97 protein-coding genes and 1 pseudogene (1 of these 98 running past the window's edge) are annotated in these 115343 nt (G+C 73.1%); 47 read left to right on the plus strand and 51 right to left on the minus strand.

Annotated features, from left to right (window positions below; genetic code table 11):
• Both OC439_RS17185 and OC439_RS17190 read right to left on the minus strand, forming a co-directional pair.
• Positions 1–2099: nitrate- and nitrite sensing domain-containing protein (locus tag OC439_RS17185; RefSeq protein ID WP_262014310.1), on the minus strand; the 2099-nt coding region annotated here is incomplete at its 3' end.
• A gap of 121 nt (positions 2100–2220) precedes the next feature.
• Complete coding sequence (locus OC439_RS17190; protein ID WP_262014311.1) at positions 2221–3591, minus strand: FGGY family carbohydrate kinase; 1371 nt, start codon at positions 3589–3591, stop codon at positions 2221–2223.
• A 259-nt stretch (positions 3592–3850) separates the two neighbouring features.
• Between OC439_RS17190 and OC439_RS17195 the strand changes: the two genes are divergently transcribed.
• On the plus strand, positions 3851–5770 hold the full coding sequence (locus tag OC439_RS17195) for a chorismate-binding protein (RefSeq protein WP_262014312.1): 1920 nt from the start codon (positions 3851–3853) through the stop codon (positions 5768–5770).
• 66 nt (positions 5771–5836) lie between these two features.
• Here OC439_RS17195 and wrbA read toward each other — a convergent pair whose 3' ends face one another.
• On the minus strand, positions 5837–6454 hold the full coding sequence (wrbA, locus tag OC439_RS17200) for an NAD(P)H:quinone oxidoreductase (protein WP_120569050.1): 618 nt from the start codon (positions 6452–6454) through the stop codon (positions 5837–5839).
• 85 nt (positions 6455–6539) lie between these two features.
• On the opposite strand from wrbA, the gene OC439_RS17205 reads away from it, so the two are divergent.
• Together OC439_RS17205 and OC439_RS17210 are read left to right on the plus strand one after the other, a co-directional pair.
• On the plus strand, positions 6540–7031 hold the full coding sequence (locus OC439_RS17205; protein ID WP_262014313.1) for a GNAT family N-acetyltransferase: 492 nt from the start codon (positions 6540–6542) through the stop codon (positions 7029–7031).
• Positions 7032–7234: 203 nt separating this feature from the next.
• Complete coding sequence (locus tag OC439_RS17210) at positions 7235–8338, plus strand: winged helix DNA-binding domain-containing protein (protein WP_262014314.1); 1104 nt, start codon at positions 7235–7237, stop codon at positions 8336–8338.
• 230 nt (positions 8339–8568) lie between these two features.
• Here OC439_RS17210 and OC439_RS17215 read toward each other — a convergent pair whose 3' ends face one another.
• From OC439_RS17215 to OC439_RS17230, 4 genes are read right to left on the minus strand one after another with little or no spacing between them, the layout of a single operon-like run.
• The gene (locus OC439_RS17215) at positions 8569–9777 is read right to left on the minus strand and encodes an ABC transporter ATP-binding protein (RefSeq protein ID WP_262014315.1); all 1209 of its coding nucleotides are present in this window, start codon (positions 9775–9777) and stop codon (positions 8569–8571) included.
• Positions 9778–9786: 9 nt separating this feature from the next.
• Positions 9787–10623 (minus strand): carbohydrate ABC transporter permease, encoded by an 837-nt coding sequence (locus OC439_RS17220; protein ID WP_135241062.1) that lies wholly within the window; start codon positions 10621–10623, stop codon positions 9787–9789.
• Position 10624: 1 nt separating this feature from the next.
• Entirely contained in the window at positions 10625–11626 is a 1002-nt protein-coding gene (locus tag OC439_RS17225) for a carbohydrate ABC transporter permease (RefSeq protein WP_262014316.1), read from the minus strand.
• Positions 11623–12906, minus strand: coding sequence for an ABC transporter substrate-binding protein (locus OC439_RS17230; RefSeq protein WP_262014317.1), 1284 nt, complete (start codon positions 12904–12906; stop codon positions 11623–11625). The genes OC439_RS17225 and OC439_RS17230 overlap by 4 nt, the downstream gene beginning before the upstream one ends.
• 418 nt (positions 12907–13324) lie before the next feature.
• Here OC439_RS17230 and OC439_RS17235 point away from each other — a divergent pair, with 418 nt between their 5' ends.
• The 4 genes from OC439_RS17235 to OC439_RS17250 all read left to right on the plus strand — a co-directional run bounded on the left by OC439_RS17235 (position 13325) and on the right by OC439_RS17250 (position 14880).
• Positions 13325–13567: a ribbon-helix-helix protein, CopG family gene (locus OC439_RS17235; protein ID WP_262014318.1), complete on the plus strand. Its 243-nt coding sequence runs from the start codon at positions 13325–13327 to the stop codon at positions 13565–13567.
• Between the two features lie 205 nt (positions 13568–13772).
• Positions 13773–14204: a hypothetical protein gene (locus OC439_RS17240; RefSeq protein ID WP_262014319.1), complete on the plus strand. Its 432-nt coding sequence runs from the start codon at positions 13773–13775 to the stop codon at positions 14202–14204.
• A gap of 47 nt (positions 14205–14251) precedes the next feature.
• Positions 14252–14527, plus strand: a complete 276-nt coding sequence (locus OC439_RS17245) for a hypothetical protein (RefSeq protein WP_013287312.1) — start codon at positions 14252–14254, stop codon at positions 14525–14527.
• 71 nt (positions 14528–14598) lie between these two features.
• The gene (locus tag OC439_RS17250; RefSeq protein ID WP_262014320.1) at positions 14599–14880 is read left to right on the plus strand and encodes an SCO0607 family lipoprotein; all 282 of its coding nucleotides are present in this window, start codon (positions 14599–14601) and stop codon (positions 14878–14880) included.
• 12 nt (positions 14881–14892) lie between these two features.
• Here OC439_RS17250 and OC439_RS17255 read toward each other — a convergent pair whose 3' ends face one another.
• The 3 genes from OC439_RS17255 to OC439_RS17265 all read right to left on the minus strand — a co-directional run bounded on the left by OC439_RS17255 (position 14893) and on the right by OC439_RS17265 (position 17490).
• Complete coding sequence (locus OC439_RS17255; protein WP_262014321.1) at positions 14893–15594, minus strand: hypothetical protein; 702 nt, start codon at positions 15592–15594, stop codon at positions 14893–14895.
• Between the two features lie 389 nt (positions 15595–15983).
• Entirely contained in the window at positions 15984–16769 is a 786-nt protein-coding gene (locus OC439_RS17260; protein ID WP_262014322.1) for a DUF4184 family protein, read from the minus strand.
• A 22-nt stretch (positions 16770–16791) separates the two neighbouring features.
• Positions 16792–17490, minus strand: a complete 699-nt coding sequence (locus OC439_RS17265) for an HAD family hydrolase (protein WP_262014323.1) — start codon at positions 17488–17490, stop codon at positions 16792–16794.
• A 138-nt stretch (positions 17491–17628) separates the two neighbouring features.
• Here OC439_RS17265 and OC439_RS17270 point away from each other — a divergent pair, with 138 nt between their 5' ends.
• Positions 17629–18954: a hypothetical protein gene (locus OC439_RS17270; RefSeq protein ID WP_262014324.1), complete on the plus strand. Its 1326-nt coding sequence runs from the start codon at positions 17629–17631 to the stop codon at positions 18952–18954.
• A gap of 39 nt (positions 18955–18993) precedes the next feature.
• Here the strand turns inward: OC439_RS17270 and OC439_RS17275 are convergent, their stop codons facing one another.
• The gene (locus tag OC439_RS17275; protein WP_262014325.1) at positions 18994–21714 is read right to left on the minus strand and encodes an MGH1-like glycoside hydrolase domain-containing protein; all 2721 of its coding nucleotides are present in this window, start codon (positions 21712–21714) and stop codon (positions 18994–18996) included.
• A 42-nt stretch (positions 21715–21756) separates the two neighbouring features.
• Here OC439_RS17275 and OC439_RS17280 point away from each other — a divergent pair, with 42 nt between their 5' ends.
• The 4 genes and pseudogenes from OC439_RS17280 (at position 21757) to OC439_RS17295 (ending at position 28643) form a co-directional block, all read left to right on the plus strand.
• Positions 21757–23700: an amylo-alpha-1,6-glucosidase gene (locus tag OC439_RS17280; protein ID WP_262014326.1), complete on the plus strand. Its 1944-nt coding sequence runs from the start codon at positions 21757–21759 to the stop codon at positions 23698–23700.
• A 55-nt stretch (positions 23701–23755) separates the two neighbouring features.
• A pseudogene (locus OC439_RS17285) lies at positions 23756–25156 on the plus strand (glycosyltransferase family 4 protein).
• An 80-nt stretch (positions 25157–25236) separates the two neighbouring features.
• Positions 25237–27714, plus strand: coding sequence for a serine/threonine-protein kinase (locus OC439_RS17290; RefSeq protein WP_262014327.1), 2478 nt, complete (start codon positions 25237–25239; stop codon positions 27712–27714).
• Between the two features lie 119 nt (positions 27715–27833).
• The gene (locus OC439_RS17295) at positions 27834–28643 is read left to right on the plus strand and encodes a metal-dependent hydrolase (protein WP_262014328.1); all 810 of its coding nucleotides are present in this window, start codon (positions 27834–27836) and stop codon (positions 28641–28643) included.
• A gap of 1 nt (position 28644) precedes the next feature.
• On the opposite strand, the gene OC439_RS17300 is transcribed toward OC439_RS17295, so the two are convergent.
• On the minus strand, positions 28645–29130 hold the full coding sequence (locus tag OC439_RS17300; RefSeq protein ID WP_262014329.1) for a hypothetical protein: 486 nt from the start codon (positions 29128–29130) through the stop codon (positions 28645–28647).
• Between the two features lie 384 nt (positions 29131–29514).
• Between OC439_RS17300 and OC439_RS17305 the strand changes: the two genes are divergently transcribed.
• From OC439_RS17305 to OC439_RS17340, 8 genes are read left to right on the plus strand one after another with little or no spacing between them, the layout of a single operon-like run.
• Positions 29515–30561 (plus strand): LacI family DNA-binding transcriptional regulator, encoded by a 1047-nt coding sequence (locus tag OC439_RS17305; protein ID WP_262014330.1) that lies wholly within the window; start codon positions 29515–29517, stop codon positions 30559–30561.
• Between the two features lie 40 nt (positions 30562–30601).
• Positions 30602–32197 (plus strand): FAD-dependent oxidoreductase, encoded by a 1596-nt coding sequence (locus OC439_RS17310; RefSeq protein WP_262014331.1) that lies wholly within the window; start codon positions 30602–30604, stop codon positions 32195–32197.
• A 21-nt stretch (positions 32198–32218) separates the two neighbouring features.
• Complete coding sequence (locus OC439_RS17315; RefSeq protein WP_013475970.1) at positions 32219–33502, plus strand: ABC transporter substrate-binding protein; 1284 nt, start codon at positions 32219–32221, stop codon at positions 33500–33502.
• An 11-nt stretch (positions 33503–33513) separates the two neighbouring features.
• A complete protein-coding gene (locus OC439_RS17320; RefSeq protein ID WP_209962570.1) occupies positions 33514–34461 on the plus strand; it encodes a carbohydrate ABC transporter permease in 948 nt (315 codons plus the stop codon).
• Positions 34451–35293 carry a carbohydrate ABC transporter permease gene (locus tag OC439_RS17325; RefSeq protein WP_262014332.1) on the plus strand — a complete coding sequence of 281 codons (843 nt, stop codon included), beginning with the start codon at positions 34451–34453 and terminating at the stop codon, positions 35291–35293. The genes OC439_RS17320 and OC439_RS17325 overlap by 11 nt, the downstream gene beginning before the upstream one ends.
• Positions 35290–36210: an ROK family protein gene (locus tag OC439_RS17330; RefSeq protein WP_262014333.1), complete on the plus strand. Its 921-nt coding sequence runs from the start codon at positions 35290–35292 to the stop codon at positions 36208–36210. The genes OC439_RS17325 and OC439_RS17330 overlap by 4 nt, the downstream gene beginning before the upstream one ends.
• Complete coding sequence (locus OC439_RS17335; RefSeq protein WP_262014334.1) at positions 36207–36920, plus strand: N-acetylmannosamine-6-phosphate 2-epimerase; 714 nt, start codon at positions 36207–36209, stop codon at positions 36918–36920. Before OC439_RS17330 ends, OC439_RS17335 begins: the two co-directional genes overlap by 4 nt.
• Positions 36917–38560: a DUF4127 family protein gene (locus tag OC439_RS17340; RefSeq protein ID WP_262014335.1), complete on the plus strand. Its 1644-nt coding sequence runs from the start codon at positions 36917–36919 to the stop codon at positions 38558–38560. Before OC439_RS17335 ends, OC439_RS17340 begins: the two co-directional genes overlap by 4 nt.
• Before the next feature lie 36 nt (positions 38561–38596).
• Here the strand turns inward: OC439_RS17340 and OC439_RS17345 are convergent, their stop codons facing one another.
• The 9 genes from OC439_RS17345 to OC439_RS17385 all read right to left on the minus strand — a co-directional run bounded on the left by OC439_RS17345 (position 38597) and on the right by OC439_RS17385 (position 47385).
• A complete protein-coding gene (locus OC439_RS17345; RefSeq protein WP_262014336.1) occupies positions 38597–39313 on the minus strand; it encodes a VOC family protein in 717 nt (238 codons plus the stop codon).
• A 94-nt stretch (positions 39314–39407) separates the two neighbouring features.
• Entirely contained in the window at positions 39408–39740 is a 333-nt protein-coding gene (locus OC439_RS17350) for a TfoX/Sxy family protein (protein ID WP_262014337.1), read from the minus strand.
• Between the two features lie 40 nt (positions 39741–39780).
• Complete coding sequence (locus tag OC439_RS17355; protein ID WP_030500339.1) at positions 39781–40374, minus strand: NTP transferase domain-containing protein; 594 nt, start codon at positions 40372–40374, stop codon at positions 39781–39783.
• A gap of 140 nt (positions 40375–40514) precedes the next feature.
• Positions 40515–42188 carry a bifunctional 3'-5' exonuclease/DNA polymerase gene (locus OC439_RS17360; RefSeq protein WP_262014338.1) on the minus strand — a complete coding sequence of 558 codons (1674 nt, stop codon included), beginning with the start codon at positions 42186–42188 and terminating at the stop codon, positions 40515–40517.
• A 133-nt stretch (positions 42189–42321) separates the two neighbouring features.
• Positions 42322–43278, minus strand: coding sequence for a carbohydrate ABC transporter permease (locus tag OC439_RS17365; protein WP_013475962.1), 957 nt, complete (start codon positions 43276–43278; stop codon positions 42322–42324).
• A 13-nt stretch (positions 43279–43291) separates the two neighbouring features.
• Positions 43292–44233, minus strand: coding sequence for a carbohydrate ABC transporter permease (locus OC439_RS17370; RefSeq protein WP_120569017.1), 942 nt, complete (start codon positions 44231–44233; stop codon positions 43292–43294).
• 22 nt (positions 44234–44255) lie between these two features.
• Positions 44256–45668, minus strand: a complete 1413-nt coding sequence (gene ngcE, locus OC439_RS17375; RefSeq protein ID WP_262014339.1) for an N-acetylglucosamine/diacetylchitobiose ABC transporter substrate-binding protein — start codon at positions 45666–45668, stop codon at positions 44256–44258.
• A 23-nt stretch (positions 45669–45691) separates the two neighbouring features.
• Positions 45692–46441: an SIS domain-containing protein gene (locus OC439_RS17380; protein WP_120569015.1), complete on the minus strand. Its 750-nt coding sequence runs from the start codon at positions 46439–46441 to the stop codon at positions 45692–45694.
• A complete protein-coding gene (locus OC439_RS17385) occupies positions 46438–47385 on the minus strand; it encodes a MurR/RpiR family transcriptional regulator (protein WP_120569014.1) in 948 nt (315 codons plus the stop codon). Before OC439_RS17385 ends, OC439_RS17380 begins: the two co-directional genes overlap by 4 nt.
• Before the next feature lie 157 nt (positions 47386–47542).
• Here OC439_RS17385 and OC439_RS17390 point away from each other — a divergent pair, with 157 nt between their 5' ends.
• Positions 47543–48532 (plus strand): N-acetylglucosamine kinase, encoded by a 990-nt coding sequence (locus OC439_RS17390; RefSeq protein ID WP_262014340.1) that lies wholly within the window; start codon positions 47543–47545, stop codon positions 48530–48532.
• A gap of 148 nt (positions 48533–48680) precedes the next feature.
• Here OC439_RS17390 and OC439_RS17395 read toward each other — a convergent pair whose 3' ends face one another.
• From OC439_RS17395 to ngcE (OC439_RS17410), 4 genes are all read right to left on the minus strand, one after another.
• Complete coding sequence (locus tag OC439_RS17395) at positions 48681–49187, minus strand: hypothetical protein (protein ID WP_262014341.1); 507 nt, start codon at positions 49185–49187, stop codon at positions 48681–48683.
• Between the two features lie 85 nt (positions 49188–49272).
• Positions 49273–50178, minus strand: a complete 906-nt coding sequence (locus OC439_RS17400; protein WP_262014342.1) for a carbohydrate ABC transporter permease — start codon at positions 50176–50178, stop codon at positions 49273–49275.
• Positions 50175–51083 carry a carbohydrate ABC transporter permease gene (locus tag OC439_RS17405; RefSeq protein ID WP_013287344.1) on the minus strand — a complete coding sequence of 303 codons (909 nt, stop codon included), beginning with the start codon at positions 51081–51083 and terminating at the stop codon, positions 50175–50177. Before OC439_RS17405 ends, OC439_RS17400 begins: the two co-directional genes overlap by 4 nt.
• Positions 51083–52498 (minus strand): N-acetylglucosamine/diacetylchitobiose ABC transporter substrate-binding protein, encoded by a 1416-nt coding sequence (ngcE, locus tag OC439_RS17410; RefSeq protein WP_262014343.1) that lies wholly within the window; start codon positions 52496–52498, stop codon positions 51083–51085. The genes OC439_RS17405 and ngcE (OC439_RS17410) overlap by 1 nt, the downstream gene beginning before the upstream one ends.
• A gap of 163 nt (positions 52499–52661) precedes the next feature.
• On the opposite strand from ngcE (OC439_RS17410), the gene OC439_RS17415 reads away from it, so the two are divergent.
• On the plus strand, positions 52662–54062 hold the full coding sequence (locus tag OC439_RS17415; protein WP_262014344.1) for an acyltransferase family protein: 1401 nt from the start codon (positions 52662–52664) through the stop codon (positions 54060–54062).
• Positions 54063–54065: 3 nt separating this feature from the next.
• Here the strand turns inward: OC439_RS17415 and OC439_RS17420 are convergent, their stop codons facing one another.
• Entirely contained in the window at positions 54066–55361 is a 1296-nt protein-coding gene (locus tag OC439_RS17420; protein WP_262014345.1) for an aspartate aminotransferase family protein, read from the minus strand.
• A 117-nt stretch (positions 55362–55478) separates the two neighbouring features.
• Here OC439_RS17420 and OC439_RS17425 point away from each other — a divergent pair, with 117 nt between their 5' ends.
• Positions 55479–56441: a hypothetical protein gene (locus tag OC439_RS17425; RefSeq protein ID WP_315985941.1), complete on the plus strand. Its 963-nt coding sequence runs from the start codon at positions 55479–55481 to the stop codon at positions 56439–56441.
• Between the two features lie 57 nt (positions 56442–56498).
• Here OC439_RS17425 and OC439_RS17430 read toward each other — a convergent pair whose 3' ends face one another.
• Complete coding sequence (locus OC439_RS17430; protein ID WP_262014347.1) at positions 56499–57185, minus strand: Tat pathway signal sequence domain protein; 687 nt, start codon at positions 57183–57185, stop codon at positions 56499–56501.
• 349 nt (positions 57186–57534) lie between these two features.
• On the opposite strand from OC439_RS17430, the gene OC439_RS17435 reads away from it, so the two are divergent.
• The 3 genes from OC439_RS17435 to OC439_RS17445 all read left to right on the plus strand — a co-directional run bounded on the left by OC439_RS17435 (position 57535) and on the right by OC439_RS17445 (position 59695).
• A complete protein-coding gene (locus OC439_RS17435) occupies positions 57535–58290 on the plus strand; it encodes a TetR/AcrR family transcriptional regulator (RefSeq protein WP_262014348.1) in 756 nt (251 codons plus the stop codon).
• 183 nt (positions 58291–58473) lie between these two features.
• On the plus strand, positions 58474–59103 hold the full coding sequence (locus tag OC439_RS17440) for a DUF6230 family protein (protein WP_135241096.1): 630 nt from the start codon (positions 58474–58476) through the stop codon (positions 59101–59103).
• A gap of 1 nt (position 59104) precedes the next feature.
• On the plus strand, positions 59105–59695 hold the full coding sequence (locus OC439_RS17445; RefSeq protein WP_262014349.1) for a DUF6114 domain-containing protein: 591 nt from the start codon (positions 59105–59107) through the stop codon (positions 59693–59695).
• A gap of 1 nt (position 59696) precedes the next feature.
• Here the strand turns inward: OC439_RS17445 and murD are convergent, their stop codons facing one another.
• Complete coding sequence (gene murD / locus OC439_RS17450; RefSeq protein WP_262014350.1) at positions 59697–61043, minus strand: UDP-N-acetylmuramoyl-L-alanine--D-glutamate ligase; 1347 nt, start codon at positions 61041–61043, stop codon at positions 59697–59699.
• Between the two features lie 83 nt (positions 61044–61126).
• On the opposite strand from murD, the gene OC439_RS17455 reads away from it, so the two are divergent.
• Positions 61127–62476 (plus strand): hypothetical protein, encoded by a 1350-nt coding sequence (locus OC439_RS17455; protein ID WP_262014351.1) that lies wholly within the window; start codon positions 61127–61129, stop codon positions 62474–62476.
• A gap of 253 nt (positions 62477–62729) precedes the next feature.
• Here the strand turns inward: OC439_RS17455 and OC439_RS17460 are convergent, their stop codons facing one another.
• The 3 genes from OC439_RS17460 to OC439_RS17470 form a co-directional block, all read right to left on the minus strand.
• Positions 62730–64535, minus strand: a complete 1806-nt coding sequence (locus OC439_RS17460; RefSeq protein WP_262014352.1) for a PucR family transcriptional regulator — start codon at positions 64533–64535, stop codon at positions 62730–62732.
• A 99-nt stretch (positions 64536–64634) separates the two neighbouring features.
• Positions 64635–66086, minus strand: a complete 1452-nt coding sequence (gene argG / locus OC439_RS17465; RefSeq protein ID WP_030504283.1) for an argininosuccinate synthase — start codon at positions 66084–66086, stop codon at positions 64635–64637.
• Between the two features lie 57 nt (positions 66087–66143).
• Positions 66144–66956: a TrmH family RNA methyltransferase gene (locus tag OC439_RS17470; protein ID WP_262014428.1), complete on the minus strand. Its 813-nt coding sequence runs from the start codon at positions 66954–66956 to the stop codon at positions 66144–66146.
• A gap of 102 nt (positions 66957–67058) precedes the next feature.
• Between OC439_RS17470 and OC439_RS17475 the strand changes: the two genes are divergently transcribed.
• Entirely contained in the window at positions 67059–68891 is a 1833-nt protein-coding gene (locus tag OC439_RS17475; protein ID WP_262014353.1) for a thiamine pyrophosphate-requiring protein, read from the plus strand.
• A 4-nt stretch (positions 68892–68895) separates the two neighbouring features.
• Here the strand turns inward: OC439_RS17475 and OC439_RS17480 are convergent, their stop codons facing one another.
• Entirely contained in the window at positions 68896–69456 is a 561-nt protein-coding gene (locus OC439_RS17480; protein ID WP_262014354.1) for a dihydrofolate reductase family protein, read from the minus strand.
• A 121-nt stretch (positions 69457–69577) separates the two neighbouring features.
• On the opposite strand from OC439_RS17480, the gene OC439_RS17485 reads away from it, so the two are divergent.
• Complete coding sequence (locus OC439_RS17485) at positions 69578–70177, plus strand: thymidylate kinase (RefSeq protein ID WP_262014355.1); 600 nt, start codon at positions 69578–69580, stop codon at positions 70175–70177.
• A 9-nt stretch (positions 70178–70186) separates the two neighbouring features.
• Here the strand turns inward: OC439_RS17485 and OC439_RS17490 are convergent, their stop codons facing one another.
• The 4 genes from OC439_RS17490 to OC439_RS17505 all read right to left on the minus strand — a co-directional run bounded on the left by OC439_RS17490 (position 70187) and on the right by OC439_RS17505 (position 74997).
• Entirely contained in the window at positions 70187–72388 is a 2202-nt protein-coding gene (locus OC439_RS17490) for a transglycosylase domain-containing protein (protein ID WP_262014356.1), read from the minus strand.
• Positions 72389–72479: 91 nt separating this feature from the next.
• Positions 72480–73283: a hypothetical protein gene (locus OC439_RS17495; protein WP_262014357.1), complete on the minus strand. Its 804-nt coding sequence runs from the start codon at positions 73281–73283 to the stop codon at positions 72480–72482.
• A gap of 128 nt (positions 73284–73411) precedes the next feature.
• A complete protein-coding gene (locus OC439_RS17500) occupies positions 73412–74518 on the minus strand; it encodes an SPFH domain-containing protein (RefSeq protein WP_262014358.1) in 1107 nt (368 codons plus the stop codon).
• Positions 74519–74523: 5 nt separating this feature from the next.
• Complete coding sequence (locus OC439_RS17505; RefSeq protein WP_120568994.1) at positions 74524–74997, minus strand: NfeD family protein; 474 nt, start codon at positions 74995–74997, stop codon at positions 74524–74526.
• Between the two features lie 98 nt (positions 74998–75095).
• Between OC439_RS17505 and OC439_RS17510 the strand changes: the two genes are divergently transcribed.
• Positions 75096–76406: a serine hydrolase domain-containing protein gene (locus OC439_RS17510; protein ID WP_262014359.1), complete on the plus strand. Its 1311-nt coding sequence runs from the start codon at positions 75096–75098 to the stop codon at positions 76404–76406.
• 377 nt (positions 76407–76783) lie between these two features.
• Here OC439_RS17510 and OC439_RS17515 read toward each other — a convergent pair whose 3' ends face one another.
• A complete protein-coding gene (locus OC439_RS17515) occupies positions 76784–77596 on the minus strand; it encodes a DUF3097 domain-containing protein (RefSeq protein ID WP_262014360.1) in 813 nt (270 codons plus the stop codon).
• Positions 77597–77757: 161 nt separating this feature from the next.
• Between OC439_RS17515 and OC439_RS17520 the strand changes: the two genes are divergently transcribed.
• Positions 77758–78552, plus strand: coding sequence for a hypothetical protein (locus tag OC439_RS17520; protein ID WP_135241109.1), 795 nt, complete (start codon positions 77758–77760; stop codon positions 78550–78552).
• 138 nt (positions 78553–78690) lie between these two features.
• A complete protein-coding gene (locus tag OC439_RS17525) occupies positions 78691–79146 on the plus strand; it encodes a GNAT family N-acetyltransferase (protein WP_262014361.1) in 456 nt (151 codons plus the stop codon).
• A gap of 218 nt (positions 79147–79364) precedes the next feature.
• Here the strand turns inward: OC439_RS17525 and OC439_RS17535 are convergent, their stop codons facing one another.
• The 4 genes from OC439_RS17535 to fabG form a co-directional block, all read right to left on the minus strand.
• Positions 79365–80144 (minus strand): HAD-IIA family hydrolase, encoded by a 780-nt coding sequence (locus OC439_RS17535; RefSeq protein ID WP_262014362.1) that lies wholly within the window; start codon positions 80142–80144, stop codon positions 79365–79367.
• Positions 80145–80177: 33 nt separating this feature from the next.
• Positions 80178–81209 (minus strand): ferrochelatase, encoded by a 1032-nt coding sequence (locus OC439_RS17540; RefSeq protein ID WP_262014363.1) that lies wholly within the window; start codon positions 81207–81209, stop codon positions 80178–80180.
• 135 nt (positions 81210–81344) lie between these two features.
• The gene (fabI, locus tag OC439_RS17545) at positions 81345–82112 is read right to left on the minus strand and encodes an enoyl-ACP reductase FabI (protein ID WP_135241111.1); all 768 of its coding nucleotides are present in this window, start codon (positions 82110–82112) and stop codon (positions 81345–81347) included.
• 23 nt (positions 82113–82135) lie between these two features.
• Positions 82136–82840: a beta-ketoacyl-ACP reductase gene (gene fabG, locus OC439_RS17550; RefSeq protein WP_135241112.1), complete on the minus strand. Its 705-nt coding sequence runs from the start codon at positions 82838–82840 to the stop codon at positions 82136–82138.
• A 155-nt stretch (positions 82841–82995) separates the two neighbouring features.
• Here fabG and OC439_RS17555 point away from each other — a divergent pair, with 155 nt between their 5' ends.
• The 4 genes from OC439_RS17555 to OC439_RS17570 all read left to right on the plus strand — a co-directional run bounded on the left by OC439_RS17555 (position 82996) and on the right by OC439_RS17570 (position 87057).
• Complete coding sequence (locus OC439_RS17555; RefSeq protein ID WP_262014364.1) at positions 82996–84225, plus strand: sensor histidine kinase; 1230 nt, start codon at positions 82996–82998, stop codon at positions 84223–84225.
• Positions 84222–84884 (plus strand): response regulator, encoded by a 663-nt coding sequence (locus OC439_RS17560; protein ID WP_262014365.1) that lies wholly within the window; start codon positions 84222–84224, stop codon positions 84882–84884. Before OC439_RS17555 ends, OC439_RS17560 begins: the two co-directional genes overlap by 4 nt.
• A gap of 98 nt (positions 84885–84982) precedes the next feature.
• A complete protein-coding gene (locus tag OC439_RS17565; protein WP_262014366.1) occupies positions 84983–85870 on the plus strand; it encodes an alpha/beta hydrolase family protein in 888 nt (295 codons plus the stop codon).
• Positions 85867–87057, plus strand: a complete 1191-nt coding sequence (locus OC439_RS17570; RefSeq protein WP_262014367.1) for an acyltransferase — start codon at positions 85867–85869, stop codon at positions 87055–87057. Before OC439_RS17565 ends, OC439_RS17570 begins: the two co-directional genes overlap by 4 nt.
• 285 nt (positions 87058–87342) lie before the next feature.
• On the opposite strand, the gene OC439_RS17575 is transcribed toward OC439_RS17570, so the two are convergent.
• The 3 genes from OC439_RS17575 to OC439_RS17585 are packed head-to-tail and all read right to left on the minus strand — an operon-like array spanning position 87343 to position 90331.
• Entirely contained in the window at positions 87343–88293 is a 951-nt protein-coding gene (locus OC439_RS17575; RefSeq protein ID WP_013287373.1) for a VWA domain-containing protein, read from the minus strand.
• Entirely contained in the window at positions 88290–89246 is a 957-nt protein-coding gene (locus tag OC439_RS17580) for a DUF58 domain-containing protein (protein WP_262014368.1), read from the minus strand. Before OC439_RS17580 ends, OC439_RS17575 begins: the two co-directional genes overlap by 4 nt.
• Entirely contained in the window at positions 89225–90331 is a 1107-nt protein-coding gene (locus tag OC439_RS17585) for an AAA family ATPase (protein ID WP_262014369.1), read from the minus strand. The genes OC439_RS17580 and OC439_RS17585 overlap by 22 nt, the downstream gene beginning before the upstream one ends.
• Positions 90332–90585: 254 nt before the next feature.
• Here OC439_RS17585 and OC439_RS17590 point away from each other — a divergent pair, with 254 nt between their 5' ends.
• The 3 genes from OC439_RS17590 to OC439_RS17600 all read left to right on the plus strand — a co-directional run bounded on the left by OC439_RS17590 (position 90586) and on the right by OC439_RS17600 (position 93036).
• On the plus strand, positions 90586–90795 hold the full coding sequence (locus tag OC439_RS17590) for a hypothetical protein (RefSeq protein ID WP_120568985.1): 210 nt from the start codon (positions 90586–90588) through the stop codon (positions 90793–90795).
• 73 nt (positions 90796–90868) lie between these two features.
• Positions 90869–91396 carry a PH domain-containing protein gene (locus tag OC439_RS17595; protein WP_194803054.1) on the plus strand — a complete coding sequence of 176 codons (528 nt, stop codon included), beginning with the start codon at positions 90869–90871 and terminating at the stop codon, positions 91394–91396.
• A 275-nt stretch (positions 91397–91671) separates the two neighbouring features.
• Positions 91672–93036 carry a PH domain-containing protein gene (locus OC439_RS17600; protein WP_262014429.1) on the plus strand — a complete coding sequence of 455 codons (1365 nt, stop codon included), beginning with the start codon at positions 91672–91674 and terminating at the stop codon, positions 93034–93036.
• A gap of 90 nt (positions 93037–93126) precedes the next feature.
• Here OC439_RS17600 and OC439_RS17605 read toward each other — a convergent pair whose 3' ends face one another.
• Positions 93127–94197: a phosphatase PAP2 family protein gene (locus OC439_RS17605; RefSeq protein WP_262014370.1), complete on the minus strand. Its 1071-nt coding sequence runs from the start codon at positions 94195–94197 to the stop codon at positions 93127–93129.
• A gap of 115 nt (positions 94198–94312) precedes the next feature.
• On the opposite strand from OC439_RS17605, the gene OC439_RS17610 reads away from it, so the two are divergent.
• Entirely contained in the window at positions 94313–94717 is a 405-nt protein-coding gene (locus OC439_RS17610) for a thioesterase family protein (protein WP_013287380.1), read from the plus strand.
• Positions 94714–95541 carry an MBL fold metallo-hydrolase gene (locus OC439_RS17615; protein ID WP_262014371.1) on the plus strand — a complete coding sequence of 276 codons (828 nt, stop codon included), beginning with the start codon at positions 94714–94716 and terminating at the stop codon, positions 95539–95541. Before OC439_RS17610 ends, OC439_RS17615 begins: the two co-directional genes overlap by 4 nt.
• 13 nt (positions 95542–95554) lie before the next feature.
• On the opposite strand, the gene OC439_RS17620 is transcribed toward OC439_RS17615, so the two are convergent.
• Together OC439_RS17620 and OC439_RS17625 are read right to left on the minus strand one after the other, a co-directional pair.
• A complete protein-coding gene (locus OC439_RS17620; RefSeq protein ID WP_262014372.1) occupies positions 95555–96457 on the minus strand; it encodes an aminoglycoside phosphotransferase family protein in 903 nt (300 codons plus the stop codon).
• A 7-nt stretch (positions 96458–96464) separates the two neighbouring features.
• Entirely contained in the window at positions 96465–96965 is a 501-nt protein-coding gene (locus OC439_RS17625; RefSeq protein WP_262014373.1) for a MarR family winged helix-turn-helix transcriptional regulator, read from the minus strand.
• Between the two features lie 82 nt (positions 96966–97047).
• On the opposite strand from OC439_RS17625, the gene OC439_RS17630 reads away from it, so the two are divergent.
• Positions 97048–98274 (plus strand): multidrug effflux MFS transporter, encoded by a 1227-nt coding sequence (locus OC439_RS17630; RefSeq protein WP_262014374.1) that lies wholly within the window; start codon positions 97048–97050, stop codon positions 98272–98274.
• 16 nt (positions 98275–98290) lie between these two features.
• On the opposite strand, the gene OC439_RS17635 is transcribed toward OC439_RS17630, so the two are convergent.
• Positions 98291–99220 (minus strand): carbohydrate kinase family protein, encoded by a 930-nt coding sequence (locus tag OC439_RS17635; protein ID WP_262014375.1) that lies wholly within the window; start codon positions 99218–99220, stop codon positions 98291–98293.
• A gap of 329 nt (positions 99221–99549) precedes the next feature.
• On the opposite strand from OC439_RS17635, the gene OC439_RS17640 reads away from it, so the two are divergent.
• Positions 99550–100671 carry a lytic polysaccharide monooxygenase gene (locus OC439_RS17640; RefSeq protein WP_262014430.1) on the plus strand — a complete coding sequence of 374 codons (1122 nt, stop codon included), beginning with the start codon at positions 99550–99552 and terminating at the stop codon, positions 100669–100671.
• Positions 100672–100732: 61 nt separating this feature from the next.
• On the opposite strand, the gene asnB is transcribed toward OC439_RS17640, so the two are convergent.
• Positions 100733–102694, minus strand: a complete 1962-nt coding sequence (gene asnB, locus OC439_RS17645) for an asparagine synthase (glutamine-hydrolyzing) (RefSeq protein WP_041784229.1) — start codon at positions 102692–102694, stop codon at positions 100733–100735.
• Positions 102695–102807: 113 nt separating this feature from the next.
• Here asnB and OC439_RS17650 point away from each other — a divergent pair, with 113 nt between their 5' ends.
• The 3 genes from OC439_RS17650 to OC439_RS17660 all read left to right on the plus strand — a co-directional run bounded on the left by OC439_RS17650 (position 102808) and on the right by OC439_RS17660 (position 108484).
• Complete coding sequence (locus OC439_RS17650; protein WP_262014376.1) at positions 102808–104283, plus strand: aminopeptidase P family protein; 1476 nt, start codon at positions 102808–102810, stop codon at positions 104281–104283.
• 265 nt (positions 104284–104548) lie between these two features.
• A complete protein-coding gene (locus tag OC439_RS17655) occupies positions 104549–106288 on the plus strand; it encodes a hypothetical protein (RefSeq protein WP_262014377.1) in 1740 nt (579 codons plus the stop codon).
• A 291-nt stretch (positions 106289–106579) separates the two neighbouring features.
• Positions 106580–108484 (plus strand): hypothetical protein, encoded by a 1905-nt coding sequence (locus OC439_RS17660; protein ID WP_262014378.1) that lies wholly within the window; start codon positions 106580–106582, stop codon positions 108482–108484.
• A gap of 71 nt (positions 108485–108555) precedes the next feature.
• Here the strand turns inward: OC439_RS17660 and pulA are convergent, their stop codons facing one another.
• Positions 108556–114051: a pullulanase-type alpha-1,6-glucosidase gene (gene pulA, locus OC439_RS17665; protein ID WP_262014379.1), complete on the minus strand. Its 5496-nt coding sequence runs from the start codon at positions 114049–114051 to the stop codon at positions 108556–108558.
• 143 nt (positions 114052–114194) lie between these two features.
• Positions 114195–114887 (minus strand): cellulose-binding protein, encoded by a 693-nt coding sequence (locus OC439_RS17670; RefSeq protein ID WP_262014380.1) that lies wholly within the window; start codon positions 114885–114887, stop codon positions 114195–114197.
• 154 nt (positions 114888–115041) lie between these two features.
• Between OC439_RS17670 and OC439_RS17675 the strand changes: the two genes are divergently transcribed.
• Positions 115042–115343: the 5' portion of a GNAT family N-acetyltransferase gene (locus tag OC439_RS17675; RefSeq protein WP_262014381.1), read on the plus strand. The gene runs 298 nt beyond the window's last position; only the first 302 of its 600 coding nucleotides appear in the window; the start codon lies at positions 115042–115044; its stop codon lies beyond the right edge, outside the window.

A 115343-nucleotide genomic window follows, 5' to 3' on the forward strand; every position in this document is an offset into this window, starting at 1 on the left:
CAGCCGGCCACCGGCAGTTCGGCGGTGGCCGCGGCGAGCGCGCCGGACGCGGCGACCGGACCGGTGAGCATCTGCGGCTCCGGCCCGCGCACGAGCCGGCCCGGCGCCGGCTGGCCCGCCTCCGGCGCGGGCGCCTCGGCCAGCAGCTCGACCGGGATCCGCACCCGCGCCACCAGGCCCTCCCGGCCGGCGCTCAACCGCACCCGTACGCCGTGCCGGGCGCTGAGGTGGCTCACCACGAACAGGCCCATCCGCTCCGAGGCCGACACGTCGGCGGCCGGTGGCTCGGCGAGGACCGCGTTCGCCTCGGCCAGCGCCGACGGGCTCATGCCCAGCCCTTCGTCGACGATCTGCACGAGCGCGCCCCGGCCGTCCGGCTCGACCACCACCCGCACCGCGGTGTCCGGGCGGGAGAAGGCGGTGGCGTTCTCCAGCAGCTCCGCGAACAGGTGCACCAGGTTGCCGACCGCGTGCCCGACGACGTGCAGGTCGGTCCGGTTCTCGTGGCGTACCCGCTGGTACTGCTCGATCTCCGCGCTCGCGGCCAGCAGCACCGCGCCCAGGCCCACCGGACGGTTCCACCGCCGGGTCGACTCGGTGCCGGCGAGCACCAGCAGGCTCTCGTCGTTACGGCGCATGCGGGCGGCGAGGTGGTCGAGCTTGAACAGGTTCTCCAGCTGGTCCGGGTCGCTCTCCTCGCGTTCGAGGTCGTCGAGCAGCTCCAGCTGCCGCTCGACGAGCACCTGGCTGCGCCGGGCCAGGTTGACGAACATGGCGTTGACGTTGCGCCGCATCATCGCCTGCTCGACAGCGACGTCGACGGCGCTGCGGTGCACCGCCACGAACGCCTCCGCCAGCTCGCCGATCTCGTCCTGCGAGTCGATCACCGCGGGCGGTACGTCGATCGTGCCGATCGGCCGGTCCACAGTGCGCAGCCGTTGCAGTGTCAGCGGCAGGTCCACCTGAGCGATCCGCAGCGCCTGGCCGCGCAGCTGCCGCATGCCGCGCGCCACCGACCGGCCGACCAGCAGCGAGATCAGCACCGCGGACAGGAGCACCGTGGCGATCGCGCCGGCCACCAGCAGCGTGTCGCGCAGCTGGCGGGCGCTGGCGTCGTCGGCCTGGCGTACCGCGTCGGCGACGATGTCGCTCTCCAACTGGCGGAACAGTTCCTGCCGCTGCTCGCTGGCCGCCCACCACTGGGTCGCGTCGAGCAAGGCCGGCTTCGCGTCGCCGCCGCCGGGCAGCGTGCGCTCCTCCATCCGGGTGGCCGCGACGAACGCCGGGTCGACCGAGGTGCGGTCGTAGCGGCGGATCTGGTCGGCGGTCGCCGCGACCCGGAACGCGCCCAGCGCGGTGAGCTGCTGGGCCCGCAGGTCGCTGAGCGTCACCGGGTCGTCGGCCTCGTACCGGCCGGACCGGGCGGCCGCGTAGAGCTCCGCGCGGATGCGCGAGGAGAGCTCCTTGACCCGGGATATCTGCACGTACCGCAGCACCGCCTCGGTCAGCTCCTGCCGGCCGCTGCCGGGCGTCGGCTCGGCCAGCAGGTTCAGCAGCGCCGCGACGGACCTGTGGTAGTTGCTCAGCACGGTGTCGCTGGACAGCACGGCAGGCGCCACCGCCGCGCGGATGTTCACCACCTGGTCGTACGCCTCGAGTGCCTCGGAGTAGGAGACCCGCCAGGCGGCGTCGGCGTCGGCCAGCGGCGCGGCCGCGTCCCGCAGCTCGGCCACCGCGCGGTCGGTGGCCTCCTGAAGGGGCCGGAGCGCGGCCACAGCGGCGTCCCGGTCGGCGCCGGTGCCGGCGCGGCGCAGCGCGGCCAGTTCACCGGCGGTGCGGTCCCGCTCGTGCTGGAGCCGGTCCACCGCGGTGGAGATCTGCCGGCCGATCCCGACCTGCTCGGCGAAGGCGCTCAGCGTGGTGGTCTGCCCGACCAGGCCCCGGGTCTGGATGCCGGCCAGGACCAGGAACGCCAGCGACGGGATCACCAGCACCGTGGCGAGCTTGGTGCCCATCCGCCAGTCCCGCAGCCGGAACCCGGAACGCCGCCGGTGCGGCTGAGGGGCCGCGCCGCGAACCGGGTCGGGACCTGCGCCCACGGTTGCCTCCTCGTCCCGCCCCACCACGTCGGGGAGCGGAGTCCATCCAATCAGGCCGTCGGTCGGTGTCAACGGCCGCCCGGACGGCATGACCAGGACGGTCAGCGCCTCGGGTGGACGGTCACGCGTGCGAGGCGGCCTCGTCCGTCCGGCCGATCCCGGCGATCTCGTCCGCCTCCGCGACCCGGCCCAGCGCGATGAGCGCGGCGCCGGTCGCGCCGATCTCCGGGTTGCGTTGCCAGCAAACCCGGCGGGGCGCGAGCACCTCGAGGAACGCACCGCGCCACCACGGCGAGGCGGTCAGCGCCCCACCGCCGAGGACCACCTCCATCGGCTCGCCGATACCGGCCTCCAGCAGCGTCAGGTCGTCGGCGACCAGCCGGCACAGGCCGCTCATCAGCCCGGCCAGGATGTCGACCGCTGTGGTGCCGAAGCTCAGCCCGTGCAGCTCCCCCGAGCCCGCCGGGGCGGTGCCCGGTGGCCGGTCGCCGCCGAAGCGGGGATTGGCGCGCACCGAGGCGGCGGACCGGTCCAGCGCCATCTCCAGCTCGCGGCCCTCCGGCAGCCGCAGCTCGCGCGCCGCCCAGGCGAACAGGTTGCCGCCGCTGGAGTACGCCGCGCCGGTGACCACGTGGTTGTGGTCGACCCGGTACCGCCAGAGCTGCTCCGGCAGCGGCGGCGGCGCCGCGCCCGCCGGCACCGCCTGGATCATGCGGACCGCCGCCGAGGTGCCGACCGTCACCGCCGCGCGGGTCGGGTCGACGCAGCCCGAGCCGACGTTCGCGGCCGCGCCGTCGCCGACCGGCGGCGCCCACCGCGCGCCGGCCAGCTGCGGCCAGCGCCGCGCGTACGCCGCGTTCAGCCGGCCGTGCCAGCCGTCCGGGGCCAGCCGCAGCATCTGATCCGGACGTACGCCGGCCAGCTCGCACGCCTCCGGATCCCAGTCCAGGCGCCGCAGGTCGAGCAGCCCGGTGCCGGAGGCCAGCGAGATGGACATCGGCGCCTCGTCGAGCAGCGTGCCGAGCGCGTACTCGGTGAGCCCGGTGAAGCGGGCGGCCCCGTCGGCGCGCTCGCGCAGCCAGGGCAGCCGCACCGACCAGTAGCAGCGGTGCCACCACGTGCCGGTACGCCAGTGGAAGTCGTCCGGGTCGGCCGGCCCGGTCGCACCGGGAAGCGGCTCCGGCCGGGTGTCCAGCCAGGTCAGCACCGGCCCCGACGGTGTACCGTCGGCGGCCAGCGGCAGCACCGAGTGCCACTGCGCGGAGGTCGCCACGAGGTCGACGTCCCGCAGGTGCCCACCGGCGGCCAGCTCGTCCACGCACTCGATCAGGCACGCCAGGTAGGCCGGGCCGTCGAGCGTCCCGCTGCCGTCGTCGCCGGTGACCAGGGGCACCCGCCGCCGGGCCAGCGCGCCCGGGCGCGGCACCGCGTCCGCGTCGAGCACCAGGCCGCGCACCGAGGAGGTGCCCAGGTCCAGAGCGAGAATGTCCATCGCCGGTCAACCTACCCGGCGGGACCGGCGGCCACGCCAAGATCCGTACCCGGTGCCGCGCGATCGGGTTCCCCGGCTCCCGCCGGTCGCGTACAGTGACCGTCATGCCCGCGCACCTGTCCTGCTGGTGGCCCGCCGACCCGGCGGCCCATCCCCGCGCGTAGCTTCCCCACGCGGCCGCCCGACGAGGCGGCCGCCGGTCTCTCCCGGCATCCCGGGTCGCCTTCACCGGCGGCCACCGGCCCACCGAGGAGACCCGATGACCCGCCCGTCCGACCCGCTCGCCGCCGTCGCCGCCGGCCGCGACCCCGGCCCGTTCGCGCTCGTCCGCCGCGAGGGCACCGACCACGTCGACCTGTTCACCGGCCCGGTACGCACCGCCGGCCTGCTCGCCGACCTGCCGCTGCCCGAGCACGGCGCCGGTCCGCACACGCTGGCCCTGGTGCCGTTCCGGCAGGTCACCGAACGCGGATTCGAGTGCGTCGACGACGGGTTGCCGCTGGAGTTCCTGACGGTGCAGGAGCACCGGCGGATACCGCTGGCCGACCTGCTCGACGACCTGCCCGACGCCGAGGTACGCACCCGCGACGCCGGCTTCGACATCGCCGACGACGAGTACGCGGCGATCGTGGAACGCGTGCTTGCCGACGAGATCGGCCGGGGCGAGGGCGCGAACTTCGTCATCCACCGCACCATGCGCGCCACGGTGCAGGGCGACCCGCTGGCGGCGGGCCTGGCCGCGCTGCGCCGGCTGCTGCTGCGCGAGCGGGGCGCGTACTGGACGTTCCTGGTGCACACCGGCACCCGGATCCTGGTCGGCGCCAGCCCCGAGCGGCACGTCAGCGTCGCCGACGGACTGGTCGAGATGAACCCGATCAGCGGCACCTTCCGGCACCGGGGCGAGACCGTCGATCGGGCTGAGCTGCTGCGCTTCCTGCACGAGGAGAAGGAGGTGGAGGAGTTGTACATGGTGCTGGACGAGGAACTGAAGATGATGGCCGTGGTCGCCGAGCGCGGCGGCCAGGTGGTCGGGCCGTACCTTAAGGAGATGGCGCACCTGGCGCACACCGAGTACCTGCTGGCCGGGCGCTGCTCCCGGGACGTGCGCGACGTGCTGCGGGAGACCATGTTCGCGCCGACCGTCACCGGCAGCCCGATGGAGAACGCCTGCCGGGTGATCGCCCGGCACGAGCGCGCCGGCCGGCGCTACTACGCCGGGGTGCTCGCCCTGCTGGGCCGCGACGAGCAGGGCCGGCAGACGCTGGACGCGCCGATCCTGATCCGTACCGCCGAGATCTCACCCGAGGGCGCGCTGCGCGTGCCGGTCGGCGCCACGCTGGTCCGGCACTCCACCACCGCCGGGGAGGTCGCCGAGACGCACACCAAGGCCGCCGGGGTGCTTGCCGCGCTCGGCCTCGGCCCGGACGCGCCGCACTCGGCCACCGAACCGGCCGTCCGGTACGCCGACGACCCCGAGGTACGCGCCGCGCTGGCCGCCCGCAACGCCCCGCTGGCCCGGTTCTGGCTGGAGCAGCGGGAACCGGGGGCGCTCGCGCTACGAGGGCTGGCCGGGCGCCGGGCGCTGATCGTCGACGGCGAGGACACGTTCACCGGCATGCTGGCCCACCAGCTCGGCGCGCTGGGCCTGGCGGTGACCCGGCGGGACTGGCCGGAGCCGGGGCCGCTGGACGGCTACGACCTGGTGGTGGTCGGCCCCGGCCCGGGTGACCCGCGGGACGCGACCGCGCCGAAGATGGTGGCGCTGCGTGCGCTGCTGACCGAGCTGCTCGCGTCCGGCCGGCCGACGCTCGCGGTGTGCCTGGGCCACCAGTTGCTCGCCGGGCTGCTGGGCCTGCCGCTGCACCGCCGGGACGCGCCGTACCAGGGGTTGCCGCGGGACGTGCCGGTGTTCGGGACGACGCGGCGGGTCGGGTTCTACGCCAGCTTCACCGCCCGCGCCGCCGCCGACCGGGTCGCCGGACCGTACGGCCCGGTCGAGGTGTCCCGGGATCCGGCCGACGGCGCGGTGCACGCGCTGCGCGGCGCGGGCTTCGCCGGGGTGCAGTTCCACCCGGAGTCGGTGCTGAGCCAGGACGGCACGCGGGTCCTGGCGGACCTGCTCGGGCACCTGCTCGACCGGCCGGCGCTGAGCGCGCATGGAGCGGCCGATCGCGGGTAGGGCACTGGCGACCGGTGGTCCGGGCGGGTTCGAGAGCCCCCGCCCGGCCACCGGTCGCCAGTCGGGTCAGCCGGCCATGCCCCGCTTCAGCGCGGCGCCCATGAGCACGGCCCGCTTGGCGGTCAGCGCGGTGGCGGCCAGTGCCACGTGGTCCGGGGCGACCTCGCCGTTGTTGCTGGTGTGCGAGGCGCCGTACGGGTTGCCGGCGACGAACTGGCTCGGGTCGGTGTAGCCGGGGGTCACCACGATGCCGCCCCAGTGGTAGAAGACCGTGTACAGCGACAGCAGCGTCGCCTCCTGGCCGCCGTGCGACGTGGCGGTCGAGGTGAACCCGCTGTAGACCTTGTCGGCGAGCGCGCCGGCCGCCCAGAGCGGGCCGGTGGTGTCGATGAACTGCTTGAGCTGGGCGGCGATCATGCCGTACCGGGTCGGCGAACCCATGATGATCACGTCGGCCCAGGACAGGTCGTCCGGCTGCGCCTCCATCACGTCCTGGGTCTCCAGCCGGTGTGCCTGCCAGCCGGAGTTGGAGCGGATCGCCTCGTCGGGCGCCAGCTCACGTACCTTGCGCAGACGCACCTCGGCGCCGGCCTCCCCCGCCGCCTCGACAGCCGCCTGCGCCATCTGGTAGGTGATGCCGGTCGCGCTGTAATAGATCACCGCGACCTTGACCTGGCCATCCATCAGACGTTCCCTCCTCGTTTCGGGTCAGCTCCGGCGACTACCCGTTACTTGTTCCGTCAAACTCCGGGCGTGGCATGCTCTCCGGGTGGAGATCCGCACCGCCACGCCCGCCGACTGGCCGCTCATCTGGCCGTTCCTGCGCGAGATCGTCGCGGCCGGCGAGACGTACACCTGGCCCCGCGACGTCACGGAGGAGCAGGCCCGCAGGCTCTGGATGCCGCCGGCGCCGGCGCGGACGGTGGTCGCGGCGGCGCCGGACGGCGCGGTGCTCGGCTCGGCCAAGCTGGCGCCGAACCAGGGCGGTCCCGGCGACCACGTGGCGAACGCCTCGTTCATGGTCGCCCCGGCCGCCGCCGGGCGCGGCGTCGGCCGGGCGCTGGCGGCGTACGTGCTCGACGCGGCCCGGGCCGACGGCTACCGGGCCATGCAGTTCAACGCCGTGGTGGCGACGAACACCCGGGCCGTCGAGCTGTGGCGGTCGCTGGGCTTCGAGGTGATCGGCCGGGTGCCGGAGGGCTTCCGGCACCCCACCCGGGGGTACGTCGATCTGCTGGTCATGCACCGGCGCCTGGACTGAGCGTGGCTCAAGATTTGCGCAAGTTCCGCCGGCAATCGCTGTCCCGGTCCAGCTCACACGGGATGCTGATCGGACCGGCGCCGGCCGCAGCGGCCGCCCCCGCGCCGGGAACCTGAACGGGGGATCGCGCTGATGTCGGCAGCGCCGCCGGCGCAGCGCGATCAGGGGCCGCACTGTCGTACCCCGGGCCTACGCTGACGCCCGTGACCGTACGCCTCAACCGCGCCGAGGCGCTCGCGCTACGCATGACCGGCCTGCTGTTGCGCCCGCACCCCGCCGCCCGCCCGCGGGGCGTCGCCGACGTGGTCGAGTGGTTCGGCGCCATGCAGGCGCAGGACGCGGCGAGCGGGTTGTGGTCGCTCGGCGTACGCCTTCCCGGCGCCACCCAGGACGACGTCCGCGCGGCGCTGGAGCGGCGCGAGGCCCTGCGCACCTGGCCGATGCGCGGCACCGTGCATCTGGTCCCGGCACGCGACGCGCGGTGGATGCTGGACCTGACCGGGGTGCGGACGCTGGCCGGCATCGCCGGGCGGTGGCGGCAGCTCGGGCTGACCGTCGCCGACGGCGAACGGGCCGGCGAGGTGCTGGGTGCGGCGCTGGCCGGCGGTGGCCGGCTCTCCCGCGCCGCGTGCGTGGCGGCGCTGCGCGCCGCCGGGCTGGCCACCGACGGTCAGCGCGGCTACCACCTGCTCTGGTACGCCAGCCAGCGCGGCGTCACCTGCATCGCGCCGCACGTCGGCACCGAGCAGACGTTCGCCCTGCTCGACGAGTGGGCGCCCGAACCGCGCCGCCCGGAGCGCGACGAGGCGCTGGCGCTGCTGGCGCACCGCTACGTGCGCGGCCACGGCCCGGTGAGCCGGCACGAGCTGGCGCGGTGGACCGGCCTGACCGTCACCGACGCGACCCGGGCCATCACGCTTGCCGGTGATCTGCTCGCCCCGGTCGAGGTCGACGGCGAGCCCGCGGTGGTCGACGCCGCGCTGCTCGACGCGCCCCGCGCGCCGGTCGACGACCTGCACACGCTGCCCGGCTTCGACGAATACCTGCTCGGCTTCAAGGACCGCTCGCTGATGCTCGACCCGGCGCACGCCGCCGCTGTGGTCCCCGGCAACAACGGGGTGTTCCGGTCGACTGTGGTGCGGGGCGGGCGCGTGGCCGGCACCTGGACGCGGACGATCGGCGCGAAGGCGGTCACGGTGAAGGTGCAGCAGCTCGTGCCGTTCGACGCCGCGCTGCGCTCCCGGGTCGACGCCGCCCTGACCACGTACGCCCGCTTCCTGGGCCTGGAGCTGCGCCACTCCTGGTGAGCGGAGGGCTCCCGCCGTACCTCTCCTCTTCTTCTCTGGTGCTGCGCGGCTTCTCTCTTGCTCCCCCGCGCCCGTGTCGGGTGGAACGCCATGGGTGTCAAAACCGCGCCGAGGCACCCATGGCGTTCCACTCACCGGTTCGGCCGGGCGGCGAGGGAAGGGAGAGCAGAGCGTGGCAAGGCCGAAGGGCCGGCGGCGTGCACCACCGGCCCTTCGCACGCATCCAGGGATCAGTCGGCGAGCGCTCCGGCCGACCGGCCCTCGTGCAGCGTCAGGTTGCGGCCGCTGCCCGGGTCGAACAGGTGGATCTTCTCCAGGTTGAACCAGACCCGGCGCGACTCGCCCTCGCGTACCGGCGACTCCGCCGACAGCCGGGTGACCAGGTTCGACCCGGCGCCGGCGAAGTCCGCGGCACCCGTGTCGGCGGCCAGCTCCTCCAGCTCGGCGGCGGTGGCCCGCTCCCCCTCGACGGTGAAGTAGACGTACTTGTCCGAGCCCATCGACTCGACGATGTCCACAGGCGCCTCGAACTCCATGCCCCGGCGACGGGTCTCGTCGTCGATCAGCGCCGCGTCCTCGAAGTGCTCCGGGCGGATGCCCAGGATCAGCTCGCGGGGCGCGTCGCCGCCTTCCAGCTCGCGGCGGATCCGGTCGCCGACCGGCACGTCACCGAGCGCGGTCCGCAGCCGGCCGTCCTCCACGACGGCGTGCACGAAGTTCATCGAGGGCGAGCCGATGAAACCGGCGACGAACAGGTTGCGCGGGTGGTCGTACAGCTCCTGCGGCGGCCCGACCTGCTGCACCGCGCCGCCCCGCATGATGACCACCCGATCGCCGAGCGTCATCGCCTCGGTCTGGTCGTGGGTGACGTAGACGGTGGTGGTGCCGAGCTGCTTCTGCAGCCGCGACACCACGGTGCGCATCTGCACCCGCAGCTTGGCGTCCAGGTTCGACAGCGGCTCGTCCATCAGGAACGCCTTGGGCTGGCGGACGATCGCCCGGCCCATCGCCACCCGCTGCCGCTGGCCGCCGGACAGGTTGGCCGGCTTGCGGTCCAGCAGCGCGGTCAGCTCCAGCACCTTCGCCGCCTCGTCGACCTTCTGGTTGATGGTCTCCTTGTCCATCTTCGCCAGCCGCAGCGGGAACGCCATGTTCTCCCGCACCGTCATGTTCGGGTAGAGCGCGTACGACTGGAAGACCATCGCGATGTCGCGGTCCCGGGGTGCCTTGTCGTTGACCCGCTCGCCGCCGATGCGCAGCTCGCCGGAGCTGATGTCCTCCAGCCCGGCGATCATGTTGAGCGTGGTGGACTTCCCGCAGCCGGACGGGCCGACCAGGATGACGAACTCGCCGTCGGCGATCTCCAGGTCGACGTCCTGTACGGCGGTGGTCCCGTCCGGGAACCGCTTGCTCACCTTGTCCAGCACGATGTCGGCCATTGCTACCACCTATCCCTTGACTGCGCCGGAGGTCAGACCGGAGACGATGCGGCGCTGGAAGAAGAGCACGAACAGGATGATCGGCACGGTGATCACCACGGCGGCGGCGCAGATCGCCCCGGTGGGGTCCTCGAACTGCGACTCACCGGTGAAGAACTGCAGCGCCACCGGGACCGTGCGGGACCGCTCGGTCGAGGTGAGCGTGATCGCGAACAGGAAGTCGTTCCAGCAGAAGATGAAGACCAGGATGGCCGTGGTGAACACGCCGGGCGCGGCCAGCGGCGCGATCACCCGCCGGAACGCCTGCCCCTGGGTGGCGCCGTCCATCTTCGCCGCCTTCTCCAGGTCCCACGGGATCTGCTTGAAGAACGCCGACAGCGTGTAGATCGCCAGCGGCAGCGCGAACGTGATGTACGGCAGGATCAGTCCGGGCCAGGTGTCGAACAGCCCGAGCTGCCGCTCGATCTCGAACAGCGGCGACACCAGCGACACCTGCGGGAACATCGCGATCAGCAGGGAGACGCCGACCAGCAGCTTCTTGCCCGGGAAGTCGAGCCGGGAGATCGCGTACGCGGCCATCGTCCCGAGCACCACGGCGATCGCGGTGGCGATCAGCGCGATGCCGATGGAGTTGACCAGGGCGCGGACGAACTGGTCGGTGTCGAAGATGGTGCGGTAGTTGTCCAGCGTCCACTCGCGCGGCCAGAACTTGCCGTCGGTGAGCGTGGCCGGGGTCTTGAACGACAGCGAGGCGATCCAGAGCACGGGGACCAGCGCGAAGACGACGACCACGACGTCCAGCAGGCCCCAGCGCACCTTCGCCCGCGTGGTGGTTTCCACTGCCATGTCAGCGCCTCTCCCCATCGTCGCTGCCCGGGGCAGCGGTGCCGAACAGCTTCACGAACACGAAGGCGATGATCGCCACGGTGATGAAGATCAGCACCGACATCGTGGAGCCGATGCCGAGGTTCAGGCCCCGGATCAGGTTGTTGTAGGCGAGCATCGACACCGACGACGTCTCGTTGCCGCCGTTGGTGAGCACGAAGATGTTGTCGAAGACCCGGAACGCGTCGAGCGTGCGGAACAGCAGCGCGACCAGGATGGCCGGCTTCATCACCGGCAGCATCACCTTGGTGAACCGCTGCCAGGCCGTCGCGCCGTCGGTGGAGGCCGCCTTGAGCAGGTCCTCCGGCACCAGCGCCAGCCCGGCCATGAGCAGCAGCGCCATGAACGGGGTGGTCTTCCAGATCTCCGCCAGCATGATGATCGCCAGCGAGCTGGCCCGCTCGGTCAGCGGGGCGCTGCCGTCGAACAGGTTCGCCAGGTAGCCGGTGCCGGGCGTCCAGGCGTACCGCCAGGAGAACGCGGCGACCACAGTGACGATGCCGTACGGGATCAGCGCGGCGGTGCGGACGATGCCGCGGCCGACGAGCGTCCGGTGCATGATCAGCGCCAGGCCCATGCCGAGCACCAGCTCGACCGCGACGGTGACCACGGTGATCAGCGCGGTCACCCCGAACGCGGTCCACCAGAAGTCGTTCGTCAGCACGGTGACGTAGTTCTCCAGGCCGACGAACTGCCGCTCGTCGGGGAAGCGCAGGTCGAAGCGCTGCAGTGACAGCCAGACCGAGTACAGGATCGGGTACGCGGTGACCAGCACCATGACCAGCGCGGCCGGCGCGCACAGCAGCAGGCCGAGGCGCCGCTCGGCGCGCTTGTTGTCACTCAGCGGGGCGCGGGAGCCGCGCCGGGACCGCTGTTCCGGTACGGCGGCGTGCCGTCCGCCGGGCTGCTCAGCATCGGCCTCGGCGGCGGCCTGCGCGCCGGCCGGGGTGGCGTTCACGCTCATGGCAGAACCCCCTTGGACTCCAGCGCGTCGGAGATCGCCTTGCGCAGCTCGTCGGCGGTCTGCTCGGGCCGGATCGCCGACGGCGGCGACAGGATCGCCGACATCACCGTGGAGATGCTCTGGTAGGCAGGGGTCAGCGGGCGCACCGCCGGCTCCTTCAGCTCCTCCAGGATGGTCTCCTTCATCGGGTACGCCTCGGTCATCTCCGGGTCGTCGTAGACGGCCTCGATGGTCGGCGGCACACCGTCGTTGACGGCGGAGAACTTCTGGTTCTCGGCGTTGCGCAGGCAGCGTGCCACCTCGAACGCCTCCTCCGGGTGCTTCGAGTACGTGCTGACCGCCAGGTTGCCCCCGCCGATGGTGACCTTGCTGGGGGTGCCCGGGTCGATGCCCGGCACCCGGGCCCACTTGACGTTCTTCGCCAGGTCGGGGTTGGCCTCCTGGAGCGCCGGATAGACGAACGGCCAGTTCACCTGGAACGCGCCCTTGCCGGACTGGAACTCCAGCCGCACCGGGTCCTCCAGCGCGTTGCTGAACGACGGCGAGGTCACGCCCGACGTGGCGAACTTCTGGAGCTGGTCGAGCGCGCGGACCGCGCCGGCGTCCATCTCCGCCTTCTTGCCGTCGTCGCTGAGGATCTTGCCGCCGGCGCTCTCGGCGAGCGTGTTGTAGAGCACCACCAGGCCCTCGTACTGGGCGCCCATGGTCAGCACCTGGTACGGCTTACCCTGCTCCTTGAGCTGCTGGGCGGCCGAGATCATCTCGTCCCAGGTCTTCGGCGGCTGCGACACCAGGTCGGACCGGTACCAGAGCAGCTGCACGTTGGTGTTCTTGGGCGCGGCGTAGAGCTTGTCCTCGTACCGGGCGGTGTCCAGCGGGCCGGCCAGCGTGCCCTGCTCGACCTCGGCCTTGTCCTGGCCGGTCCACTCCCGGATCCACTTCGCGCTGGCGAACTCCTGGGTCCACGTGACGTCCAGGCCGAGCACGTCCATCCCGCTGTCCTGCGCGGCGAGCCGCCGCACCATCTGCACCCGCTGCTCGTCGGCCTCGCGTGGCAGCACCCGGTAGTCGATCCGGTACCGCCCCTGTGCCTGCGTGTTGCAGGTGTCGACGACCTTCTGCAGGTTCTGCTCCGGCGGGTAGTACAGGTTGATCGTGGGGACGCCGCCGTCGCCGCCGGATCCGCAGGCGGCCAGCGAGGCCACCAACGCCAGCGCGGCGGCTGCCGCCGCCGCGCGTCCGGCCGGCCGCCGTGCGGCCGTGTCGGGGACTGTCGTCATCACCCTCCCCCTCTCATCGGCGAAGAACCGGGGGGTGACCCGTGCCCCGGCGCACGGCGAGACGACCGGGGCATCGGCCCGATCGCCCGACGCCCCGGGCGTGTCGTGCGGCTGAACGTGCCCGACCTGCGACGGAGCGAAACATCACGGACATGTGACGGCGCCCGCGCGCCGCTCACCACCAGCGTTTTACGCGTTGTACGCTCTCCCTGTGCTGGAACGCGAGTACGCGTGGACCGACGCCGGCAAGGTGAGCGCCGCCCGCCACGACGTCTCTGAGCTGCGAACGGATCGGGAAGGTCGACAGCTACGGGATCCTGGCCGTTCGGCCGGCCACTCCCGATGAGGTCAAACAGTGGATGGAGGGAACGCGATGAGCGCTGACCGCGATCCGCGGACGATGAGCCGTGAGGAGTTGGTGGCCTACTTCGACCGGGGCGGCGACATCTCGGAGCTCCTGAGGGAAGCGGCCCGGGGACCTGATCTCGGACCCGCGCCTGCGCCGGAGAACGTGCCGATGGTGGTGACCGGCGTCAGACTTCCCTCGACGATCGTCCGGCGGCTCGACGAACTGGCCGGCAACGACAAGAGCGGGCGTTCCGGTCTGATCCGCAGGGCGATCGACGAATACCTGGCTCGGCACACCGGCGAGGCGGCCTGACGGCCGTCCCACTCAGTGAGCAGGGAGGCTACCCAGCGTCAGCCGGCTCGACTAGCGTTTCCCTAGCTCCGTAGCCGGCGCGTCGCCGTCGACGCCGATGCGCCTCCGGCCGTCCCCCATCGCCCGCCCGATCGGTTGGTTCTGACGGGAAGTGCCGTGCGCGCGTTCCCCGGTTGGGCAGGATTCCCCCCGAGGAGGTGCCGTCGTGCAGGACACCCGCGCTCTCGCCCTGACGTTCGAGGTGAACGGCCTGCCCCCGGTCAAGACCGAGGCCCTGTCCATCTTCGCCGCCGGGCACCGGCAGGCGACGAGGGTCCGCACCCTGCTCCAGGCCGCCTGCACGGCGGCCCAGCGCACCGGGTGGACCCCGCTGACCGGTCCGGTCGAGGTGGACCTGACCCTGCGCTGTCCCCCCGGGCACCGCACCTCCGACGCCAGCACGCTGCTGGGCGGCGTGTGCGCGGTGCTCCAGGACAAGAAGCGGGTCTCCTCCATCGGTCTCGCCCACCTCGGGGTGCTGGTCGACGTCGCGCTCTGGTCCGACGACCGGCAGATCCGCCGGCTGTCGTACGTCGAGGAGCCGGCGGAGGAGTTCTCGTATCTGGTCCGGGTGTCGGCCGTACCGACGATGGTTTGACCGACGTCCGCGGTGGGGTACCGCGGACGCCGACGAAGGGAGTGCCGATGTCGGAGCCACATGTCACGCTCGACCCGAGCGGGCTCGATCCGGTGCAGCAGAAGCTGCGCGGCCCGCTGGAGGATCAGCTGACGTCGGCCCTGCAGGCGGCCGCCGACCGGGTCCGCGCCGGCTACGCCGGCGAGCCGGTGGAGGACGTCTGCCGTCGGTTGCTCGACGAGACCCGCTCCGGCCTGCACCCGGACATCGCGGCCGGCTTCCAGCCGGACATGGACGAGTTCTGCCGGGTGGCGGTGGCGATCGTGCGGGGCGAGCTGACCTGAGCCCCGGGCTACCCCGGAATTGAGTACGCGTACCGATGGCGGGTCCGCCCGGGGCGGCGAGAATTCTCCCCGTGCGAACTCGAATCATGATCGTTCTTGCCGTGCTCGGACTGACCGGGCTGATGGCGACCACCGGTTGCTCCCTGCGGCAGAGCATCTGCGGCAGCGACGAGTACCCGGTGATCGCGGTCGGTCCGCAGGGCGGTAGTTCCTGCGTGCCGGACGGCCAGGAGCCGTCCCCGCCGTACGTGCGCTACCCGGAGGGCAAGGTGCCGAAGTACGTCGACGACGAGTGGGACGTCTACTGGCGCACCCACGGCATCGACGAGGACAACAGGGTCATCGACCGCTGACGCGGGCCCGCGTCAGCTTCGCCGGACGTCGACCGAGACGACGTGCGTGCCGTCCGGGCGGTCGGCCTCCCCCAGCCGCACCGGGAGCCGGCCGCCGTCGGGCGGTCGCAGGCCGAGCCCGAAGCTGAGGTGGCCCTCGTAGTCGCCGGCCACCGCCCATCCGCGCAGCGTCGGGAAGCGGATCGCCGCCGGTGGCAGGTCCGCCGTCCCGCCGCCGCGGGCGTCGTGCGCCTGGGCCGGGTCGAACCGCACCGACAGGTACGCGGTGCCGGGCAGCGTGACCGGTGCCCCGCGGCCCTCGGTCACCACCTGCGGCACGTAGGCGACCTCGTAGGACGGTGTGGGTCCGCGGAAGGCGAACGTGATCCGGCTGAACCCCTCCACCGGGTGGTCGCCGACGTCGATCGCCACCAGGACGGGCAGCGGTTCCCCGGGCGGCGGGGCGACCGGCACCCGTACCCGATGGGCCACCCGGACCGGGCCGCCGGGCACCGCCCAGCCCCAGGTGGCGTGCCATGACCCGGCGACCGGCTCGGCCTCGGTGGGCACCGGCGGGGGGGGCGTGGCCTCCGGCGTCCCGGTGGCGGCCGGCGCGGACGCCGCCGCGACCGTCGGGGTGGGCGCCGTGGACGCGCCGTCGTGGCCGGTCGCCGTGCAGGCCGCCGCGAGCAGCACGACCAGGCCGGCGAGCAGCGGTACGCGCTGAGGAGTCATGACTCAGTGTCGCTCCGTGACCGGCTCACGCACCAGAGGCGTCCCACCCGGAATCCGCCAGGCAGCAAATGGTGCCGGACGGGTCAGGACCGGGTCCGCAACTCCCCGGTCCTGACCCCGGCCGTCCGGTTCGGTAGCGGTCTGCGCCACAGGAACCCGGCAGGCGTGGCACGACGCCTTCCGCCGGGCTCCGCGCGGCGAGCCGGTATGCCCGCACTCAGCTCCACGGTGCTCTTACCACCGGACTCCGGTGCGCCCCCGTCTCACCCCGACGAGCCGTGGGCGCCGGCTCAGGTTAGGCGCGTCCGCGCAGGCCGGACAAGCGATGACCGGCGACCGCGCTTGTGATTGATGTCTATGCCGAATTGCGGCATGTCGGCGTAACGGGGTCAGCCGGTTTCGCGCTGTTCGACTTCGAGACGCGGACTGCGCCCGGCCTGCCGCGGCGGCACGGTCCGGGCCGCGACGGCCCCGGCGACGAGCGCCAGCGCGGCCACGTGCAGCGCCCGTACGCCCGCCGGGGCGGGGACGCCGGCGGCCGGCAGCGCGGGCAGCAGCAGCGCGCCGAGCCCGGTGACCGCCAGCGCCACCCGCCAGAACACGTTCGGGTTCGCCGCCGGCGCGGACGCGGGTACGCCGCCCGCCCGCAGGCCGCGGCGGGCCTCGTGCACGGCCAGGACGACCACCAGCAGTCCGCCGCCGAGGCCGGCGACCACGTCCGCGAACTGGAACCAGTAGACGCCGGTCAGCGCGCGGAAGTCGGCGACGCCGAGCAGCCGGGGCAGTCGCTCGCTGTGACTGAGCCGGTCCCACGCCACGTGACTGAACGCGCCGATCAGCGCCGAGCAGACGGTCACCTGCCAGGGGTGGCGCACCCGGGCCAGTGCCACGTACCAGGGCCAGCCGAACAACCGCTGCCCGGGCAGGTGCACCGCGATGCCGGCGACCACGCGGCGCACCACCCAGGCGTACACGAGGGCGACCGGCAGGCACCACCAGAGCAGTCCGCCGAGCGTGTGTGTCCGCAGGTTCAGGGCCAGCGGCGTGCCGGTGACCAGGTACCCGACGTCCGGCGCCACCGCGCCGGTGCACAGCGCCACCCCGTCGAACCAACCCGGCCGCCACCGTTTCAGCGGCAGCACCGGCGCCAGGTGCGACGGGAAGGTCAGCGGCACGTCCCGGACGTTACCGGCCCGCTCAGAAGTGATGGACCAGGTCGGGGAACGCGGCCAGCCGGATCACCCGCCGGTCGGACGGGTCCAGCTCGTCGTGCTCCAGGACCCAGGTGTTCTCGTTCGGGATGAAGACCGCGTTCATCCCGGCGGCCCGGGCGGGCAGGATGTCCGAGCGCGGTGAGTTGCCGATCATCCAGGCGGCGGCCGGGTCGAACGCGTGCTCGCGGGCCAGCCAGCGGTAGGTGTCCGCGTCCTTCTCCGGGACGATGTGCGCGGCCCGGAAGTGGTGCAGCAGCCCGCAGGCGTCCAGCTTGCGCTGCTGCTCCTCGCGCTCACCCTTGGTCAGCAGCAGCAGCTCGTGCCGGCCGGCCAGGTCGTCGAGCGTCTCGGCCACGCCCGGCATCAGCTCCACCTGGTGCCCGACCAGCGCCGCGGCGAGCTGCTCGATCTCGGCGCGCTCCCGCGCGGTGGCCGGACGCTCGCGCAGCTTCTCCAGGCACTCGCCGAGACTGCGCAGGAAGACCTTGCTGCCGTAGCCGTGCGCGACGGCGTTGGCGCGCTCGATGTCGTCGAGCACCGCGCGGATCCGGGCCCGGTCCAGCGTGGGGTGGTCCAGCCAGGTGAGGAAGTCGTCGATGACGCGCTCGAACAGGACGTTGTTCTCCCAGAGCGTGTCGTCGGCGTCGAAGACCAGCACGGCGGCGTCCCGGCGCGACGGCATCGCGTCCCCCTCCCCCTCGCGGACCTCGCACACCGTACTGCCCGGTCGCCGGACGGGCCACGCGGATTATCCGGTCGGCCGCCGGTTACCGGCGGCTACCCGACTGCGGAATCCCTGGTCCGACGGCATGCTTCGGCCATGACGATCTCACCCGATCATCCACCCGGACGACGGCGCCGGCGGCGCGCCGCCGTCGCGGTGGCCGCGACGCTCGCCGTCGCGGGCGCGGCGCTGCCGGGATCCCCGGCACTGGCCGTCAACGCCGCACACACCACAGTGGTCGGCACCAACCCGGTCGACTGGACGCCGCACGCGCTGGACGGCACCGTCCACCGCATCCTCCAGATCGGCAACCGCGTGTACGTCGCAGGCACGTTCACCAAGGTGCGCAACGCCGGCCAGACGGCTCAGCTGGCGATGCCCCGGCTGGTGGCGCTGGACGCGACCACCGGCCGGATCGACACCACGTTCCGGCCGCAGGTCAACGGCGCGGTCAAGGCGCTCGCCGCCGCGCCGGACGGCCGCTCGCTCTACATCGGCGGCGCGTTCACCACTGTCAACGGCACGGCGGCGTCCCGGCTGGCCCGGATCGACGCGGCCACCGGCGCCCGGGTCGCCGGTTTCACCACGCCGGCGCTGAACAACCAGGTGAACGACATGCGCCTGGTCGGCAACCGGCTGATCGTCGGCGGCGCGTTCCAGACCGTCGGCGGGGTGACCCGGCGCGCCCTGGCGGCGGTGCACGCCACCACCGGGGCGGCCGACGCGTCGGTCAACCTGAACCTGGCCGGTCCGCGCAAGACCACGTCCGGCGCCACCGCGCCGGTGAAGGTCGAGGCGCTGGACGTCTCCTCCGACGGCACCCGGCTGGTGTTCGCAGGCAACTTCAGCACGGTGGCGGGCGTGGCCCGGCACCAGCTCGCGGTGGCGAACCTGTCCGGCGCGGGCGCCACGCTCTCCGGCTGGGCCACCGACCGCTACCAGCCGCAGTGCGCGCGGTCGATGCCGTCGTACCTGCGCGGGGTGGACATCTCGCCGGACGGCGCCTGGTTCGCGGTGGTCACCACCGGCGCGGCCTTCCCGGGCACGCTCTGCGACACCGCGGCGCGGTTCGAGTTCGGTACGGCCACCGGCGGCAAGCAGCCGACCTGGGCCAACTACACCGGCGGCGACACGCTGCTGTCGGTGGCGGTGACCGGCGCGGCGGTCTACGTCGGCGGGCACCAGCGCTGGCTGGACAACCCGCAGGGCCGCAACTCGGCCGGTCCGGGCGCGGTGTCCCGGCCGGGCATCGGGGCGATCCACCCGACCACCGGCAAGGCGCTGCCGTGGAACCCGACGAAGGACCGCGGGGTGGGCACCGGCGAGCTGTACGCCACCGACCGGGGTCTGTGGGTCGGCAGCGACACGGTGACGGTGGCCGGGGAGTACCACGCCCGGCTGGCGTTCCTGCCGCTGCCGTGAGCGTGCGGGCGCGGCGGTACCCCCGCCGCGCCCCACGCGTCAGCGGCGCAGGGTGAGGATCAGGTCGGCGACCAGCGCGGTCCAGCCCGTCTGGTGCCAGGCGCCCAGGCCGGCGCCGTTGTCGCCGTGGAAGTACTCCGGGAAGCAGATCAGGTCGCGCCAGTCCGGGTGGGTCTGGAACAGCTGCGCGGCCCCGTAGATCGGCCGCCGTCCCCAGCCGTCGCGGGTGAACAGCGAGATCAGCCGCGCGGACAGGTCGTCGGCGATCTCGTCGAGGGTGCGCTTCACCCCGGACCGGGTCGGGTACTCGACCTGGAGGTCGTCGCCGAAGAACGCGGCGTAGTCGCGCAGCGCGCTGATCAGCAGGAAGTTCGTCGGCATCCAGATCGGGCCGCGCCAGTTGGAGTTGCCGCCGAACAGGCCGCTGGTCGACTCGGCCGGCTCGTAGCCGACGCTGAACTCCTGCCCGCCGAGCGTGACGGTGAACGGCTTGTCCAGATGGGCCCGGGACAGCGTGCGCAGCCCGTACTCGGAGAGGAACTCGTCGGTGTCGAGCATCCGGGCCAGCAGCCGCACCACCTGGTCCGGTGCGACCATCGACAGCAGCCGCTGCTGGCGGCCGTCCGGCCCGAGCCGGCGGGCGCCGATCACCTCCGCGTACTCCGGGCGGTTGGTGAGGAACCAGCGCAGCCGGGCGCCCAGCTCGGGCAGGCGGCGCATGGTCCGGGCGGTCAGCCGGGTGACCGCCGCGAGCGGCAGCAGCCCGACCACCGAGCGCACCTTCAGCGGCACCTTCGTCCCGTCGGCCAGCCGCAGCACGTCGTAGAAGAACGCGTCCTCGGCGTCCCAGAGCCCCTGGTGGTACGCCGCCGCGGCGATGTACGCGAAGTGCTCGAAGAACTTGGTGGCGGTGTCCACGTACGCGCGGTCGTGTTCGGCCAGCACGATCGCCATGTCGAGCAGGTTGAGCGCGTACATGGCCATCCAGCCGGTGCCGTCGGACTGCTCCAGCACGCCGGCCACCGGCAGCGCGGCCGAGCGGTCGAACGGGCCGACGTTGTCCAGCCCGAGGAAGCCGCCCTCGAAGACGTTGTTGCCGCCGGTGTCCTTGCGGTTGACCCACCAGGTGAAGTTGAGCAGCAGCTTGTGCATCACCCGGGCGAGGAACTCGTGGTCGCGGGAGCCGTCGATCTCGAAGACCTTCAGCGCCGCCCAGGCGTGCACCGGCGGGTTCACGTCCCCGAACGCCCACTCGTACGCCGGGATCTGCCCGTTGGGGTGCAGGTACCACTCGCGCAGCAGCAGGAGGATCTGCTCCTTGGCGAAGCCCGGGTCGACCCGGGCGATGGTGACGCAGTGGAAGGCGAGGTCCCAGGCGGCGTACCAGGGGTACTCCCACGGGTCCGGCATGGAGATCACGTCGAAGCTGTTCATGTGCCACCAGGCGCTGTTGCGCCCGTGCCGGCGGCCGGCCGGCGGCGGTGCGGAGCCGGGGTCGCCGGCGAGCCAGCGTTCGACGTCGAAGTGGTAGAACTGCTTGCCCCACATCAGCCCGGCGATGGCCTGGCGGGCCACCAGCGCCTCGTCGGCGGTGGCGGCGGCCGGGATGACGCTGTCGAAGAACCGGTTCGCCTCCGCCCGGCGCGCCCAGAGCACGGTGTCGAACCCGTCGCCCAGGTCGGCCGGGGCGGGCGGCGCGGCGACCGGCGGCGGCGCGGTACGGGTCAGCCGCAGCCGGATCTGCCGCTGCTCACCGGCCGGCACGTCGAGCACGTAGTGCAGCGCGCCCTTGGTGCCGGTGCGGTCCGGGTTGACGGTGGCGGCACCGGCCACGACGTGGTCGTTGATGCCGTCCTTCGGGTACGCCGACCGCCCCGGCAGCCCCCACAGCCGCTCGGCGTTCGTCTCGTTGTCGCACAGCAGCGGCACCGGGTCGCCGTCGCCCTCCAGCAGGAGCTGGCCGAGCACCCAGTGGTCACCGACGAGCCGGGCGCCGCCCCGCGCCCCGGCCTCCTCGCCGGTCAGCTTCGGCATCCGGTCCGTGCCGGGCAGGCCCCACGCCCAGGTGTTGCGGAACCACAGCGTGGGCAGCACGTGCAGCGTCGCGTCCTCCTCGCCCCGGTTCGCCACGGTGACCAGCACGCACATGTCCGTCGGTGACGCCTTGGCGTAGTCGACAGTCACCGCCCAGTACCTGTCGTCGTCGAAGATGCCGGTGTCCACCAGCTCGTACTCGGTGTCGTCCCGGCCGCGCAGCGCGTTCACCGCGACCAGCTCGTCGTACGGGAACGCGGCCTGCGGGTAGTGGTACCGCCAGCGCATGAAGGAGTGCGTCGGGGTGCTGTCGAGGTACCACCAGTACTCCTTGACGTCCTCCCCGTGGTTGCCGCCGTCGCCGCCGAGGCCGAACATCCGCTCCTTGAGGATCGGGTCGCGCCCGTTCCACAGCGCGAGGGCGAAGCAGAACGTCTGCCGGTCGTCGCAGACGCCGGCCATGCCGTCCTCGTTCCACCGGTACGCTCGGGACCGCGCGTGGTCGTGGGGGAAGTAGTCCCACGCCGTGCCGTGTTCGCTGTAGTCCTCCCGGACGGTCCCCCACGCCCGCTCGGACAGATAGGGGCCCCATGCGCGCCAGTCCTGCTCCCCGGCGTCGGCCTGGGCGAGCCGGTGCCGCTCGGGGTCGGGGGACGCGGAGGTCGACCGGTCGGTGATCACTGGCACATCTTCGACGCCACCGGGGTACTTCTCCACAGCGGCCATTGTCGCCGTGGCATGTCACACCTCGCTGCCGGTGGAGGAAAGTTGATCGACATCCGTTTCGGGCCGCGGGTCTGCGGCGAGCTGTCCGCCGCCGCCGCGCGGGAATGGCTGGTCACGGACGGGCGCGGCGGGTACGCCTTGGGCACCGTCGCCGGGCTGCGTACCCGCCGGTACCACGGGCTGCTCGTGGTGGCCGGTGACACGCCGGCGTCCCGCAAGGTGGGACTCGTGAGCCTCGACCCGGCGGTGACGCTGCCGTCCGGGCAGCAGGTCCGCCTCGGCGCGCACGAGTGGTCCTCGGGCGTGGTCGACCCGCGCGGCTTCGAGCTGCTGGAGCACTTCGACCTGGCCGACGGGGTGCCGCGCTGGCGGTGGCGCGTCGGCGACGTGGTGATCGAACGGGAGATCGCCATGACGTACGGCCGCTCCTGCGTGGCGGTGGTGCACCGGCTGATCTCCGGCGGCCCGGTGCGGCTGGACCTGGCGGCGGCCTGCACCTGGCGCGACGCGCACGGCGAGCGGCGCGCCGACGGTCCGGCGCCCCGGCTGGAACCGGCGGCCGGCGGCGCGGTGGTCGACGGCGCGTACCGCCTGGCCGGGCCGGACTGGACGCCGGAGGGGCAGTGGTGGCACGGAGTACGCCACCGCACGGAGGCCGAGCGCGGCCTGCACCCGGACGAGGACCTCTGGTACGCGGGCCGGTTCACCGGCGCGCTCGACGAGCCGGGCGCGACGGTGTCGGTGCTGGCCTGGGCGGACGACCTGGCCGAGGAGCCGCCACCGGCGACCGCCGTGGTCGAGGCGGCCCGGCGGCGCAGCCGGGCGGTGGTCGCGGCGGCGAAACCCGACGACGCGGTCGAGGCGACGCTCGCGCTCGCCGCCGACGCGTTCGTGGTACGCACCGCCACCGGCCCGGACGTGGTCGCCGGCTACCCCTGGTTCGGGGCCTGGTCGCGGGACACGATGATCTCCTACGAGGGCCTGTTCCTGTGCACGAACCGGGCCGACGAGGGCCGGGACCTGCTGCGGGCGTACGCGGCCACGCTGAACGAGGGCATGCTGGCGAACACCGCCGACACCGGCCGGGTCGAGTACAACACCGTCGACGCGACGCTGTGGTTCCTGCACGCGGTGCACCGGCACGTCACCGTCACCGGCGACACCGACCTGGGCGACGAGCTGCTGCCCGCGCTGCACGGCGTGGTCGAGGCGCACGTGGCGGGCACCCGGTACGGCATCGGCGTCGACCCGGCCGACGGGCTGCTGGCCCAGGGCGGCCCGCCGGACGTGGCGCTCACCTGGATGGACGCCCGGGTGTACGGGGTGCCGGTGACCCCGCGTACCGGCAAGCCGGTCGAGGTGAACGCGCTGTGGATCAACGGGCTGGCCGGGCTCGCCGAGCTGACCGAGCTGGCCGGACGCGACGCCGCCGCGCTGCACGCCCTGCACCACCGGGCCACCGCCGCGTTCCGGGAGCGCTTCCCCGCCCCGGCCGGCTGGCTGCACGACGTGGTGGACGCACCGGCGCCCGCGTACCCGCTGGGCGGGGCCGCGCACCACGACGACGACCTGCTGCGCCCCAACCAGCTGCTCGCCTGGTCGCTGCCGCACGCGCCGCTGGAGCCGGACGAGGCCGCGCTGCGCCGGATCACCGAGGCGCTGTTCACCCCGCTCGGGCCGCGCAGCCTCGCCCCGGACTCCCCCGGCTTCACCGGGCGGCACCGGGGCGGGCCCGCCGAGCGGGACTCCGCGTACCACCAGGGCACCGTCTGGCCGTGGCTGACCGGGCCGCTGCTGGACGCGTACCGCCGGGCCGGGCTGCCCACCGACGACCTGCTGGTGGGTCTGGTGGGCCACCTCGCCGAGGACGGCCTGGGGTCGGTGAGCGAGACCGCCGACGGCGCGGCGCCGCACGCGGCCACCGGCTGCCCGTTCCAGGCGTGGTCGGTGGCCGAGCTGCTGCGCGCGCGGCGGATGCGCCGGTAACGCGTTACAGACCGGCAACCGGCGCGTCGCCGCCGGTTATCGACCCCTGGGCAGGATGGGTGCCGACCCCACCGGACACCGCGGCGACGCCGCCGCCGGGGTGGGGACGCCACAACTCAAAGGGGGCCGCGTGTCAGCTGACGCCGAAGTGATCGACATCCAGCCCGCCCGGCGCCTGCGGGTGCTGCTGCTCTCCTGGGAGTACCCGCCGGTGCTCGTCGGTGGCCTCGGCCGCCACGTCCACGCGCTGTCAGTGGCGCTTGCGGCCGCCGGGCACGAGGTCACAGTCGTCACCCGCCACGCCGAGGGCGCTCCACTGGAGGAGTACGCCGACGGCGTGCGCGTCGTCCGCGCCGCCGAGGATCCGGTCCGGTTCCCGCTGGCCACCGGTTAGCTGCTGGCCTGGACGATGGCGTTCAACCACACGCTGACCCGGGCCGCGCTGCGCGCCGCCTCGTCCGGCACCTACGACGTCATCCACGCCCACGACTGGCTGGTCGCGCACACCGCCGTCACGCTGGCCGAGCACCTGGACGTGCCGCTGGTGACCACCATCCACGCCACCGAGGCGGGCCGGCACCAGGGCTGGCTGCCGGAGGAGATGAACCGCACCATCCACGGTGTCGAGCACTGGCTGAGCAACGCCTCCGGCCGGGTGATCGCCTGCTCCGGGTACATGCGCGACCAGGTGGCCCGGCTGTTCGGCGTACCGTCCGGGCGCATCGACGTGGTCGCCAACGGCGTCGACGACCGGGCCTGGCGTGCGCGGCCGCACGCGGTCGCCTCCGCCCGGGCACGCTTCGCCGCGGGCGGGCCGCTCGTCGGGTACGCCGGCCGCCTGGTCTACGAGAAGGGCGTGCAGCACCTGGTGCACGCCGTGCCGCACCTGGCGAGGCGGCACCCCGGCCTGCGGGTGGTGATCGCCGGAGACGGGCCGTACCGGGACGAGCTGGTCGATCAGGCGCGGCGGCTGCACCTCGGGGACACGGTCCGGTTCGCCGGCTTCATGGACGCCACTCAACTGCCCGCGGTGCTCGCCGCCACCGACGCCACGGTGATCCCCAGCCTCTACGAGCCGTTCGGCATGATCGCGCTGGAGGCGGCCGCCGCCGGAGCGCCGCTCGCTGTCGCACGTACCGGCGGGCTGGCGGAGATCGTCGAGCCCGGGGTCACCGGTGTGACGTTCCCGCACGGCGACCCGGACGCGCTGGCCGGAGCCGTCGACCGGCTGCTCGGCGACGAGGTGTTCGCCCGCCGGGTGGCGCGCAAGGCGCGCAGCATGGTCAGCCGGCGCTACACCTGGTCGGCGATCGCCGCCCGGACCGCCGCCGCCTACGCCACCGCCCGCCGCGACCACGACGCGTTCCAGGCCCGCCGGGCCACCACCCTGCTGGGCGGCGACCGGTCCCCGATCATCGTCCCGGAGGGGAACCTGCTCGCCGGCGCCGCAAGTTAGGGGCATGACGCACTGACATGCGATAGGTACCGTCCGATCCGTTGGCTATTGTGGACCACTGACCAGCGGTGAGGAGTGCGGTGCGGGAGGTAGTGATCGCGGGGCGGTACCGCCTGCTCGAACTGGTCGGCCGCGGCGGGATGGGCCAGGTCTGGCGGGCGCGCGACGAGGAGCTGCAGCGCGAGGTCGCGGTGAAGCAGGTCGTGCCGCCGAACTGGCTCGCCGAGAACGAGCAGGACGAGCTGCGCGCCCGTACGCTGCGCGAGGCACGGACGTCCGCGCGGCTCAACCACCCCAACGTGGTGCGGGTCTACGACGTGGTCCGGGTCCAGGGCGAACCCTGGCTGATCATGGAGTACGTCCCGTCGCGCTCGCTCCAGGAGATCATCGAGACCGACGGGCCGCTGCCGCCCGGCCGGGCCGCCGAGATCGGCCTGTCGGTGCTCGCCGCGCTGCGCGCCGCGCACGACGCCGGGGTGCTGCACCGGGACGTGAAGCCCGCGAACGTGCTGCTGGCCCGGGACGGGCGGGTGCTGCTCACCGACTTCGGGCTGGCCGTGTTCCAGGGCGGCGACGGCGCGATGACCCGGCCCGGCCTGGTCCTCGGCTCCCCTCAGTACGTGGCCCCGGAGCGGGCCGCCGACGGCGTGTCGAGCGTCGAGGCGGACATGTGGTCGCTCGGCGCCACGCTGCACGCCGCGGTGGAGGGCCGCTCCCCGTACGCCCGCAGCACCGCGATGGCCACGCTCGCCGCGCTCGCCACCCGGCCGCCCGACCCGGCCCCGCACGCCGGCCCGCTGGCGCCGGTGCTGACCGGGCTGCTGCGGCGCGATCCGCGTACCCGCCTGGGTCACCGCGAGACGGCCCGCCTGCTCGGCGTCGCCACGGTGTCGGAGGCCGACGCGGAAGCCGCCGGGTCGGCGGGCCGCGCCGGCGCCGCGCCGGCCGAGCGGCCGGCCGGCGGACGCGAGGCCGACGCGGCGGGTGACGAGCCGGGGAACCCGGCGGCCCCGGGCGGCATCTACCCGGACCTGATGCCACCGGCCGCCGCCGCCCGCGCGTGGAGCCGGGCGGCGAAGCGCAGCGAGTGGGCCCCGCCCGCCGAGGGCGATCGCGCGCCACCGAGCGGCGAGGCGGCCGACGCCGCCGGTCCGGCCGCCCGCGCGGACACCGGCGGTCCGGCGTCCCCGGCCGGCCGCTCGGGCGCGCTCGGGCGCACGGACGCGGCCGGTTCGTCGTCGCCGATCGGTCGTGCGGAGGGGAACCTCCGTCCGGACGCGAACGGCGGCTCGGGAGCGGTCGGCGGCTCGGGAGCGGTCGGAGGGGCCGTCGGAGGCACGGTCGGCAGCACGGGCGCGGCCGGCCCGGGCGGCGGTCCGCAGGCGGCCGGAGGCCCGAGGACGGTCGGTGGGCCCTCCGTGGCCGGCGGTCCGCCCGCCGCCGGTGGCTCGGCCGGGGGCGGCGGCTCGGGTGCGGTCGGCCGCGCGGCCGCTGTGGGCCGGGCGGCACCACCGACGAGCGCCCGGCCCGGTGAACCGGAACGCGGCCACGCGGCCGAACCGGAGCAGGCCGCGACCGCGGAGCCGTCCCGGGGCGGGCCCGCCCGCCCGGCCCCGATCAGCCTCGGCCCCACCGTCCTCACCAGCTTCGTCGACCCGGGCAGCCCGGGCGGCCCCGAGTCGGCGCCCCGCGCCGACGCCCTCAGCCCGGTGCACATCGTCGGCCCCGGCGCCGCGCCGGTCGCCAAGCCTCCACCGGTCGCCCACAGCGGGCCTGTCGACAGCGGCGCGGTTCACCCGGCCCCGCCCCGGCCCGCCGGTGTCCCCCGCCCCGCCGATCCCCCGCTCACCTCCGGCGACGGGAACCCGCTGCACCGCTGGGGACTCGTGCTGGGCGCCGTGCTGCTGGCGGTGGCGACCGGGGTGGGCACCGCGCTGGCGATCACCGGTGGCCGCGACGATCCGCCGCAGGCGGGCAGTTCCACCGAGGCCGTCGCCCGCCCGTGGGACCGTCCACCCGGGCCGGGCGCGCCGCCTCCGCCGTTCCCCTGCGTCCGGCCCGACGTGGCCGGTACGCCGGTCCGTAAGGGACCGCCACCGGACGACCCGCCGGTGACCGTTCCGGCCGGCTGGGTCTGGCCCGCCGACACCGGCGGATTCCGGATCGCCCTGCCCGCCGGCTGGCTGCAACTGCGCTCCGGCGACACCACCTGCTTCCAGGATCCGGAGACGCGGCGCATCCTGGGCGTCGAGCCGTACCCGGGCGGTGATCCGGTGGGCCGGCTGAAGTCGTCCGAGCGGGATCTCACCTCGGCCGGCCGGCTGCCGCACTACCAGAAGGTCCGGCTGGAGTCCGACGGCCCGGGCGCGGCGTGGGAGTGCCGCTGGACCGCGCCGTACGGGGAACGGATGCGCGCGTTGCGCGTGCTGCCCGGCGAGCGGGCCGGGTGGACGCTCGGCTGGACCACCTCCGACGCCGACTGGCCCGCCGCCTCGAAGCAGTTCGCAGTGATCCGCGCGAGCCTCGGCACGGTCCGGCCCACCCGTACCGCGGGCTGACGCGGCGCCGCGGGGACCGGTTCCCCAGTGGACCGTCCGGCTGATGCCCCGCTGTCACACGGGCTGACTACAGTGGCGTAGTTTTTGTGGATCAAGATCTTCGGGAAGGGCGAGCCGAGATGATGGGACCGTCCCACGCGCTCTCGGGCGCGGCGGTGTGGCTGACCGGCTCCTGGGCGATGGCCCAGTTCGCGGACTACCACCAGACACCGCTGGCCCTGGCGGTGGGCACCGCGGTCTGCGCCGGCGGAGCGCTCTTCCCCGACCTCGACCTGTCCGGGAAGGTCACCCGCAACCAGGGCGGCGCCACCGTGGCCCGCACCTTCGGCGTGGTCAGCCTCTTCGTCGCCGAGGTGATGGAGAAGATCTCGCTCGGCGTCTACTACGCGACCAAGCTGAGCAAGGACCCGCGCCGCAACAACGGGCACCGCACGCTGACCCACACCATCCCGTTCACCGTGCTCGTCGGCTGGGGCACCACCGCGCTGTGCGCCCACTACGGCAAGTGGGCGGTGGTCGGCATCCTCTTCTTCATGATCGGCCTGGCGCTGCGCGGGCTGTTCGACAAGTGGGCCGAGCGCGCCGGCTGGGTGGTGGTCACGCTGGTGTCCGCCGCCGCGGCCTGGTTCACGTTCGCCAACCTGCCCGGCGACCGGGGCTATCCGATGATCGGGCTCGCGGTCGGAGTGGGCTGTTTCGTGCACATCCTCGGCGACATGATCACCCGGGCCGGGGTGCCGATCCTGTGGCCCATCCCGATCAAACGCCGGATGTGGACGATGATCGGCCTGCCCAACAAGATCGCGCTGCGTACCGGCAGCAAGGCCGAGACGGTGGTGCTGCGCACCGCGATGACGATCCTGTCCGTCCTGGCCGCGGTCGGGCTGGTCGCCCCCTCGGTGCTGCAGCGCTTCGACATCCAGGTGTAGGTCAGCGCGCCTCGGCGCGTACCGGGCGGGCGGTGGCCGCCCGGGCCCGGATCAGCCGGGCGGTCCAGCCCACGCCGCGGGCGGTGAGCGCGTACGCCGCCGTCGGCGGGAGGGCCAGCAGCGCGGCGATCCCGGCCACCAGCGGCACCCGGGCGCCGGGCACGTCCGTGGCGACCGCCGTCGCGGCGGCGTACCCGGCGGCCAGCACGACCGCGACGAGCCCGGCGTACGCGAGCGCCGGACCGGCCCACCGCCGGCCCGCCGCCTCACCGAGTGCGACGGCCGGCGCGAACAGCAGCGGCAGCGCGGCCACGCCGAGCAGCGCCGCGATCAGCACCAGCAGCGGCCCGGCCAGCGGGCCGCCCGGGTCGGCACCGGTGACCAGCGCGTACGCCAGCAGGCCGAGGTAGCCGGCGACCGCCTCCGCGACGACGACGAGCCACGCCGCGACGGCTCCGGCGAGATGACGAGCGACAGTGGTGCCCACGTTGTCCCCTCCCCCGTGCGGACGGCGCCACGACCGTCCTATCGGCACGGTAGCGCCCGGGACGGCGGCAGGCAGAGGCCGCACCCGGCATCACTCTGGGTAGGGAAGAAGGCGTCGTCGATCGCCCGCGCAGACGATCGACGACACGCTAATGCGCATTAGCGCCGAGGTCCGCCTACTGTCGCGCGCCCGGTCGACCCTTGTCAAGATCCCCGCCGAAACGGGCCGCCGGCCGATGGCGGACGCGGTTGCTAATCCGCATTACATCAGGGGGTTCATCGAACGGAAATCTTCCGGCCACCCCTTGACAGGACGCCCGGAGAGCAGCCAGGCTCCATCCCGACCCGATCGCTAATACGCATTAGCGGAAGTGGAAGGACCGACGTGACCCCTCCCCCCAGGCGTGTCACCCAGCGTGACATCGCGCGCATGGCCGGCGTCAGCCAGGCGACCGTGTCGCTGGTGCTCAACAACCGCACCGACGCCGACGTCCGGATCGCGCCGGAGACACGGGACCGGGTGTTGCAGGTCATCGCCGAGACGGGATACGCCGCCGACCCGGCCGCCCGCCGCCTCGCCTCCGGGTTCAACCGGATCATCGGCGTCTTCACCTACGAACCGGCCTTCCCCAGCGGCAGCCGGGACTTCTTCCACCCGTTCCTGCTCGGCATCGAGGAGTACGCCGAACGGGTCGGCTGCGACCTGCTGCTGTTCACCAGCGCCCCGGTGGTGGACGGCCGGCGGCGCATCTTCCACCAGGACAACCGGCTGCGGCTGGCCGACGGCTGCATCCTGCTCGGCCGGGAGATCGACGGCGCGGAGCTGCTCCGGCTCAACCGCGACGGGTTCCCCTACGTCGCCGTCGGACGCCGCGACGACGCCGGCGGCCCGGTGCCCTACGTCGGCGCCGACTACGCCAGCGCGGTCCACCGGCTGGCCGAGCGGGCGGTGGAGCTGGGACACCGGCGGCTGACGTACGTGGGCATGGGCACCTCGGCCGAGTCCTCGCACGACCGGCGCAGCGGTTTCCACGCCGGCGCGACCGGCGCGGACAGCGCCCGCCAGATCACCGCGACGGCGGAGACCGCCGACGCCACAGTGGACGACCTGCGGGCCGACGGCAGCACCGTCGCCTTCGTGGAGGACTTCGCCACCGCCGTGGCGCTGGAGGCAGCCGCCCGCCGCAAGGGGCTCACGGTGCCCGGTGACCTGTCCGTCGTGACCCTCGGCGACCCGACAGTCCCGGTGCCCACCGACATCACGTTCACCGGGTTCCGCATCCCGCGCGAGGAGATGGGCCGCCAGGCCGTCGAGGTGCTGACCGGCGTCATCGACGGCAGCGCCGGCGGCCTCCAGCAACGGCTCCTGCCCTGCGAACTCGTCGAGGGCGACACCCTCGGCGTCCCTGGATCGGCGGCCGACCGGCGCTGACACGCCCGGCCGCGCAACTGGAAGGAAGCAAGTGGTACTAATGCGTGCGGACGTCCTCGTCGTCGGGGGCGGACTGGGCGGTGTCGCCGCGGCGCTGGCCGCGGCCCGTGCCGGCCGGTCCGTCATCCTGACCGAGGAGTTCGACTGGCTCGGCGGGCAGCTCACCAGCCAGGCGGTCCCGCCGGACGAGCACTCCTGGATCGAGCAGTTCGGCGCCACCGCGAGCTACCGGGAGTTGCGCGACGGCATCCGCGACTACTACCGCCGCCACTACCCGCTGACCGAGCGGTCCCGGGCGTGGACCGACCTGAACCCGGGCGCCGGCTGGGTGAGCCGGCTCTGCCACGAGCCCCGCGTCGCGGTCGCGGTCCTGGAGCAGATGCTCGCGCCGTACCGGGGGTCCGGGCGGCTGACGGTGCTGCAGCCGTACCGGCCGGTCGCGGCCGAGACCGACGGCGACCGGGTCACCGGCGTCACGCTCGCCCATCGGGACCGCGACGAGCGGATCGAGGTGGAGGCGCCGTACGTCCTGGACGCCACCGAGACCGGTGAGCTGCTGCCGCTGACCGGCACCGAGTATGTGACCGGGTTCGAGTCGCAGGCGCAGACCGGTGAGCCGAGCGCGCCCGCCGAGGCGCAGCCGCTGAACATGCAGGCGGTGTCGGTCTGCTTCGCGCTCGACCACGTCGACGGCGACCACACCATCGACCGCCCGGCGAACTACGACTTCTGGCGTGACTACAAGCCGGACTTCTGGGGCGACCGGCTGCTGTCCTGGCGGTCGCCGCACCCGCGCACGCTGGAGATCGTCGAGCGCAGCTTCACGCCCAACCCGGACGACGACCCGCTGGGCGTCAACGCCGACCAGCGGCTCAACCCGGGCGACGGCAACCTGTGGACGTTCCGGCGCATCGCGGCACGGCGCAACTTCGTCGACGGCGCGTACGGCAGCGACATCACGCTGGTCAACTGGCCGATGATCGACTACTTCGAGGGCCCGGTCATCGACGTGCCGAACGCGTCCTGGCACCTGTCCCAGGCGCGCGAGCTGTCGTACTCCGTCCTGTACTGGCTGCAGACCGAGGCGCCCCGCCCCGACGGCGGCACCGGCTACCCGGGGCTGCGGCTGCGCGGCGACGTGACCGGCAGCCCCGACGGGCTGGCGCAGGCGCCCTACATCCGGGAGTCGCGCCGCATCCGCGCCGAGTACACGGTGGTCGAGCAGGACCTCTCCCTGGCCGTACGCGGCGAGCACGGCGCGGTGAGCTACGCCGACTCGATCGGTGTCGGCATGTACCGCATCGACCTGCACCCGTCGACCGGTGGCGACAACTACATCGACGTCGGCTCCTGCCCGTTCGAGATCCCGCTCGGCGCGCTCATCCCGCAGCGGATGGAGAACCTGCTGCCGGCCGGCAAGAACATCGGTACCACGCACATCACCAACGGCAGCTACCGACTGCACCCGGTCGAGTGGAACGTCGGTGAGGTCGCCGGCCTGCTGGCCGACTTCTGCCTTGCGCGGGGCGAGTCCCCGCGCGCGGTCCGCGGCACCCCCCGCCTGCTGGCCGAATTCACGGACCGCATCTCGGCCGCCGGCGTGGAATGCCGCTGGCCGCAGATCGCGGGCTACTGAACCCCCGGTGAGGAGAAGAAAGTGAGATACGGAAGACTGTCCGGCCTGGTCGCGGCGACCATGACCGGTGTGCTCGCCCTGACCGCCTGCGGCGGTGGCGGCGACGCCAAGGACGACGGTCCGGCGAGCCTGCGGATGACCGTCTGGTCGGCGAACGAGGCGCACCTCAAGCTGTTCAACGAGATCGCCGACGAGTACCGCAAGAACAACCCGGACGTCGCGGAGATCAAGTTCGACCCGCTGCCGTTCGAGAACTACACCACGACGCTCACCACGCAGATCGCCGGCGGCAACGCGCCGGACCTCGCGTGGATCTTCGAGAACTCGGCACCGGACTTCGTCGCCTCCGGCGCGCTGAGCCCGCTCGACGACACGCTGAAGAAGGCCGACGGCTACCAGTACGACGACCTCTCCCCCGCCACGCTGAAGCTCTGGCGCAACGACGGGAAGCTCTTCGCGTACCCGTTCTCGACCTCGCCGTTCGGCGTGTTCGTCAACAACGACATGCTCAAGAAGGCCGGGCAGAAGACCCCGGCCGAGCTGATCGCGGCCGGGCAGTGGAACTGGGACACCGCGCTCGCCGCGGCCGGCGCCACCGCCGCGAAGTCGGGCAAGGCCGGGCTCGTGGTCCGCGACTTCGACTACAAGGGCTGGGACAACCTGGCCACGTTCTGGACCGGCTGGGGTGCCCAGGCGTGGAGCGAGGACGGCCGTAGCTGCGGGTTCAACAGCCCGGAGATGGTCGAGGCGATGACCACGCTGCACAAGGCGATCTTCACCGGCAAGGCGCTGCCCGGTCCGGGCACGACCGCCGACTTCTTCGCCGGTGACGCCGCCATGACCGTCACCCAGATCTCCCGCGCCTCGCTGCTGAAGGAGAACGGCTTCGACTGGGACCTGGTCCCGCTGCCGGCCGGCCCGAAGGGCCCGTACGCGGTGGTCGGCCAGGCCGGCATCGGCGTGATGAAGAAGAGCCCGCACGCCGAGCAGGCCGCCGACTTCCTGGCCTTCTTCACCAACCCCGCCAACTCGGCGAAGCTGGCCCAGTTCTTCCCGCCGCCGCGGCAGTCCCAGCTGACCGCCGAGACGCTTGCGAAGACGAACCCGAAGCTCAAGCCGGAGCAGTTGCAGAAGGTCGTCATCGACGGCATCACCAACGGCACTGTCAAGCCCAGCCACTCCGGGCAGGCCGAGCTGAGCCAGCAGGTGCGCGCCGCGCTCGACCCGCTGTGGAAGGCGGACGCGGACGTCAAGGGCGTACTCGACGGCGTCTGCTCCAAGATCCAGCCGCTGCTGGCGAAGTAGGGCCGAGGATCATGACCCAGACGGACACCAGGGTGGGCCCGGCTGCTGCCGGGCCCACCCCGGGCCGGGCCCGGCCGTTCTGGACCACCCGCCGCCGGGACCAGCTCACCGGATACCTGTTCATCACCCCGCAGCTGCTCGGCAGCGTGGTCTTCGTGATCCTGCCGCTGGTCCTCGTGGTCTGGTACAGCCTGCACGAGTGGAACGTGCTGGCCGGCAGCTTCGACTACATCGGCACCGACAACTACGCCGCGCTGGCCGACGACCCCAACCTGGGCCCGGTGCTGCGGTCGACCGGCCTGTTCTCGGTCGGCCTGGTCGTGTTCAACCTCGGCCTGGCGCTGCTGCTGGCCGTCCTGCTCAACCAGAAACTGCGCGGGACCATCGTCTTCCGCACCCTGTTCTTCTCCCCCGTGGTGGTCTCGCTGGTCGCGTGGACCATCGTCTGGGGCTTCCTGCTTCAGGACAACGGCGGCATCAACGGCCTGCTCGACACCATCGGCGTCGACGGCCCCAACTGGCTGCGCGGCGAGGGCACGGCGATGCTGTCGGTGATCGTCGTGCAGGTGTTCAAGAACGTCGGCCTGAACATGGTGCTGTTCCTGGCCGCCCTGCAGGGCGTGCCGGCCGAGCTGTACGAGGCCGCCGAGGTCGACGGCGCGAGCCGGCTGCGCCAGTTCTGGCGGATCACCGTGCCGCTGATCAGCCCGACGATCATGCTCACGTCGATCATCACGGTGGTCGGCTCGCTGCAGGTCTTCGCGCAGATCGCGGTGCTCACCCAGGGTGGGCCCGGCACCTCGACCACGGTGCTCGTCTACTACCTCTACCAGCAGGCCTTCCAGTTCCATCACTTCGGCTACGGCGCCACGCTGTCGATCCTGCTGTTCGTCATCGTGCTCGCGCTGACAGTGCTGCAGTGGCAGATGCGCAAGAGGTGGGTCTTCCATGAATCGTGACCTGTCCCGGCGGACCAAGCTGGTGCTCTACGGGGTGCTGATGGTCCTGGCCGTCCCGTTCGTGTTCCCCACCTGGTGGATGGTCACCTCGTCGCTGAAGCCGGTGGCGGACATCTTCTCCTTCCCGCCGCAGCTGCTGCCGACCGATCCGCGGCTGGACGCGTACCGGCGGGGGTTCGAGCTGCAGCCGTTCGGGCAGCAGTACCTGAACAGCCTCTACATCGCGCTGCTGGTCACCGTCGGCACGCTGGCCGTGGCGTCACTGGCCGGGTACGCGTTCGCGCGGATCCGGTTCCGGGGGCAGAACGTGCTGTTCCTGGTCGTCCTCGCGGGCCTGCTCATCCCGAGCGAGGTGACGATCGTGCCGCTGTTCCAGATGTTCTTCAAGCTCGACCTGATCGACACCCACTGGCCGCTGATCCTGGTGCCGATCTTCGGGGCGCCGAGCGTGCTGGCGACGTTCATCATGCGGCAGTTCTTCATCAGCCTCCCCGGTGAGCTGGAGGAGGCGGCGCGGGTCGACGGGCTGGGACGCTTCGCCACGTTCTGGAAGATCGCGCTGCCGCTGTCCCGGCCCGCGCTCGGCGCGGTGGCCATCTTCACGTTCCTGCACAGCTGGAACCTGTACCTGGAACCGATCGTGTTCCTCTCCTCGCCGGACAAGTTCACCCTGCCGCAGGCGCTCACCCAGTTCGTCGACGCGTACGGCGGCCCGATGTGGGACGTCCAGCTCGCGGCGGCGTCGATGACCGCGCTGCCGGTGCTGGCGGTGTTCGTCATCGCGCAGAAGCAGTTCGTCGAGGGCCTCGCGCACACCGGTCTGAAGGGATGACCGAGCCGGTCGTCGGGATCGACATCGGCGGCACCAAGACCGCCGCCGCCCTGGTCGGTCCCGGTGCGCGGGTGCTCGGCCGCCGCGAGGCGCCCACCCCCGCGCGCGGCGGGCCGGCAGCGGTGCTGGACACCGCCGCCGGCCTGGCCGCGGACCTGCTCGCCGCCGCCGGCCCCGGGCCGGTCGGGCTGGGCACCGCGGGCACCGTCGACCCGGCGACCGGCGCCATCCGGTACGCCACAGACAGCCTGCCCGGATGGGCCGGCACCCCGGTCGCCGACGAGCTGTCCGCGCGGCTGGGCCGGCCGGTGCGCGTCACCAACGACGTCGCCGCGGCGGCGCTCGGCGAGTGCTGGGCCGGAGCCGGAAGGGGCCGGGGGCACGTGCTGCTGGCCGCCGTCGGCACCGGGCTGGGCGGCGCGATCGTCAACGACGGGCGGGTCGAGGGCGGTGCCCGGGGCGCGGCCGGCCAGCTCGGGCACCTGCCGGCACCGGGTGCGCACCGGCTGCGCTGCGGCTGCGGCCGGTACGGGCACCTGGAGGCGATCGCCTCCGGCACCGGCCTGGCCGCCGCGTACGCGCTCACCGGCGGTGACCCGGTCACCGGCCGGGAGGTGGCGCGGCGCGCGGCGGCCGGCGACGCGACCGCCCGGCAGGTCGTCGACCGGGCCGGCGCCGCGCTCGGCGCGGCCCTGGCCGGACTGGTCGCCCTGCTCGACCCCGACGCGGTGGTGGTCGCCGGCGGCGCCGCCGCCACAGTGCTTCCCGCCGCCACGGCCGCCTACCGGGCGGAGCTACCCGGAGGCTGGGCGCACGTGCCGCTGCTTCCCGCGGCGCTGGGCGCCGACGCGGTGGTGGTCGGCGCCGCCCGGCTCGCCACCGCACCGATCCACCACGACGGAGGAACAAGCACGTGAGTGTCCTGGACGAACTCGCAGGCGGGCTGGTCGTGTCCTGCCAGCCCCTGCCCGACGACCCGGACGACCCGATGCGCGACCCGTACGTCCAGGCCCGCGTGGCGGCCGCCGTGGTGCGCGGCGGCGCGGTGGCGGTCCGGGTCAACGGCCCCGACGACGTGCGGGCGGTACGCGCCGCCGTCGACGTGCCGGTGATCGGGTTGTACAAGCACGGCACGCAGGGCGTCTTCATCACCCCGACCGCCGGGCACGCGCTCGAAGCGGCGCGGGCCGGGTCGCACGTCGTGGCGGTGGACGCCACCGACCGTCCCCGGCCCGACGGCCGGGCCTTCGCCGACACCGTCCGCGCGGTGCACGAGCAGACCGACGCGCTGGTCCTGGCCGACGTCGCCACTGTGGCCGAGGGCGTCGCCGCCGTCGAGGCCGGCGCGGACGCGGTCGCCACCACGCTGTCCGGCTACACGCCGGCCGGCCCACCGATCGACGGGCCCGACCTCGGGCTCGTGGCGCGACTCGCCGCGCTGCTGCCCGTACCGGTGATCGCCGAAGGGCGCTACCGGACCACGGAGCAGATCAGCCGGGCCTTCGAGGCGGGCGCCCACGCGGTGGTGATGGGCAACGCCGTCACCTCACCGCTGTGGATCACCCGCCGGCTGGTTCCGGCCACCCCCCGGGCGGCGAGCGCGCCGGAGAAAAGGGAGCATCGATGAAGAGAAGAACCCTTCTTGCGGCCACCGGCGCGGCCGGCCTGGCCACCGTCGCCCTCGGCGGCCCCGCCTTCGCCCGGCCCGCCGGCCGGCGACCGAGCGTGGCGCTGGTGCCGCTGGACGACCGGCCGGTCAACACGTACTGCGCCGAGATGACCGGTGCGAGCGCCGACGCCGAGGTGCTGCTGCCGCCGCGGAACCTGCTGGGCCGTTTCTTCACCCCCGGTGACGGCGCCGGCATCGCCCGCTGGCTCGACGGCACCGACGGCGTCGACGGGTACGTGATCTCGGTGAGCATGCTGGCGTACGGGGGCCTGATCGCCTCGCGTACCGCCGCACCGGCCCTGGCCGACGCGTTGCGCAACCTGGAGGCGATCCGGCGGCTGCGCGCACGCCGGTCCGACGCGGTGATCGAGGTGCACGACACGATCCAGCGGCTCGCCATCACCAGCACCGGCACCGACCTGGACAACTACCGTGACCTGCTGGTCCAGTGGGCCAAGCTGTACGACCAGGTGGTCAACCTGGGCCAGGAGTCGCTGCGCGGCCAGCTCGACGCCGTGCGGGCCCGCATCCCGGACGCCGTGGTCGAGGACTACCTGGCCGCGCGGGCACGCAACCACCAGGTCAACCGGCTGATGGTGGAGTGGGTCGCGGACGGGACGATCAGCCACCTGGTGCTCTCCGAGGACGACACCGCGCCGGTCGGCCTGGCCCGCGCCGAGCGGGTCGAGCTGGAGGCGCTGGTGGCGCGGCTCGGCGTCGGCGACCGGGTGGAGATCTTCCCCGGCGCCGACGAGGTCAACGCGCTGCTCGTCGCGCGGGTCGTCGCCGCCGGTGCCGCGCCCACCTACCGGGTGGAGTACGCGGGAGTGTCCGGCGAGGGCTGGACCGCCGCGCTGGAGGGCATCCCGTTCGCGGAGAACATCCGCCGGCACGTCACCTCGGTGGGCGGCCGGGTGGTGACCGGCGACGCGGACATCGTCCTCGCGGTGAACACCCCCTCGGCGGCGGCCGGGCAGCGGGCCGCGGACCTGGACGCGTTCGTCGGCCGCATCGGCGAACTGCTGGCCGCCGGCACCCCGGTGATCGTGGTGGACCCGCTGATCGTCAACAAGGGCGACCACGACCTGGTGTCCCGGATGGAAGCCCGCCTGGACCTGCCGGCGCTGCTGTCGTACTCGGGGTGGAACACCGGCGGCAACGCGCTCGGGCTGGCGCTCGCGCACGGCACCGCGCGGTGGGCGTACCTGCGCTCCTCCGGCAGCGGCTTCGGCGTGCCGGAGCTGCGTGGGCCGGCCCAGGCGCACGCCGAGTACCTGCTCTACCGGTTCGTCAAGGACGACCCGTGGAAGAACGTGGTGCAGGTCGAGGCGTACGCCCACGCCCGCGCGCAGGGCTGGGACCCGCTGGCGCTGACCGCCGAGCAGAAGCGCTACTTCGACGGCTGGGTACGCGACCGGCTGGTGCCGCTGACCGAGCGGTACTTCGCCGACCACTTCGCCGGGCACGAGCTGGTGCTCGGGGTACGCGGACGTAAGACGTTCACCGCGACGCTGGACCGGGTCACCGCGGTGCGGGTCGAGCTGCCGTGGGACCGGCTGTTCGAGGTCACGCTGGAGCCGAGCCTGCGGCTGCGCTGATCGGTGCGGGTGCGGTCCGCCGGGGCCGCACCCGCCTCAGCGGGGTGTCAGCAGGCAGAACTCGGTGCCGTCCGGGTCGGCCAGCACCACGTCGCCGGCGGTGTGTTTTCCCGTACCGGCCCGGGTCGCGCCGAGCGCCAGCAGCCGGTCGATCTCCGCGTCCCGGTCGCCGTCCGCGACCAGATCCAGGTGTACGCGGTCCCGCCCGCCGGCGTCCATCAGCGGCGGCCCGCTCCAGGTGACCTTCGCGCCCCCGCGCGGCGACTGGATCGCTGTCTCCTCGTCCTGGTCCCAGACCAGCGGCCAGCCCAGCGCCTCGCTCCAGAACAGGCCGGCCGCCCGGGTGCCGTCGCAGTTGACAGCGCCGAGCGGGCCGCAGCCGGCGAGGAAGTTGTTGCCCGCCTCGATCACGCAGAACTCGTTGCCCTCCGGGTCGGCGAGCACCACCTGGTCGTCGTCCGGCCCCTGGCCGATGTCGATGTGCCGCCCGCCCAGCGTCAGCGCCCGCTCGACGGTGTCCCGCTGGGCCTGCGGCGACGCGCTGGTCAGGTCGAAGTGGATCCGGTTCTGCACGGTCTTCGGCGCAGCGCTGGGCAGGAACCGGATGCGGAAGTCGCTGTGGGCGTCGCCGCCCAGCGCCACGCCCTCGCCCGGGTCGTCGAGGATCTCCCGGCCGAGCACGCCGGACCAGAACCGCGCGAGCCGCCGCGGGTCGCCCGCGTCGAGGCTGACCGCGTAGAGGTGAACCGCCATCCGCCCGTCTCCGATCCGCCGCCGCCGTCGGCAGCAGGTCAGGAGCGTAGGCCGGGCGGCCCGGGCGCGCAGCCGGATTTCCCCCGCTGGCGCGTCACTTCGCCGGGAGGGTGCGCGCGAAGCGGACGCCCCGCTCGACCCAGCGGGTCAGGTCCGGGTCGCGCTCGCAGACATCGGGCGACACGGTGACCCAGCCCCGCATCTCCCGGCCCCGCATGACTGTCGCCTCGGCGCCCGGCTCGGCCAGCGCGCGCTCGGCCTCGGCCGGGTCGACCCGGACCATCAGACCGCCCGCGCCGCGCACCACCACCGCCATGTTGCCGCGCAGCATCATCGCCAGGCCGCCGAACATGCGCCGCTCGGTGATGCCGGGCTCGCGCCCGAGACGTTCCCGTACCCGGTTCGCCAGGTCCTCGTCGTAGGCCATGACGGCATCGTGGCATCCGGGTCCGACAGCGCGGCGCGCCTCAGGCGCCGACCCGCTGTTCGGGGATGGACAGGCCGTAGAGCGCCATCAGCTCCGGACTGTCGATCCGGCTGCCGTCGGCCACCGAGTCGCACGCGATGTCGACGATCTGGTCCTTGTGCGCCAGCAGGTACGGCCGCGCCCCGACGTCGGCGCTGGCCAGGGTGGCGATGCCGGACCAGTGCCGGCGGCCGAACAGCATCGGGTAGCCGCGCAGGCCGTCGTAGGTGGCGCAGACCAGCACGTCCGGGTACGGCAGCGCGGTGACCCGGCGGACCGCCGCCGCGGTGAGCCCGGGCATGTCCACCGGCACCACGACGACCGCCTCGATGTCGTCGTCGGTGAGCGCGGCGAGCCCGGCCCGGATCGAGGAGCCCACCCCGGTGCCCCAGGCGCGGTTGACCACCACCGTGGCGCCGGTCAGGTCGGTGGTCTGCCGCACCTGCTCGGCCGCCGCACCCAGGACGACCACGACCTGTGCGCAGCCCGCCTCGGCCATCGTGTCGATCATCTGGCTGACCAGCGGCTTCTCGCCCTGGTGCAGCAGCGCTTCGGGTCCGCCGATGCGGCGGCCGCCACCGGCGGCGATGATCATTGCAGCGATCCGGTTCAGCGGTGCCCCCTCGATCAGGGGACGGACCGGGCACAGCCGCCCGGTCCGTCCCGTCGTACGCACACCGGGCCCAACGAGCGCAGCCGGGAGCGGGTAGCGGGGCAAAACGGAAAATTGCGTGGCTATGCCGCGTCCGCGTAGCAGTCCACTGAAGACAGGTCGAGCGGAAACCGGACCGGGGTGTCGCCGAACAGCAGCCGGGTGGCCCGCGCGCCGGCGGCGGTGACCGCCTCGGCGACCACCGCCGCCTGCCCGGCCGGGCAGTGCACCACCACCTCGTCGTGCTGGAAGAAGACCAGCTCCGCCTCCGTCCCGGCCAGCTCGGTGCGCAACGTGGCCAGCAGCGTGGAGGCCCACTCGGCGGCGGTGGCCTGGATGACGAAGTTGCGGGTGAAGCGCCCCCGCGACCGGGCCGCCCGGGCCGACGGGCTGTGCGGATCGGCCCCGCCCTCCGGCAACGGCTCCTCCCCCTCGGCGAACCCCGCCGAGCCGGGCGGGCAGGTACGCCCCAGCCACGACCGGACCAGCCCGCCCGCCTCACCGGTCCGGGCTGCCGCCTCGACGTGGCCGAACGCGGTCGGGTAGTTCTTCCGCAGCACCGCCAGCGCCGGCACCGCCGCCCCGCCGGTCTGCCCGTACATCGCCCCGAGCAGGGCCACCTTGGCCTTCGCCCGGTCACCGGCGAACGCGTCCCGGGCCAGCGCGGCGTACAGGTCACCGGCACCACCCGCCGCTGCCAGCCGCTCGTCGCCGGACACCGCCGCGAGCACCCGCGGTTCGAGCTGGCCCGCGTCGGCCACCACGAACGTCCAGCCCGGGTCCGCCACCACCGCCCGCCGGATCACCTTCGGGATCTGCAACGCCCCGCCGCCCCGGGTCGCCCACCGGCCGGACACCACGCCGCCTGGCACGTACTCCGGGTGGAACCGCCCACCGGACACCCAGGCGTCGCGCCAGGCCCAGCCGTGCGCCGTCCAGATCCGGTACAGCTCCTTGTATTCCAGGACCAGCGGCGCCGCCGGGTGCTCCACCCCGCGCAGCACCCAGGCGCGCGTGTTCGGCAGGTCCACGCCCGCGCGGGCGAACGCCCGCAACAGCTCCGCGGGCGAGTCGGCGTGCACCTGGCGTACGCCGAACGCGTCAGCGATCCGGGCCTGCAACTCGGCCAGCCGGCGCGGCGGCCCACCGACCGGGGACGGCTCGCCGAGCAAATCGGCCAGGATCGCGTCGTGCACGTCGGCGCGCCACGGCAGGCCGGACGCGCCCATCTCGGCGGCCACCAGCGCGCCCGCCGACTCGGCGGCCACCAGCAGCCGGAACCGGCCGGGGTGGGTCGTCGCGGCGATCCGGGCGAGCTGGTCGGCGTACACCCGGGTCAACGCCGTGATGCCCGGACCGGGCGGGCCCGACGGCGGCTCGAAGAGCGCGGCCTGGGCGTGGCCCGGCGGCTCCGGCGGGCGGGGCGCCGGGTCCGGCGGGACCGGCGCGCCGGTGACCCGGGCCCAGGCGGCGGGTAGCGCGCGGGGCTCACCCCAGCGGCCCGCGTGCCCGAGCAGGAGCGCCTCGGTCAGCTCGACGTCGTGGCAGCGGTCGAGGCGCACCCCGGCGCGCAGCAGCGCCGGGTAGACGCCCGTCCAGGCGGCCCAGATCCAGCGGGGGTGCCCGGCCGCCTCCCGGGCGGCCACGGCGGCGGCCAGGTCGGTGACCTCCTCCGCCGGGCCGGACGGGGTGCCGTCGGCGTGCAGCGGTTGCAGCACGCCGCCGCCCCGCTCGTCCGCCACCACCGCCACCAGCACGGACGCATTCTGCCCCCTCCCCCTGACACGCTCCGCGTGTAAGGAAGGGCCCCCTCTTAACGCCTGCGGTAGAGGAAGGGCCCCTTGTTAACGCCGAGCGTTAACAAGGGGCCCTTCCTTGCACCCCGGAGGGTTACTTGCCGACGCCGGCCGTCAGACCGGACTGCACCTGGCGCTGGAAGACGATGTACACGATCAGCACCGGCAGCATCGCCATGGTCACCCCGGCGAACAGTCCGCTCCAGTCGGACTTGTAGCCCTGGTTGACCGACAGCTCGATCAGCCCCTGGGCGATCACCTGGTTCTTCGGCTCGCCGGACACCGACTGCATGAGCAGCGTCGGCAGGTACCACTGGTTCCACTGGCCGAGCACGTTGAAGATGCCGATGCTGATCAGGCCCGGCTTGGCCATCGGCAGCATCACGCTGAAGAACGTGCGGGTGTGCGAAGCCCCGTCGACCTGGGCCGCCTCGGCGATCGAGTCGGGCAGCGTCCGGAAGAACGAGTGCATGAAGAAGATCGTGAACGACAGCGACCAGGCCACGTAGACCAGGATCAGCATGAGGTGCTTGTTCGGGCCGAGCAGCGGGAGGCTCACCCCGGTGTTGTAGACGCCCTTGAACAGCGGCACCGCGGCCAGGTAGATCGGCAGCGTCAGCCCGGACAGGAACATCCAGTAGATCAGCCGGTTGCCGCGGAACTCGTAGCGCGCCAGGGCGTACGCGGCCATCGAACCCAGCAGCATCGTCAGCGTCACGCTGAACACCAGAACGAGCAGCGTGTTGAGGAAGAAGCTGTCGATCCCGGCGGTCCAGGCGCGGGCGAAGTTGTCCCACTGCAGGGCGTCGGGGATCAGCGACAGCGGCTCGCGGATCACCTCGGAGTCGGTCTTGAGCGCCGACATCACCACCCACAGCAGCGGGTAGACCACCATGATCGCCCAGACCGCGAGGAACAGGTGCGAGAAGCCGTTGAAGATCCGGCCGCCGAAGCCGTTGCCGACGTCCTTCGCCCGCCGGTCCGCGGGCGGCCGGTCCGGCGGTGCCGTGTCGGACCGGGCCGGGCCGGAGGTGTGGGTCACAGTGCTCATCGTCCAGACCTCCTCAGTACTCGATCCGCTCACGGCGGGTGATCCTCAGCTGGAGCGCGGCCAGCAGGATGGTGAAGATGGCCAGCGCGACGGCGATCGCGCAGGCGTAACCGAACTGGCCCTTCTGGAAGGCGTTGAACTGGATCACCGAGGCGAAGATCTCGCTGGCGTGGTTCGGCCCGCCCTGGCTCGGCGTCATCACGAACACCAGCGCGTACATGTCCAGCGCGATGAAGCCCAGATAGACCCAGGCGACCGAGATGCTGTCCCGCAGCAGCGGCAGGGTCACCTTGAAGAACGTGTGGAACCGGCCCGCGCCGTCGAGGATCGCCGCCTCGTAGATGTCCTTCGGGATCGACTGCATCGCGGCGGAGAACAGCACCATGTAGAAACCGGCGCCGCTCCACACCGCGATGAACAGCAGCCACCAGAGCACCGCCGGCACGCCGAGGAACGGCTCCGGGTCGGCGGTGAAGGCGATCGGGTTGTCCGCGTCGACCAGCCCGATCTTGATGAGCAGGCCGTTGATCAGGCCCTGCCCGTCGGTGCGGTAGATCTGCTGCCACATGACGGCGATGACCACCAGCGACAGCACCTGCGGGAAGAAGAAGATGACCTTGTAGATCCCGGAGCCGAACACTCCACGGATGCCGGCCCTGTCCTCGCGTCCGCCCACGTTGAGCAGGAACGCGAGGAACAGGGCCAGCGCGATCGTGAACAGCGGCACGGTGACCAGGAAGAACACGTTGTGCCAGAACGCCTTCCGGATCAGCTCGTCGGAGAACAGCCGGACGTAGTTGTCCAGCCCGACGAAGCGCTGGGAATCGGAGTACCCGCCCCAGTCGGTCAGCGAGTATCCCGCCGCCTGGGCGAACGGCCACACCACGTAGAACAGGTACAGCGCGACGGGCAGGGCCAGGAAGCCCGTGACGAAACGCGCGACTCCGTGCCGCATTGGACTCACTTCCTCGCGGTGATCAGGCGGTGCGGGTCTGCTTCTTGATCGACGAGTCCTTGGCGACCTTGTCGGCGGCCGCCTGCATCTTGTCGACGAACTGCTGCGCGGTCAGGCGGCCGGCCATCAACTCCTCGGAGAGGTTCTGGCTCTCCTTGTCCAGGTCGGCGTAGAAGTCCGGGAACTTCACCGAGATCAGGTCCGAGCTGCCGTTCTTCATCAGCGAGTTCGCCGACGCCAGCGCGGTGTCCTGGACGTTGTCGCCGGAGCCCTTGGTGGAGGCCAGCGACTTGGTCAGCTCGGCGAACTTCGCCGAACCGGCCTTGGAGAGGATGGCCCGCAGGAACTCCTTCGCGGCCTCCTTGTTCGGCGCCTTGCTCGGCACCACGAAGCCCTCGCCGGAGGAGGCGAAGACGTCCTTGGCGGCCTTGTCCCCGCTCTTGCTCCAGTAGTCGGAGATGGTCATCTCGAAGCCCGGCGGGATGGTCGCGGCCATCTCGTTCTTCAGCCAGGTGCCGACCTGGATGAAGGCCGCCTTGCCGTCCAGGAACGCCTGCTGCGACTGGGTGTGGTCGAGCTTGCCCGGCAGCAGCAGCTTGTCCTTGACCAGCTTCTCCCACGGCTCCAGCGCCGCGACGATGCCGTCGGCCTTCCAGGCGCCGTCCTTCAGGTTGTCGATGTCGACGACTGCCTGCTTGCCGACGGCCTTCCAGATGCTGGCGAACAGCGCCCAGCGCGGGTAGTAGCCGTGCACCGCGTCGTGCACGTACGGCGCCATGCCCTTGGCCTTGATCTTCGGCGCGAGCGCGAAGAACTCGTCCCAGGTGGTCGGCGCCGTCCAGCCCTCCTTGGAGAACAGGGCCGCGTTGTACCAGTTGCCCCACACCGTGTACGCCACGTTCACGACGTAGAACTTGCCGTTCTGCGTACCGTCGGCGACCGTGCCGGGCAGCAGGCTGTCGGCCACCGTCCCCTCGCTGTCCCAGGCCGGCGCGGTGAGCAGGTCGTCCAGCGGCTCGATCGCGCCCTCGTTGATCAGCGTGCTGCGGTCCATCATGTCGGCGCCCGAGTTCATCACCAGGTCGCTGGGCTGCGTCGCCATCTTGGGCTGCTCTTCGGTCTTGATCTTCTGGGTCGAAGACATGTTGACCGTGACGTTCGCGTGCTTGGCGTTGAAGATGACCTTGTCTTCCTTGGCCCACTGGTCGCCCAGGCCACCGTTGAAGACGACCACCTTGACCGCGCTGCCGTCCTTGACACCGAACGGGTTGTCCTTGCTCTTGGCCGCGCCGCCGCCGTCGGACTTGCTCGGCTCGCTGCCGGCGCACGCGCTCAGCAGACCCGCCGCCGGTACGGCCAGCAGACCGGCCGCCGCGGCGCGCCGCAGCAGGGTCCGACGGCTGACGTCGCCGAACTTCTCGGGGGAAACCGACATCTTGTCTCTCCTTGTGGGTCGGGTCAGGCGGTCCGCCGGAGACGCCCGGCGTACCGCGACTCGAGGGCGAGGTTGTGCTCGTCCCCACCGGGGACGTTGGCGGAGAGGTAGACAGGGGGTACCTCTCCGGCCTGGTGGAACCGTCGTACGACCTCCGCGGTCAGCAGCTGCGCCAGCAGCGCCGCGGTGACCGAGGAGACCGCACAGACCGCGCCGCCGCCCTCGAGCGGCAGCAGTGCGTCGCCGTACGGTGCGCCGTTGTCCAGCACGACGTCGGCGAGGTCGGCGAGCCGGTGCCCGGAGGGGTGCCGAGGAGCTACCCGGGCGGTGTGCTCGACCGAGGTGACAGCGATCAACGGGTGGCCGCCGCGCTTGACGAGCGTCGCCAGCTCGACCACCGAGCCGTTGATGCCGGACTGCGAGGCGACCACGAACACGTCCCCCGGCTGCGGTGCCGCCAGGGCGTAGAGCTGGTGCGCCACGGCCGGGTCGCGTTCCAGCTTCGGGTCGGCGAGCACGTCGCGGGGCGCGTCGCCGTGCAGCACGAGGTCGTGCAGGGAGAGCCGGTTGGCGGGGACCAGCCCGCCGGCCCGGGCGACCAGTTCGGCGGCGAACGCCTCCGAGTGGCCGGCGCCGAACGCCTGGAGGACGCCGCCGGCGCGCAGCCCGGAGGCGATCAGGTCGGCTGCCCGGTCCACCGCCACGGCCTGGCTGTCCACCAGCCGGTCGAGCACCGGGCGCACCGCGTCGGCGTACCTCTGGGCACTGATCATGAGAGGGCCCCCTTCGCGGCCTTGTGCCCGTCGACGGCCTGGGCGGTACGCCGGAAGGCCGCGTGGGCGCGGTCGTGGGTGCGCTGCGCCACCGCGATGTAGAGCAGGTCGAGCACGACGAGCTGCGGGTGCCGGGCGGAGAGCGCGTCCGGCCGGAACGTGGTGGCCTGGCTGGCCGTGACCAGCACGATGTCGGCCAGCTCGGCCAGCGGCGAGCGGGGGAAGCCGGTGAGGGCGACGGTGGTGGCACCGCGGCTGCCGGCCTCGGCGAGCAGCTCGATCGTCTCCCGGGTCTGCCCGGTGTGCGAGATGCCGAGCGCGACGTCCCCGGCCCCGAGCAGCGCGGCGCTGGCGAGTCCCTCGTGCACGTCGCTCCAGGCCCACGCGGCGACGCCGATGCGGTGCAGGCTGAACTGCATCTCCTCGCCGACGAGCGCGCTGCCGCTGGCCCCGAAGATGTTCACCCGGCTGGCCCCGGCGATGGCGACCGCCGCGCGTTCCACCTCGGCCAGGTCGAGCAGCGCGGCGGTGTCGTGCATGGCCCGCGTGTCGGCGGCCATGATCTGGTCGAGCACCCGGGACAGCGGGTCGCCGGGCTGGATCTCCCGTCCGATGTCGACGGTCCAGCCGGCCGAGCGGGCCCGGCCGGTCTCGGCGGCGATGCCGAGCCGCAGGTCCGCGTACCCCTCGAAGCCCATCGCCCGGCAGAAACGGGTGATGGTCGCCGGTGACGTGCCGCTGCGCTCGGCCAGCTCGACGATGGTGGCCCGGGCGGCCGCCTCCGGGTCACTGAGCACGTGCTCGGCGACCCGGCGCAGCGCCCCGGTCAGCTCCCCCGTGCCGGCCCGGACCCGGGCCAGCACCCCGTCGGCACCCAGCCGGTCGGCCGGACCGGCATCGACCACCGCGGTCGCCGCGGAAGTCTCCACCTCGTGCTCGGCCATCGGCGGGCGCCTTTCGGAAAAGAGTGTTAACTGTTAGTGGTAAAAGTTCTTACTGAAGGCCCCTCCGTGTCAAGGGCGTGGGTGAAGTTTTCAAACTGTTACCTGCCGCGCCGGCGCGATCTTGCGCCCGGAGACGCGGCCGACCAGCATGGGGACCATGTCGGACACCGTCGTGGTCGGCCTCGACGTCGGGGGCACCTCCACCCGCGCCACGGCGCTGAGCCTCGACGGCACCCGCCTGGGCGCCGGCCGCGCCGGCGGTGGCAACCCCACCAGCCACGGTGCCGACCGGGCCGCCGCCGAGCTGCTCGCCGCCCTGCGCGCGGCGCTCGCCGACATCGACCCCCTTCGGGTACGCGCCGGCGTCATCGGCCTCGCGGGGGCCGGCCGCCTCCTGGCCGACCCGCACGGCCGGGACGCGTTCGACCGGGCGTGGGCCGAGGCGGGGCTACGGTGCCCGTACGCCGTGCACGGCGACGCCCTTGTCGCCTACGCCTCCGGCACCGCCGCCCCGGACGGCACCGTGCTCGTCGCCGGCACCGGCGCCATCGCGGCCCAGGTACGCGACCTGCGGCTGGACCGGACCGCCGACGGCCACGGCTGGCTGCTCGGCGACGCGGGCTCCGGATTCTGGCTCGGCCGCGAGGCGGTCCGCCGGCTGCTGACCGACCTGGACCGCGCGGACACCCCAGGTGAGCTGGCCCGGCAGGTGCTGGCCGAGTTGACCGGCACGACCGTTGTGGACGCTCAGCCGCGCGCGACGGCCGGAGCCGTGGTGCAGGCGGTGACCCGGCGGCCGCCCGTGGAACTGGCCCGGCTCGCGCCGCTCGTGGTGTCGTCGGCCCGCGACGGGGAGCCGGCAGCGGTCGCGCTGATCGCCGAGGCCGCGGCGCTGCTGGCGGAGAGCGTCTCCCGGATCCGCCCACCGGGCGCGGCCGATCCGGTGGTGCTCGGCGGCGGGTTGCTCACCGGCGACACCCCGCTGGCCGGCGCGGTACGCGCGGAACTCGCCGAGCGGTGGCCGGACGCGCCGCTGCACAGCGCCGGGGACGGTGCGGCCGCCGCGGCCTGGCTGGCAGCCCGCGACCTGCCCGAGGTGACCGACCCGGCGGCACTGCACACCCGCCTGGTGCCCCCGCCCGCCTGACCCGCCCGCCCTGCCGCGCTGCGCCCCGCCGCGCCGCGGCGGCGGCCGTTGGGTGGAACGCCATGGGTGTCAAAACGCCGGTTCGACACCCATGACGTTCCACTCGCGGCTTCCGGCAGTTCTCGGCGTGAGCCGGCACTCGTGCTGATCAGTATCGGTCTTGCGAGCCGGGCTGAGCCTGGTGCCAGCCCTGCGGGGCGGGCTGACCCGGGTGCCCCTGCGGCGCGGCGCCGTACGGTGCGGGCTGCCCCGGGGCGGGCGGGAACGCCGGGCCGGGCTGACCGTGCCCCGCCCCCGGATACATGCCGGGCTGCTGCTGGCCACCCGGGTACTGCGGCCCGCCCGGGTACTGCTGCGCGCCCGGGTACTGCTGGCCGCCCGCGTACTGCTGCGCCGCGGCCTGCTCGCGGGCCTCCTTGCGCGCCTTGACCGCGCGCACGATCAGCAGGATCGGCAGCACGAAGACGTAGAAGAAGAGCCGGTAGCTGTCACCGTCGAAGAGGAACAGCAGGTAGAAGCCGTACCCGAAGAAGGCCAGGCCGATCACCACGTTGAGGATCCGGGAGCCGGTCCCCTGTTCCTTGACGACCGCGCCGACGACGACCATCGCGATGCCGCCGAGCATCAGCAACAGTGTGTAGAGGAGGAAGAACATGAGATTCCTGTCGATAGATGAGCGTGCCGGCCCACCCTAGGTCAGCTCGATGTTCTCCACTGCCCCGTTGCCTGTGGCAACCACCTCACTTGAGCTGCCCGGCGGTCAGTCCGGACTGGACCTGGCGCTGGAACGCCACGTACACCACGAGCACCGGGAGCACCGCGATGGTCAGGCCGGCGAACAACTGGGCGTAGTCGCCGGCGTAGCCCTGGCTCACCGCGAGCGAACTCAGTCCCTGGGCGAGCATCCGGTTCTGCCCGTCGCCGGGCAGCAGCACCTGGGGCAGCAGGAACTGGTTCCAGTGGCTGAGGAAGTTGAAGATCCCGACACTGATCAATCCCGGTCGCGCCATCGGCAGCATCACCCGGAAGAACAGCCGGAAGTGCCCGCATCCGTCGATCAGCGCGGCCTCCGCCACCGAGGTCGGCAGCGTCCGGAAGAACGCGGTCAGGAAGAACACGGTGAACGGCAGCGAGTACGCGGTGTAGACCAGGATCAGGCCGGGCCAGGTGCCGAGCATGCCGACGCTGCGGACCACGAAGAACAGCGGCACCAGCGCCAGGAAGACCGGGAACATCATGCCGCCGACGAACAGGTAGTAGACGACCTCCCGGCCGCGGAACTCGTAGCGCGCGAAGACGTACGCGGCGGTGGCGCCGAGCAGCATGGTCAGGCTCAGCGAGCCGGCCACCACGACCAGGCTGTTGAAGAAGAAGCGGCCGATGTGGGCGGTGGTCCAGGCGCGCGTCCAGTTGTCGAAGCGCAGCGCCTCGGGCAGCCCCCACGGCTCGGCGACGATCTCGCCGTTGGTCTTGAGCGAGCTGAGCACCATCCAGGCCAGCGGCAGGATCGTCATGGCCGCCCAGAGCAGCAGGAAGCCGTGCGAGAAGACGTTCGCGACGCCCAGCTCGCGGCGCGGCGGCCGGTCGGCGGGGGCCGTCGCGCGGGTCGTCTCGGCGGCCGGGGCGCCGGTGTTCACGGTGGTCACGAGTACTCGATCCGATCACGCCGGGCGGTGCGCAGCGCCAGCACCGCCACCGAGAGGGTCAGGAAGAACATCGCCACGCCGATCGCCGAGGCGTACCCGAACTTGTTCTCGCTGCCGAACGACGTGTCGTACATCCGCAGCCCGATCACGTCGGAGGAGAAGTTCGGCCCGCCGTTCGTCATGAGCTGGACCAGGATGAAGCCGTCCAGCGCGGCGATGGCGAGGTAGATCCAGGCCACCTGGATGGTGTCCCAGAGCAGCGGAATGGTGATCTTCCGCAGCATCGTGGTGCGGGACGCGCCGTCGAGCAGCACCGCCTCGTAGATGTCACGCGGGATGGCCTGCATGGCGGCGCCGAAGAGCACGACGTAGAAGCCGACGTTGCTCCACACCATCACCGCCAGCACGCACCAGAACGCGAAGCGCGGGTCGCCGAGCCAGGCCGGGGTGGCCAGCCCGACGGCGCGCAGGGCGCCGTTGAGCAGGCCACTCGTCGGACTGTAGATCTCCTTCCAGAGCAGCGCGATGATCACCACCGAGAGCACCTGGGGGAAGAAGTAGACGAGCCGGTAGACCGAGGTGCCGCGCACCCCGGTCACACCGGCCCGGCCCTTGCGGCCGCCCATCGTGAGCATGCTGGCGAAGAACAGGCCCAGCCCGATCGTCACCACCGGCACCACGGCGAGCAGGATCGCGTTGTTCTTCAACGCGTTCCACACGTACCCGTCGTGCAGCAGCGTGCGGAAGTTCGCCATGCCGACCGGGTCGGCCTGCGCGGAGTAGCCCATCCAGTCGGTGGTGGAGATCTGAAAAGCCTGGAGGTACGGCGACAGCACGAAGATGCCGTACAACGCCAGTGGTGGCAGGAGGAACGTGAGGATCAGGGGGAGGCGGCCCTGTCGCATCACGCGGACCGCTTGTACTTCTTGACCGAGCTGTCTCCGGCGATCGAGTCGGCGCCCTTCTGGCACTGGTCGAGGAACTCGGCCGGCGAGATCCGGCCGCTGAAGAACTCGCCGCAGGCCGCGTCGACCAGGTTGCGCTCCAGCTTGCGGTAGTAGTTGTTGTAGACCCAGTTGAAGCCGTTGGACCCGGACGCGTCGAGCGCCTTGACCACGGTGCTGAGCCCGTACGGCAGGTCGATGCCCTCGGTCGCACCGGCGACGACGGGCAGGCTGGCGACCTTCCGGGTGAAGTCCTGCGCGCCCTTGCGGGACAGCATGGTGCGGAAGTACTCCAGGCCGCCCGCGACGTTGCGCGCCTTGGCCGGCACCATGAACGGCTCACCGGCGGTGCCGCGGATCGCCTCGTACGGCAGCTTGTCGCCGCTGCCCAGGCTCGGCGTCGGCGCGACCGTCATGTTGAACCCGGCCGGCGTGACGTCCTTCTGCTCGCTCTCCAGCCAGGAGCCGCAGGAGATGAACGCGGCCTTGCCCTGGCACCATGCGGTCTGCGACTGCTTGTGGTCCAGGCCCGGGGAACCGTCGAGGATGAACTTGTCCTTGACGATCTGGTGCCAGGCGTCGGCGGCGGTCTTCATCGCGTCCGACTTCCAGGCGTTCGGCTCCAGGTTGTCGATCGCCAGCGCCACGGACGGGCCGCCGAGCTTGATCGCGGTGGAGATCAGCGGCCAGCTCATGTAGCGGGGGTGCACACCGGCGTACGTCCAGGGGGCGATACCGGCGGCCTTGATCCGGCGGCAGAGCGCGATGTGGTCGTCCCAGGTCTTGGCGTCCTCCCAGCCGCGGTCGGCGAACAGCTTGGTGGAGTGCCAGATGCCGTACACCGTGTAGGTGTAGTTGAGCACCAGGAACCGGCCGTCGTAGGAGCCGACCTCGACGGTGCCGGGCAGCAGCGTGTCCTTGACCGTCTTGCCGGGCGTGTCGAGGCTCGGCGCGGCGAGCAGCTCGCCCAGGTCGGCGAGCGCGTTCTGGGAGACCAGGCCGTTGAAGTCGATCTGACCGGCGCCGGAGTTGTTCACCACGTCGGGCGGGCTGCCGTCGACGAAGCGGGGCTGGAGCGTCTTGCTGATCTCCGCGGTGGCCGAGTGCTTGATCTCCGCCTTCGGGTACCGCTCCTTGTACATGGCCTCGTGGGCCTTGGCGTAGTCCTCCCCGAACCCGCCGTTGAAGATCACCACCTCGAGTGGGGCGTCCTCGGCCACGCCGAGCGGGTTCTGCTCGCTCTTGGTGCCCTTGTACGCGGCCTTGTCGCCCTCGTCGCCCCCGCCCGACGTGGCGCAGCCGGCGAGCAGCCCGGCGGCGGGGGTGGCCAGCAGCCCGGCGGCGGCGCTACGCCGTAGGATCTCACGCCTGTTCATCGCATCTCCTCGGTCCGGGTACGCGCGGTGAGCACCCTGTCGCTTGTCTTCACAAGACGCATTTCCAATGAAGAATTTCTACGACAGTGCGACGGGGACCACAAGACCTCTCGACCGATCCGTTATCCGTACCGGTCGGGCCCGGCTGGCCTAGCCTGACCCCATGCGCCGCCTGCGGCAGCTCGCGCAACGCACGCCGCCGGGGCGGGAGCGCTACATCGACCTGCTCCGGGCGCTGGCCATCACCATGGTCGTGCTCGGCCACTGGGGCGTCACGGTCATCGGGTACGACCACGGCCGCCCCGCCGGCCACTCCGCGCTGGGGGATCTGCGCTGGGCCTGGCCGCTCACCTGGGTGGCCCAGGTGATGCCGGTGTTCTTCCTGGTCGGCGGCTACGCCAACGCCGCCTCGCTGGCCGCCCGCCGGCGCCGGGGCGGGTCGGCGGCCGGGTGGCTGGTCGACCGCAGCGCCCGGCTGATCCGCCCCACCACCGTGTTGCTGCTGGTCCTGGCGGCGGGAGCGGGGATCGCCACGCTGCGCGGAGCCGACCCGGCGCAGGTGCGCACAGTGGTCTGGTTCGCCACCATCCCGCTGTGGTTCCTGGTCGCCTACGTCGCGGTGGTGGCGCTGACCCCGCCGATGTACGCGCTGCACCGCCGGTTCGGGCTCGCCGTGCCGACGGCGCTCGTGGTCCTCGTGGCGCTCGGCGACCTCGGCCGGCTCCTCGGCCCGGCCGCGCTCGCCGACGGCAACTACCTGTTCGGCTGGCTGGCCGTCCATCAGGTCGGGTTCGCCTGGTACGACGCCGCCCAGGCGGACACCCGTCAGCCCGCCGGCGCGGCCGGCGCCGGGACCCGGGGCCTGTTCCGCCGTCGGCTGCCGCTGTCCCGCCGGGCGGGCGTGCTCCTGCTCGGCGGCGGCCTGGTCGCGCTGGTGCTGCTCACGGTGGCCGGGCCCTACCCGGTGGCGATGCTCCACGTACCGGGCGAGCGGCTGGACAACGCGGCGCCGCCGAGCCTGGCGCTGATGGCCGCGGCAGTCGCCCAGCTCGGCCTGATCCTGCTGCTGCGACGCCCGGCCGGGCGCTGGCTGCGCCGGTCCGGCCCCTGGCAGGCGGTGCTCGCCGTAAACGCGGTGGTGCTCACGCTGTTCCTCTGGCACCTGACCGCCGCGGTGCTGCTCGTCGGCCTGCTGGACGCGCTCGGCGTGCTGCCCACTCCCCCGGTCGGCTCGGCGGCCTGGTGGGCGTGGCGCGTACCGTGGCTGCTCGCGCTGGCCGCGGTGCTGACCGTGCTGGTCGCCGTCTTCGGTTCGGTGGAGGCACGCACCCGCCGCCCGGCGGCGACCGGGCCGGCCGGGGCGGGTGGCCGGCGGCTGCGCGCCGGTCTGGCCGTCGCCGGGTACGCGGGCGTGCTCGTCGGCCTGCTGCTGAACAGCCTCGCGCCCGAGGCGGCGCCGGAGCCGCTGGGCCTGCCCGCCCCGGCACTGGTGGCGTACCTGGCCGGGGCGGGTCTGCTGCGGCTGCTCAGGTCCGGACCGGCGGGACGGCGCCAGCCGGGTTGACGGTCACGCCTCGATCGAGGCGCGGATGGCCTCGACCATGATCGCCAGGCCCTCCCGGGCCTCGTCCTCGGTGAGCGTCAGCGGCGGCCCCATCCGGATCACGTTGCCGTACAGGCCGCCCTTGCCCACGAGCAGGCCGCCGGCCCGGCACGCCTCGAAGACGCGTGTGGTCAGCGCCGCGTCCGGCTCGACCGTGCCCGGGTGGACGAACTCGACGGCGAGCATCAGGCCCTTGCCGCGTACCTCGGCCACCTGGTCCAGCCCGGCGACGGCCGCGCGCAGGCCGTCGCCCAGGATCGCGCCGACCCGGGCGGCGTTGCCCTGGAGGTCGTGGTCGAGCAGGTAGTCGAGCACCGCGTTGCCGGCGGCGGTGGAGACCGGGTTGCCGCCGAACGTGGAGAAGCTGATCGCCGGCACCGACTCCAGCACCTCGGCCCGGCCGACCACCCCGGCGAGCGCGAACCCGTTGCCGATGCCCTTGGCGAAGGTGAGCAGGTCCGGCGTCACGCCGTGCGCCTGGTAGCCCCAGAAGTGCTCGCCGGTACGGCCCCACCCGGTCTGCACCTCGTCGCTGATCAGCAGGATGCCGTGCTCGTCGAGCACCTTCTTCCAGGCGGCGAAGAGCCCGTCCGGGCCGTGCACGAAGCCGCCGACGCCCTGGACAGGCTCGGCGATCAGGCAGGCCACGTCGCCCGCGGTCTGGGTGGCGAGCACCTCGCGCAGATCCTCGACCGCCGCGTCGACCCGGTCGGCGGCGTCGAGCCGGGCCAGCAGACCGCGCAGCCGCTCCCCGGAGTGCAGCCAGGCCACCTGCAACGGGTTGAGCGAGCTGGCCGACCAGCCTCGGTTGCCGGTGACGCCCATCGTCGCGTACGACCGGCCGTGGTAGCTGTTGCGCACCGCGAGGATCTGGTGCGAGCGCCGGTGGTTGGTGGCGACCAGCAGCGCTGCCTCGTTCGCCTCGGTGCCGGAGTTGGTGAAGAAGACGCGGGCGTCCGGGATGCCGGAGAGCCGGGCGATCTTCTCGGCCAGCTCGACCTGCTGCCGGATCAGGTAGAGCGTCGAGGTGTGCACGAGCCCGGTCCGTAGCTGCCGTTCGACCGCCTCCCGGATCTCCGGGATGTCGTGGCCGACCATCGTGGTCAGCACCCCGCCGAAGAAGTCCAGATAGGTCCGGCCGGCCGCGTCGGTGACCCGGCGCCCGGAGCCGGCGACGAGTTCCAGCGGTTCGGCGTAGTAGAGCGGCATCCAGGACGGGAGCACGGCCCGGTGCCGGGCCAGCAGGTCGTCGGAGGTCATCGGCGCACCCTTCAGCGGAGGTGGATCCCCGCACGTTCCCACCACGACCGGGGCCGGGACAACCGGCACTGTGCGAGTCGGCCCGCCGGTAGCATCCGCCGGGTGCGGACGGATCAGGTGACGTTGCCGGGCGGCGCGGCGGGGACGACGCGGGCACAACTGCTCGACGGGGTCCGGTCCTGGGTGGAGTCGGCGCCGGTGCGGCAGCTCGTGGCGCACTTCGGCGGCGACTGGCCCGACGGCGACCTGGCGGCCGTGCTGGCCGGGCTGGACGCGTTCTCCGCCCGCCGCTGGGACTTCCGGCAGGGACGGGAACGCCCGGACGCCCGGGAACCGGCGTTCGACCCGGCCACCGCCGGACTGGTGCTGAGCGCCGCCGCCACGCTGGGCCTGGTCCGCGCCGCCGCGCCGGCCCGATCCGGGTACGCGCACCTGCTGGTGCTCGGCGGGCTGGCGCACGCCTGCCTGCGGCGCACCGCGTACGCGGCGATGCTGGCCCGGACGGCGGCCGAGGTGACCGGCGAGGTGGCCGTGCTCGGCAGCTTCCGGCCGCTGTCGGCGGCCGAGTCCCGCACGCTCGACGCCGCCGGCCTGTCCGGCTGCGTCACCGAGGTGGACGTCCTCGACGCCGGGGTACGGCTGGCGTTCGGAGTGGACGCGCCGGACGACGAGCGCGGCGAGCCGGCCGGTCATCCGCACCGGGCCTGGTCCTCGCGCACCTACCGGCCGGCCGGGCTGCCCCCGGTACGGGTGCTCGCCGCGCCGTCGAGCGAACCGGACCGGCGTCGCGCGCACACCGCCGACACGCAGCGGTTCTGGGCCGAGCACGTGCGGTTGCGCGCGGACGACCCGGTGCTGATGGTGACCGCCCCGATCTACGTGCCGTTCCAGCACTGCGACGCGCTGCGGACGCTCGCCGTGCCGTACGGGTGCGGCATCGAGACGGTCGGTGTGGACCCGGCCGCGCGCGCCGCTGTCGCCGTACCGGAGCCGACCCTGACGCCGGGCCGCTACCTCCAGGAGATCCGGTCGGCGCTGCGGTCGATGCGCGCGCTGCACGCGACGCTGACGGCGGGCTGAACCGGCGTCCGGGCCGGTGCCCGGCGAACCGCCGCGCACCGGCCCGAGAGCCGGGTGTCAGTTGACGTAGACCGCCGGGCTGCCGGTCTTGCTGGTGTCCTTCACCGGCGAGTACGAGGCGGTGAAGTACGCGGTGCCGAAGCACAGCGACGGCCCGGAGAACTTGGTCAGGACCTGGTTGGTGAAGCTGATCGAGTTGGTGCCGTTGGACGCCGTACCGGTCAGCGTGTTCGTGCTGGTCCGGTAGACGCAGGTGATCGCGCCGAGCAGCGAGTTGAGCACGACGGTGCTCTGGATCGGCGCCGCCGCCGTGCCGGAGATGGTGACCACGCCCGCGCTGGTCACCGACGTGGTGTAGGGCAGGTTGTTGACGGTGACGCTCTGCACGCCGGTGGTGCCGAAGACGTTCGTGGTGCAGCTGGAGAACGACTGCGCGGTGAGGCTCTCGGTCGCGGTGCCGGGTGCGGTCGGGTTGGTCAGCACCTTGGCGCTGAAGCTGGACGCGGCGCACTTGACGCCGGTGCTGCCGCTGGTCGAGGAGTAGAACGTGGCGTTGGTGCCGCTACGCAGGCTGGCCTGGATGACGTCGCCCACCGACACGGCGGTGCCGGCGACGGTCGGGTAGGTCAGCACGGCGCTGGCGAGCGAGGTGGTGGGTGCGGCGGTGGCGGGGGCGGCGCCGACCAGACCGGTCAGCAGCGCCAGGGCGGCGAGGCCCGCGCCGATGCGTCCGTACCTGGGCATGGTTGTTCCTTCCGGCGGTGGGACAGGAAACGGTGCCGGCGGCGTCCGGGGTGGACGGAGCCGGTGGGCGCGGCGGCCGGGACCGGGCCGTCGCGGGTGGTGGTGCGCCGTTGCGGCCTCAGCGGGCCGGGCGGCGTGGCGCAGTGCGGCGTCGCCGCGTCACCTGGGTCTCTCCGGTCTTGGGGGGACGGGTCCGCGCGGCGATAATGGCAGCCATCCGGCCCTCCTTCGACGCGTTCGGGTGACCGATCGGGAGAGATCACCAGCGGTGACGAGACGTGAACTGAGCGTGTCGAAAGTTATAAACCCCGGAGGGTCGTAAAGTCAACGCATCAAGAAAGGTCGATGAGTGACAGTCCCGAGCCCGCCGTCGCCGGCGCCCGTGCCCCTGCCGGGCGCCCGCCACGGCCGCGACCCGGACCGCGCCATCAAGCGCGGCCCGCGCCGCGTGCCGGCCGAGGAGGTCGCGGCGACCCAGCGCGACCGCCTCTTCGACGGCCTGGTCCGGGAGGTCGCCAGCCGGGGGTACGACAACGCCCGGGTCAGCGACATCTGCCACGCCGCCGGAGTCACCCGGCCCGCGTTCTACGCGCTGTTCAGCGGCAAGCAGGACGCGTTCCTGGCCGCGTACCGGCACGGCATCGCGGTGGTGTCGCACCTGATGGAGGACGCCTACCGCGACGCCGGCCCGGACTGGCCGCAGGCCGCCCGGGCGGCGCTGCGCACGCTGCTCGACGTGCTGGCGAGCGTGCCCGCCTTCGCCCGGATGGCGCTGGTCGAGGTGGACGCGGCCGGACCGGACGCCCGCCGGGAGCGCGACGCGCTGCTGAGCAGCTTCCGCCGGTTCTTCGCCGGCGCCGGGCCGGATCCGGCCGGCGTGGACCGGGACGCGCTGCTGTCCATAGTGGTCGGCGGCATCCACGCCACCATCCGTGAGCGGGTGGCGCAGGGGCGGGCCGACGAGCTGCCGTCGCTGCTGCCGGCGCTCACGTACGCGGCGACCGCGCCGTTCCTCGGCCCACGAGAGGCGGGCCGCGTCGCGCGGGCGGCGGGGACGGACGACGGCCCGGCCGCCACCGCGCCCTGCGCACCCGGCCAGCCCTGACCGGTCGGAAACCGCAGCGGTTTTTCACTTTGGCCGCTTTTGGCAAATGCCGCCCAACGATCTGCTACAGGCAGTTGACCGCCCCTTTACTCAGCGGTAACTTCGGCCTGCGCCCCTCGGCGCGCACATCCTGCGAAGCCAATTCACATCGTCGCAGATGAATTGATCTCGAAAGGGGCCGGCATGTCGGAGCAGATCGATCAGGTCGAGACCGATCAACCGCGGAGCGGCGTACGCTGGCGCCGGTTCGCCGTCACGTTCGGCGCCGTGGCGGCCGGCGCGGCCGGCATGGTGGTGCTGACCGCGCAGGGTGTGCTCGGCGCGCAGTTCGCCATCTCGGGCATGCCGTTCACGGTCACCGCCGACAAACTGGAGGGCACCGGGTTCGAGCAGTTCGCCACGCTCGACCAGATGATCCCGGACAGCCCCAACCAGGGCGACACCGGCGGCCAGGTGCTCGTGATCGTCTCGGCGATCGACAAGGCCGAGCTGACCAATCTCTGCCAGAGCATCAACCTGGGCGGGACCAACCTGCGGATCACCGCCGGCAATTCCGGCAAGCCCGTCTCCGCCCGCACGCTCGTGGTCGACGGCGACGAGATCGCCGGTAACGCCTCCTTCAAGAACATCGACGTCGGGCAGGACGCCAGCACCGTCGACAAGGTCCCCGGGGTCAAGGGCAACCCGGGCGTGTTCGCCCAGCAGGCCGACACCGTGACCATCACCAACCTGCGGCAGAACAACTACGCCACCACCGCCGCCGTCTTCACGCTGCCCAACCTGCGCATGGGCTTCAGCTCCGAAGGGTGCTGAGGTGAGCGCGGGACAGCACTCGGCGCCCGCCGCCGGCGTCCGGACACGCTGGCGGCGCTGGCGCCGGGCGCGGCCGTTCACCGCCGGGCTGCTCATTGCGCTCGGCGGCGCGGAGATGCTCGTGACACTGCGGGCGCCGCTCGGGGTGCTGCTGCACGTCGGGCCGCAGGGACTGGCCGCGTACCTGGTCCCCCTGATCCTGGTGATCTGCGGCGTGCTGCTGATCACCACGCCGCAGCAACGCGTCTTCTACGCGGTGGTCTCCCTGGTGCTGGGGCTGGTCTCCTGGCTCACCTCGAACCTGGGCGGGTTCCTGATCGGCATGCTGCTCGCGCTCGTCGGCGGGGCGCTCGCGTTCGCCTGGACGCCGGTCAAGCGGCGGGCTCCCCGCGCCGGCCCGGCCGCGACACCCGCCGACGCGACACCCGCCGAGGCGACGTCCGCCGACACGACGCTCGCTGGTGCGACGTCGGCCGGCACGGCGCCCGGGCCGCGCGAGCCGGTGGACGGCTCGGCGCCCACCGAGTCGCTCGACGCGCTCCTGTCGGCCGAGCCGGGACCGCCCCGGCACACGCGGGCGGAGCGCGGCTGACTCAGCGGGCGGTGTCCGCCACCGCCTGCGCGAACACCTCGGAGCGGTGCTCGAAGTTGCGGAACCGGCCGTAGCTCGGCGCCGCCGGGGACAGCAGCACCACCCCGCCGGCCGGGGTCAGCTTGCGGGACAGCCCGACGGCGGCGACCAGGTCGTCGGCCAGCTCGGTACGCACCGACGGCAGTCCGGACAGCGCCTCCACGATGCGGGGGCCGCTGTCCGGCACGCCGATCACGGTGATCTCCCGATCGGCCAGGTGCGCGCGCAGCGGGCTGTAGTCCAGCCCCCGGTCGGCGCCGCCGACGATCACCGTCAACGGCCGTCCCTCGTACGCGTCGATCGCGTGCATGGCCGCGTACGGGCTGGTGGCGAGCGTGTCGTCGACGAACGTGAGCCCGGACGGGTCGGCGATCTCGGTGAGCCGGTGCGCCAGGCCCTGGAACTCGGCGACCGCCACGGCGAGGCTGTCCTTGCGCGCCACCAGGTCGACGCCGAGCGCGTCAAGCACGGCGAGCGCGACGCAGAGGTTGCCCTCGTTGTGCCGCCCGACCAGCGGCAGCACGGCGCGCGGGAACAGCGGCGTGTCCCGCAGGTGGAACCACCGGGTGCCGTCCGGCCCGCTGGCGACGTGCGTGGTGTCCGGCGAGCCGGCGCGTACCGCCGCCCGGTCGCCCAGCTCCGCCGCCAGCCGCGGGTCGGCGCCGTTTACTACGACGGCGTGCGGGCCGTGCGCGATCAGGTTCAGCTTGTCCCGGTAGTACTCCCGCTCGCCGCCGTGCGCGTCCAGGTGCTCCGGGAACAGCGCGGTCACCACCGCCACGCGCGGCGAGTCGGTCAGGTCGGAGCACTGGTAGCTGGACAGCTCCAGCACGTACAGCTCCGCCTCGGGCAGGTCCAGCAGCGGCACCCCGATGTTGCCGCCGAACACGTTCGGCCGGTCCATCGCGGTGAGCAGGTGACTGATCAGGCTGGACGTGGTGCTCTTGCCCTTGCTGCCGGTCACCCCGACGGTCCGGTCCGCGTGGTCGGCCATCCACAGCGCGCTGCCCTGCGTGACCGGCACGGACCGGCGGCGCAGCTCCACCATCCACGGGTGGGTGTTCGGCACACCCGGCGAGCGGACCACCACGTCGGCGGCGGCCAGGCGCTCGAAGCCCTCCTCGCCGGTGACGAGCGGCGCGGCGGCGGCCAGCGGGCCGTCCCAGGGCAGCGTGAGGAAGTTGGCGCTGTCGTCGACGACGACCAGGCCGGCCGGCCCGTGCGCGGCGATCGCGGTCACCGCGGCCCGGCCCTCGCGGCCGGCGCCCCAGACGGCGACATGACGTCCGCGCAGATCAGACAGGCGCACGGGCTCTCCTCGGACTCGGTCGACGGCGGGCAGGGTCCGGCCCAGCCGGACACGGACGGACGAACCAGGGCCTAGTATGGCGTGTGCCCAACGAGCAGCTGCGGCGGATGGACGCCTTCACCTTCCCGTCCTACTCGATCGACTTCGCCACCGGCGAGGTCCTGTTCGACTACGCCCTGACCGGTCCCGACGGCGAGCAGCGGTTCACCGAGGTGATCACGCTTCCGCTGCCGGCCGAGCCGGTCGCCGACGCCACAGCTGCCACCCTGTCCCGGGTGCTGGAGCTGCTGCACGTGGTCGCCGGTGTCAGCTACTACAAGGCCGCCGCGCCGCCCCGGCTGGTGCTGCCCGCGCCGCTGGGCGCCGCCGCCGTCGAGCTGGTCACCGCCGTCTACACCAAGGGCCTCGCCGAGTACGCGTACCGCAACGAGCTGCCGCACGTGCTGGAACTGCGTCCCGAGGTGCCGTCCGGCACCGTGGACCCGGCGGTGCCGGTGGACAACTCCGACCGTCGTCCGCTGTCGGCTGTCGGCGGCGGCAAGGACTCCATCGTCACGCTGGAGGCGCTGCGACGCGCCGGCCTCGACCCGGTGCCGTTCTCGGTCAACCCGAACCACGTGATCGTGTCGGTGAACGAGGCGTCGGACCTGGTGCCGCTGGCCGCCCGGCGGCGGCTCGACCCGGTGCTGTTCGAGCTGAACGCCGCAGGTGCGCGCAACGGGCACATCCCGGTCACCGCGATCAACTCGCTGATCGCCGTGGCCACCGCCGTCCTGCACGGCCTCGGCCCGGTGGTGATGTCGAACGAGCGCTCCGCGTCCGATCCGAACCTGATCTGGAACGGTCACGAGATCAACCACCAGTGGTCGAAGGGCGTGGAGGCCGAGGGGCTGCTGCGCGCGGCGCTGGCCGAGCACGCGGGGCTCACCGAGCCGTACTTCTCGCTGCTGCGCTCCCTGTCCGAGCTGCACATCGCCCGGCTGTTCGCCGAGATCGACCGGTACGACGCGGTGGTGACCAGCTGCAACGCCGCGTTCAAGCTGCGCGACGCGAGCGAGCGCTGGTGCCGCGACTGCCCGAAGTGCCGGTTCGTGTTCCTGGCCATGGCGCCGTTCATGCCCCGCGAGCGGCTGACCGGCATCTTCGGCGGTGACCTGCTGGCCGACGAGTCCCAGATCCCCGGCTACCGGGAGCTGCTCGGCATCGACGGGCACAAGCCGTTCGAGTGCGTGGGCGAGGTGGAGGAGTCGGTGGTCGCGCTGAGCCTGCTCGCCCAGCAGGACCAGTGGCGCGACGTGCCTGTGGTACGCGCCCTGGTCGCGGCCCTGCCCGACACCGCCTGGCAGGCGGCGGCCACCTCCGACGTGTTCACCCCCGGCGGCGACAACTACGTCCCCGCCCCGTACGCCAAAACCCTGACCGCCCTGACCTGACCCACCCCGCCCCCCCCCGCCCCGCCCCGCCGATCATGAACTTGACGGTGCGAATTCCGGCGAATCACCGGCTCAACCTCATGATCACCGCCCGCACCCTATCGATCTTGGAGTTGTGGCCCCTCTGATAACGGTGCATAGCCGGCATTCCGGGCGCCACAACTCCAAGATCGGCACGGGACAGCCCGGGAGGGCGGAGGGGCGGGAGGGGCGGGAGGAGGGCGGGACGGGCGGGGTGTGGGCCGGGCCGCGGTCAGGGGGTGCGGATGGCGTCGAGGGCCAGCAGGGCCACGTGCAGGGACAGGCACCTGTCGACCGAGTCGAGGTCGGCGTCGAGGATGCGGCCGATACGGGCCAGCCGCTCGTAGAACGCCGGCCGGGACAGGTGCGCGGCGGCGGCGCCGGCCGACTTGTTCCGTCCCTGCTCCAGGTACGCCCGCAGCGTGCCGAGCAACTGCTCCCGCGGGTGCTGGGCGTCGTAGGCGAGCAGCGGCCCGAGTTCGCGCTCGACGAACGTCTGCAACCGGGGCTCGTCGCGCAGCAGGTGCAGCAGCCCGGCCAGCCCGACGTGCGGCAGCCGGTAGCAGGGCAGATCCCGGGGATCCCGCCGGGCCGCCTCGGCGACCTGCCGCGCCTCGATCAACGACCGGCGTGCCTCGCGCAGACTGCTCACACCGGACCCGGCCGCCACCACGATCGCGGCTCGGGGCGGCGCGTCGACCGGCCGCGCGCTCGCCGACGCGACGGCCCGTCCGGCGGGCCGGTCAGGCGACTCCGACGGGCGGGACGCCGGGCGGGCGGCGGGGGCGGCGTCGAGGCGTACCCGGCGCAACGCCGCGGCGAACGCGGACAGTGCCTTCTCCTCGGCGGCGGGGTCGGGGAGCGCCAGCAGCGCACCCACGGCCTGGTCGTCGAGCGGGCTGGTCAGCGCGGTGAGCTTGGCGTCCCGGACGGCCTGGCTGACCGCTTCGGCGAGGTCACGCAACCGGGCCGGGCCGGCTTCCGGGTCCTCGGCGTCGGTGTCGCGGCGCGCGCCCCGGCGGGCGGCGGGCTCGTCGTCGGGGGTGCCCGTGTCGCCGGCCGGCTCGTCGGCGCGGTGGCGGACCACGACGCCGACCAGGTGGCGGCGGTCCAGGACGACGCCGAGCGCCTTGGCGCGTAGCGCCACCTCGTCCACCGGGCGGGTGTGGTCGATCAGGGCGGTCAGCAGCGTACGGTGGATCTGCCGTTCCAGGCCCTCGGCGTCGCGCCGGATCAGCCGGCCCAGGGCCAGCGTGGAGGCGGCCCGTTCGATCAGGATGGTCAGCCGGGTCGGCGGGGTGGACTCGGTGGCCGGCCAGCGCAGCAGCAGCCGTCCCCAGTCCTGTCCCCGCGCGCCGACTGTGGTGACGAGCCAGCCGCTGTCCGGGTCGTACGCGGTGCGCCCGGGCGGGCGGATCTGCCGCGAGTGCCGTTCCCAGCCGTCCAGCAGCAGTTGGGCGTTCTCCCCCGCCGGGTCGTACGCGAGCACCTGCCGGGACAGGTTCTCCAGCACCATCGGGCAGCCGGCCAGTTCGGCGGCCTGCCGCAGCACCTCGGCCGGTTCGGCGCCCTCCACTGACAGTTCGGTGAACCGCTGGTGGATCTCCTCGGTGGCGCGCAGCTCGGTGAGCTGGGCGTCGACGATCAGCGCGTGCACCGCCTCGGTGATGCGGACGAACGGGGTGCCCCGGCGCAGCTCGATCAGGGGCAGTCCGCGTCGTTCGGCGGCGGCGGCCATCACGCGTGGGACTCCGCTGACGTAGCGGCGGCCCAGTTCGACCACCAGCCCGGAGACGCCGACGTCGGCCAGGGCGCCGATGAACTCGCGGAGCCCCGCGTCGTCGCCCGGCAGGCCGATCCCGGTGGTGAGGACCAGTTCGCCGCCGCCGAGCAGGGTGGCGATGTCGGGTACCTCGGCGATGTGCACCCAGCGCACCGACCGGTCCAGTCCGGCGTTCCCCGCGACCAGGCGCGGCGCGCCGTGGCGCACGGGCACCAGCTCCAGCACCTCACGCACGGTAGGGAACACGGGCGACACGCTACCCTGCGTCACCACCGTTGCCGAGAGCCACACCGCCCGCCGGCCCGCCGGGAAGGCGGGGACCGGCGGGCGGGCGGACGGAACGAGCCGCGGTGATCAGTCGACGCCGAACTCCATCGCGGCGCGGTCGAGCGCCTCGTCCTCGGCGGTGGGTACGCCCCGGGACGCGATGGCCTCCGCGCCGCCCTGCGGCATGGCGCCGATCAGCCCGGTCGAGGCCGCCTGGGCGGCGCCGACGACCCGCTGCGGGTTGCCGCCGCCGACCATGCCGACGGAGGCGTACTGCTCCAGCTTGGCGCGGGAGTCGGCGATGTCGAGGTTGCGCATGGTGAGCTGGCCGATCCGGTCGGCCGGGCCGAACGCCGAGTCCTGGGTGCGCTCCATCGACAGCTTGTCCGGGTGGTAGCTGAACGCCGGGCCGGTGGTGTCGAGGATCGAGTAGTCCTCGCCCCGGCGCAGCCGCAGCGTGACCTCGCCGGTGACCGCCGTGCCGACCCAGCGCTGCAGCGACTCGCGCAGCATCAGCGCCTGCGGGTCGAGCCAGCGGCCCTCGTACATGAGGCGGCCGAGGCGGCGGCCCTCGTTGTGGTAGTTCGCGAGCGTGTCCTCGTTGTGGATGGCGTTGACGAGCCGCTCGTAGGCGGCGTGCAGCAGCGCCATGCCGGGGGCCTCGTAGATGCCCCGGCTCTTGGCCTCGATGATCCGGTTCTCGATCTGGTCGGACATGCCCAGGCCGTGCCGGCCGCCGATGGCGTTGGCCTCCAGCACCAGGTCGACGGCGCTGCCGAACTCCTTGCCGTTGATCGTCACCGGGCGGCCCTGGTCGAAGCCGATGGTGACGTCCTCGGTGGGGATCTCCACGGACGGGTCCCAGAACTTCACGCCCATGATCGGCTCGACGGTCTCGATGCCGGTGTCCAGGTGTTCGAGCGTCTTGGCCTCGTGGGTGGCGCCCCAGATGTTGGCGTCGGTGGAGTACGCCTTCTCGGTGCTGTCCCGGTAGGGCAGGCCGCGCTCCAGCAGCCACTCCGACATCTCGGTGCGGCCGCCCAGCTCGGTGACGAAGTCGGTGTCCAGCCACGGCTTGTAGATCCGCAGCTGCGGGTTGGCCAGCAGGCCGTACCGGTAGAACCGCTCGATGTCGTTGCCCTTGAACGTCGAGCCGTCGCCCCAGATCTGCACGTCGTCGGCGATCATCGCGCGCACGAGCAGCGTGCCGGTCACGGCGCGGCCCAGCGGCGTGGTGTTGAAGTAGGCCCGCCCGCCGGAGCGGATGTGGAAGGCGCCGCAGGTCAGCGCCGCCAGCCCTTCCTCGACCAGGGCGGCGCGGCAGTCGACGAGGCGGGCGACCTCGGCGCCGTAGCTGAGCGCGCGGCCGGGCACCGAGGCGATGTCGGGCTCGTCGTACTGGCCGATGTCAGCGGTGTAGGCGCACGGGACGGCGCCCTTGTCGCGCATCCACGCGACGGCTACCGAGGTGTCGAGGCCGCCGGAGAAGGCGATGCCGACACGTTCGCCGATGGGCAGGGAGGTGAGAACCTTGGACACAAGGAAGATTATGCACGCTGTCGCATGGTCATGCAAGCCGGTCGTCAGAGCCCGTCGTCAGATCGGGTCCTCACGCCCCAGCTCCCAGAACGCCACCGCCGCGGCGGCGGCGACGTTCAGCGAGTCCACGCCGCGCCGCATCGGGATCACCACCCGCACGTCGCTGGCCGCCTGCGCCGCCGCGGTCAGCCCCGGCCCCTCCGCCCCGAGCAGCAACGCCGCCCGCTCCCGCTGCGCCGGGGTCAGCCGCTGCATCGGTACGGCATCCGGCGCTGGCGTCATCGCGAGCACCGTGAACCCGGCCGCCCGGACCTGGTCCAGCCCGTCGGGCCAGCGATCGAGCTTGGCGTACGGCACCGCGAACACCTCGCCCATGCTCACCCGTACGCTGCGCCGGTACAGCGGGTCGGCGCAGGTGGGCGACAGCAGCACCGCGTCGACGCCGAGCGCGGCGGCACCACGGAAGATCGCGCCCAGGTTCGTGTGGTTGTTGACGTCCTCCAGGATCACCACCCGCCGGGCGGCGGCGAGCACCTCGTCGGCGGAGCGCAGCGGCTTGCGGTGGAACGACGCGAGCACGCCCCGGTGCACGTGGAAGCCGGTGGCGCGCTGGAGCACGTCCGGCGTGGCCGCGTACACCGGCGCGTCACCGGTGTCCAGGTCGGCGAGCTGGTCCACCCGCTTGGCGTCGACCAGGTACGACCGGGCCGGGTAGCCGGCCCGCAGCGCCCGCCGCAGCACCAGCTCCCCCTCGGCGATGAACAACCCGTGCGGCGGTTCCCAGCGGGTACGCAGCTCCACGTCGGTGAGCGCGCGGTAGTCGGCGATCCGGTCGTCGTCGGGGTCGGTGATCTCGTGGACGGGCACCAGGCGATTCTGCCCGGCCCGCCCGGCCGCTCCGGCGCGGGCCGGGTTTCCGGCGTCCCGGGCGGGGAAGCAATCCGGGAGGCCGACGGTGACGGAGGGACCACGATGGGCGCGGATCACGACGGCAACCTCCCCCGCGACGCCACAGTCGCCGACTACCTGGTGGCCCGGCTCGCCGAGTGGGGCGTGCACCGCTACTACGGCTACCCGGGCGACGGGATCAACGGCATGACCTCGGCGTTGCAGCGCGCCGAGGGGCGGGCCCGGTTCATCCAGGTCCGGCACGAGGAGACAGCCGGGTTCGCGGCCGGCGCGCACGTCAAGTACGGCGGCGGCCCGCTCGGCTGCGTGGTGGTGACAAGCGGTCCGGGCGCGATCCACGCCCTCAACGGCCTCTACGACGCCAAGCTCGACCACCAGCCGGTGGTGGCGCTGCTCGGGCACACCGCGCTGCCCACCGAGGGCGGCGGCTACTACCAGGAGGTGGACCTGCTCGCGCTCTACAAGGACGTGGCCTCGGCCTTCCTGGCCCAGCTCGACGACCCGTCCCAGGCCCGGCACCTGGTCGACCGCGCCTGCCGCACGGCGCTCGCCCGGCGTACCGTGACCGCCCTGGTTCTCCCCTCCGACGTGCAGGACCTGCCCGCGGTGCCGCACCCGCCGCACGCCCACGGCTACTACCACACCAGCGCGGTGCCGAGCAGCGAGCCGACGGTGCCGCCGGAGGCCGACGTGCGCCGCGCCGCCGAGGTGCTGCGCGGCGGCGAGCGGGTGGCGATGCTGGTCGGGCAGGGCGCGCTGGGCGCCGAGGACGAGGTACGCCGGATCGCCGACCGCCTCGGCGCCGGGGTCGCCACCGCGCTGCTCGGCTTCACCGCCGTCGACCACCGGCAGCCCTGGGTGACCGGCGCGATCGGCCTGCTCGGCAGCCGCCCGAGCTGGCAGCTCATGCGCGAGTGCGACCGGCTGCTGATCGTCGGCAGCCAGATGCCCTACTCGGAGTTCTATCCCCCGGAGGGCCGGGCTCGGGCGGTGCAGATCGACATCGACGGCACCCGGATGGGGCTGCGCTACCCGACCGAGGTGAACCTGACCGGCGACGCCGGGCCGACGCTGCGCGCCCTGCTCGAGGAACTGGGCCCGGGGCCGGGCCCGACCGCCTGGCGGGCCACCCTCGCCGACGCCACCGGCAAGTGGCGGGCCTCGCAACGCGAGGTCGCCGCCCAGCCCGCCGACCCGGTCAACCCGCAGTCGCTGTTCGCCACGCTCGACGACGCGCTACCCGAGGACGCCATGCTCGCCGTGGACTGCGGCACCGCCACCGCCTGGTACGCCCGGCACGTGCGGGTCCGCCCCGGCATGCTGGCCAGCCTCTCCGGCACGCTGCTCTCCATGGGCGGCGGGATGCCGTACGCGCTGGCGGCGAAGTTCGCCCACCCGGACCGCCCGGTGATCGCGCTCCTCGGCGACGGCGCGATGCAGATGAACGGCGTCAACGAGCTGATCACGGTGGCGAAGTACTGGCGGGAGTGGTCCGACCCCCGGTTCGTCGTGCTGGTGCTCAACAACCGGGACCTCGCGTTCGTCAGCTGGGAGCAGCGCTCCAGCGAGGGCACGCCGATGTTCCCGGACAGCCAGGACCTGCCGGACGTGGCGTACCACAGGTGGGCCGAGGTGCTGGGCCTCGGCGGTGAGCTGGTCGACTCCCCCGCCCGGGTGGACGGCCTGTGGCAGCGGGTGCTCGACGCGGACCGCCCGGTGGTGGTCAACGCGGTGGTGGACCCGGCCGAGCTGATGCTGCCGCCGCACTTCACCGCCGAGCAGGCCCGCAAGACCGCCGCCGCGGTGCTGCGCGGGGACAGCGACCGGGCCGGCATCGTGCGGCGCGGCGTACCGGCCGCGCTCGCCACGTACCGGCCCCGCCGCCGGGGCCGCTGAGGCGTCAGGCCCGCGCGTAGCGCAGCAGCACCGACCGTCCGTCGAAGGAACGCGTCTCGACCAGCCGCAGGCCCTGCCGGGCCAGGCCGGGCAGCACCTGCCGTCCGCCGCCGAGCACCACCGGGTGCACGATCACCTCGTAGGCGTCGACGAGCCCGAGCGCGGCCAGCGCCGTCGCCGCCCCGGTGCCGCCGGTGACCAGCAGGTCGCCGGGGAACCGCTCGCGGACCTCGGCGAACTCCTTCGCCAGGTCGCCGCCGCCGACCACCACGGCGCCGTGGCCCGCCTCGGCGAGCGTCCGCGAGACCACGACCTTCGGGGTACGCCGCCAGACCGGCGCAAACGCCAGGTCGTGCGGGTGGTCGGAGATCGACTCGACCTGCGGCCAGTAGGAGGACATCATCTCCCACACCCGCCGCCCGTAGACGAAGGCGTCGGCCCGCTCGGCCAGCCCGATCGAGTACGCGGACAGCTCCTCCCCCATCTCCGGCCAGTCGAACTCGCCGTTCGGGCCCTCGATGAAGCCGTCGACCGACGTGTGCACCCCGTAGATGACGTTGCCCATGATGTGTTCCTCCGCGTCGCGGCGCGTCCCGGCCGGGCGCGCTCACCGGTGGGTCGGAGCCGCCGGACCGGATCCGACACGTCACGTGCATGGTTGTCCGGGTGCGTTAGCGTCCGGGGCTGTGGGCCGTCCCGTGATGATCGCATTGATCGGTGTCGACGGCTCCGGAAAGACGACCCAGGCCAGGGCGCTCGCGGCGCGGCTGCGCGAGCGGGGTGTGCGGGCGCGGTACTTCGAGAACGCCGGTGGGCGGCCGCTGTGGAACCGGCTGGCGCGGGCGCTCGGCCGGCCGGACGGGGTGGCGCTGTTCGGTCGTACCGTCTATCCGGCCCTGGAGGCGACGGTGCGCGCGGCGGCGATGGCCCGGACCGTCGCGGTGGCCCGCCTGACCGGACGGGTGGCCGTGCTGGACCGGTGGACCTGGTGCCAGGACGTGATCATGGCGGCCCGGGGCGACCGGGGGCGGCGCGTGGTGCGCGCCGTCTACGCGGTCTTCCCGCGCCCGGCGGTGGTGTGCTTCCTGGGCACCTCGCCCGAGGTGGCGCAGCGGCGGGTGGCCGCGCGGGGCATCGACACCGAGGAACTGGCGCACCTGCGCGCGCTGGACGGCGCGTACCGGGCGCTGCCGGAGTTCGGCTCGTTCGTCACGCTCGACGGCGACGGCACCCCGGACGAGGTGGCCGCCGCCCTCGACGCGGCGGTGCGTGCGGCCCGGCGGTGAGAGGGGCCGTTACCCCCGCTCGCGCAGCCAGCGCAGCACGTCGGAGGGCAGCTCGCTCTCCTGGCGCTGCTCGCGGCGGTCCGGCTCGGTCCGCCGGGGCGGCTGCGGGCGCTGCGGGTCGCCGACCAGCGCCCGGCTCGGCGCGGTGAAGTCGGCCACCGGCTTGCCGGTGAGCGCCGTCTTGATGGTCCGGGCCACCGCGTCGATCACCTTCGCCTGCACGGCGGAGCCGACCAGGTCGGTGACGTCGTCCGGGTTGGCGGCGATGCCGGCGACCGCGACCTGCGGGGTGTAGCCGACGAACGTCTCGGTGGCGTTGCGCTCCGAGCTGCCGGTCTTGCCGGCCACCGGGCGGCCGACGATCGAGTCGACGGCGGTGGCGGTGCCGCCGTTGCACTGGTCGAACGCGGACTGCTGGCCGACCGGGCAGCGGGCCGCGTCGGTGGCGGCGCGGGCCACGTCCGGTTCGAGCACCCGCTTGCAGGACGGCTGCGCCACGTCGACGGTGTCGCCGTCGGGCGCGGTCACCGACACCACCGGCAGCGGCGTGCAGTACGTGCCCTCGGCGGCCACCGTGGCGTACGCGTTCGCCAGGTCCAGCGGGGTGGTGGCGGCGACGCCGAGCGTGAACGCGCCCCAGTTGGCGGCGTTGTCGCGGGCGAACGCGGCGTCGGAGTCGGCCCGGAAGGTGATGCCGAGACGCTGGGCCATCTCCACCACCTTGTCCTCGCCGACCTGCTCGGCGAGCCAGACGAAGTACGTGTTGACGGACCGGCCGAAGCCGTCCCACATCATCCGGTAGCCGTCCATCCACTGCGGGTTGGCGTTGGCCGGGCACCACGTGCCGTCGCAGTTGCCCTCGTCGTCCGAGGCGTACCGGGTGGGCAGCCTGCTGGGGGCGTCGAAGCCGGTGGACAGCGGCTTGCCGGCCTCCAGCGCGGCCAGCATGGTGAACATCTTGAACGTCGAGCCGGCCTGGTAGCCGTCGACGCTGGCACCGCCGGAGATCAGCGGGTTGACCGTGTTCGGGTGGTTGGCCTGCCCGTCCGGGTTGGCGTCGAGGCTGTAGTGCCGGTTCACCGCCATGGCGAGGACCCGGCCGGTGCCGGGCTCGACCGCCGCGATCGGCAGCGCGCGCTTGTTGCCGTACCCGTAGACCTTGGTGGCCTGCTCCTGCGCGGTCTGCTGGATCTTCGGGTCGAGCGTGGTGACGACCCGGTAGCCGCCGCGGCGCAGCGCCTGCTCGCGCTCCTCGGGGGTGCTGCCGAAGGCCGGCTGGGTGAGCCACCAGCGGCGCAGGTAGTCGCAGAAGAAGCCCCAGTCGTCGTGCCCCTGGGCGGTGGCGGTGCAGCCGTTGGGCTGGGCCGTCGGGCGCAGCGTCAGCGGCTCGGCCTTCGCCGCCGCGGCCTGCTGCGCGGTGATCGCGCCGGTCTCGGCCATCGCGTCGAGCACGTACCCCCGGCGGGTCAGCGCCTGGTCCTTGTCGCCGTCGATCGGGCTGTACGCGTCGGGCGACTGGACCAGGCCGGCGAGCAGCGACGCCTCGCCCAGCGTCAGGTCGGCCGGGGCCTTGCCGAAGTAGCGCTGGCTCGCGGCGGCGACGCCGTACGCGCCGGAACCGAAGTAGGCGATGTTGAGGTAGCGGTTGAGGATCTCGTCCTTGGACAGCGACTGCTCCAGCGCGTTCGCGTACCGGATCTCCTGGAGCTTGCGCCCGACGGTCTGCTCGGTGGCGGCCTGCCGCTCCTCCGGGGTGCGGTTCGGGTCGGTCTTGAGCACGTTGCGGACGTACTGCATGGTCAGCGTGGAGCCGCCCTGCTCGGTGCCGCCGCCCTTGACGTTCGCGACCAGCGCGCGGGCGATGCCGCGCAGGTCAGCGCCGCCGTGCGAGTAGAACCGCCGGTCCTCGGCCGCGATGATCGCCTGCCGCATCACCGGGGCGATCTCGGCCAGCGGCACGTCGGTGCGGTTCACGTCGTAGAACGTGGTGATCAGCGTCTTGCCGTCGTTGGCGTAGAGGTAGGAGCGCTGCGGCTGCACGGGGGTGCGCAGCGCGTCGGGCAGCTCCGCGTACGCGCCGAGCGCGGCCCGGGCGGCGAACCCGCCGAGCAGGCCGCCGGGAAGCGCGGCGAGCGCGAGGACGAGCCCGGCGAGCAGGCCGGCCAGCAGCACGGTGAACAGCCGCGACAGCGGCGACCTGGGAGACGGCATGGACTCCAGGATTGCCACGAAAGCCGCCTACCGGCCACCTCGCCAGGCAACTGTCAGTTACTTCACGGCGACCGCCCAGCTGAAAAAACGGTCAGCCCGCCCCGAGTGGGCCTTTCGGTGACGTCGGCGGCACCGGTGCGGCGGCGACGCTCGCCGCGGCGGCGTCCCGGGCGATGGTCTCGGGCACCAGGCGGCCGCTGCGGTAGCCGATGCCGATGCCGGCGACCAGCACGAAGATCGCGCCGAACGTCTGGAGCGAGCCGATCAGCGCACCACCCAGGCCGAGCAGCGGGGCGGAGATCATCAGCATCGTCCCGTCGCCGTAGGAGAACATCCCGGACCGGGCGACCGACCAGCCGGTGAGGAACCAGCCCACGCTGTAGAGGGTGGCGCCGAACAGCACGATGCCGCGCGCGGTCACGCCGAACACCGGTGTCTGCTCGGCCAGCCCGGCGAACGGCAGCATCAGCACCATCCCGCCGATGCTCGCGAGCAGCCCGGCCAGTGCGACGCGGCGGCAGCGGGTGGCGGCGAGCAGGCCGGTGAGCGCCAGCAGGGCGAGCAGCCCCAGCCACACCGAGGCGACCCAGCCGACCAGGTAGAGCGGCCGGCCGTCGGCCGGGTACGGGTCGTTGCCGACGCCGCCGTCGCTGGCCATCGCCACCAGGCCGTAGAGGACCGCGTACGCCGGGAGCAGCCAGACCGCCGCGCGGGCGAACCGGCGGATCGACCAGGCCCAGGTCGCGTCGGTGGCCGGCGCTCCCGGGCCGGGTTCGGAGACGAACGGCAGGACCCCGAAACCCCCTCCGGTACGCCGGGAGCCGATCGGTCCGGCGGGGTCGTGCGCGCCGGGGACCTGGGTACGGGAGAACAGCCGGTTCGCCGGGTCCTTCATGCCTCACCTCGTTCGCGCCGCGGATGGCCCGGGACGCGCAACGGCGCTCCGGCCCTGCTCACCACCCGTCCTGAAACCGATGGTGGCAGTCGCCGGAGCGCCGTATGAGGGATTCTCGGATTTGCCGGTCAGCCCCGCTCGCGCTGGTCCGCCGGGTCGTTCACCAGGCTGGCCGGTGACACCGGCTCCGGCGCGGGCAGACCCTGCGGGGTGTTGCCGCCGGTGGCCTGCGCCTCCGCCACGCGTACCTCGTTGTGGATCTCCTGGGCCGCGATGGCCGCGGCCTGGGCGGCCTCCGCGGCCTCCCGCTCGACCTCGCCGGCACTCTTGGCGGCCTCCGGCGACGGCTGGTCGCCGACCATGTTCGCCAGTCCGCCCAGCGCGCCACCCATGCCCTCCAGGGCCTTGGTCAGCTCGGTCGGGACGATCCAGACCTTGTTGGCGGTGCCGTTGGCGATCTGCGGCAGCGCCTGGAGGTACTGGTACGCAAGCACCTTCTGGCTCGGGTTGGCGGTGTGGATCGCGTCGAAGACGGTACGGATCGCCTTGGCCTGGCCCTCCGCCTGCAGGATCCGGGCCTGCCGGTCACCGTCGGCGCGCAGCACCGCGGCCTGCTTCTCACCCTCGGCGGTGAGGATCTGCGACTGCTTGTGCCCCTCGGCGTTGAGGATCGCGGCACGGCGGTCCCGCTCGGCGCGCATCTGCTTCTCCATCGAGTCGCGGATGCTCGGCGGCGGCTCGATCGCCTTGATCTCGACCCGGGTCACCTTGATGCCCCAGCGGCCGGTGGTCTCGTCCAGCACGCCGGACAGGTGCCGGTTGATCTCCTCGCGGCTGGTCAGCGCGCGCTCCAGGTCCAGCGAGCCGATCACGTTACGCAGCGTGGTGACGGTGAGCTGCTCGATGGCCTGGAGGAAGTTGGAGATCTCGTAGGTGGCGCGAACCGAGTCGACCACCTTGAAGTAGAGGACCGTGTCGATCGAGACGACCAGGTTGTCGGAGGTGATCACCGGCTGCGGCGGGAAGCTGACCACCTGCTCGCGCATGTCGACCTTGGTGCGCACCGCGTCGACGAACGGCACCAGCAGGTTGAGGCCCGGGTTCAGCGTGCGCTTGTACCGGCCCAGCCGCTCCACCACGTCCTGACGCTGCTGCGGCACGATCCGTACCGCCTTGAACAGCGTCACCACACCGATCAACGCCACCGCGATCATCAGGATCGCCAGAAACTCCATACCGTTCACCTTTTCGCTTCGGGCAGCTCGCCCGGGGTGGAAATGTCGTCCTGCCATACCAGGGCGGTAGCGCCCCGGACCTTGATCACCTGCACCCGCTCACCCTCGGCGTACGTGCGCGTCGCGTCGTACGAGCGGGCCGTCCACAGCTCACCATCGATCTTGACCATGCCCCGGTCGGCGTCGACCGGCTCCAGGACCACAGCGGTGGCCCCTTCCAGCGCCTCGACCCCGAACGGCTGCTCCCCGGTCTCCAGCGCCGGCCGGGCGTGCCGCCGGACCACCGGACGGACCACCGCCACCGAAAGCGCCGACACCACCGCGAAGATCACCGCCTGGAGCGCCACCGGCGCACCGAGCGCCGCGGCGCCGGCGGCGGCGAACGCCCCGACCCCGAACATGATCAGGAAGAGCGTCGTCGTGAAGATCTCGGCGACCGCTAATACCACACCCAGAACGATCCAGAAGACGGCGTCCACGAGACCAATCCTGACACGTCAACGCACGTGTCATCGAACTGTCATGATCGCTAGGCTCGGCACGGCGTACCGCGCCGCCGGCCGACGAGGAGGACGACATGCCCCTGCTGCCCGAGACCGCGCGTCAGGTGGACCTGCTGGTCGCCCGGGCCCAGGCCGAGGGGCGGGGTCCCTCGCTCGCCCTCGGCGTGGTCCGCGACGGCCGGCTGGCGCACCTGGCGGTCGCCGGTGAGACGCCCCGCCCGGACGGCGACCTGCAGTACCGGGTCGGCTCGATCACCAAGACCATGACCGCGGTGCTGGTGATGCAGCAGCGCGACGCCGGGCGGCTGGCGCTCGACGACCCGCTCGACGCCCACCTGCCCGGCACCCCGGTCGGCGCGGTGACCGTGCGCCAACTGCTCGGCCACGTCGGCGGCCTGCAACGCGAGCCGGACGGCGACTGGTGGGAACGCGCCGAGGGCATGGACCTGGACACGCTGCTGGCCGGGCTGACACCGGGCAAGATCGCCTATCCGCCGCACTTCGTCTACCACTACTCGAACCTGGCGTACGGGCTGCTCGGCGCCGTCCTGGAACGGATCACCGGCACGCCGTGGGCGGAGCTGCTGACCGAGCGGCTGCTGACGCCGCTGGGCATGCGCCGCACCACGTACCACCCGGCCGAGCCGTACGCCCACGGCTACGTCGTCCACCCCTGGCACGAGACGCTGCGGGAGGAGCCGCGTACCGACACCGGGGCGATGGCCCCGGCCGGACAGCTCTGGTCGACTGTCGAGGACCTGGGCCGCTGGGCGGCGTTCCTGGCCGACCCGGACCCGGCGCTGCTCTCCCCCGCCACGCTCACCGAGATGTGCGCCCCCGTGGTCATCAACGACCTGGACGCGTGGACCGGCGGGCACGGCCTCGGCATCGAGCTCTACCGGGTCGGCGACCGGGTGTACGTCGGGCACGGCGGCTCCATGCCCGGGTACGTCGCCGGCCTCGCCGTGCACCGGCCGACACGCACCGCCGTGGTCAACTTCGCCAACGCGTACGGGCTGCGCGGCCACCACATCGGCGCGCTCGGCCGTGAGGCGCTCACGCTGGTGCTGGACGCCGAACCGGCCGCGCCCGCGCCCTGGCGCCCGGCCGACCCGCCCGCCGCCGACGTGGCCGCGCTGACCGGCCGCTGGTGGTGGATGGGCGGCGAATACGAGTTCCGCGTCGACGCCGCCGGTGACCTGGTCGGCGGTCAGGTGGGCAGGCCGCTGCTCCGCTTCACGCCGGAGAGCCCGGACCGGTGGCGGGGCCGCTCCGGCTCCCAGGACGGCGAGATCCTGACGGTGATCCGCGACGGTTCCGGCACCCCGGTAGCCCTGGACATAGCCACCTTCCTCCTGACCCGCACCCCCGACGAACTCCCCTGAGGGTCCCGCCCCCGCCCCCGCCGATCTTGCACTTGTGGCCCCTATTTCGCCCCGCTATGCCCGATCCGCGGGGACCACAACTCCATGATCGACGCACACCCGCACCACTCACCCCGGTGATCAAGGAGTTTGTGTCGGCGTTGATCTCCGATACGCCCACAAACTCCTTGGTCAACTACGCGAGGGGCGCCCGAGACCGGGGGATGGGGGACGGGGACGAGGGGTTCGGGGCGGACGGGGTCGGCGCACGGCGGGGCCGGGGGCGACCGTGACCGGCGCAGGGATCAAGCCTGACCGCCCGGAGCCGGGCACGGTCGCCCCCGGCCCCAACCGCAACCACTCCAGGCCGCAAGCCGAGCAGCCCTAACCGCAACCGGTCACCCAGGCTCGGTGACGAAGTCGATCAGGCGCTCCATCGCGTTGATCAACGGCGTCTCCACGTCGGCGAAGCTGTCCACCCGGGACAGGATGTGCCGCCACATGTCCGCCGGCTCACCCACCCCGAGCGCCGCGCAGACGCCCTCCTTCCAGGGCTGCCCCGGAGGAACCACGGGCCACGCCGCGATGCCGAGCGCCGCCGGGCGTACCGCCTGCCACACGTCGACGTACGGGTGCCCGGTCACCAGCACGTGCGGCGAGTTCACCCGGGCCACGATGCGGCTCTCCTTCGAGCCGGGTACGAGGTGGTCGACGAGCACACCGAGCCGGCGACCCGGGCCGGGCGCGAACGCGCGTACCTCGTCGGCGAGCGCGTCGATGCCGTCCAGCGGTTCCACCACCACGCCCTCGATGCGCAGGTCGTCGCCCCAGATCCGCTCGACCAGCGCGGCGTCGTGCACGCCCTCGACCCAGATCCGGCTGGCCTTGGCGACCTGCGCCCGTACGCCGTCCACAGCGATCGACCCGGACGCGGTACGGCGGCGCGCGGCGGGCACCGGTGCGCGGGCCGGGCGTCGCAGCGTGACCGGCCTGCCGTCGAGCAGGAACGCGGCGGGCAGCAGCGGGAAGTTGCGCCGCCGTCCGTGCCGGTCCTCCAGCACGACCGCGCCGGAGTCGAAGCCGACCACGGCGCCGCAGAACCCGGAGTCGGCGTCCTCGACCACCAGGTCGGGTTCGGCGTCGACCTCGGGGGTGACCTTCCGTCGTCGCCAGTCACCGGCCAGCACGTCCCCGTCGTATCGCCCCGCCATGCCGCTGACGCTAACCAGCGCCCCGGCGTGTCGCTCGCCGACGCGCCGACCGGGCCGTCATCCGTCGGCACGAAACGGTGCGAAGGGGGTAGTTGGGGCCAGGTCGCGCCGCCGGAGCGGCAGCCGAGACAGCAGCGGCGCGGAGCACGTACCCTTTCCGCATGTCCTCCCCCGCAACGGGCGCGGCCACGCTGGCTCCGCGCCGGTCGAGCCGGTTCGTCGCCTGGGTGCGTGCCTGGCGAGCCGGTCTGGTGCCCTTCGACGAGGTGGCCGACGCCGTCGCCGGCGACGAGGAGCACCTCGTCGCCGACGCCCCCGGCACCTGGACCGACGTGTCGCTGCGGGAGGCGCTGCCCAGCCTCGCCAAGCATTCACCAGACGACATCCGCCTGGTGCTGCCCGCGCCCGGTGACCCGCGCGGCCTGCCCGGTCCGGGCGCGTTCGCCGGGGCGGCGCTGGTGGCGGGCGAGGCGGTGGTGGCGAGCGGGATGGGGCTGGTGCCCGAGGTCCGTACGCACACGTCCGGCTCGGGGATGACCTGGGAGACGGTGCTCTGGCGGGTGCATCCGCTACCGGCGGACGCGCCGAAGGCGTCCCTCACCACGCCCGGCGCGGCGGAGGCGGAGGCGGAACTCGCCGCCGTGCTGGCCGAGACCACCGCCACGCTGACCCGGCTGGACGTCGCACAGTGGCGGCCCGAACTCGCCGGGGCGCTCGCCGCGCTGCGCCGGCCGGACGGCGCCACCGACCTGCCGCCCGGCTTCGACCCGCGCGCCCGCCGCCTGTTCGCCCGCGCCGCCGTACTGGATCGGGTGCTCGCGCTGGCCGGGGAGAGCGCGCCCGGCGGCGCGGTGAACACCTACGAGGCGCAGCAGCGGGACGCGGCCCTGCGGCCGCTCACCACCGCGTGCCGGCAGGCCCTGGTGGCCGCCTGCAACGCGCCGCTGCGACTCTAGGGTCTGGTGTGAAAGTCGCTGGCCACGGGCCGCGGGCTGTGTTCCCATGCCGCAGTGAGGAGCGAGAACGTGTCCGGCGCGGACGTACCCCCGACTGTCCGACAGCGGTCTGATCGCGACCTCAGTGATTGTGTGCGGGTGCTGGCAGAGGTTCATGAGCGCGACGGTTATCCGGTGAACTGGCCCGATTTCCCGGCCGCATGGCTCACGCCGCCATCGCTCATCGCCTCCTGGGTGGCGGAACTGGGTGGCCGCATGGTCGGTCATATCGGCTTGTCCCGAAGCGACGCGGGAGACGCGGCACCTGGGCTGTGGGGCGCTCGGGCAGGTGTGAGTATCGACGCGACTGCCGTGGTCAACCGGTTGTTCGTCGCTCCGTCGGCCCGCGGCCACGGGATCGGTGCGCTGCTGATGGCGCAGGCTGTCGAAGAAGCACAGCATCGCGGTTTGCATCCCGTGCTCGACGTGGTGGCTTCTGACACTGCGGCGGCGGCTCTGTACGAGAGGCTCGGCTGGCAGCTGCTGGCCACAGTCGAACAGCGGTGGAGCCCGGAGCAGAAGGTCGCCGTCCGGTGTTATGCGGCGGCAACCTGAGGGTAGTGCCCCTGGTCACAGCCGTTCGTTGAGGACCGGCACGGCCGCCTCGTAGCGTACGGCACGCTTGTCGTATCTCGTGGCGACCGCACGATGGCGCTTGAGCCGGTTGACGCCGCATTCGACCGCATGCCGCTCGCGGTAGTCGGTCTTGTCGAACTTCGGTGGCCGCCCGCCGCCTGGCCCTCGCGGCACCGGAACCGGACGGACGCCGCGGCTCAGACCTCGTCGATCAGGTCGGCCACCGAGTCGACGATCCGCGACGGACGGTACGGGTACCGCTCGGCCTCGGTCCGGCTGCTGATGCCGGTGAGCACCAGGATCGTCTCCAGTCCGGCCTCCAGGCCGCACAGGATGTCGGTGTCCATCCGGTCGCCGATCATCGCGGTCGACTCGGAGTGCGCGTCGATGGTGTTCAGCGCCGAGCGCATCATCATCGGGTTGGGCTTGCCGACGAAGTACGGGTCGACACCTGTCGCCTTCGAGATCATCGCCGCCACCGAGCCGGCCGCCGGCAGCGCGCCCTCCATCGACGGGCCGGTGGCGTCGGGGTTGGTGCAGATGAACCGGGCGCCGTCGTTGATCAGCCGGATCGCCTTGGTTATCGCCTCGAAGCTGTAGGTGCGCGTCTCCCCCAGCACCACGTAGTCCGGGGCGAAGTCACTGAGGACGTACCCCACCGCGTGCAGCGCCGTGGTCAGGCCGGCCTCACCGATGACGTACGCGGTGCCGCCCGGCCGCTGGTCGGCCAGGAACTGGGCGGTGGCCAGCGCCGAGGACCAGATCGCCTCCTCCGGCACGTCCAGCCCCATCCGGGCCAGCCGCGCCTGGAGGTCGCGGGGCGTGTAGATGGAGTTGTTCGTCAGCACCAGGAACGGCTTGCCGGAGGTACGCAGCTTCTTGACGAACTCCGGGGCGCCGGGCACCGGCTGCCCCTCGTGCACCAGCACGCCGTCCATGTCGGTGAGCCAGCTCTGCACCGGCTTGCGGTCAAGCATCGTGTCGTCCCCAGGGGTGTCGTCGGGTCGGGCTCAGGGCCGGCGGGCCGGGGGTACGCAGCACAGCGCCGGGCAGGTGTCCCAGGCCGGCAGCTCGCCGAGTCGGCGGCGCAGCCGCTCGCCGTCCGGGGCGGTGCGTTCCAGAACCAGCTCGCGGACCATCGCCACGAACCGGGGGTCGACCCCCGGGGTGCCGGCGCGGACGAAGTCCAGGCCGAGCTGCTTGGCCGTCTCCAGCGCCTCGGTGTCCAGGTCCCACACCACCTCCAGGTGGTCGGAGACGAAACCGATGGGGCTGACCACCACGCTCGTCACGCCCTGCTCGGGCAGCGTCGCCAGGTGGTCGTTGACGTCCGGCTCCAGCCACGGCACCTGCGGCGGCCCGGACCGGCTCTGCCAGACCAGGTCGTACTCCAGGTCGGGCGCGGCCGCGGCGTGCACCAGCCGGGCGACCTCCTCGAGCTGCGCGGTGTAGCGGCCGCCGTGCGGGCCGGCGGTGGCCGCCGCGGACATCGGGACGGAGTGCGCGGTGAAGACCAGCCGGGTGGTGTCCCGCTTCGCCGGGTCGAGCTGGGCCAGCGCGGCGCGGACCGCGTCGGCGTGCGGCTCGATGAAGCCGGGGTGGTCCCAGAACTGGCGCAGCTTCTCGATCAGCGGGGCGTCCGGGCCGACCGCGGCACGGGCCGAGGCGATGTCCTCCTGGTACTGCCGGCAGGAGGAGTAGCCGCCGTACGCGCTGGTGACGAACGCCAGCGCCCGGGTGATCCCGTCGTCGCGCATCCGGGCGACGGTGTCGGCGAGCATCGGATCCCAGTTGCGGTTGCCCCAGTAGACCGGCAGGTCGACGCCGTTGGCGGCGAAGTCCTCGCGGATCGCCGCGAGCAGGTCACGGCACTGCTGGTTGATCGGCGACACCCCGCCGAAGTGCAGGTAGTGCTCGGCGACCTCGGCCAGCCGCTCGGGCGGCACCCCCCGCCCCCGGGTCACGTTCTGCAGGAACGGGAGAACGTCCTCGGGCCGCTCCGGGCCGCCGAAGGAGACCAGCACCAACGCGTCGTACGCCATGGGGCCATTCTTCCTCGCCCGCCGTCACGGCGTGGCGACGCCCCCTGGTCGGTGTGGTGACCACCCGGGCCGCAGCGTGTCAAGAAGGGCCCCTTCCGCTGCACGAGGCGTTAAGAAGGGGCCCTTCCTTACATTTCAGGCGCCGATGGCGTGGTAGCCGCCGTCGACGTGGACGATCTCGCCGGTGGTGGCCGGGAACCAGTCGGACAGCAGCGCCAGGCAGGCCCGCGCGGCGGGCTCCTGGTCGGTCAGGCTCCAGCCCAGCGGGGCCCGCTCGGTCCAGGCGTCCTCGAACTGGTCGAAGCCGGGGATGGACTTGGCCGCGATGGTGCGCAGCGGGCCGGCCGCGACCAGGTTGCTGCGGATGCCCTGCTTGCCCAGGTGCAGCGCCAGGTAGCGGGAGGCGGACTCCAGCCCGGCCTTGGCCACGCCCATCCAGTCGTAGACCGGCCACGCCTTGGTGGCGTCGAACGTGAGGCCCACCACGGCGCCGCCGGCGGACATCAGCGGCAGCGCGGCCATGGCGAGGGACTTGTACGAGTAGGTGGAGACCTGGAGCGCGGTGGCCACGTCCGCCCAGGGGGCGTCGAGGAATCCGCCGCCGAGGCAGCTCTGCGGGGCGAACCCGATCGAGTGCACGACGCCGTCCAGGCCGTCGACGTGCTCGCGCACCTTGTCGGCGAGCCCGGCCAGGTGCTCCTCGTTCGTGACGTCCAGTTCGATCACGGGTGCCGGCTCGGGCAGCCGCTTGGCGATCCGCTCCACCAGGGAGAGCCGGCCGTAGCCGGTGAGCACGACCTGGGCGCCGTTCTCCTGGGCGAGCTTCGCCACCGAGAAGGCGATCGACGCGTCGGTGATGACGCCGGTGACAAGCAGCCGCTTACCGGCGAGAAGTCCGGACATTGCGTGTCTCCTCCGTGCTCTGCTCAGTGACCCATGCCGAGGCCGCCGTCGACCGGGATGACGGCGCCGGTGACGTATCCGGCCGCGTCCGAGGCGAGCCAGGTGACGACACCGGCGACCTCGTCCGGGGTGGCCATCCGGCCGGCCGGGATCGACTTGCGGATCTCCGCCTTGCGCTCCTCGGGCAGGCCGGCGGTCATGTCGGTGTCGATGAAGCCGGGCGCCACCACGTTCGCGGTGATGTTGCGGGCGCCCAGCTCGCGGGTGATCGAGCGGGCCACGCCGACCAGGCCGGCCTTGCTGGCCGCGTAGTTGACCTGGCCCGCACCGCCGGAGAGACCGACCACCGAGGAAATGAAGATCATCCGCCCCCAGCGGCCGCGGAGCATCTTCGTCGAGGCCCGCTTGGCGACCCGGAACGAGCCGGTCAGGTTGGTGTCGAGGACGCGGGCGAACTGCTCCTCGGACATCCGCATGATCAGCGTGTCGTCGGTGATGCCGGCGTTGGCGACGAGCACCTCCACCGGGCCGAGTTCGGCCTCGATCGTGGTGAACGCGGCGTCGACCGACTCGGCGTCGGTCACGTCACACCGCACGCCGAACAGGCCGTCCGGAGCCTCGCCGCTGCGATAGGTGACGGCCACCCGGTCGCCCTGCTTGGCGAACGCCTGCGCGATGGCCAGGCCGATCCCCCGGTTCCCGCCGGTCACCAGCACGGTTCGGGCCACGGATCCCCCTCTGCTCCAGTGATCTCTCGGTCGGTCGGAGCCTAGGGGTTACCGACAGGTAAGCGCTAACCCGCGCAGGTCACTCCCCGGTATGACGAGGCATCTGGCCCCGTGGTGGGACGACGTCGGCATCGCCGGTCCGTACGCTGCTCCTGGTGGAGAAGCACCCGGCCCGAGTCGCCTGGCAGGGCCTGCGCCGCGCCGTGTGGGACGCGGACGCCCCGCCTTCCCGGCCGTCGTCGCCGCGCTGGCCGGCCCTTGCGCCGTACCTCGGTCCGATCGGTCTGCTCGCCGTGGTCGGGCTCTTCGCCGCCACCCTCGCCAGCGAGAACGAGCGCGGTCTTCCCGCACCGGTCACCATCGGCTTCGCGGCGCTGACCGTGGCGCCGCTGCTCGCCCTGCCCCGACGCCCGCTGCTGTCCTGGCGGCTCACCGTCGTCGCGCTCTGCGTCTGCACCTTCAACGCCCCGGCCGGCGCGCCTTGGCCGTGGAACCCGGTGCTGGTGCTCGGCTCGCTGCTGGTGCTGGCCGTGGTGGCCGCGCGCGTCGACCGGCCGGTGCTGCTCTGGGTGGGTCTGATCACCTCGGTGCCGGTGCTCGCGCAGGTCGACCGGGACAACCGCATCGGCATCCTCGCCCTGCTGCTGACCCTGCTGGTCCTCGGCGACCTGGTTCGCGGCAACCGGACCTCGCGCCGGGCCCTGGCCACGCAGACCGCGCTCAGCGAGCGGGAAACCGAGCGCCGGGCGGTGCTGGAGGAGCGCACCCGGATCGCCCGGGAGATGCACGACGTGGTCGCCCACCACATGTCGATGATCGCGGTGCAGGCCGAGACCGCGCCCTACCGGCTCGCCGACGTACGGGAGCCGGCCCGGCAGGAATTCGTCGCGATCGCCGGCGCCGCCCGCGAAGCACTGACCGACATGCGCCGGCTGCTCGGCGTGCTGCGTAACGATTTCACCGGCCCGGAGACCGCGCCGAAGCCCGGGCTCGCCGACCTCGGCACCATGGTCGACGGAGCGCGCCGCGCCGGCCTCCCGGTCCGGCTGGAGGCGGATCCGCCGCGCGCCGCGGTTCCGGCCCCGGTCGGGCTGGCCGCGTATCGGATCGTGCAGGAGGGACTGGCGAACGCCGCCCGGCACGCACCCGGCGGCGAGGTCTGGGTCACGGTCCGCGCGGACGGCGACGCCCTCGCGGTACGGGTCGTCAACACCGCCGGCTCGGCGCCTCCTCCGACCGGCGAGCGGGGCAGCGGGCACGGCGTCGTCGGGATGCGGGAACGGGCCCGGGCGCTCGGCGGCACCTTCACCGCCGGGCCACTCGACGACGGCGGGTACGCCGTCGACGCGCGGCTGCCGTACGACGAGGAGAGTGGGGACGCATGATCCGGGTGCTGATCGCCGACGACCAGGCGATGGTCCGGCAGGGCTTCGGGGCGCTGCTGTCCGCCCAGCCGGACCTGCTCGTGGTCGGCGACGCCGCCGACGGTGCGGCGGCCGTGACCGAGGCTCGCCGACTCGACCCGGACGTGGTGCTCATGGACGTGCGGATGCCCGTGCTCGACGGCCTCGCCGCCACCCGGCAACTGCTCGGCGGCGCCCGCGCCGACCGGCCCCGAGTGCTCATCCTGACCACCTTCGACCTCGACGACTACGTCTACGAGGCGCTGCGTGCGGGCGCGAGCGGATTCCTGCTCAAGGACGCCCCGGCCGCGGACCTGGTGCACGGGGTCCGGGTGGTGGCGGCCGGCGATGCGCTCCTCGCCCCGGCGGTGACCCGCCGCCTCATCGCCGACTTCGCGTCCCGCCCCGACCGTCGCGGGCCGCGCCCCACCGACCTGGCCGGGCTGACCCCCCGGGAGGTGGACGTGCTCCGCCTGATCGCCCGGGGCCGGTCGAACGCGGAGATCGCCGCCGACCTGGTCGTCGCCGAGCAGACCGTCAAGACGCACGTCGGGCGGATCCTGGCCAAGCTTCGGCTGCGTGACCGGGCACAGGCCGTCGTCGTCGCGTACGAGACCGGGTTGGTGGCCGCCGGCGAGTAGCACCTGGGTGGGACGCCGGAAGCGGCTCCGTGGAGTGACGACCGCTCGGTGGCCGACGCCGCACTCTCCTCCTCAGACCACGTCGAGGGGAGACATCGATGAGCTGGAAACGACCCGGCCGGCTGGCGGTGACCACGCTGCTCGGCCTCGGGCTGCTGGTGCCGGACCAGCCCGTGGCGACCGCCGCGCCGGGGTACGTCGAGGCGTACCCGGTCTCGGCGGCACGGATGCGCGAGGCCGGACCGCCGTACGCCGGATGGGTCGCCGACGGACGACGGTTCCTGTCCTTCGACCCGGGCGGCGGTCTTGCCGTCGAGGTGCTCGGCGACCTGGCCACCGCCGAGCGGATCGTGGTGCTGGTGCCCGGGGCGGGCACCCGGCTCTCCGACTTCGACAGAGGACTGGGCGGCGTGGCCCGGCGGGCGCCGAGCCGGCAGGGTCGCGCGCTGTACCAGGAGTTGCGGGCCGCCGCGCCCACAGCCCGGATCGCCGTGCTGGTCTGGCTCGGCTACCTGCCGCCCGACGGGGTGGTCGCGGCCGCCGGTACGGCGCCCGCACGACGTGGCGCCGTCGCTCTCGCGGCTCAGCTACGGATGCTGGCCGACCGCCGGCCGGACGCCCGGGTGACCCTGGTCGGGCACAGCTACGGCGCCGTGCTGGCCGGGCTCGCCGCCCGCAAGGCGCCGTCGAACGTCACCGACGTGGTGGCGCTCGGCGGGGTGGGACTCGGCGCGGACCGGGCCACCGCCCTGAGCGGGGTCCGAGTGTGGGCGGCGGAGGCGCCGGGCGACTGGATCCACCGAGTGCCGGCGGTGCGCCTGCCCGGGCTGGGGCACGGCGTGCGGCCCGGTGACCCGGCGTTCGGCGCCCGGCCGCTGCCCACCGACGGTGTCGCGGGGCACGACGACTATCTCGTCGAGGCGAGCAGCACGGTACGGGCGGTGGCGTCGGTGGTGCTCGCCGGCGATCCGGGGGTGGCCGGATGAGCCGCGATCCGGTCGTCGACGCGCTGCGCGGCTTCGCCATCGGCGGGGTCGTGGTGGGACACTGGCTGGTCACCGCGCTCGTGGTCGCGCCGGACGGCACGCTCGGCACGGCGAGCCCGCTGGCCACGATGCCCGCCCTGGCACCGGCCACCTGGGTGTTGCAGACCCTCGGCCTGTTCTTCTTCACCGCGGGCTTCGCGGCCGCGCGGGCCTCGGGGCGGCACGGACCGGCCCACCGGTTCGCCCGGCTGCTGCTCCCGGCCCTGGCCCTGCTCGGGGTGGGCGCCGGCCTGCTGCTCACCGCGATCGTGCTGGGCATCCCGGACGCCACCCTCTCGGTGGCGCTCACGCTCGCGATCAGCCCGCTGTGGTTCCTGCTGCCGCTGCTGGCGTTCCACGGCCTGGCCGGTCCGCTGCGCTCCGCCGTACGCCGATGGGGTCCGCTGCGCTGCGCCGGGGCAGCGGTGGCCGTGGTGGCCGCCCTGGATCTCGCAGGCGACGCGCTGCCCGGCCGGCTGCCGGTGGCGGTGCTGGCGGCCTGGTCGGTGCCGTGGATGCTCGGCATGGCCCACGCCGACGGCCGGCTGGCCGGCCGACGTGCCGGAGCGGCGCTGGCGGTCACCGGCGCGGCAGGGCTCGCCGCGTTGATCGAGGCCGGCTACCCGGTGAGCGCGGTGGGGGTGCCCGGCGCGGCGATGTCCAACCTGCACCCGCCGTCGCTGTTCGCCGTCGCCCTGGCGGTGGCGCAGATCGGGGTGGCGTTGCTGGTCCGCCCGGCGCTGGCCCGGCTGCTGGACCGGCCCGGACCGGCCCGTGCGGTGCGTACGGTCAACCAGCGGGCGGTCCGGATCTACCTGTGGCACCAGCCGATCCTGGTCGGGGTGACCGCTCTGCTCGCCCACGTGGCGCTCCTGCCCGGCCTGCACACCGCGCCGGCCGGACCCGGCTGGGTGGTGGCACGCGTCTGCTGGCTGCCATTGCTCGCTCTGGTGCTGGCGGTGGCGACCGGGCTCCGGTCCGGCCCGGACGCGCGGCCCGAGCGCGCGGCACCCGCGCACCGGTGTACGATGATCGCGTCTGCGGGCCGGTCTGCGCCCGCATCCGGGCCCCGCCGACTTCAGGAGGTGATCGCTGTGCGAGATAGCGATCCTCCCAGTCGTGGCCGGGCCCATCGTCAGCCCCGCTGAGCCACGGCTCGGTCGACGCGGCTGACCCGCTTCCCGCCCTCCGCACCGCATCCGCTTCCCGGCGAGCACGCCGGGGTGTGGCCTGCCGCGCGGCGGAGCACCCGGTCACGACTTCGTGCGCGTACGCCCCGCCCCCCACGGCCCGCACCGGGCCGACCGTCGCCACGGAGCACACCCATGAGCCGTTACGTCGCCCCGCTGGGCTTCACCCTCGCCGCCGTCTGGGTGGCCGTCCTGTTCGTGCTGGCCGGCGGCGGTCACTGACCACCGCCGGCCGGTTCCGGCTCACACGAGCCGGGACGTCCAGAGCAGACTCAGCCCGCCCGCGCACAGCGCCAGCAGCAGCGCGATCCCCGCGTACCACTGGGTGATCTCGCGCGGCTCGGTCCGGTAGCCGATCGAGCTGCCCATGTCCTGGTAGACCTGCTTCAGTTCGCTGGCCGACGCGGCCTCGTAGAAGAAGCCCTGCGTGGTCTCCGCGAGCTGGGACAGCGCGGTGCGGTCCACCGGCACCCGCTGGAGCTGCCCGCCGATGTCGACCTGCCCGGAGTCGGTGCCGAACGCGATGGTGGACACCGGCACGTTCGCCGCCTGCGCCGCCGCGGCGGCCTCCTCGACCGAGCGGCCCGACGTGCGGTAGCCGTCGGACAGCAGCACGATCCGGGCCGGCGGGATACCGGCGGCGCCGTCGGCCGGCACCGAACGGATCGCCTCCAGGCAGGTGAACACCGCCTCGCCGGTGGCTGTCGCCTCGGCCAGCACCAGCCCGTCGATCGCGGTGGTGACAGCCGCCCGGTCCTTCGTCGGCGGCACCAGCACGTTCGCCGACTTGGCGAACGAGACGAGCCCCAGGTTGTAGCTCTCCGGCAGCTCGCCGACGAACTGCTTGGCCGCCTCCTGGGCCGCCTCCAGGCGGTTCGGCGACACGTCGTCGGCCTGCATCGACAACGACACGTCGATGGCGAGCATCACGGTGGCCCGCTCCAGCGGCTCGCGGGTGTCGATCGCCGGGCGGGCCAGCCCGGTCGCCAGCACCAGCAGGCAGAGCAGGAACGCGGTCGCCGCGACGTGCCGCCGCCAGCCCAGTCCCTTGGGCGCGACGGTACGCAACAGGTCGACGTTTGTGAACCGCAGCGCGTACTGCCGGCGGTGCAGTTGCCGCCAGACGTACGCGGCGGCGAGGGCGAGCACCGGCAGCACGGCGAGCAGCCACCACGGTTGCAGAAAACGGATCATCGAGTCGTCCCTCGGGTGCGGGCGTGCCGCTGCGCGGCGACGAAACGCACCATGTCCAGCAGCCAGTCTCGGTCGGTACGCAGGCGCAGGTGGGCCGCGCCCGCGGCGCGCAGCTCGGCGGCGATCGCACCGCGCTGGGCGGCCGCCGCCTCGGCGTACCGGCGGCGCAGGCCCGGGTCGGCGGTCTGCACCTCGTGCAGTTCCCCGCTCTCCGGGTCGACCACCGGCAGCACCCCCACGTCGGGCAGTTCCAGTTCCCGCGGATCGACCACCTCGACGGCCAGCACGTCGTGGCGGACCCGCAGCTTACGCAGCGGCCGGCCCCACTGCTGCGGCGGCGCGAGGAAGTCGGAGATCACCACCGCGACGCCGCGCCGCCGGGGCGGCCGGTTGAGCAGTTCGACGAGCGCGCCCAGGTCGCTGCGGCCGGGCCGGATCTCGGCGCCCGCCACCGCCCGCAGCAGCCCCTGGGCCTCCTTGCGGCCGGAACGGGCGGGCAGCCGCAGCATCGTCCCCGGCCCGCCGGCCCCGCCGGTGCCGACGACCGCGCCGATCCGGTTGCCGCCCCGCACGGTCAGGTGGGCCAGCGCGGCGACCGCGGCGACCGCCACGTCCCGCTTGAGCCACCGCCCGGTGCCGAAGTCCAGGCTGGCCGACATGTCGACGGCCAGCCACGTCTCCAGTTCGCGGTCGGCCACCGTACGCCGGACGTGCGGCATGGTGGTGCGGGCAGTGACCGGCCAGTCCATCCGGCGCACGTCGTCGCCGGGCCGGTACTCCCGGGACTCCCCCGCCTCGCTGCCCGGTCCGGGCAGCAGCCCGGCGTAGTCGCCCTGGAGCAGCCCGTCCAGCTTGCGGGTGACCATGAGCTGGAGCCGGGCCAGCACGGCCCCCGAGCGGTCGCCGGCGGCGCTCAGCGGGGTGGGCGAGCTCACGGCCGCTGCCCGGGCCATCCGTTGTGCGGGACGGACGGTGGCGGCGGTGTGGCCTGCTGGCGGGGCGCGACGGCGGGCAGCGGGATGGTCGACATCACCCGGTGCACGATGTGGTCGGCCGGTACGTCGTCGGCGAGCGCGTCGTAGCTGAGCACCAGCCGGTGACGCAGGATGTCCGGCGCGATGTCCTGCACGTCCTGCGGCAACGCGTAGTCCCGGCCGCGCAGCAGCGCCAGCGCGCGGGTGGCCCGGACCAGGCCGAGCGAGGCGCGCGGGCTGGCGCCGTACTGGATGAGCTGGGCCACGTCGGGCATGCCGTGCTCGGCCGGCGCCCGGGTGGCGAGCACCAGCCGGACCGCGTAGTCGACGAGCGCGTTGTGCACGAACACCTGGTCGGCCTTGTGCTGAAGGGCGACCAGGTCCGGGGTGTCGAACACCCGGGCCGGCTCGGGCGGTGCGACGCCCATCCGGTAGACGATCTCGCGCTCCTCGGCGTCCGTCGGGTAGCCCACGACGATCTTCATGAGGAACCGGTCCCGCTGCGCCTCCGGCAGCGGGTAGACGCCCTCCTGCTCGATCGGGTTCTGGGTGGCCATGACCAGGAACGGGTCGGGCACCCGGTGGCTCTCGCCGCCGATGGAGACCTGCCGCTCGCTCATCACCTCCAGCAGCGCCGACTGCACCTTGGCGGGCGCGCGGTTGATCTCGTCGGCGAGCAGGAAGTTGACGAAGACCGGGCCCAGCTCGACGTCGAACTTCTCGCTGGACTGCCGGTAGATCCGGGTGCCCATGATGTCGGCGGGCACCAGGTCGGGGGTGAACTGGACCCGGGCGAACGAGCCGCCGACGACCCGCGCCAGGGTCTCCACGGCGAGCGTCTTGGCCACGCCCGGCACGCCCTCCAGCAGGCAGTGCCCACGGGCCAGCAGCGCGACGAACATCCGCTCGACCATCCGGTCCTGGCCGACGATCACCCGCTTGGTCTCGAACAGCGCCCGCTCCAGCAGCGTGGCGTCCTGGGCCGGGGTGGTGCCCGCCGGGGGCGGCGCGTCCGGCGCCGCCTCGGTCGGGTTCGGCACGTCGGGTGTGGTCGGCTGGGCCACCGGTCCTCCACAGCAGGGTCGTCGTCGCGGCGTGGTGCGTATCAAGACTGTCATGCCTCGCTGAGAGCCGAGGGTGGGAGAGGCACGATTTTCGCCGCGCCGTCCGGCCACGCCGTCCCGGCGCGCGGGAAACGCTGAACACGGGTGGACAACAAGGGGTCCGCCGTGTGTACGATTCACCCCGTCGCCGGGCGGCTCCCCCCGTGGCCGCCCGGCGCTAAAGCTTCCGGCGTGCGGCCTCTAGACTCGCCCCGGTGACGACTCCCACCACCCCGGACGAGACGCTGATCTGCTCGGCGCGGGGGTGTCGCGCACCCGCCGCCTTCCAGCTCCGCTGGCACAATCCCCGCCTGCACGCGCCGGACCGGCGCAAGACCTGGCTGGCCTGCCCGGAGCACCGCGGCTCCCTCGGTGACTTCCTCGAGGCACGCGGCTTCCTCCGCGAGGTGGTCCCGCTTCCCTGATCGCCTACGCTCGAAGCGTGAGCGAGCAGACGACCCGAGTCCGTACCGGCGGCGAGCACGGCAGGTCTCCCCGATGAGCGGTGACGGCCCCGCCGGCCTCCCGCCCGCCTCGCGCAGCGCGCTGGAGCCCTGGCCGGACACGGTCCACTGGCAGCCGATCTCCCGCGACCTGATCTGGGTGGAGCTGATCCGGCTCGGCATCGGGCTGGCCGTGGCGCTCGTGGTGCTCGGCGTGGCCTGGGCGCTGTCCGGGCACTGGCTGCTCGGCGCCGCCGTCGGCGTGGCGCTGCTGATGGGCGTCTGGCGGTCCGTCACCATCGTGCGCGCGGTCCGCGCCTGGGGGTACGCCGAGCGCGACGACGATCTGCTCGTGCGCCACGGTCTGCTGGTGCGGCGGCTGTCCATCGTGCCGTACTCGCGGATGCAGTTCGTCGATGTGAGCGCCGGTCCGTTGGAGCGCGCGTTCGACCTCGCCACCGTGCAATTGCATACGGCCGCCGCGGCGAGCGACGCGCGCGTGCCCGGCCTGCGCCCGGCCGAGGCGTCCCGGCTGCGCGACCGGCTGACCGCGCTGGGCGAGGACCGGGCGGAGGGCCTGTGAGCGAGCGGAGCGACTCCGGCGCCCCGCCGCCCCACGACGACCGGCCCGAGCCCACGCCCGGCCCGCCCGCGCCGGGTTACGGCCCGCCCGCCGCGCCGCCCGTCCCCGGACCACCATCCGGATACGGGCCTCCGCCCGGAGACGGGACGCCGACCGCCTACGGGCCACCTCCCGGGTACGCACCGCCGCCCGGCTACGGTCCGCCCGGCTCGGCGGCACCCGGGTACGGCCCCCCGCCCGGACCCGACGCGGCGCCCGGGCCGTGGCCCGCGCCGCTGCCGCCGTACCCGGGACCGTGGGGTCCGGCGGCCGGACCGCCCGGCGGTGAGGAGCCCCGGCAGCGGCTGCATCCGCTCAGCCCGGCGCTGCACGGCGCGAAGTCGCTGGTCGTGGTGATCGCCGGGCTCTCCTGGTCGACGCTGTCGCGGGTCGGGTTCGGCTGGTTCGCGGTGCTGGTCACCGTCTTCGTGCTCGGCGCCACCGTGCTGTCGGTGGTGAGCTGGTGGAACACCGGCTACCACCTGGTGGGCCGCGAGCTGCGGGTCTACGAGGGCCTGCTGTGGCGGCGTACCCGGGCCATCCCGCTGGAGCGGCTGCAGGCGGTGGAGGTGGTCCGGCCGCTGCTGGCCCAGCTCACCGGCCTGGCCGAGCTGCGGCTGGAGGTGGTCGGCGGGGGCAAGACCGAGGCACCGCTGGCCTACCTCAGCGTGGCCGAGGCCACCGCGCTGCGGCAGCGGCTGCTCGCGGTCGCCGGTCGCTCCGCCCCGGCACCGGTGCCGGCAGCCGAGCCCGGCGCGCCGGTCGGGGCGCCCGTGCCAGAGGGTCGCCGGCTGCACGCCGTCCGCAACCAGGATCTGCTGGTCAGCCAGCTGCTCACGCCGCAGGCGTTCCTGCTGCCGCTGGGTCTGGTGTTCGTCGGTGCCCAGTTCCTCTCCGAGGGCTCGTGGTCGTTCATCGCCGTGGCGAGCACGCTCACCGCGATGGCCGGTGTGGTGCTGCAACCGATCCGCCGGGTGCTCGACGACTGGAGCTTCCGCCTCGACCGGGACGACGGCACGCTGCGCGTGCACAACGGGCTGCTGGAGACGCGGATGCAGACCGTGCCGCTGCACCGGGTGCAGACGGTACGGGCGACCTGGCCGCTGCTGTGGCGGATGAAGGGGTGGCTGCGGCTGCGGCTGGAGGTGGCCGGCTACTCGGCCGGTGAGCCGGACGACCGCAACCGCCCGGACCGGCTGCTGCCGGTCGGCGACGCGGGCACCGGCGCGATGGTCGTGGCGGAGGTGCTGCCCGGCGTACGGCTGGACGCGCTGCCCGCCACGCCGCCCCCGTCGCGGGCCCGGTGGCTGCGGCCGCTGAGCCGCAAGGTGGTCGGCGCCGGTCTCGACGAGCGGGTCTTCGTGGCCCGCTCCGGGTTGCTGACCCGCCGGTTGACGCTGGTGCCGTACGCCCGGATCCAGAGCGTGCGGGTCACGCGGGGTCCGGTGCAGCGGCTGCTGCGGCTGGCCACCGTGCACGCGGACACCGCCGGTGGGGCCGGGGCGACGGCCGTCGACCGGGATCTGGCCGACGCGTGGGAGCTGGCCGCGGAGCTGACCGAGCGGTCGCGCGCCGCCCGCCGTACCGACAGCGGCCGCTGACCCCGGCGGGCCGCGACGCCACGACGGCGGTGGGCAAACGACGGCGGCGCGGCTACGACCCGGCCGCCCGAGACGGCCGGTGGCGCGGGCCTACCGGCGCTCGGCGGGCACCGCGTCCCGGTCGTCGGCGGCGCGGTCCGGGAGGTCGGCGGCGGCGTCGCCGTCGGCGGACGGCTCGCCTGCGGCGACGGCGGGCTCACCGGCCCGCCGGGCCTGCCGCGCCGCCCACCAGCGCTCGGCCAGGCCGACCACCAGGAACGTCATGCCCACGTACGCCCAGCCGACCAGCACGTCGATCAGGTAGTGCTCGCCGCTGTACATCAGCGTGAACGTCATGGCCAGCGGATACGCCAGCATCAGCGGCCACCAGCGCTTACGCACCGACCGCATGAAGAACAGCACCACGAACAGCGCGAACGCGGTGTGCAGCGACGGCATCGCGGCCACCGGGTTGGAGGCGATCTGCCCGGCGTTGAGCAGGTTGCCCGCGCCGTGCATGCCGATCTCCTTCCACCCCCGGGTGGAGATCCGCGCGACCTCGGTGAGCAGGCCGTTCTGCGCCGCCCACCACGGCGGCGCGGCCGGGTAGGCGAAGTAGGTGACCAGGCCGGCCGCGCACAGGAAGCCCCAGCGGGACATGTACGCGATCCAGCGCCGCCGGTTGCGCATCCACAGCACCGCGGCGGCGGCGAACGTCGCCACGAAGTGCGAGAAGTAGATCCAGCTCACCAGCACGTCCCACCAGCGCACCTCGGACGCGTCGTACAGGCGCTCCTGGAGCCAGATCGTCGGCACCTCACCGCCGGTGAGCCAGCCGGTGAGGAACCGGTCGGCGACGATCAGCTCCATCGCGTGCGGGGTGGCGCCGTTGTCGGCGAACCCGCGGGACAGGTTGTACGCGGCCAGCAGCAGCACCACCGGGATCCAGTCCCGGGCGAACCGCAGGTGGCTGCGCCACGGGCGGGCCGAGTTCCACGCGATCGTGCCGGCCCAGATCCACAGGAACGCGTACGCCGGGTCGGTGGGCAGGCCGATGGCGAGCCAGGCGACGACGAAGGCGACGCCCCAGATGGTCATCGCGATCACACGGCGGCGCCCACCGTCGGGCGATTCGGTGGTCGCGTCGGGGGCGGGGGTCGGAGATTGTGTCAGCTCGGCCATCGCGGACAAGGTTAACGGCGGGCGACCGGCGGGCATGCGGGCGGGCGGTGACGACCGGACCGGTGGCGGCTCGGACGCCGGACGGCCGCGGGCCGGCTGCACTAGGCTCGGCCGCATGCAGGAGCAGCCGGAGTCGCCCTTCACGCCGGGCCTGACCGCCCGGGTCGAGCTCACAGTGACCGACGCCGACACCGCGCAGGCGGTCGGCTCGGGGGACGTGCCGGTGCTCGGCACACCCCGGGTGCTGGCGCTGGCCGAGGCGGCGACGGTGGCCGCCACCGCGACCCGGATGCCGTCCGGGTCGACCACCGTCGGCGTCCGGGTGGAGCTGGAGCACCGCGCGGCCACGCCGGTCGGTCGTACCGTGGCCGCCCACGCCGAGCTGGTGAAGGTCGACGGGAAGCGGCTCGTCTTCGACGTGACAGTCACCGACGGGCCCACCGTGGCGGCGCAGGGCCGGGTCGAGCGGGTGCTCGTCGACCGGCAGCGCTTCGTCGAGCGGGCCGTGCGCCAGTCATGACCGCCGGGTTCTCCGAGGTCGCCGCCGGGGTGCACGTGCTGCGCGAGCCGACGCTCGCGGTGAACGTGGTGCTGGTGGTGGGTGACGGCGCGGCGCTGCTCGTCGACACGCTCTCCACCGCCGGGCAGGCCCGGGAGCTGGCGGAGGCGGCGCGGGCGGTGACGCCGTACCCGTGGACGATCGTGAACACGCACCACCACTTCGACCACTGCTTCGGCAACGCCACGCTGGCCGGGCCGGACACCGCGATCTACGCGCAGGCCCAGGCTGCGGCGGCGCTGCGGGACCGGTCCGACGCGGTGCGCCGCGCCGCGTACGAGGAGATGCGTGCCGGGCACCCGGCGCTGGCCGAGGAACTGGCGCACACCGAGCTGCGGGCGCCGACGCACGAGGTGCACGAGGAGACGGTGCTCGACGTCGGCGGCCGGCGCGTGGTGCTGCGCCATCCCGGGCACGGGCACACCGACGCCGACCTGGTGGTGCACGTGCCCGACGCGGACGTGCTGGTCGCGGGCGACCTGGTGGAGCAGAGCGGACCGCCGGCGTTCGAGGAGTCGTACCCCCTGAAGTGGCCGGACGCGCTGGCCGACCTGCTGCGGCTGACCACGCCCACGACGGTGGTGGTGCCCGGCCACGGCGAGCCGGTCGGCGCGGACTTCGTCCGCGAGCAGCACGCGCAGCTCGCGCGGCAGGCGTGGCTGATCCGCGCCGGGCACACCGGCAGCGCCCCGCCGGAGCGGGTGGCGGCCGAGTCGCCGTTCGGCGCCCGGCCGGGTCTGATCGCTGCCCGCCGCGGCTACGCGGAACTGGACGGCACGGCCTGACCTGCGGCCTGCTTCAGCCGGCGTCGGCCAGGATCTCCCGGAGGCGGTTGCGGCACTCGGCGACGAACGCCGGGAACGTGTGCCAGTAGTAGGAGACGCCACTGGCCGCCACCCCGAGCGCCCAGGCGCGGGCCCGCGCCCAGGTCACGTCGTCCACGCCGAGCGCCTCCCGGTAGGCGTGCCGGGCCTGCGGCGGAAGGTCCCAGATCGGCGCGTGTTCGGCGTCGGGGTGCCCGACGGTGAGGCCGCCGAAGTCGATGACCGCCCGCAGCCGGCCGTCGTGCACCAGCAGGTTTGTGGGTTTGAGGTCCCCGTGCAGCCAGACGTGCGGGGCGGCGGGTTCGGGCAGGGTGAGGGCGTCCCGCCAGAGCCCGACCAGGGTGTCGACGTCCGTCTCGTCGCCGATCAGGGTCCGGCAGTCGTCGAGCGCCGCGGAGATCCAGGTGTCGCAGGGCCGGAGGCTGCCGCCGCGGTAGCCGCTGAGCGGGCCCGCGCGGGTCGCGCCGAGCAGGTCGGTCGCGTGCAGGCGCCGGACGAACACGGCCAGGTCGGCGCCGAGGGCGGCCCAGTCCTCGACCGTGCCGGACCGGACCTCGTCGCCCGGTATCCATCGCTGCACCGACCACGGCAGCGGGAAGGCGTCGGCCGGGACGCCGGCGTACACCGGTTCCGGCACCCGGTACGGCAGCAGCGGTGCGAGCCGGGGCAGCCACCGCTGTTCCTTGCGCAGGGCGCCGGCCTTCTCGGCGGTGCGCGGCAGGCGGACGAGCAGGTCGGCGCCGAGCCGGTACATCGTGTTGTCGGTCCCGGCGCCGGCCGGGGTCAGCGGCAGCGCGGCCCACTCGGGGCGCTGGTCGGTCAGCAGCGCCCGGACGACCTGCTCGTCCACGGGTATCTCGTCCTGGTGCAGGGCCATCCGGTGATCATGCGGGGCGGGCCGGCACCGCGGCCACCGGGTTTCCGGAGGCCGGCCCGGGGCGGGCGTGTCCCCGCAGGGCGCCGAGCAGTGCGTCCAGGTGCGGGGCGGCGGCCAGGATCGCCGCCCGTGCCGGCGGCTCCAGCTCGGCCAGCGCCTCGTCGAGCAGCGCGGCGCGGTTGGTCTCGTAGTCGGCCATCCGGGCCCGGGCGGCCTCGGTCACGCGCAGCCGCAGCACGCGGCGGTCGCCGGGGTCGCGGTCACGGGCCAGCAGCCCGGCGTCGGTGAGGTCGCGGACCAGCGTGCTCACCGTGTTGGGCGCGGTGCAGAGGCGCCGGGCCACCTCCTTGCCGCTGATCCCGGGCGTCTCCCGGACCAGCAGCAGCAACTCCACCTGCGCCTCGGGCAGCGGGTCGCGTCCGACCCGCGCCCCGGTCCGGCGGCGCAGGAGGCGGTGCAGCTCCCCCACGACCGCTCCGACGCGCGCGACCTGCTCGTTCGTCGCCACGGAGTCACCCGCCTCACATCGCAATAGTTCTGACTACAGATGTAAGGTACCCGGACGCACCGGATCCAGGGGGTACCCACTCGTGAGCAACGCCGCGCCGACCGCCGCGCGCCCGGCCGCCGACCGCACCACCGCGTCCACCGGCGGCGTGACGCTGCTGGTGCTGCTCGGCACGCTCACCGCGATCGGCCCGCTGTCGCTGGACATGTACCTGCCGGCGTTCCCGGCCATGACCCGCGACCTCGGCGCCGACCAGGCCGGCATCCAGCTCTCGCTGACCACCTGCCTGATCGGTCTCGCCCTGGGACAGCTCGTCACCGGTCCACTCAGCGACCGCTGGGGGCGCCGCCGTCCGGTGCTGGTCGGCGTGGTCGCGTACACCGTGCTGGCGCTGGCGTGCGCCGCGGCGCCGAACGCCCCGCTGCTCGCAGCCGCGCGGTTCGCCCAGGGCGTCGCCGGCGGCATGGGCGTGGTGGTCGCCCGCGCGGTGGTCCGCGACCTCTACTCGGGACGGGACGCTGCGAAGTACTTCTCCCGGCTCACCCTGGTCTTCGGCGTGGCACCGGTGGCGGCGCCGGGCGTGGGCAGCCTGGTACTACGGTTCGGCTCGTGGCGGGCGGTCTTCGTGGCCCTCGCCGTCATCGGGGCGGTGCTCGCCGTCGCCGTCGCGCTGCGCCTGCCGGAGACGCTGCCGCCCGAGCGCCGCAGCACCGGTGGCCTGGGGGCCACCGTCCGGACCATGCGGTCGCTGCTCGCCGACCGGGTCTACCTCGGGTACGCGCTGACGCAGGGCTTCGCGTTCGCCGGACTGTTCGCGTACATCTCCGGGTCGTCGTTCGTGTTCCAGGACGTCTTCGGCGTCTCCGCGGCCGTGTTCAGCGTGATCTTCGGCGTCAACGCGCTCGCCCTGGTGGCGGTCGGGCAGGCGAACGCCCGGCTGCTCGACCGGTTCACGCCGCGCCGGCTGCTGGTCACCACGCTGGTGGTCGGCCTGGTCACCGCGATCGGCGTGCTGAGCGGCGCGCTGGCGGGCAGCCTGGTCGTGACGGCGGTGGCGCTGTTCGCCTTCGTCGGCTCGCTCGGCATGGTGATGCCGAACAGCACCGCGCTGGCGCTGGACGCGCACGCCCGGCACGCGGGCACCGCTGCCGCGCTGATGGGCGGCATCCAGTCGGTGGTGGGCGCGCTCGCCGCGCCGCTGGTCGGGCTCGGCGGCGAGGGCAGCGCGCTGCCCATGGCGGTGGTGCTGGCCGGCGCCGCGTTCCTGTCGCTGACCGCCGTCGTGACGCTGGCCCGTCCGCGCGCCTGAGCACGGGGCGGACGGGTCACGGGAAGCGGGTGGCGACCGCGGTGCGGGTGGGCATGGCGGTGGCGCCGCCCGGTGACTCGCACACCACCGCCGCCACCCGCAGCGCGAACGCGACCCGCTCCCGCCACCCGGCCGGGTCAGCCGGCTCACCGGCGGCCAGCAGGTCGGCCACCAGCGCGCCCATCACCGAGTCGCCCGCGCCGGTGGCGTCCACCGCGTCCACCTTCGGCGCGGGTACCCGCACCACGTCGTCGCCGGCGGCGACCAGGGCGCCGTCCGCGCCGAGCGTGACCACGACCGTGCTCGCGCCCAGTTCCCGCAGGTACGCGGCGACGCCCTCGACCGGCTCGTCCGGGTAGAGCAGCCGCGCGTCGGCGCTGCTGAGCTTGACCAGGTGCGCGGCGGCGGCGAACTCGGCGACCACCGCCCGCAGCCCGTCCAGCGCGCCCGGGGCGGTGAGCAGGCGGGGCCGTACGTTCGGGTCGAACACCCGCAGCGCGCCCGCGATCGACCAGGCGCGCCGGGCGGCGGCCAGCACCGGCGGGTCGAGCAGCACGATAGAGCCGCAGTAGAGCACGTCCGCGCCCTCGACCAGCGCCACGTCCAGGTCGTCCGGGCCGAGCAGCGCGTACGAGCGGGGTTCGCCGTAGAAGCGGAAGTCCGGCTCCGCGCCGGCGAACGTGGCCACTGCCAGCGCTGTCGGCGCCGGCACCGTCACCGTCCCGCTCACGTCCACCCCGGCGCCGGTGAGGAACGCGCGGATCCGCCCGGCCAGCGCGTCGTCGCCGAGCGACCCGACGAACCGCGCGTCCCCGCCGAGCCGGGCGACCGCCACCGCCACGTTGAGCGGGCCGCCGCCGATCGCCTGCCGGTAGACGGGTTCTCCGTCGTGCTCGGCGTCGAGCAGATCCACCAGCGCCTCGCCGAGCACCACCGCGTACCCCATCCTGGCTCCCCTCGTCGTCCTCCCCCCGATCCTGTCGCATGCCGGTGCCACCGCGCGCCGGGACCCGGGCATCGAGCGCCGCCTATTGCGGGCGGCGTGCGGACGTGGTGGGATGGCGATGCCGGGTAACGACGCGGGGGGCTGCCGCGTCGCCGGCCGCCGGGTCGATCCGACGCGAGGGCATCCACGGTCCGTGGCAACGGACCGCAAGCGGTGCGCGCCCGCAGACGGCCCCGGCCGCACGCCGACCGGGCGCGGGCACCGCGATCGTCGCATCCGCTCGTCGCAGCGGGGCGGGCCGAACCGGGCCACGCTCCGCGAGTCAGGAGATCCCCGTGCACCGATCCCGTACGGCCGCGTTGCTCACCGCGGCCGCCACCCTGGCCCTGGGCGCGTTCGCCCTGGCCACCCACTCCGGACCGGCGGCCGCACACGGCGCGGCCATGACGCCGGGCGCCCGCACCTACCTGTGCTGGAAGGACGGCCTCACCGGAACCGGTGAGATCCGGCCGAACAACCCCGCCTGCTCGTCGGCGGTGGCCGAGAACGGGGCGAACTCGCTGTACAACTGGTTCAGCGTGCTGCGCTCCGACGCCGGCGGGCGGACCGTCGGGTTCATCCCCGACGGCAAGCTGTGCAGCGGCGGCAACCCCAACTTCAGCGGGTACGACGCGGCGCGCAACGACTGGCCGATCACCCACCTGACGGCGGGCCGGTCGATGGAGTTCCGGTACAGCAACTGGGCCCACCACCCGGGCACGTTCTACTTCTACGTGACAAAGGACAGCTGGAGCCCGAACCGGCCGCTGGCCTGGAGCGACCTGGAGGAGCAGCCGTTCCTGCAGGTGACCAACCCGCCGCAACGCGGCGCGGTCGGCACCAACGACGGTCACTACTACTTCACCGGCAACCTGCCGTCGAACAAGAGCGGCCGGCACATCATCTACTCGCGCTGGGTCCGCTCGGACAGCCAGGAGAACTTCTTCGGCTGCTCGGACGTGACGTTCGACGGCGGCAACGGCGAGGTGACCGGAATCGGCTCGGGCGGCAGCAACCCCCCGACGACCGCGCCGCCGACCACCGCGCCGCCGACCACCGCGCCGCCGACCTCACCTCCGCCGGTGACGACCAGCCCGACCATGCCGGCCGGCTCCTGCATGGCGGTGTACAAGGTGGTCACCGCCTGGGGTGGCGGCTTCCAGGGCGAAGTGACGATCATGAACCACAGCACCCGGACCTACTCCGGGTGGACCGCGAACTGGACCTGGCCCAGCGGCCAGACCATCAACCAGGTGTGGAACGGCACGTTGAGCGGCAGCGGGGCGTCGGTGAGCGTCTCCAACGCCGCCTACAACGGCAGCGTCCCGCCGGAGGGCACCACCACGTTCGGCTTCACCGCGAACTTCTCCGGCACCAACACCCTGCCGACTGTCACCTGCACCGGCAGGTGATCCCGTAACGGGCCGGGCCCCCGGGGGAACACCCCGGGGGCCCTTCCTCGTCACGCTCGCGTCAGCGGACCATGCTGCCGACGACCGGCTTGGTGAGCAGCGCGGACTGGTTGCGCTGGATGCCCGGGTCGAGCGTCTTGGCCACGAAGATGGCGTGCCAGATGCAGAAGATCAGCACGGTCCACACCTTGCGGGAGTGGTCCGCCTCCTCCCGCTTGTGCTCCTCCAGCAGGCGCATCGCGTACGACAGGTCGATCAGGTCACCCGCGCCCGAGGTGGACAGCACGTGCCGCGCCCACTCGTACATCTCGCCGCGCAGCCAGACCCGGGTCGGGGTCGGGAAGCCCAGCTTCTTGCGGTTCACGATGGCCGGCGGCACGACGCCCTGCAGCGCCTGGCGCATCGCGTACTTGGTGGCCTCGGAGCGCGGCGGCAGCTTCAGGTCGACCGGGATGCCGGCGGCGACGTTGAACACCTCCCGGTCCAGGAACGGCACCCGCACCTCCAGCGAGTGCGCCATCGAGATCCGGTCGGCCTTGACCAGGATGTCGCCGCGCAGCCAGGTGTAGAGGTCGACGTACTGCATCTTGGTGACGTCGTCCAGCTCGGTGCACTCGGCGTAGATCGGCGCGGTCACGTCCGTGTAGCGCACCGAGGGGTCGTAGCGGCGCAGCAGGTGCTGCTTCTCCTCCTCGGTGAACATCCGGGCGTTGCCGTAGTAGCGCTCCTCGATCGGGGTGGTGCCGCGCTCCAGGAAGCTCTTGCCCTTGACGCCCTGCGGGATCGCCTTGGACACCGCGCGCAGACCCTTCTGCACGCCGTCGGGCAGGCTGTTCACCGCGTTGAGCGACAGCGGCTCCCGGTAGATCGTGTAGCCGCCGAAGAACTCGTCGGCGCCCTCACCGGAGAGCACCACCGTGACGTGCTCGGCGGCCTTCTTCGCCACGAAGTACAGCGGCACCAGCGCCGGGTCGGCGACCGGGTCGTCCAGGTGCCAGACGATCTTCGGCAGCGCGTCGATCATGTCCTGCGGCCCGATCTTGGTCGGGATCGTGGTCACGTCGAGGTGCCGGGCCGAGTCCTGGGCCACGTCGATCTCGGAGTAGCCGGGCACGTCGTAGCCGACGGTGAAGGTGAGGATGTTCGGGTTGAACTCGCGGGCCAGCGCCACCACAGCGGTGGAGTCGATGCCGCTGGACAGGAACGAGCCGACCGGCACGTCCGAGCGCATGTGCATCCGGACGCTCTCCCGCAGCGTCTCCCGGATGTCGTGGTAGAGCCGCTGCTCGTCGGAGACCGGGGCCGGCCGGAACACCGGCCGGTACCAGCGGCGCACCTCGATCCGGCCACCAGGGGTCCAGGTCAGGTACTCCCCCGAGCCGATCCGGCTGATCCCCTTGTGCAGCGTGCCCGGCTCGGGCACGTACTGCAGCGTCAGGTAGTGGCTCAGGTTCGCCGTGTCGATGCCCGCGTCGCCCTGGTACGCCGAGTGCGCGAACGGCAGCAGCGCCTTCTTCTCCGAGGCGAGGTAGAGGCCGTCCTGCGTCTGGAGGTAGTGCAGCGGCTTGATGCCGAAGTAGTCCCGCGCGCCGAAGGCCCGCCGCTCCTGCCGGTCCCAGATCACGAACGCGAACATGCCGCGCAGCTTGGTGAGCACCTGCTCACCCCAGTAGTGGTAGCCGGCGACGATCACCTCGCCGTCGCCGTTCGTGGCGAACTGGGCGCCGTAGTCGCGGATCAGCTCCTCGCGCAGCTCGATGTAGTTGTAGATCTCGCCGTTGAAGGTGAGCAGGTACCGCCCGCCCGCGTACGGCAGGGGCTCGTGGCTCAGCGCCACGTCGATGATCGCCAGGCGCTTGTGCGCGAACACGCCGTCCGCGTACCGGCCGGAGGCGTCGCCGACCACCTCGACCCCTGTCTCGTCCGGGCCACGGTGGTGCAGGCACTCCAGTGCGCCGGCGATGTTGTCGCGGTGGGCGGCGGCGTCGCCGCGCGCGCTGAAGAAGGCCAGGAGTCCGCACATGGCCGCCATCTTTCCACGCGCCGGAAGCCGCCGTCGCGGCACCGCAGGCACCTCCCGCTGTCGTGCGCGCGGTACCGTCGGGACCAGCGACGAGGCTCAGGGAGGGGCGGATCATGGCCGAGGAGCGGACCCGGCAGGGCAAGGCGGCGGACGGCACGGAGTCGCACGACCCGGACTTCCCGGAGGCGTTCCTGTCGTTCATGCGGCAGGGCTGGCGGGACACCGAACTGCCGGTCACCCCGCGCGCGGAGGTGCCCAACCACGCCAAGCGGCGGGCCGCGCTGGCCGAGGCCTTCCCGGGCGAGACGCTGGTCATCCCCACCGGCAACGAGAAGGTACGCGCCAACGACACCGAGCACCGGTTCCGGCCGGGCAGCGACTTCGCGTACCTGACCGGCGATCTGGAGCCGGACAGCGTCCTCGTGCTGCGGCCGGGCGGCGAGGCCACGCTGTTCATGCGGCCCCGGTCGTCGCGGGTGACCGACGAGTTCTTCCGCAGCCGCCACGGTGAGCTGTGGGTGGGCCGCCGGCCGACGCTGCGGGAGAAGTCCACCGAGCTGGGCCTGCCGACGGCCGACCTGAGCGAGCTGGACGCGGCGCTGGCCGACCTGGCTCCGGCGCGTACCCGGGTGCTCCGTGGTTTCGACGCCCGGGTGGACGCGGCGGTGCGTCAGTACGACGGCGCGCGCGCCGACGGGCAGCCCGGCCGCGACCGGGAGCTGGCGATCGCGATCGCCGAGCTGAAGCTGGTCAAGGACGAGTGGGAGATCGCGCAGCTCCAGGAGGCGTGCGACGCCACGGTGCGCGGCTTCGAGGACGTGGCGCGGGCGCTGCCGGCCGACCGCGGGGTCTCCGAGCGGCTGCTGGAGGGTGTCTTCGCGCTGCGCGCCCGGCACGACGGCAACGACGTCGGCTACGGCTCGATCGTCGGGGCCGGCGAGCACGCCACGATCCTGCACTGGGTGCACAACCACGGCGCGACCCGTCCGGGTGAGCTGCTGCTGATGGACATGGGCGTGGAGAACCGCAACCTCTACACCGCCGACGTGACCCGGGTGCTGCCGGTCGACGGCCGGTTCACGCCGTTGCAGCGTCAGGTCTACGACGCGGTGTACGCCGCGCAGCAGGCCGGCATCGAGATGTGCCGGCCGGGCGTGGCGTTCCGGGACGTGCACCTGGCCTCGATGCGGGTGCTGGCCGAGGCGCTGAAGGATCTCGGGCTGCTGCCGGTGAGCGTGGACGAGGCGATGGACCCGGCCTCCACGGTCTACCGGCGGTGGACGCTGCACGGCACCAGCCACATGCTCGGCATCGACGTGCACGACTGCGCCAACGCGCGCAAGGAGACCTACCGCGAGGGGCCGCTCGGCGAGGGGTACGTGCTCACCGTCGAGCCGGGGCTCTACTTCCAGCCGGAGGACGAGCTGGTCCCGGAGGAGCTGCGGGGCATCGGGGTGCGGATCGAGGACGACATCCTGGTCACCGCCGACGGCCCGGTGAACCTGTCGGCCGGGCTGCCGCGCGCCTCCGCCGAGGTGGAGACCTGGCTGGCCGAGCAGCGTGAGGCGGGCCCCCGCCTGCCCGGCTGATCCCCGCGGCCGCGAACTCCTTCGGGCCCCATCACCGCGCCTCGACGGCGGGTGGTGGGGCCCGCCGCCGTCTGGGCCGTTGCGGTCCCCCTGACGTGGTTGGTCACCGACCGCCGTTCGTGGGAGGAATGCGGGCTTTTTTCGGATAAGTCTTCCTCGCGAGGAACCTTCTCATACGGTGCTGATCAGAGGCTACAACCGGTTTGTAGCTGGTCGCCCGGCCTGGGGCGGTGCGACCCGTTTGGGAAGAACCGAAAGGGCTCTCATGTCGAACGACGTAACGACACCCGACGGCGGCGCTCCGATGGCGCCCCCGCCGCGGACGAGCAAACGGCGGGCGCTCTGGGTCGCCACCGGCGTGGCCGGGCTGACCGGCGTCGTCGGGCTGGCGGCGCTCGGCGGGCTCGCCGCCCGCGACGACAAGTCCGGCACCGAACCGGTGGCGGACAACCACGCCGCCGCGCCGCAGAACGCCGGCAACGACTCGCACGACGACGGCAAGGACGGCAAGGACCGTGGCCAGGAAGGCCGCGACCGTGGCGAGTGGGGCCCGGACAAGGGCGAGTGGGGCAAGGACGGCAAGGACGACCACGGCAAGACCCGCGAGGTCCCCTGCAAGGACGACGCCCTGATCGACGCCCTCGAACTGGCCAACCGCGACCACGGCGGCACCATCAAGCTCGCCGAGAACTGCACCTACGAACTCGGCGTCAAGGACCGCAAGTTCGGCTCCGCCCTGCCCGAGATCAAGCAGGACGTCACCATCAAGGGCAACAACTCCACCATCAAGCGCGACGCCGAAGACACCTTCCGCATCTTCCGCGTCGTCGACGGCGGCGACCTCACCCTCAAGGACCTCACCGTCAAGGGCGGAAACGCCAACGAATTCAAGTACCCCGGGCCGTCGGTGCCGAAGGCGGCCGGGCCGGACGGCAAGGACGACGACAAGCGGTTCGAGGGTGACGGCGGCGCGCTCCTGGTGGAGCGTGGCGGCAGCGCGCACCTGGACAACGTGAAGCTGGTCGACAACAACGCCGAAGGTGACGGCGGCGCCATCGCCAACTACGGCCGCACCTGGCTCAAGGAGAGCAAGGTCGTCGACAACCACGCCCAGGGCGACGGCGGCGGCGTCTTCAACGAGGGCATCCTCAAGGTCGAGGAAACCCACGTCGACGACAACACCGCAGGCGGCAACGGCGGCGGCATCGCCAACGGCAGCGGTGAGCACCACGGCGGGCCGGTCGACCTGGCCTCGGCCGCGAAGCCCGGCAAGGGCGACAAGGGCGAGCACGGCAAGCACCGCGCGGGCACCGTCGAGATCATCGGGGCGCACGAGGGCAAGGACGCCTCGCTGAGCACGCTGAGCCACAACCGGGCCGGTCACAACGGTGGCGGTCTGTTCAGCAGCGGCGGCTGGGTCACCGTCTCGTTCACCGCGATCGGCGGCAACGTCGCCTGCGAGAACGGCGGTGGCGTCTACGCCGAGAACACCGACCTGCTCCTGGAGAAGGTCCACGTGGCGGGCAACCACGCCGACGGCGACGGCGGCGGCGTGGTGACGACCGGTGGTCGGGACTGGGCCGGTAACGGCGCCGAGAAGGACGGCCTCGCGGGGAGCGCCACGATCGCCGACAGCGCCGTCGTGGACAACACGGCCGGCCGGTTCGGCGGCGGCATCTTCAACGGTGAGTGGCTCATCAAGATCGAGGACGGCTTCCTCGCCCGCGACCACGACAAGGACGACAACGCCACCCTCACCATCCGCGACACCGACATCAAGGGCAACACCGCCCTCAACGGCGGCGGCATCTTCAACAACAAGGCGAAGATCACCCTGACCAAGACCCACGTCACCAAGAACACCGCCACCGACTCCAGCAAGCTCCACCGGGTCGCCGGCGGCGTCCTCAACAACGAAGGACGCGTCAAGCTCGACGACAAGTCCCTCATCAGCAACAACGACCCCACCAACTGCGCCAACACCGTCGAGGACTGCTTCAACTGATCGAACCACCACATAACCGGGGAGCCCTCCTCGCGCCGCTGACGGCGCGCGGAGGGCTCCCACCCCCGCCAGCGGCCCGGCTGGCCGCGGTGTCCCCCGCCGGGGCGTCCGGGCCGCACTGCGCCCGCCCATCCCACCCGCACCCTTATGCGGGTTTTTTTCGTATATGACCACGAGGCGAAGAAGGTTCTCATACGGTCATCTTCAGCAGCTACAACCGATTTGTAGCGAAGGCCGCCTCGCCAGGGCGAAGCGACCTTGTCAGGTACAAGGAGAGGGCAGAGAGCTCCGATGTCCAACTACCTTCGCAATAATGATGACGCCACCAGCAAGACCATCTCCCCGCTCCGGCGTCGCCGGATGTGGCTCGCCACCGGCGTTGTGGGCCTGACCGGAGCGGTCAGCCTCGCCGGCGTGGCCTATGCGACCACCGGGGCCACCGGCCCGCACCGGCTCGCCGACGTCAAGTGGTCGACCACGCAGCAGCTCAGCGACGACGACCACGGCGACAAGGGCGCCGAGGGCGACTACGGCCGCGACGGCTACGACAAGGACGGGTACGGCAAGGACGGGTATGGCAAGGACGGCAAGGACCGTGGCCAGGAAGGCCGCGACCGTGGCGAGTGGGGCCCGGACAAGGGCGAGTGGGGCAAGGACGGCAAGGACGACCACGGCAAGACCCGCGAGGTCCCCTGCAAGGACGACGCCCTGATCGACGCCCTCGAACTGGCCAACCGCGACCACGGCGGCACCATCAAGCTCGCCGAGAACTGCACCTACGAACTCGGCGTCAAGGACCGCAAGTTCGGCTCCGCCCTGCCCGAGATCAAGCAGGACGTCACCATCAAGGGCAACAACTCCACCATCAAGCGCGACGCCGAAGACACCTTCCGCATCTTCCGCGTCGTCGACGGCGGCGACCTCACCCTCAAGGACCTCACCGTCAAGGGCGGAAACGCCAACGAGTTCAAGTACCCCGGTGGCGGGGCTCCCGGTGGCGGCCAGCCGCCGGCCGCCGCTCCGGCTGCTGCTCCGGCCGCTCCGGCGGTCGCGGCTCCGGCCGCCGCCCCGGCTGTCGCGGCCCCGGCTGCGGCGACCACCGCCGCCGCTGTCGCGCCCGTCGCGGACGGCATGAACGGCGGCAAGGACGACGACAAGCGGGTCGAGGGCGACGGTGGCGCGCTGCTCGTCGAGCGTGGCGGCAGCGCCTACCTGGACAACGTCAAGCTGGTCGACAACAACGCCGAGGGCGACGGCGGCGCCATCGCCAACTACGGCCGCACCTGGCTCAAGGAGAGCAAGGTCGTCGACAACCACGCCCAGGGCGACGGCGGCGGCATCTTCAACGAGGGCATCCTCAAGGTCGAGGAAACCCACGTCGACGACAACACCGCAGGCGGCAACGGCGGCGGCATCGCCAACGGCAGCGGCCTGTCCGGCGGACACGGCCCGACGGCCTCCGCCGCGCCGAAGGGCTACGACAAGAAGGAGAAGCACCACGAGGCCGGCACGGTCGAGATCTTCGGTTCCGACCACGGCAAGGACGGCGTGAAGTCGAGCCTGTCGGACAACCGCGCCGGCAAGAACGGTGGCGGCCTGTTCAGCAGCGGCGGCACCGTCACGGTGTCCTTCACCGCGATCACGGGCAACACCGCCTGCGAGAACGGTGGCGGCGTCTACGCCGAGAACACGGACCTGCTCCTGGAGAAGGTCCACGTCGCCAAGAACCACGCCGACGGCGACGGCGGCGGTGTGGTGGTCACCGGCGGCAAGCACTGGGGCTACCCGGAGAACAAGGAGCACGCCAGCGCCACGATCGCCGACAGCAAGATCGTCGACAACACCGCCAACCGCTTCGGCGGCGGCATCTTCAACGGTGAGTGGCTCATCAAGATCGAGGACGGCTTCCTCGCCCGCGACCACGACAAGGACGACAACGCCACCCTCACCATCCGCGACACCGACATCAAGGGCAACACCGCCCTCAACGGCGGCGGCATCTTCAACAACAAGGCGAAGATCACCCTGACCAAGACCCACGTCACCAAGAACACCGCCACCGACTCCAGCAAGCTCCACCGGGTCGCCGGCGGCGTCCTCAACAACGAAGGACGCGTCAAGCTCGACGACAAGTCCCTCATCAGCAACAACGACCCCACCAACTGCGCCAACACCGTCGAGGACTGCTTCAACTGACCTGACGGTCCGCCGGTACGCGACCGGCCCCCTGCCACGTGACGTGGCAGGGGGCCGGTCGGCCGTACCGGTCAGCTCTGGACGAACACCGCCACGCTGCGCGCGGGCACGGTGAACGTGCCGGCGGCCCGGTCGAACGAAGCGGTACGCAGCGCCGGGTCGGCCGAGTTCCGCAGCACCGGGTGCAGTGCCACGTTCGCGCCGCGCAGCCCGGTGACCGTCTGCTTCGCCGTCTCGGGCGTGGCGTTGAGGACGACTGTCACCGACTTCCACTTCCCGTCCAGCCCTCGCGCGTCGAGGGTCATGGTGAGCACGCCCGGGGTCTCCGTCGTTCCGGACAGCGGGAACGCCACCCGCTTCTGCACCTGCTCGGCGGTGTCGAGCCCGAACACCGGCGAGGATCGGCGCACGCGCAGCAGCTCCGCGTACCGGGCGTCGGCCAGGTCGATCGCCGCGCAGTCCGGCACCAGCGACGGATCGGCGAGCAGCGGCTTCGCGTACGACCACTTGTCCTTGTTGTCGGCCTCCGGCGGCAGGCCGGCACCGAATCCGTTGCCCTGGGCGCAGTCCCATCGGATCTGGTTGAACCAGTCACCGGAGTTGTACGAGTTGCGGTCCAGCGACTTCGAGCGCAGCCGCTCCGAGCCGGTGGTCACGAACCCGGCGCCCTGCCCGAGCGCGGTGGTCGCCAGTGCCAGCACCTGCATCCGGGCCCGGTCCTGCGCCGAGGTCCCCTGCGGCAGCTTGTACGCCAGCGCGTCGTACAGGATCTCGTTGTCGTGCGCGTCGACGTAGGTGACCGCCTCGCCCGGCGCGGCGGTGTACCCGGCCGGGGCGCCGTTGTAGTCGACCTGCGCCCCGGTGACCCGCTTGCCGGTGGAGTCGGTGAACCGGTAGCCGCGCAGGTTCCCGGTCAGCCCCACCTTGATCAGGTCGTGCTGGTGCAGCAGCCGGGCCCGCTGCTCGGCGGCCGAGCCGTTCACGTCGTCGCCGTTGGGGTCGGTGTAGAGGCCGGAGGCGAAGCCCTGCACGCGCGGGTTGGCGTCGAACGGGCCGCCGCCGCGCACCGCGTCGCGGAGCCGGTCGTTGAACGTGCCGACGCCGGTGCCGGCCATGTTGGCCTGGGTGGCCTGCGTGAACCGGGCGTCGTCGGCGACCTCGCCGAAGTTCCAGCCCTCGCCGTACAGCAGGATCTTGCGACCGTCCACGCCGTCGCGGGCGAGCGTGAGCTTGTCCAGCGCGGCCCGTACGGCCAGGATGTTCGCCTTCGGGTGGTGGCCCATCAGGTCGAACCGGAAACCGTCGACCTTGTACGCCTTGGCCCAGGTGACCAGCGAGTCCACCACGAGCTTGCCCATCATCGCGTGCTCCGGCGCGGTGTTGGCGCAGCAGGTGGAGTTGGCGACGGTCCCGTCCTCCAGCAGCCGGTGGTAGTAGCCCGGCACCACCTGGTCGAGCACCGACTTCGGGTCGGCGCCGGCGGCGGAGGTGTGGTTGTAGACCACGTCCATGACCACCCGCAGGCCGGCCTTGTTCACTCCGGCGACCATCTGGCGGAACTCGGTGGTGCGCTTCGCGCCGTTCGGGTCGGTGGCGTACCCGCCCTCGGGCACCGTGTAGTGCAGCGGGTCGTACCCCCAGTTGTAGCCGTCGGTGCCGGCGACCGCCGCGACGCACTTCTGCTGCTCGTCGGAGTCCGGCGGCAGCGCGGCCAGGTCGCAGTCCGGCCGGGCCTGGTCGGCCCGCTTCTCCGGGATGGTGGCGAAGTCGAAGGCCGGCAGCAGGTGCAGGTGGTTGACCCCGGCGTCGCCGAGCTTGCGCAGGTGCTTCATGCCGGCGCTGTCCGGGTCGGTGAACGCCAGGTACGTGCCCCGCCGGTCGGCGGGAACGGTGGTGTCGGCGATGGAGAAGTCCCGTACCGACAGCTCGGAGATCTGGACCTTCGACGCCGGCACCGGGGCCGGCTTGCGCAGGCTCGCCCAGCCGGCCGGCGCGAGCGCCGGGTCGGTCAGGTCGACGATCTGGCTGTGCGTGGAGTTCGGGGCGAGCGCCACCGAGTACGGGTCGGTCACCGACGCGGTGACCATCTTCTGCGTGGCCGGCTGCCACGCCTGCACCCGGTAGCGGTAGTAGCGGCCGTTCCACGCCTTCGTGCCGCGGACCGACCAGACGCCGGTGCGGTCGTCGCGGCGCATCGCCACTGTGGACGGCTGGGCCGTGGGTGAGTCGAACAGCTCCAGCGACACGGTCCGCGCGGTCGGCGCCCACACCGCCAGGGTGGGGACCCGGCCGGCGAACGTCGGGCCGAGCTTCGCGCCGGTCGCCGCCGCGTAGACGTCGTCGAGCACGCCGGGGATCTGCACGCTGGTGGCGGCGAGCAGCGCGCCCTCCGCGTCCCGCTCGGTCACCACGATCTGGCCGCGCAGCGCCGCCGGCACCCGGGCCAGGTCGGCGCGGTCCAGCGAGAAGGCGCGCGAGGCCCAGAGATGGGGGTACGCCTGCCGTTGCGCCTCGGTCAGCCCGTTGCGCTGGGCTCGCAGGCCGATGGTGGTGTACGTGCCGGTCAGCTCGCCGTCGACGAGGCCGATCCCACCGGCCGGGGCGACGGCGAGCGCATACCGCCTGCCGTCGGTCGGCCCGGTCGCCCAGGCGACTGTGGACCTGTCGATCCACTGCGCCTTCTGCTTGGTCAGGTCGAGGTCCTTGGCGGCGCCGGACGTCGTGGTGGGCAGCAGCCGTCCCTTGACGCCGGCCAGGAGCCACACCTCGCGTCCGGCGCCGGCGAAGTCGAGCCGCTGGTCCTCGGGCTGATCCTTCTCGTCGCCTCGGTGGATGATGTAGCTCAGCCCGGTCGCCCCGGCGGCGAGGGGCACCCGGAACACCGCGCCGTACGCGTCGATCTTCTCCGGCTTGAGCGGGGCGGCCCAGTCGGTCGGGGTGGCCGCGCCGTCCCACAGGTGCAGGCCCCAGCCGTCGTAGTTCCCGTCGGCCTTGCGCCAGTGGATCAGCGCGGTGTCCTGCGCGACGGGCGGGTCGGGTTCGCCGGTGGCGGCCTGCCGCGTCGGGTAGACCGCCGGGTCGCCCTGCTTGACCCAGACCTCGCCGGTCGCAGCCACGTCGATGGTGCGGTCGTTGGCCACGTCCTTGTTGCCGTCGCCGTCGATCACGAGGAAGCCGACGGTCTTCGCGCCGGGCTTCAGCTTGACCCAGGCGAACCGGCCGTACGAGTCCTCACCGGCGAACGGCTGCCCGGCGGGCCACTGCGTCACGTACGCCGGGTCGATGTCGCCCCAGGCGTAGAGCCGCCAGTCGTCGTACCCGCCGGCCGGGCGCTGGTAGTGCACGATCGCCCAGTCCCGCGACGCGCCCTGGGCGGGGGTGCCGACGGTGCCGGTGGCACGGGCGGTGGCGGTGCGGCCCTTGCCGTCGCGGACCACCGCCTTGTACTCCACGCGGGTGCCGCCGGGCAGGCCCGTCAGGTCGTGGTGCACGGTGTACGGCGCGCGGTTCGCGGTGCCGAGCAGCGTCCACTTGCCGCCCGCGACCCGGGCGGCGAACGTGACGGTGGCGAGCGGGTCTCCGGTCACCTGGGCGGTGACGGCGGCCTTGCCCGGGACCGGGTCGTCGCCCGGCTCGGTGATCGTGATCGTCGGGGCCCCGGCCTGCGGGATCGCCCGGTCGGCCTTCAGTACCAGCGCCGACATCGCAGGCACGGTGACGCTCAGCTTGCCGTCCGCGCCGGCCGTCGCGCCCGCGGCGCCGCCGTACACGCCGGTGAAGCGGGCGCCGGCCGACCAGGTGTCCACCGTGACAGTCTGCGGCGTCGCGGCGTTGTTCACCGCCGCCACGTACTCGATCCGGTCGGCGGGCAGGACGCGGGAGAACGCGAAGACGCCCGGCCCGTCGGCCGCGTACCGGGTCACCTGCACGCCGTCGCGCAGTGCCGGGTGCGCCGTCCGCAGGTCGCCCAGCTCGGCGATGGTCCGGTAGAGCGGGTGGCGGGTGTCGTACTGGTCGGCGGCGTGGGTGCGGGTGGTGCCGATCAGGTCGTCGTCGAGGTAGTCGGCGGTCCGCGAGGCGAACATGTCCTGCCGGGCGTCCTTGTCGCCGCCCGGTCCGGTGAAGCCCTGCTCGTCGCCGGAGTAGACGACCGGCTGGCCGCGGGTGAGGAACATGAGCTGGTGGGCGAGCCGGCTGCGGTTCAGCTGGGTGGCGTCGTCACCGCCGGCGGCGGCGACGAACGAGCCGATGCGGCCCATGTCGTGGTTGCCCAGGAACGTGGTGAGCCGGTTGGCGTTCGTGTCCCGCGCGGAGTACAGGTCGTCCTTGGCGTACACGTCGGCGAGCGACTTGGCCGAGCCGTCGGCGGCGGCGTACCCGCGTGCCGCCTCCTGGAACGAGAAGTCGAGCGTGGCGGGCAGTCCGCCCTGCCGCACGTAGGTGGACTGGATCTCCTGCTCGGCGCTGTAGACCTCGCCGAACATGAAGAAGTCCTTCTTGCCGGCCTTCGCGGCGGCGGCGTCGATGCCGCGCGCGAACTGCGGCCAGAAGTCGAGGTTGGCGTGCTTGACCGTGTCGAGGCGGAACCCGTCCACGCCGGCCTTGCCGATCCACTGGGCGTAGATGTCGGTCATGCCGCGGACCACCTCGGGACGCTCGGTCCACAGGTCGTCGAGGCCGAAGAAGTCGCCGTACTCGCTGTTCTCCCCGGCGAAGGTGGAGTCACCGCGGTTGTGGTACATGGTCGGGTCGTTCAGCCACGCCGGTACCTTGACCTTCGCGTCGGCGGGGGTGGCGAACACCGGGGTGTACGGGAACGACGTCGAGTTCACCGCCGGGAACTTCCGGGTGCCGTCGGCGTAGTTGCGGTCCTCGAAGGGGCGCCCCTGCGCGTCGCGGTAGGGCGCGGTCTTCTTGTCCACGTAGCCGTACTTGTCCTCGGCGTACCTGATGACGTCGGCGGTGTGGTTGACGATGATGTCGAGGTAGACCTTGATGCCCCGGCGATGGGCCAGGTCGACCAGCTTCTTCAGCTCGGCGTTGGTGCCGAAGTGCGGGTCGACCTGGGTGAAGTCGGTGATCCAGTAGCCGTGGTAGCCGGCCGAGACGTCCGCGCCGGTGCCCTGCACGGGCCGGTTCTTGAAGATCGGCGCGAGCCAGATGGCGGTGGTGCCGAGCCCCTGGATGTAGTCCATCCGGTCGATCAGGCCCTTGAGGTCGCCGCCGTGGTAGAAGCCCTTGTCGGCCGGGTCGAGGCCGGTGGTGAGCCGGCCGCCGGTGAGGCCGCCGGTGTCGTTGCGCTTGTCGCCGTTGGCGAACCGGTCCGGCAGGACGAAGTAGAACTGCTCCGCCTTCGCGGTGCCGGTGCCGGCCTTGAGCAGCGCGTCGGCGGACGGCTCGCGGTTCCATTGCGGAGCGTTGCCGGCGGCCAGGACGTCGGGGGTGGCGGCCGGGCCGGTGGCGTCGGCGCCGAGCTGGTGGAGCGCCACCGGCACGCCGACGAGAGTGAGTACGAGGGAGGTGACCAGGGCGAGCAGCGCCTTGGGGGATATCGGCGGGGGGTTCATCGACGGCCTTTCTCTGGTCGCTGATTCGCCCGCACGCTAGCCCTTGCCGAAACATTCTGCAATACCTTGCAAACACTGCCGCAACAAAGCAGACAGCTTGCAAGAAGAGACGTGGACGCCGGCCCCGGTCCGGGGCGCCGGAACTACCGCTCGGTGCAGGGCGAGCGGTCGACGGTGCAGCTCACCGGCCGGGTACCGGCCCGCTCGATGTGGAACCGCACCGGCAGGGACTGCCCGGGGGCCAGGTCGAACCCGCTGCGGTAGGTGAAGACGCCGTCGTCGAAGCGGAACACGCCCTGCTCGGCACCCTCGACCCAGGCGGTGACCAGCCGGCCACCCGGGAACACCGCGCGCACCGTCCAGCCCTGCGGCGTACGCGCGGTGTTGACCAGCAGCACCTCACCGATGAAGCCGCCGTCGAAGACGCTCGGCACGCTGTACCGGCCGGTCACCGCCGACGGCGGCGCAGGAGGCGCAGGAGGCGTCGGAGGCAGCACCGGCCGGGCCACGCCCCGAGGGCTGGGAGTCGGCGCGGCCGGAGTCGGACGGGCGGGCACCACGGTGGACCGCGGCGACAGGCCCGGCACCACCGCAGCGGTGGCGGAGACCGGCGACGGGCCGGTGGCACCGGCCGCCGTGGGGGTCAGCGGCATGCCCGGCAGCGACATCGGCGGATCCGGCGGACCGGCCGCCGGGAACGTGCTGCGGCCCCGCACCGAACCGAGCGCCACCACCAGCAGGACCAGCATGACGACCACGCCGGCGGCGACGAGGATCCAGGGGGACGAGGTCATGGCGGCCCCGGGCTGCGGGCCGGGACGGCGCGTGCGGGACATGGTCCTCCTGTCGGGGTCCGGGCCAGCGTAGCCACCCGGGACGGGTCGCGGCGAGCGCCGGAGATCGGGGTCTGCCGCACGGCGTTCGCACCTGATACCTTGCACGCCGATCAATGACCACAATGGCTCGTCGAGCCGGTAGGACGGTTGGCCAGTGACTGAGTGGCAGGACAGTATCCGGCGGGCGTCCGCGGCGGACGCCGCCGTCGTGACCGCGATCCTCGCCGAGGCGTTCATGCGGGATCCGGTGAGCGGCTGGGTCTTCCCCGACGACGACCACCGCGCGCGGGTCCATCGCGCCTTCTTCGGACCGTTCGTCGCGCTGGCGCTGCGCACCGGTGAGGTGTACGTCGCCGGTGACGGGCTGGGCGCGACGCTCTGGCTACACACCGGCGAGGGCCACGACGCCGAGGACGGCGGCGAGTTCGACGGGCTGGAGAACGCGATCGGGGCGGA

It is taken from the genome of Micromonospora sp. Mcm103 (assembly GCF_024519755.1).
GTDB lineage: Bacteria > Actinomycetota > Actinomycetes > Mycobacteriales > Micromonosporaceae > Micromonospora > Micromonospora aurantiaca.

Excerpts from the sequence above, each read along its gene's own strand:
- OC439_RS17515 (WP_262014360.1), bottom strand. The coding sequence starts at position 77,596 with ATGGCGGGGCGATACGACGGGGACGTGCTGGCCGGTGACTGGCGACGA.
- OC439_RS17535 (WP_262014362.1), bottom strand. The coding sequence starts at position 80,144 with ATGCTTGACCGCAAGCCGGTGCAGAGCTGGCTCACCGACATGGACGGC.
- OC439_RS17560 (WP_262014365.1), top strand. The coding sequence starts at position 84,222 with ATGATCCGGGTGCTGATCGCCGACGACCAGGCGATGGTCCGGCAGGGC.
- ngcE (WP_262014339.1), bottom strand. The coding sequence starts at position 45,668 with ATGTCGGTTTCCCCCGAGAAGTTCGGCGACGTCAGCCGTCGGACCCTG.
- OC439_RS17220 (WP_135241062.1), bottom strand. The coding sequence starts at position 10,623 with ATGGCAGTGGAAACCACCACGCGGGCGAAGGTGCGCTGGGGCCTGCTG.
- OC439_RS17310 (WP_262014331.1), top strand. The coding sequence starts at position 30,602 with ATGCGTGCGGACGTCCTCGTCGTCGGGGGCGGACTGGGCGGTGTCGCC.
- OC439_RS17575 (WP_013287373.1), bottom strand. The coding sequence starts at position 88,293 with ATGATCCGTTTTCTGCAACCGTGGTGGCTGCTCGCCGTGCTGCCGGTG.
- OC439_RS17635 (WP_262014375.1), bottom strand. The coding sequence starts at position 99,220 with ATGGGGTACGCGGTGGTGCTCGGCGAGGCGCTGGTGGATCTGCTCGAC.
- OC439_RS17345 (WP_262014336.1), bottom strand. The coding sequence starts at position 39,313 with ATGGCGGTTCACCTCTACGCGGTCAGCCTCGACGCGGGCGACCCGCGG.
- OC439_RS17490 (WP_262014356.1), bottom strand. The coding sequence starts at position 72,388 with ATGCCGTCTCCCAGGTCGCCGCTGTCGCGGCTGTTCACCGTGCTGCTG.
- asnB (WP_041784229.1), bottom strand. The coding sequence starts at position 102,694 with ATGTGCGGACTCCTGGCCTTCTTCAGCGCGCGCGGCGACGCCGCCGCC.
- OC439_RS17215 (WP_262014315.1), bottom strand. The coding sequence starts at position 9,777 with ATGGCCGACATCGTGCTGGACAAGGTGAGCAAGCGGTTCCCGGACGGG.
- OC439_RS17195 (WP_262014312.1), top strand. The coding sequence starts at position 3,851 with ATGACCCGCCCGTCCGACCCGCTCGCCGCCGTCGCCGCCGGCCGCGAC.
- OC439_RS17330 (WP_262014333.1), top strand. The coding sequence starts at position 35,290 with ATGACCGAGCCGGTCGTCGGGATCGACATCGGCGGCACCAAGACCGCC.
- OC439_RS17380 (WP_120569015.1), bottom strand. The coding sequence starts at position 46,441 with ATGATCAGTGCCCAGAGGTACGCCGACGCGGTGCGCCCGGTGCTCGAC.
- ngcE (WP_262014343.1), bottom strand. The coding sequence starts at position 52,498 with ATGAACAGGCGTGAGATCCTACGGCGTAGCGCCGCCGCCGGGCTGCTG.
- OC439_RS17605 (WP_262014370.1), bottom strand. The coding sequence starts at position 94,197 with ATGGCCGAGCTGACACAATCTCCGACCCCCGCCCCCGACGCGACCACC.
- OC439_RS17510 (WP_262014359.1), top strand. The coding sequence starts at position 75,096 with ATGCCCCTGCTGCCCGAGACCGCGCGTCAGGTGGACCTGCTGGTCGCC.
- OC439_RS17230 (WP_262014317.1), bottom strand. The coding sequence starts at position 12,906 with ATGACGACAGTCCCCGACACGGCCGCACGGCGGCCGGCCGGACGCGCG.
- OC439_RS17295 (WP_262014328.1), top strand. The coding sequence starts at position 27,834 with ATGATGGGACCGTCCCACGCGCTCTCGGGCGCGGCGGTGTGGCTGACC.
- OC439_RS17350 (WP_262014337.1), bottom strand. The coding sequence starts at position 39,740 with ATGGCCTACGACGAGGACCTGGCGAACCGGGTACGGGAACGTCTCGGG.
- OC439_RS17245 (WP_013287312.1), top strand. The coding sequence starts at position 14,252 with ATGTCGGAGCCACATGTCACGCTCGACCCGAGCGGGCTCGATCCGGTG.
- OC439_RS17320 (WP_209962570.1), top strand. The coding sequence starts at position 33,514 with ATGACCCAGACGGACACCAGGGTGGGCCCGGCTGCTGCCGGGCCCACC.
- OC439_RS17340 (WP_262014335.1), top strand. The coding sequence starts at position 36,917 with ATGAAGAGAAGAACCCTTCTTGCGGCCACCGGCGCGGCCGGCCTGGCC.
- pulA (WP_262014379.1), bottom strand. The coding sequence starts at position 114,051 with ATGAACCCCCCGCCGATATCCCCCAAGGCGCTGCTCGCCCTGGTCACC.
- OC439_RS17275 (WP_262014325.1), bottom strand. The coding sequence starts at position 21,714 with ATGGCCGCTGTGGAGAAGTACCCCGGTGGCGTCGAAGATGTGCCAGTG.
- OC439_RS17565 (WP_262014366.1), top strand. The coding sequence starts at position 84,983 with ATGAGCTGGAAACGACCCGGCCGGCTGGCGGTGACCACGCTGCTCGGC.
- OC439_RS17265 (WP_262014323.1), bottom strand. The coding sequence starts at position 17,490 with ATGCCGTCGCGCCGGGACGCCGCCGTGCTGGTCTTCGACGCCGACGAC.
- OC439_RS17420 (WP_262014345.1), bottom strand. The coding sequence starts at position 55,361 with ATGACCTCCGACGACCTGCTGGCCCGGCACCGGGCCGTGCTCCCGTCC.
- OC439_RS17655 (WP_262014377.1), top strand. The coding sequence starts at position 104,549 with ATGTCGAACGACGTAACGACACCCGACGGCGGCGCTCCGATGGCGCCC.
- OC439_RS17540 (WP_262014363.1), bottom strand. The coding sequence starts at position 81,209 with ATGGCGTACGACGCGTTGGTGCTGGTCTCCTTCGGCGGCCCGGAGCGG.
- OC439_RS17480 (WP_262014354.1), bottom strand. The coding sequence starts at position 69,456 with ATGGGCAACGTCATCTACGGGGTGCACACGTCGGTCGACGGCTTCATC.
- OC439_RS17580 (WP_262014368.1), bottom strand. The coding sequence starts at position 89,246 with ATGGCCCGGGCAGCGGCCGTGAGCTCGCCCACCCCGCTGAGCGCCGCC.
- OC439_RS17615 (WP_262014371.1), top strand. The coding sequence starts at position 94,714 with ATGACCGCCGGGTTCTCCGAGGTCGCCGCCGGGGTGCACGTGCTGCGC.
- OC439_RS17225 (WP_262014316.1), bottom strand. The coding sequence starts at position 11,626 with ATGAGCGTGAACGCCACCCCGGCCGGCGCGCAGGCCGCCGCCGAGGCC.
- OC439_RS17475 (WP_262014353.1), top strand. The coding sequence starts at position 67,059 with ATGGGCGCGGATCACGACGGCAACCTCCCCCGCGACGCCACAGTCGCC.
- OC439_RS17610 (WP_013287380.1), top strand. The coding sequence starts at position 94,313 with ATGCAGGAGCAGCCGGAGTCGCCCTTCACGCCGGGCCTGACCGCCCGG.
- OC439_RS17270 (WP_262014324.1), top strand. The coding sequence starts at position 17,629 with ATGACGATCTCACCCGATCATCCACCCGGACGACGGCGCCGGCGGCGC.
- OC439_RS17520 (WP_135241109.1), top strand. The coding sequence starts at position 77,758 with ATGTCCTCCCCCGCAACGGGCGCGGCCACGCTGGCTCCGCGCCGGTCG.
- OC439_RS17440 (WP_135241096.1), top strand. The coding sequence starts at position 58,474 with ATGTCGGAGCAGATCGATCAGGTCGAGACCGATCAACCGCGGAGCGGC.
- OC439_RS17570 (WP_262014367.1), top strand. The coding sequence starts at position 85,867 with ATGAGCCGCGATCCGGTCGTCGACGCGCTGCGCGGCTTCGCCATCGGC.
- OC439_RS17390 (WP_262014340.1), top strand. The coding sequence starts at position 47,543 with ATGTCGGACACCGTCGTGGTCGGCCTCGACGTCGGGGGCACCTCCACC.
- OC439_RS17495 (WP_262014357.1), bottom strand. The coding sequence starts at position 73,283 with ATGAAGGACCCGGCGAACCGGCTGTTCTCCCGTACCCAGGTCCCCGGC.
- OC439_RS17405 (WP_013287344.1), bottom strand. The coding sequence starts at position 51,083 with ATGCGACAGGGCCGCCTCCCCCTGATCCTCACGTTCCTCCTGCCACCA.
- OC439_RS17650 (WP_262014376.1), top strand. The coding sequence starts at position 102,808 with ATGGCCGAGGAGCGGACCCGGCAGGGCAAGGCGGCGGACGGCACGGAG.
- OC439_RS17355 (WP_030500339.1), bottom strand. The coding sequence starts at position 40,374 with ATGATCATCGCCGCCGGTGGCGGCCGCCGCATCGGCGGACCCGAAGCG.
- OC439_RS17415 (WP_262014344.1), top strand. The coding sequence starts at position 52,662 with ATGCGCCGCCTGCGGCAGCTCGCGCAACGCACGCCGCCGGGGCGGGAG.
- OC439_RS17670 (WP_262014380.1), bottom strand. The coding sequence starts at position 114,887 with ATGTCCCGCACGCGCCGTCCCGGCCCGCAGCCCGGGGCCGCCATGACC.
- OC439_RS17365 (WP_013475962.1), bottom strand. The coding sequence starts at position 43,278 with ATGAGCACTGTGACCCACACCTCCGGCCCGGCCCGGTCCGACACGGCA.
- OC439_RS17500 (WP_262014358.1), bottom strand. The coding sequence starts at position 74,518 with ATGGAGTTTCTGGCGATCCTGATGATCGCGGTGGCGTTGATCGGTGTG.
- fabI (WP_135241111.1), bottom strand. The coding sequence starts at position 82,112 with ATGTCCGGACTTCTCGCCGGTAAGCGGCTGCTTGTCACCGGCGTCATC.
- OC439_RS17370 (WP_120569017.1), bottom strand. The coding sequence starts at position 44,233 with ATGCGGCACGGAGTCGCGCGTTTCGTCACGGGCTTCCTGGCCCTGCCC.
- OC439_RS17395 (WP_262014341.1), bottom strand. The coding sequence starts at position 49,187 with ATGTTCTTCCTCCTCTACACACTGTTGCTGATGCTCGGCGGCATCGCG.
- OC439_RS17190 (WP_262014311.1), bottom strand. The coding sequence starts at position 3,591 with ATGGACATTCTCGCTCTGGACCTGGGCACCTCCTCGGTGCGCGGCCTG.
- wrbA (WP_120569050.1), bottom strand. The coding sequence starts at position 6,454 with ATGGATGGCCAGGTCAAGGTCGCGGTGATCTATTACAGCGCGACCGGC.
- OC439_RS17325 (WP_262014332.1), top strand. The coding sequence starts at position 34,451 with ATGAATCGTGACCTGTCCCGGCGGACCAAGCTGGTGCTCTACGGGGTG.
- OC439_RS17620 (WP_262014372.1), bottom strand. The coding sequence starts at position 96,457 with ATGGCCCTGCACCAGGACGAGATACCCGTGGACGAGCAGGTCGTCCGG.
- OC439_RS17660 (WP_262014378.1), top strand. The coding sequence starts at position 106,580 with ATGTCCAACTACCTTCGCAATAATGATGACGCCACCAGCAAGACCATC.
- OC439_RS17385 (WP_120569014.1), bottom strand. The coding sequence starts at position 47,385 with ATGGCCGAGCACGAGGTGGAGACTTCCGCGGCGACCGCGGTGGTCGAT.
- OC439_RS17595 (WP_194803054.1), top strand. The coding sequence starts at position 90,869 with ATGAGCGGTGACGGCCCCGCCGGCCTCCCGCCCGCCTCGCGCAGCGCG.
- OC439_RS17430 (WP_262014347.1), bottom strand. The coding sequence starts at position 57,185 with ATGCCCAGGTACGGACGCATCGGCGCGGGCCTCGCCGCCCTGGCGCTG.
- OC439_RS17255 (WP_262014321.1), bottom strand. The coding sequence starts at position 15,594 with ATGACTCCTCAGCGCGTACCGCTGCTCGCCGGCCTGGTCGTGCTGCTC.